Origin of the sequence: Burkholderia sp. SCN-KJ (assembly GCF_024656005.1) — a bacterium.
Lineage (GTDB): Bacteria > Pseudomonadota > Gammaproteobacteria > Burkholderiales > Burkholderiaceae > Burkholderia.
Genome location: NZ_JANKOG010000001.1, coordinates 57672 through 168517 on the forward strand (window position 1 = coordinate 57672; position 110846 = coordinate 168517).

General features: G+C 67.4%; 111 protein-coding genes, 6 tRNA genes and 1 pseudogene (2 of these 118 cut by a window edge). 47 read left to right on the top strand and 71 right to left on the bottom strand.

All coding sequences use genetic code 11. The features are described from left to right. Positions 1-1954 carry the 3' portion of a phosphocholine-specific phospholipase C gene (locus NQV17_RS00200; RefSeq protein ID WP_257767726.1) on the top strand. It extends 191 nt beyond the left edge of the window, so 1954 of the gene's 2145 nt are visible here — the last part of the coding sequence; the start codon falls outside the window, past its left edge; its stop codon occupies positions 1952-1954. A gap of 357 nt (positions 1955-2311) precedes the next feature. Beyond that, positions 2312-3460 carry a branched-chain amino acid ABC transporter substrate-binding protein gene (locus NQV17_RS00205; protein WP_044844737.1) on the top strand — a complete coding sequence of 383 codons (1149 nt, stop codon included), beginning with the start codon at positions 2312-2314 and terminating at the stop codon, positions 3458-3460. Positions 3461-3678: 218 nt separating this feature from the next. Here NQV17_RS00205 and NQV17_RS00210 read toward each other — a convergent pair whose 3' ends face one another. After that, positions 3679-4440, bottom strand: coding sequence for a FadR/GntR family transcriptional regulator (locus tag NQV17_RS00210; RefSeq protein ID WP_257767729.1), 762 nt, complete (start codon positions 4438-4440; stop codon positions 3679-3681). Positions 4441-4864: 424 nt separating this feature from the next. On the opposite strand from NQV17_RS00210, the gene gudD reads away from it, so the two are divergent. Beyond that, positions 4865-6217: a glucarate dehydratase gene (gudD, locus tag NQV17_RS00215; RefSeq protein ID WP_044844739.1), complete on the top strand. Its 1353-nt coding sequence runs from the start codon at positions 4865-4867 to the stop codon at positions 6215-6217. A 98-nt stretch (positions 6218-6315) separates the two neighbouring features. Here the strand turns inward: gudD and NQV17_RS00220 are convergent, their stop codons facing one another. From NQV17_RS00220 to NQV17_RS00230, 3 genes are all read right to left on the bottom strand, one after another. Further along, entirely contained in the window at positions 6316-6780 is a 465-nt protein-coding gene (locus NQV17_RS00220; protein WP_257767732.1) for a DUF2214 family protein, read from the bottom strand. Positions 6781-6817: 37 nt separating this feature from the next. Continuing rightward, positions 6818-7618: a hypothetical protein gene (locus NQV17_RS00225; RefSeq protein ID WP_257767734.1), complete on the bottom strand. Its 801-nt coding sequence runs from the start codon at positions 7616-7618 to the stop codon at positions 6818-6820. A 238-nt stretch (positions 7619-7856) separates the two neighbouring features. Further along, the gene (locus NQV17_RS00230) at positions 7857-8921 is read right to left on the bottom strand and encodes a glycosyltransferase family 4 protein (RefSeq protein ID WP_059599136.1); all 1065 of its coding nucleotides are present in this window, start codon (positions 8919-8921) and stop codon (positions 7857-7859) included. A 564-nt stretch (positions 8922-9485) separates the two neighbouring features. Between NQV17_RS00230 and NQV17_RS00235 the strand changes: the two genes are divergently transcribed. Continuing rightward, a complete protein-coding gene (locus tag NQV17_RS00235; RefSeq protein WP_257767739.1) occupies positions 9486-11315 on the top strand; it encodes an ABC transporter ATP-binding protein in 1830 nt (609 codons plus the stop codon). Positions 11316-11425: 110 nt separating this feature from the next. On the opposite strand, the gene otsA is transcribed toward NQV17_RS00235, so the two are convergent. Together otsA and otsB are read right to left on the bottom strand one after the other, a co-directional pair. After that, positions 11426-12802, bottom strand: coding sequence for an alpha,alpha-trehalose-phosphate synthase (UDP-forming) (otsA, locus tag NQV17_RS00240; RefSeq protein ID WP_257767741.1), 1377 nt, complete (start codon positions 12800-12802; stop codon positions 11426-11428). Beyond that, on the bottom strand, positions 12799-13551 hold the full coding sequence (gene otsB / locus NQV17_RS00245) for a trehalose-phosphatase (protein WP_257767752.1): 753 nt from the start codon (positions 13549-13551) through the stop codon (positions 12799-12801). Before otsB ends, otsA begins: the two co-directional genes overlap by 4 nt. Positions 13552-13833: 282 nt before the next feature. Here otsB and NQV17_RS00250 point away from each other — a divergent pair, with 282 nt between their 5' ends. From NQV17_RS00250 to NQV17_RS00260, 3 genes are read left to right on the top strand one after another with little or no spacing between them, the layout of a single operon-like run. Further along, the gene (locus NQV17_RS00250) at positions 13834-14481 is read left to right on the top strand and encodes an SCO family protein (RefSeq protein WP_257767754.1); all 648 of its coding nucleotides are present in this window, start codon (positions 13834-13836) and stop codon (positions 14479-14481) included. 24 nt (positions 14482-14505) lie between these two features. Continuing rightward, the gene (locus NQV17_RS00255; protein ID WP_257767756.1) at positions 14506-14946 is read left to right on the top strand and encodes a copper chaperone PCu(A)C; all 441 of its coding nucleotides are present in this window, start codon (positions 14506-14508) and stop codon (positions 14944-14946) included. A gap of 10 nt (positions 14947-14956) precedes the next feature. Further along, positions 14957-15829: a cytochrome c oxidase assembly protein gene (locus NQV17_RS00260; RefSeq protein WP_257767758.1), complete on the top strand. Its 873-nt coding sequence runs from the start codon at positions 14957-14959 to the stop codon at positions 15827-15829. A 14-nt stretch (positions 15830-15843) separates the two neighbouring features. Here the strand turns inward: NQV17_RS00260 and NQV17_RS00265 are convergent, their stop codons facing one another. Both NQV17_RS00265 and NQV17_RS00270 read right to left on the bottom strand, forming a co-directional pair. Then, complete coding sequence (locus NQV17_RS00265; protein ID WP_257767760.1) at positions 15844-16335, bottom strand: GNAT family N-acetyltransferase; 492 nt, start codon at positions 16333-16335, stop codon at positions 15844-15846. A 128-nt stretch (positions 16336-16463) separates the two neighbouring features. Next, on the bottom strand, positions 16464-17330 hold the full coding sequence (locus NQV17_RS00270; RefSeq protein WP_257767762.1) for a pirin family protein: 867 nt from the start codon (positions 17328-17330) through the stop codon (positions 16464-16466). A gap of 110 nt (positions 17331-17440) precedes the next feature. On the opposite strand from NQV17_RS00270, the gene NQV17_RS00275 reads away from it, so the two are divergent. Both NQV17_RS00275 and NQV17_RS00280 read left to right on the top strand, forming a co-directional pair. Beyond that, positions 17441-18358 (top strand): LysR family transcriptional regulator, encoded by a 918-nt coding sequence (locus NQV17_RS00275; protein WP_257767764.1) that lies wholly within the window; start codon positions 17441-17443, stop codon positions 18356-18358. A gap of 165 nt (positions 18359-18523) precedes the next feature. After that, positions 18524-19036 carry a GAF domain-containing protein gene (locus NQV17_RS00280; protein ID WP_124487423.1) on the top strand — a complete coding sequence of 171 codons (513 nt, stop codon included), beginning with the start codon at positions 18524-18526 and terminating at the stop codon, positions 19034-19036. A gap of 120 nt (positions 19037-19156) precedes the next feature. On the opposite strand, the gene map is transcribed toward NQV17_RS00280, so the two are convergent. Then, complete coding sequence (gene map, locus NQV17_RS00285; RefSeq protein WP_044844753.1) at positions 19157-19963, bottom strand: type I methionyl aminopeptidase; 807 nt, start codon at positions 19961-19963, stop codon at positions 19157-19159. Continuing rightward, positions 19963-20202, bottom strand: coding sequence for a ParD-like family protein (locus tag NQV17_RS00290; protein WP_044844754.1), 240 nt, complete (start codon positions 20200-20202; stop codon positions 19963-19965). Before NQV17_RS00290 ends, map begins: the two co-directional genes overlap by 1 nt. Positions 20203-20342: 140 nt before the next feature. Here NQV17_RS00290 and NQV17_RS00295 point away from each other — a divergent pair, with 140 nt between their 5' ends. Further along, a complete protein-coding gene (locus tag NQV17_RS00295; RefSeq protein WP_257767770.1) occupies positions 20343-21002 on the top strand; it encodes a helix-turn-helix domain-containing protein in 660 nt (219 codons plus the stop codon). Beyond that, the gene (locus NQV17_RS00300) at positions 20999-21547 is read left to right on the top strand and encodes a GNAT family N-acetyltransferase (RefSeq protein ID WP_257767772.1); all 549 of its coding nucleotides are present in this window, start codon (positions 20999-21001) and stop codon (positions 21545-21547) included. Before NQV17_RS00295 ends, NQV17_RS00300 begins: the two co-directional genes overlap by 4 nt. 343 nt (positions 21548-21890) lie before the next feature. Here the strand turns inward: NQV17_RS00300 and NQV17_RS00305 are convergent. From NQV17_RS00305 to uvrC, 6 genes are all read right to left on the bottom strand, one after another. Beyond that, positions 21891-21964, bottom strand: a tRNA-Cys gene (locus tag NQV17_RS00305). A 102-nt stretch (positions 21965-22066) separates the two neighbouring features. Then, positions 22067-22142: transfer RNA gene (locus NQV17_RS00310), tRNA-Gly, on the bottom strand. A 51-nt stretch (positions 22143-22193) separates the two neighbouring features. Beyond that, positions 22194-22269 (bottom strand) — tRNA-Gly (locus NQV17_RS00315). A gap of 53 nt (positions 22270-22322) precedes the next feature. Continuing rightward, positions 22323-22398 (bottom strand) — tRNA-Gly (locus tag NQV17_RS00320). A 150-nt stretch (positions 22399-22548) separates the two neighbouring features. Next, a complete protein-coding gene (gene pgsA, locus NQV17_RS00325) occupies positions 22549-23136 on the bottom strand; it encodes a CDP-diacylglycerol--glycerol-3-phosphate 3-phosphatidyltransferase (protein ID WP_006757520.1) in 588 nt (195 codons plus the stop codon). 99 nt (positions 23137-23235) lie between these two features. Next, positions 23236-25278 (bottom strand): excinuclease ABC subunit UvrC, encoded by a 2043-nt coding sequence (gene uvrC / locus NQV17_RS00330; RefSeq protein ID WP_257767776.1) that lies wholly within the window; start codon positions 25276-25278, stop codon positions 23236-23238. A 76-nt stretch (positions 25279-25354) separates the two neighbouring features. On the opposite strand from uvrC, the gene earP reads away from it, so the two are divergent. The 3 genes from earP (at position 25355) to NQV17_RS00345 (ending at position 28905) form a co-directional block, all read left to right on the top strand. Continuing rightward, positions 25355-26551, top strand: a complete 1197-nt coding sequence (gene earP / locus NQV17_RS00335; protein WP_257767778.1) for an elongation factor P maturation arginine rhamnosyltransferase EarP — start codon at positions 25355-25357, stop codon at positions 26549-26551. 138 nt (positions 26552-26689) lie between these two features. Beyond that, positions 26690-27247 (top strand): elongation factor P, encoded by a 558-nt coding sequence (gene efp / locus NQV17_RS00340; RefSeq protein WP_044844759.1) that lies wholly within the window; start codon positions 26690-26692, stop codon positions 27245-27247. Positions 27248-27519: 272 nt separating this feature from the next. After that, on the top strand, positions 27520-28905 hold the full coding sequence (locus NQV17_RS00345; protein WP_044844760.1) for a sigma-54 dependent transcriptional regulator: 1386 nt from the start codon (positions 27520-27522) through the stop codon (positions 28903-28905). Between the two features lie 157 nt (positions 28906-29062). Here NQV17_RS00345 and nagZ read toward each other — a convergent pair whose 3' ends face one another. The 22 genes and pseudogenes from nagZ to NQV17_RS00455 all read right to left on the bottom strand — a co-directional run bounded on the left by nagZ (position 29063) and on the right by NQV17_RS00455 (position 48980). After that, the gene (nagZ, locus tag NQV17_RS00350; protein ID WP_257767782.1) at positions 29063-30091 is read right to left on the bottom strand and encodes a beta-N-acetylhexosaminidase; all 1029 of its coding nucleotides are present in this window, start codon (positions 30089-30091) and stop codon (positions 29063-29065) included. A 16-nt stretch (positions 30092-30107) separates the two neighbouring features. Beyond that, the gene (gene acpS, locus NQV17_RS00355; RefSeq protein WP_044844762.1) at positions 30108-30545 is read right to left on the bottom strand and encodes a holo-ACP synthase; all 438 of its coding nucleotides are present in this window, start codon (positions 30543-30545) and stop codon (positions 30108-30110) included. 69 nt (positions 30546-30614) lie between these two features. Then, entirely contained in the window at positions 30615-31391 is a 777-nt protein-coding gene (gene pdxJ, locus NQV17_RS00360) for a pyridoxine 5'-phosphate synthase (protein ID WP_124667181.1), read from the bottom strand. Continuing rightward, positions 31388-32227, bottom strand: a complete 840-nt coding sequence (recO, locus tag NQV17_RS00365; RefSeq protein WP_014897645.1) for a DNA repair protein RecO — start codon at positions 32225-32227, stop codon at positions 31388-31390. The genes pdxJ and recO overlap by 4 nt, the downstream gene beginning before the upstream one ends. Beyond that, positions 32214-33113, bottom strand: coding sequence for a GTPase Era (gene era / locus NQV17_RS00370; RefSeq protein ID WP_006476493.1), 900 nt, complete (start codon positions 33111-33113; stop codon positions 32214-32216). Before era ends, recO begins: the two co-directional genes overlap by 14 nt. 60 nt (positions 33114-33173) lie before the next feature. After that, on the bottom strand, positions 33174-34466 hold the full coding sequence (rnc, locus tag NQV17_RS00375; protein ID WP_257768793.1) for a ribonuclease III: 1293 nt from the start codon (positions 34464-34466) through the stop codon (positions 33174-33176). A gap of 153 nt (positions 34467-34619) precedes the next feature. After that, the gene (lepB, locus tag NQV17_RS00380; RefSeq protein ID WP_124487453.1) at positions 34620-35513 is read right to left on the bottom strand and encodes a signal peptidase I; all 894 of its coding nucleotides are present in this window, start codon (positions 35511-35513) and stop codon (positions 34620-34622) included. 16 nt (positions 35514-35529) lie between these two features. Continuing rightward, on the bottom strand, positions 35530-37323 hold the full coding sequence (lepA, locus tag NQV17_RS00385; protein WP_044844766.1) for a translation elongation factor 4: 1794 nt from the start codon (positions 37321-37323) through the stop codon (positions 35530-35532). 224 nt (positions 37324-37547) lie between these two features. Further along, positions 37548-37784: a glutaredoxin family protein gene (locus tag NQV17_RS00390; RefSeq protein WP_257767790.1), complete on the bottom strand. Its 237-nt coding sequence runs from the start codon at positions 37782-37784 to the stop codon at positions 37548-37550. 7 nt (positions 37785-37791) lie between these two features. Then, the gene (locus NQV17_RS00395; RefSeq protein WP_257767792.1) at positions 37792-39300 is read right to left on the bottom strand and encodes a DegQ family serine endoprotease; all 1509 of its coding nucleotides are present in this window, start codon (positions 39298-39300) and stop codon (positions 37792-37794) included. 16 nt (positions 39301-39316) lie between these two features. Beyond that, entirely contained in the window at positions 39317-40369 is a 1053-nt protein-coding gene (locus NQV17_RS00400; RefSeq protein ID WP_124487456.1) for a MucB/RseB C-terminal domain-containing protein, read from the bottom strand. A gap of 5 nt (positions 40370-40374) precedes the next feature. After that, a complete protein-coding gene (locus NQV17_RS00405) occupies positions 40375-40992 on the bottom strand; it encodes a sigma-E factor negative regulatory protein (RefSeq protein ID WP_257768795.1) in 618 nt (205 codons plus the stop codon). An 88-nt stretch (positions 40993-41080) separates the two neighbouring features. After that, positions 41081-41680 carry an RNA polymerase sigma factor RpoE gene (gene rpoE / locus NQV17_RS00410; RefSeq protein WP_006752490.1) on the bottom strand — a complete coding sequence of 200 codons (600 nt, stop codon included), beginning with the start codon at positions 41678-41680 and terminating at the stop codon, positions 41081-41083. 91 nt (positions 41681-41771) lie between these two features. Continuing rightward, a pseudogene (locus tag NQV17_RS00415) lies at positions 41772-42243 on the bottom strand (hypothetical protein). Positions 42244-42255: 12 nt separating this feature from the next. Beyond that, entirely contained in the window at positions 42256-43488 is a 1233-nt protein-coding gene (fabF, locus tag NQV17_RS00420; RefSeq protein WP_044844772.1) for a beta-ketoacyl-ACP synthase II, read from the bottom strand. Between the two features lie 164 nt (positions 43489-43652). Beyond that, positions 43653-43892, bottom strand: a complete 240-nt coding sequence (gene acpP, locus NQV17_RS00425) for an acyl carrier protein (RefSeq protein WP_004197638.1) — start codon at positions 43890-43892, stop codon at positions 43653-43655. Positions 43893-44036: 144 nt separating this feature from the next. Next, on the bottom strand, positions 44037-44786 hold the full coding sequence (fabG, locus tag NQV17_RS00430; RefSeq protein WP_044844773.1) for a 3-oxoacyl-ACP reductase FabG: 750 nt from the start codon (positions 44784-44786) through the stop codon (positions 44037-44039). 36 nt (positions 44787-44822) lie between these two features. Beyond that, positions 44823-45755 carry an ACP S-malonyltransferase gene (fabD, locus tag NQV17_RS00435; protein WP_044844774.1) on the bottom strand — a complete coding sequence of 311 codons (933 nt, stop codon included), beginning with the start codon at positions 45753-45755 and terminating at the stop codon, positions 44823-44825. Between the two features lie 85 nt (positions 45756-45840). Beyond that, entirely contained in the window at positions 45841-46830 is a 990-nt protein-coding gene (locus NQV17_RS00440) for a beta-ketoacyl-ACP synthase III (RefSeq protein ID WP_044844775.1), read from the bottom strand. Then, positions 46831-47937, bottom strand: coding sequence for a phosphate acyltransferase PlsX (gene plsX / locus NQV17_RS00445; RefSeq protein WP_044844776.1), 1107 nt, complete (start codon positions 47935-47937; stop codon positions 46831-46833). It abuts the gene before it with no gap. A gap of 129 nt (positions 47938-48066) precedes the next feature. Beyond that, a complete protein-coding gene (gene rpmF / locus NQV17_RS00450; protein WP_006051932.1) occupies positions 48067-48246 on the bottom strand; it encodes a 50S ribosomal protein L32 in 180 nt (59 codons plus the stop codon). A 98-nt stretch (positions 48247-48344) separates the two neighbouring features. Further along, a complete protein-coding gene (locus NQV17_RS00455; RefSeq protein ID WP_044844777.1) occupies positions 48345-48980 on the bottom strand; it encodes a DUF177 domain-containing protein in 636 nt (211 codons plus the stop codon). Between the two features lie 276 nt (positions 48981-49256). On the opposite strand from NQV17_RS00455, the gene NQV17_RS00460 reads away from it, so the two are divergent. Further along, entirely contained in the window at positions 49257-49889 is a 633-nt protein-coding gene (locus tag NQV17_RS00460; protein WP_257767824.1) for a Maf-like protein, read from the top strand. Further along, positions 49886-50608: an SAM-dependent methyltransferase gene (locus tag NQV17_RS00465; RefSeq protein WP_257767826.1), complete on the top strand. Its 723-nt coding sequence runs from the start codon at positions 49886-49888 to the stop codon at positions 50606-50608. The genes NQV17_RS00460 and NQV17_RS00465 overlap by 4 nt, the downstream gene beginning before the upstream one ends. Before the next feature lie 63 nt (positions 50609-50671). Here the strand turns inward: NQV17_RS00465 and NQV17_RS00470 are convergent, their stop codons facing one another. The 4 genes from NQV17_RS00470 to NQV17_RS00485 are packed head-to-tail and all read right to left on the bottom strand — an operon-like array spanning position 50672 to position 53753. Next, complete coding sequence (locus NQV17_RS00470) at positions 50672-51664, bottom strand: S49 family peptidase (protein ID WP_257767828.1); 993 nt, start codon at positions 51662-51664, stop codon at positions 50672-50674. A gap of 12 nt (positions 51665-51676) precedes the next feature. Beyond that, entirely contained in the window at positions 51677-52087 is a 411-nt protein-coding gene (locus NQV17_RS00475; protein ID WP_257767830.1) for a Rieske 2Fe-2S domain-containing protein, read from the bottom strand. Beyond that, entirely contained in the window at positions 52084-52743 is a 660-nt protein-coding gene (locus tag NQV17_RS00480) for an HAD-IA family hydrolase (RefSeq protein WP_044844782.1), read from the bottom strand. The genes NQV17_RS00475 and NQV17_RS00480 overlap by 4 nt, the downstream gene beginning before the upstream one ends. Before the next feature lie 5 nt (positions 52744-52748). Beyond that, positions 52749-53753 (bottom strand): RluA family pseudouridine synthase, encoded by a 1005-nt coding sequence (locus tag NQV17_RS00485; protein WP_257768797.1) that lies wholly within the window; start codon positions 53751-53753, stop codon positions 52749-52751. 723 nt (positions 53754-54476) lie between these two features. On the opposite strand from NQV17_RS00485, the gene NQV17_RS00490 reads away from it, so the two are divergent. From NQV17_RS00490 to NQV17_RS00515, 6 genes are all read left to right on the top strand, one after another. Next, positions 54477-57647, top strand: coding sequence for an Rne/Rng family ribonuclease (locus NQV17_RS00490; protein WP_257767833.1), 3171 nt, complete (start codon positions 54477-54479; stop codon positions 57645-57647). 131 nt (positions 57648-57778) lie between these two features. Continuing rightward, positions 57779-58891 (top strand): GTP 3',8-cyclase MoaA, encoded by a 1113-nt coding sequence (gene moaA / locus NQV17_RS00495; RefSeq protein ID WP_257767835.1) that lies wholly within the window; start codon positions 57779-57781, stop codon positions 58889-58891. 28 nt (positions 58892-58919) lie between these two features. Then, positions 58920-59537 (top strand): molybdenum cofactor guanylyltransferase MobA, encoded by a 618-nt coding sequence (gene mobA / locus NQV17_RS00500; protein WP_257767837.1) that lies wholly within the window; start codon positions 58920-58922, stop codon positions 59535-59537. A gap of 105 nt (positions 59538-59642) precedes the next feature. Further along, positions 59643-60938, top strand: coding sequence for a gephyrin-like molybdotransferase Glp (gene glp, locus NQV17_RS00505; protein WP_257767839.1), 1296 nt, complete (start codon positions 59643-59645; stop codon positions 60936-60938). A gap of 37 nt (positions 60939-60975) precedes the next feature. Continuing rightward, positions 60976-61251 carry a hypothetical protein gene (locus NQV17_RS00510; RefSeq protein WP_006476519.1) on the top strand — a complete coding sequence of 92 codons (276 nt, stop codon included), beginning with the start codon at positions 60976-60978 and terminating at the stop codon, positions 61249-61251. After that, the gene (locus tag NQV17_RS00515) at positions 61248-61733 is read left to right on the top strand and encodes a GNAT family N-acetyltransferase (protein WP_257767841.1); all 486 of its coding nucleotides are present in this window, start codon (positions 61248-61250) and stop codon (positions 61731-61733) included. Before NQV17_RS00510 ends, NQV17_RS00515 begins: the two co-directional genes overlap by 4 nt. 102 nt (positions 61734-61835) lie before the next feature. On the opposite strand, the gene NQV17_RS00520 is transcribed toward NQV17_RS00515, so the two are convergent. The 5 genes from NQV17_RS00520 to pncB form a co-directional block, all read right to left on the bottom strand. After that, entirely contained in the window at positions 61836-63314 is a 1479-nt protein-coding gene (locus NQV17_RS00520) for a DNA recombination protein RmuC (protein WP_044844789.1), read from the bottom strand. Continuing rightward, positions 63311-64300, bottom strand: coding sequence for a D-glycerate dehydrogenase (locus NQV17_RS00525; RefSeq protein ID WP_257767845.1), 990 nt, complete (start codon positions 64298-64300; stop codon positions 63311-63313). The genes NQV17_RS00520 and NQV17_RS00525 overlap by 4 nt, the downstream gene beginning before the upstream one ends. Before the next feature lie 81 nt (positions 64301-64381). Beyond that, positions 64382-65812 (bottom strand): sodium:proton antiporter, encoded by a 1431-nt coding sequence (locus NQV17_RS00530; RefSeq protein WP_257767847.1) that lies wholly within the window; start codon positions 65810-65812, stop codon positions 64382-64384. Positions 65813-65864: 52 nt separating this feature from the next. Continuing rightward, positions 65865-66527, bottom strand: coding sequence for a lactate utilization protein C (locus NQV17_RS00535; RefSeq protein ID WP_257767849.1), 663 nt, complete (start codon positions 66525-66527; stop codon positions 65865-65867). Positions 66528-66616: 89 nt separating this feature from the next. Then, positions 66617-67813 (bottom strand): nicotinate phosphoribosyltransferase, encoded by a 1197-nt coding sequence (gene pncB / locus NQV17_RS00540; protein ID WP_257767851.1) that lies wholly within the window; start codon positions 67811-67813, stop codon positions 66617-66619. Between the two features lie 283 nt (positions 67814-68096). Between pncB and fdxA the strand changes: the two genes are divergently transcribed. The 8 genes from fdxA to NQV17_RS00580 all read left to right on the top strand — a co-directional run bounded on the left by fdxA (position 68097) and on the right by NQV17_RS00580 (position 72473). After that, complete coding sequence (gene fdxA, locus NQV17_RS00545; RefSeq protein WP_011351384.1) at positions 68097-68420, top strand: ferredoxin FdxA; 324 nt, start codon at positions 68097-68099, stop codon at positions 68418-68420. A gap of 105 nt (positions 68421-68525) precedes the next feature. Continuing rightward, a tRNA-Asn gene (locus NQV17_RS00550) sits at positions 68526-68601 on the top strand. Between the two features lie 74 nt (positions 68602-68675). Next, a tRNA-Asn gene (locus NQV17_RS00555) sits at positions 68676-68751 on the top strand. 107 nt (positions 68752-68858) lie between these two features. Then, positions 68859-69344 carry a CreA family protein gene (locus tag NQV17_RS00560; RefSeq protein ID WP_044844793.1) on the top strand — a complete coding sequence of 162 codons (486 nt, stop codon included), beginning with the start codon at positions 68859-68861 and terminating at the stop codon, positions 69342-69344. Positions 69345-69405: 61 nt separating this feature from the next. Beyond that, positions 69406-70311, top strand: coding sequence for an AraC family transcriptional regulator (locus NQV17_RS00565; RefSeq protein ID WP_257767854.1), 906 nt, complete (start codon positions 69406-69408; stop codon positions 70309-70311). Positions 70312-70428: 117 nt separating this feature from the next. Beyond that, the gene (locus tag NQV17_RS00570; protein ID WP_044844795.1) at positions 70429-71202 is read left to right on the top strand and encodes an AzlC family ABC transporter permease; all 774 of its coding nucleotides are present in this window, start codon (positions 70429-70431) and stop codon (positions 71200-71202) included. Then, complete coding sequence (locus NQV17_RS00575; RefSeq protein ID WP_044844796.1) at positions 71199-71537, top strand: AzlD domain-containing protein; 339 nt, start codon at positions 71199-71201, stop codon at positions 71535-71537. Before NQV17_RS00570 ends, NQV17_RS00575 begins: the two co-directional genes overlap by 4 nt. 159 nt (positions 71538-71696) lie before the next feature. Beyond that, positions 71697-72473, top strand: coding sequence for a DUF4088 domain-containing protein (locus NQV17_RS00580; RefSeq protein ID WP_257767858.1), 777 nt, complete (start codon positions 71697-71699; stop codon positions 72471-72473). Positions 72474-72590: 117 nt separating this feature from the next. On the opposite strand, the gene NQV17_RS00585 is transcribed toward NQV17_RS00580, so the two are convergent. Further along, positions 72591-72995, bottom strand: a complete 405-nt coding sequence (locus tag NQV17_RS00585) for a hypothetical protein (RefSeq protein ID WP_257767860.1) — start codon at positions 72993-72995, stop codon at positions 72591-72593. A 280-nt stretch (positions 72996-73275) separates the two neighbouring features. Here NQV17_RS00585 and NQV17_RS00590 point away from each other — a divergent pair, with 280 nt between their 5' ends. The 3 genes from NQV17_RS00590 (at position 73276) to fumC (ending at position 76551) form a co-directional block, all read left to right on the top strand. Beyond that, entirely contained in the window at positions 73276-73494 is a 219-nt protein-coding gene (locus tag NQV17_RS00590) for an RNA-binding S4 domain-containing protein (protein WP_006753074.1), read from the top strand. A gap of 129 nt (positions 73495-73623) precedes the next feature. Continuing rightward, on the top strand, positions 73624-75012 hold the full coding sequence (gene norM, locus NQV17_RS00595) for a multidrug efflux MATE transporter NorM (protein ID WP_257767862.1): 1389 nt from the start codon (positions 73624-73626) through the stop codon (positions 75010-75012). A 144-nt stretch (positions 75013-75156) separates the two neighbouring features. Further along, on the top strand, positions 75157-76551 hold the full coding sequence (gene fumC, locus NQV17_RS00600; RefSeq protein WP_257767873.1) for a class II fumarate hydratase: 1395 nt from the start codon (positions 75157-75159) through the stop codon (positions 76549-76551). A gap of 57 nt (positions 76552-76608) precedes the next feature. Here the strand turns inward: fumC and NQV17_RS00605 are convergent, their stop codons facing one another. Beyond that, entirely contained in the window at positions 76609-77121 is a 513-nt protein-coding gene (locus NQV17_RS00605) for an acyl-CoA thioesterase (protein WP_014897688.1), read from the bottom strand. Positions 77122-77257: 136 nt separating this feature from the next. Then, entirely contained in the window at positions 77258-77398 is a 141-nt protein-coding gene (locus NQV17_RS00610; RefSeq protein ID WP_185500387.1) for a hypothetical protein, read from the bottom strand. 178 nt (positions 77399-77576) lie between these two features. Between NQV17_RS00610 and NQV17_RS00615 the strand changes: the two genes are divergently transcribed. Next, positions 77577-78284 carry a helix-turn-helix transcriptional regulator gene (locus tag NQV17_RS00615; protein WP_257767878.1) on the top strand — a complete coding sequence of 236 codons (708 nt, stop codon included), beginning with the start codon at positions 77577-77579 and terminating at the stop codon, positions 78282-78284. 162 nt (positions 78285-78446) lie between these two features. Then, the gene (locus NQV17_RS00620; RefSeq protein ID WP_257767880.1) at positions 78447-80984 is read left to right on the top strand and encodes a DUF6600 domain-containing protein; all 2538 of its coding nucleotides are present in this window, start codon (positions 78447-78449) and stop codon (positions 80982-80984) included. Between the two features lie 103 nt (positions 80985-81087). On the opposite strand, the gene NQV17_RS00625 is transcribed toward NQV17_RS00620, so the two are convergent. Together NQV17_RS00625 and NQV17_RS00630 are read right to left on the bottom strand one after the other, a co-directional pair. Next, a complete protein-coding gene (locus NQV17_RS00625) occupies positions 81088-82059 on the bottom strand; it encodes a thymidylate synthase (protein ID WP_257767882.1) in 972 nt (323 codons plus the stop codon). A 42-nt stretch (positions 82060-82101) separates the two neighbouring features. Continuing rightward, complete coding sequence (locus NQV17_RS00630) at positions 82102-83499, bottom strand: sigma-54 dependent transcriptional regulator (protein WP_044844805.1); 1398 nt, start codon at positions 83497-83499, stop codon at positions 82102-82104. A gap of 534 nt (positions 83500-84033) precedes the next feature. On the opposite strand from NQV17_RS00630, the gene NQV17_RS00635 reads away from it, so the two are divergent. Both NQV17_RS00635 and NQV17_RS00640 read left to right on the top strand, forming a co-directional pair. Continuing rightward, complete coding sequence (locus NQV17_RS00635) at positions 84034-84327, top strand: hypothetical protein (RefSeq protein ID WP_257767884.1); 294 nt, start codon at positions 84034-84036, stop codon at positions 84325-84327. A 255-nt stretch (positions 84328-84582) separates the two neighbouring features. Beyond that, on the top strand, positions 84583-85083 hold the full coding sequence (locus tag NQV17_RS00640; RefSeq protein ID WP_257767886.1) for a dihydrofolate reductase: 501 nt from the start codon (positions 84583-84585) through the stop codon (positions 85081-85083). 83 nt (positions 85084-85166) lie between these two features. On the opposite strand, the gene pmbA is transcribed toward NQV17_RS00640, so the two are convergent. Beyond that, positions 85167-86537, bottom strand: coding sequence for a metalloprotease PmbA (gene pmbA / locus NQV17_RS00645; RefSeq protein WP_257767889.1), 1371 nt, complete (start codon positions 86535-86537; stop codon positions 85167-85169). A gap of 128 nt (positions 86538-86665) precedes the next feature. Here pmbA and yjgA point away from each other — a divergent pair, with 128 nt between their 5' ends. Both yjgA and mog read left to right on the top strand, forming a co-directional pair. Beyond that, entirely contained in the window at positions 86666-87271 is a 606-nt protein-coding gene (yjgA, locus tag NQV17_RS00650) for a ribosome biogenesis factor YjgA (RefSeq protein WP_308234895.1), read from the top strand. Next, the gene (mog, locus tag NQV17_RS00655; protein ID WP_257767893.1) at positions 87255-87878 is read left to right on the top strand and encodes a molybdopterin adenylyltransferase; all 624 of its coding nucleotides are present in this window, start codon (positions 87255-87257) and stop codon (positions 87876-87878) included. The genes yjgA and mog overlap by 17 nt, the downstream gene beginning before the upstream one ends. A gap of 16 nt (positions 87879-87894) precedes the next feature. Here mog and orn read toward each other — a convergent pair whose 3' ends face one another. Further along, complete coding sequence (gene orn / locus NQV17_RS00660) at positions 87895-88515, bottom strand: oligoribonuclease (RefSeq protein WP_044844810.1); 621 nt, start codon at positions 88513-88515, stop codon at positions 87895-87897. A gap of 117 nt (positions 88516-88632) precedes the next feature. On the opposite strand from orn, the gene NQV17_RS00665 reads away from it, so the two are divergent. The 3 genes from NQV17_RS00665 to NQV17_RS00675 are packed head-to-tail and all read left to right on the top strand — an operon-like array spanning position 88633 to position 91207. Further along, a complete protein-coding gene (locus tag NQV17_RS00665) occupies positions 88633-89892 on the top strand; it encodes a M48 family metallopeptidase (protein ID WP_257767895.1) in 1260 nt (419 codons plus the stop codon). After that, entirely contained in the window at positions 89889-90830 is a 942-nt protein-coding gene (gene rsgA, locus NQV17_RS00670; RefSeq protein WP_040143718.1) for a ribosome small subunit-dependent GTPase A, read from the top strand. The genes NQV17_RS00665 and rsgA overlap by 4 nt, the downstream gene beginning before the upstream one ends. A 59-nt stretch (positions 90831-90889) precedes the next feature. Next, a complete protein-coding gene (locus NQV17_RS00675) occupies positions 90890-91207 on the top strand; it encodes a DUF2007 domain-containing protein (protein ID WP_257767908.1) in 318 nt (105 codons plus the stop codon). Positions 91208-91282: 75 nt separating this feature from the next. Here NQV17_RS00675 and NQV17_RS00680 read toward each other — a convergent pair whose 3' ends face one another. The 6 genes from NQV17_RS00680 to rpsP form a co-directional block, all read right to left on the bottom strand. Further along, entirely contained in the window at positions 91283-92221 is a 939-nt protein-coding gene (locus NQV17_RS00680; protein WP_044844813.1) for a CobD/CbiB family protein, read from the bottom strand. Between the two features lie 119 nt (positions 92222-92340). Then, on the bottom strand, positions 92341-93027 hold the full coding sequence (locus NQV17_RS00685) for a CoA pyrophosphatase (RefSeq protein WP_257767911.1): 687 nt from the start codon (positions 93025-93027) through the stop codon (positions 92341-92343). Positions 93028-93114: 87 nt separating this feature from the next. Then, a complete protein-coding gene (gene rplS / locus NQV17_RS00690; protein WP_006486838.1) occupies positions 93115-93507 on the bottom strand; it encodes a 50S ribosomal protein L19 in 393 nt (130 codons plus the stop codon). Positions 93508-93640: 133 nt separating this feature from the next. After that, positions 93641-94435 (bottom strand): tRNA (guanosine(37)-N1)-methyltransferase TrmD, encoded by a 795-nt coding sequence (gene trmD, locus NQV17_RS00695; RefSeq protein ID WP_257767913.1) that lies wholly within the window; start codon positions 94433-94435, stop codon positions 93641-93643. Then, positions 94435-95112: a ribosome maturation factor RimM gene (rimM, locus tag NQV17_RS00700; RefSeq protein ID WP_257767915.1), complete on the bottom strand. Its 678-nt coding sequence runs from the start codon at positions 95110-95112 to the stop codon at positions 94435-94437. The genes trmD and rimM overlap by 1 nt, the downstream gene beginning before the upstream one ends. A gap of 42 nt (positions 95113-95154) precedes the next feature. Next, the gene (gene rpsP / locus NQV17_RS00705; RefSeq protein WP_006476550.1) at positions 95155-95409 is read right to left on the bottom strand and encodes a 30S ribosomal protein S16; all 255 of its coding nucleotides are present in this window, start codon (positions 95407-95409) and stop codon (positions 95155-95157) included. Positions 95410-95562: 153 nt separating this feature from the next. Here rpsP and NQV17_RS00710 point away from each other — a divergent pair, with 153 nt between their 5' ends. Beyond that, entirely contained in the window at positions 95563-96702 is a 1140-nt protein-coding gene (locus tag NQV17_RS00710; RefSeq protein ID WP_257768799.1) for a sorbosone dehydrogenase family protein, read from the top strand. A 111-nt stretch (positions 96703-96813) separates the two neighbouring features. Continuing rightward, positions 96814-97284: a TM2 domain-containing protein gene (locus NQV17_RS00715; protein ID WP_257767918.1), complete on the top strand. Its 471-nt coding sequence runs from the start codon at positions 96814-96816 to the stop codon at positions 97282-97284. Positions 97285-97302: 18 nt separating this feature from the next. Here the strand turns inward: NQV17_RS00715 and NQV17_RS00720 are convergent, their stop codons facing one another. Together NQV17_RS00720 and NQV17_RS00725 are read right to left on the bottom strand one after the other, a co-directional pair. Then, positions 97303-98481, bottom strand: coding sequence for a PA0069 family radical SAM protein (locus NQV17_RS00720; protein ID WP_257767920.1), 1179 nt, complete (start codon positions 98479-98481; stop codon positions 97303-97305). A gap of 91 nt (positions 98482-98572) precedes the next feature. Continuing rightward, positions 98573-99061 carry an Lrp/AsnC ligand binding domain-containing protein gene (locus NQV17_RS00725; RefSeq protein WP_044844820.1) on the bottom strand — a complete coding sequence of 163 codons (489 nt, stop codon included), beginning with the start codon at positions 99059-99061 and terminating at the stop codon, positions 98573-98575. Positions 99062-99206: 145 nt separating this feature from the next. Here NQV17_RS00725 and NQV17_RS00730 point away from each other — a divergent pair, with 145 nt between their 5' ends. After that, the gene (locus NQV17_RS00730) at positions 99207-100493 is read left to right on the top strand and encodes a D-amino acid dehydrogenase (RefSeq protein ID WP_124521932.1); all 1287 of its coding nucleotides are present in this window, start codon (positions 99207-99209) and stop codon (positions 100491-100493) included. A 322-nt stretch (positions 100494-100815) separates the two neighbouring features. Here NQV17_RS00730 and NQV17_RS00735 read toward each other — a convergent pair whose 3' ends face one another. The 5 genes from NQV17_RS00735 to NQV17_RS00755 form a co-directional block, all read right to left on the bottom strand. Beyond that, entirely contained in the window at positions 100816-101751 is a 936-nt protein-coding gene (locus tag NQV17_RS00735; RefSeq protein WP_060309578.1) for an electron transfer flavoprotein subunit alpha/FixB family protein, read from the bottom strand. Between the two features lie 16 nt (positions 101752-101767). Beyond that, positions 101768-102517: an electron transfer flavoprotein subunit beta/FixA family protein gene (locus NQV17_RS00740; protein ID WP_021157446.1), complete on the bottom strand. Its 750-nt coding sequence runs from the start codon at positions 102515-102517 to the stop codon at positions 101768-101770. 229 nt (positions 102518-102746) lie between these two features. Next, the gene (locus NQV17_RS00745) at positions 102747-103541 is read right to left on the bottom strand and encodes a MetQ/NlpA family ABC transporter substrate-binding protein (protein ID WP_257767928.1); all 795 of its coding nucleotides are present in this window, start codon (positions 103539-103541) and stop codon (positions 102747-102749) included. A 30-nt stretch (positions 103542-103571) separates the two neighbouring features. Next, entirely contained in the window at positions 103572-104225 is a 654-nt protein-coding gene (locus NQV17_RS00750) for a methionine ABC transporter permease (protein ID WP_257767930.1), read from the bottom strand. After that, a complete protein-coding gene (locus NQV17_RS00755) occupies positions 104215-105249 on the bottom strand; it encodes a methionine ABC transporter ATP-binding protein (RefSeq protein WP_044844826.1) in 1035 nt (344 codons plus the stop codon). Before NQV17_RS00755 ends, NQV17_RS00750 begins: the two co-directional genes overlap by 11 nt. A 217-nt stretch (positions 105250-105466) precedes the next feature. On the opposite strand from NQV17_RS00755, the gene NQV17_RS00760 reads away from it, so the two are divergent. Then, positions 105467-106390 (top strand): alpha/beta hydrolase, encoded by a 924-nt coding sequence (locus NQV17_RS00760; protein WP_257767933.1) that lies wholly within the window; start codon positions 105467-105469, stop codon positions 106388-106390. Positions 106391-106412: 22 nt separating this feature from the next. On the opposite strand, the gene NQV17_RS00765 is transcribed toward NQV17_RS00760, so the two are convergent. Then, positions 106413-107336, bottom strand: coding sequence for a histone deacetylase family protein (locus NQV17_RS00765; RefSeq protein ID WP_257767935.1), 924 nt, complete (start codon positions 107334-107336; stop codon positions 106413-106415). A 43-nt stretch (positions 107337-107379) separates the two neighbouring features. On the opposite strand from NQV17_RS00765, the gene mltB reads away from it, so the two are divergent. Further along, positions 107380-108729 (top strand): lytic murein transglycosylase B, encoded by a 1350-nt coding sequence (mltB, locus tag NQV17_RS00770; protein ID WP_257767937.1) that lies wholly within the window; start codon positions 107380-107382, stop codon positions 108727-108729. Between the two features lie 75 nt (positions 108730-108804). Here mltB and cysM read toward each other — a convergent pair whose 3' ends face one another. The 3 genes from cysM to rfaD all read right to left on the bottom strand — a co-directional run. After that, the gene (gene cysM, locus NQV17_RS00775; RefSeq protein ID WP_044844830.1) at positions 108805-109707 is read right to left on the bottom strand and encodes a cysteine synthase CysM; all 903 of its coding nucleotides are present in this window, start codon (positions 109705-109707) and stop codon (positions 108805-108807) included. Positions 109708-109913: 206 nt separating this feature from the next. Continuing rightward, positions 109914-110258, bottom strand: coding sequence for a helix-hairpin-helix domain-containing protein (locus NQV17_RS00780; RefSeq protein WP_044844831.1), 345 nt, complete (start codon positions 110256-110258; stop codon positions 109914-109916). Positions 110259-110332: 74 nt separating this feature from the next. Further along, positions 110333-110846: the 3' portion of an ADP-glyceromanno-heptose 6-epimerase gene (gene rfaD, locus NQV17_RS00785; RefSeq protein WP_257767944.1), read on the bottom strand. It continues 479 nt past the right edge of the window; 514 of the gene's 993 nt are visible here — the last part of the coding sequence; the start codon falls outside the window, past its right edge; the stop codon is at positions 110333-110335.

Consider the following 110846-nt stretch of genomic DNA (forward strand, 5'->3'; position numbering starts at 1 on the left):
CGGCACGATGCGTGGTGTCCGCGGATTCGGCGACCCGCGCCCGCTGCGCCTCGCGAACGGCAAGTCGGTGTTTCACCAGCCGGTCGGCCCCGCCGAGCTGCTGCCGTTCCACCCGGGCGCCGACAAGCTCGGCCTGCAGTTCCTGCAGGACCTGCCGCACGGCTGGCAGGACATGCACGCCGCCTGGAACAAGGGCCGCTACGACCAGTGGGTGCCGAACAAGGGCACCACGACGATGGCGTACCTGAAGCGCGACGACATCCCGTTCCACTACCAGCTCGCCGACGCGTTCACGATCTGCGACGCGTACCACTGCGCGATCCCGAGCTCGACCGACCCGAACCGCTACTACATGTGGACCGGCTATGTCGGCAATGACGGCACGGGCGGCGGCCCGGTGCTCGGCAACGAGGAAAAGGGCTACGGCTGGACGACCTATCCGGAAGTGCTCGAGCAGGCCGGCGTGTCGTGGAAGATCTACCAGGACGTCGGCACGGGGCTCGACGCGAACGGCTCGTGGGGCTGGACGCAGAACCCGTACATCGGCAACTACGGCGACAACGCGCTGCTCTACTTCAACCAGTACCGCAGCGCGCTGCCCGGCACGCCGCTGTACGACAAGGCGCGCACCGGCACCAACATCAGCGCCGGCGGCACGCTGTTCGACGTGCTGCAGCAGGACGTGAAGAACGGCACGCTGCCGCAGGTGTCGTGGATCTGCGCGCCGGAAGCGTACTCGGAGCACCCGAACTGGCCGGCGAACTACGGCGCGTGGTACATCGAGCAGGTGCTGAAGGCGCTCGTGTCGAATCCGGACGTGTGGAGCAAGACCGCGCTCTTCATCACCTACGACGAGAACGACGGCTTCTTCGACCACGTGCCGCCGCCGTTCGCACCGCAGTCGCGCGACAACGGGCTGTCGACGGTCGCGACGACCAACGAGGCATTCGCCGGCGACGCGTCGCACATGGCCGGCCCGTACGGGCTCGGGCCGCGCGTGCCGATGCTGGTGGTGTCGCCGTGGACCAAGGGCGGCTGGGTCTGCTCGCAGACCTTCGATCACACGTCGCTGCTGCAATTCATCGAAGCACGCTTCGGCGCGCAGTACGCGGTCACCGCGGCGAACGTGTCGCCGTGGCGCCGCACGGTGTGCGGCAACCTGACGTCCGCGTTCGACTTCGCGACGCCCGACGCAAGCTGGCCGCAGCTCCCGGACACGAGCGGCTATGCGCCGCCCGACCGCAACCGTCACCCCGACTACATCCCGGTGCCGCCGGTCGTCCAGCATCTGCCGAAGCAGGAGGCCGGCCTGCGTCCGGCGCGCGCGCTGCCGTACGAACTGTTCGTGCACGGCCGGATCGACAATGCGAGCGGCCAGTTCCGGCTGACCTTCGCGAACACCGGCACTGCAGGCGCGGCGTTCCAGGTCCAGGCGCGCAATCGTGTCGACGGCCCGTGGACCTACACGGTCGACGCCGGCAAGCGGGTTTCCGACCTGTGGAGCCCGGCGCCGTCGCTCGGCCTGTACGACCTCGACGTGTACGGCCCGAACGGCTTCTACTGCCACTTCCGCAGCCCCGCGGCAGCGGCGGTCGGCCCCGCGAGCGTCAACCCCGAGGTGGTCTACGGCTACGACGTCGCGAACGGCAACATCACGCTGCGCCTGATGAACCGCGGCCACAAGGCCGTGCGGCTCAAGGTGACGAGCGCATATGGCCACGACCATCCGCGCGAGTTCGACCTCAAGCCGGGTACGCACGTCGACGACTACTGGGATCTGCGCGGCAGCCACGGCTGGTACGACCTGACCGTCAGCGACGGCCGCCCGCTCGGCTTCCTGCGCCGTTTCGCGGGCCACGTGGAGACCGGCCGCCCGAGCACGAGCGACCCGGCGATCCGCACGAACGCGTCGCATGACGACGCCGAAGCCGCGTCGGACGCCCTGTCCGACTGACGACGGCGAACGCGGCGCGGCCCCGCCGGGGGCTGCGCCGCCCGCCCGCACCCGCCTCCCGTCCGTTCGTGACGGGAAACTCCCGATACCGGCCGCCCGCGCTCGCGCGGAAGCTGTGCGCAAATCCGCATCGAATGCGCGGCAAATTGCCAAGACCCGCGCATATCGGCGACCTATATATCGAGACGATCGGGGCTCCTCGCAGAGCCTGACGGGAGATCCTTTCCGGGAAGCATCAGCAAGCCGACCTCCCCGCCCGATTCCGAGAAGCGGTCGAACCGCCCGCCCGTCGCACGCGCCCGGCCCGCCGGCTGCGTGCGGTACCCACCCGCTGGTGTTAGAACAAGAGGAACGAACATGACATTCCGTCATTCCCTGTTGTCGGTATCGGTCGTATCCGCGGTAGCCCTTCTCTCGCAACACGCCGCCCAGGCCGCCGACGCGTCCGACGTGAAGGTCGGCTTTGCCGCGCCGCTCACCGGCGTGAACGCCGGCTACGGCAAGGATCTCCAGAACGGCGTGCAGCTCGCGCTCGACGACGCCGCCGCGCAGAAGGTGCAGATCGCCGGCAAGCCCGTGCATTTCGACCTGGTCGTGCAGGACGACCAGGCCGACCCGCGCATCGGCGTGCAGGCCGCGCAGGCGCTCGTCGACCAGAACGTGTCGGTGGTGGTCGGCCACTTCAACTCGGGCACGACGATTCCGGCGTCGGTGGTCTACGACAAGGCCGGCATTCCGGTGATCGACCCGGCCGCGACCAACCCGACGCTCACGTCGCGCGGGCTCGCGAACATGTTCATGGTGATCGCGACCGACGGCCAGAACGCCGGCAACGCGGGCAAGTACGCGGTCGACGTGACCAAGGCGAAGCGCATCGCGATCATCGACGACCGCACCGCGTTCGGCCAGGGTGAGGCGGACGAGTTCGAGAAGGCCGTGAAGGCGGCCGGCGGCAACATCATCGGCCGCGAGTTCACCAGCAACCAGGCGGTCGACTTCCGCGCGCAGATCACGAGCCTGAAGGGCAAGAACCCCGACCTGATCTTCTTCGGCGGTCTCGATTCGCTCGCCGCGAACTTCATCAAGCAGATGCGCCAGCTCGGGCTGAACGCGCAGTTCGTCGGCGGCGGCGGTGTGAAGGACAACGAGTTCATCAAGATCGCCGGCCCGGCCGCGGAAGGCGCGATGGCGTGGGAATACGGGCGGCCGCTCGACGAGCTGCCGCAGGGCAAGGATTTCGAGCAGCGCTTCAAGAAGCGCTTCGGCGTCGACGTGCTGTCGTACGCGCAGTTCGGCTACGACGCGGCATGGGCGGCGATCAAGGCGATGCAGGCGGCGAACTCGACCGATCCGAAGGTCTATCGCCCGGCGCTGAAGAAGGTCGACTTCGAAGGCGTCACCGGCCGCATCTCGTTCGCGAACGACGGCTCGCTGAAGAGCGGGATGTCGACGCTGTACCAGGTGAAGAGCGGCGCGTGGAAGACCATCGTGACGAAGGGGGGCTGATCGGGTAGTTTCGGCGGTCCGGGTAGCCGGGCCGCCCCGGGGCGCGGGCGGCGGCGGAACGCCGCCCCGCCGCCCCTCGCACGATGCAGGTGACCGGACGATCTGCCGCCGGCGCTAAAACAATCGGCGCAATCGCACCGATCTCATACGATGACTGATGTTATGGCGATATTCGTCATGACCTGCGCCACTGCGCAGGCCGTGTCGGCGGCCACGGGTCAGCTGGCCTGCGTGTCGCGTTCCGCCTCGGCCGCCTCGTGCGCACGGCGCAGCCGCTCGCGGCTGTTGGTCAGGTGCGTGCGCATCGCGGCGCGCGCGGCTTCCGGGTCGTGACGCGCGATCGCCTCGTAAATGTCTTCGTGCTCGTGATTGAGCCGGGCGACATAGCGCTCGAGGTCGTCGCCGGCGAAGCGCGCCGAATTCACGCGCGTGCGCGGAATGATCGACGCGCCGAGCTGCGTCATGATGTCGACGAAATAGCGGTTGCCGGTGGACTGCGCGATCTGCAGGTGGAACTGGAAATCGAGTGGTGCCGTGTCGCGGTCGCCGCCCGCCCCCGACGCAATCGCGTCGAGCGCACGCCGCAACGCGGCGAGGTCGGTATCGTTCGCGCGCTGCGCGGCGAGGCTCGCGCATTCGCTTTCGAGACTGATGCGCAGCTCGAGCACCGCGAGCACGTCGCGCAGCGTCGTGATGGTCGCGGGATCGATACCGAACGTCTGCCGGCGCGCCGGCTCGAGCACGAAGCTGCCGATGCCGTGGCGCGTCTCGACGAGGCCGCTCGCCTGCATCCGCGAGATCGCTTCGCGCACGACCGTGCGGCTGACACCCTGCGCCGCCATGACTTCGGTTTCGGTCGGCAGCTTGTCGCCGGGACGCAGCGTGCCGTTTTCGATCTGCGCGGTCAGCGCGTCGACGACATCTTGTGCGAGGCTGCGTGCGCGACGGCGCGGCGCTGCGGGAAGCGTGGGCACGGACATGAGGCCGGTTCCTTTTTGAATGATCGTAATGTGAGCCGAGGGTTTACGCGGGGTTTGAGCGAACGCCGATGATTCATTATACTGCGTCACAAGTCATCCGACGACTGATGATCGCGACACGGATCTCCTGTCGACCGAGGCTGCGCTCCAGCGCCTGCCCGGTCCCGTGGCTCGCGATCGGCCGGCATTCGCGCTTCTGCGCGGCTGCCGGCGCCCGGTTTCGCGACCGATCGAAGCGCGCTTGCGCGCGTGCTCCGGCCTGTCGCGACACCGGCATCGAGCGGGTCGCCCCCATCCTTTCGGGTTGCCGTCGACATGCGGGGCTTGCGCACCGCGCACGTCGGTTGTCGAATGATCGCACCTCCCGCCGCGCGCAGCAAAGATTTTGCCGCACGGCATCGCCCACTCTTTTGCCATCGCCGCCATGAACGCCGTCACTGCCTCGCCTTCCCACGACACGCCGCGCATCGTCGACCTGCAAGCCATTCCGGTCGCGGGCCACGACAGCATGCTGCTCAACCTGAGCGGCGCGCACGGCCCGTTCTTCACCCGCAACCTCGTGATCCTGAAGGACAGCGCGGGCCGGACCGGCGTCGGCGAGGTGCCGGGCGGCGAAAGCATCCGCCGCACGCTGGAGGACGCGCGCGCGCTCGTCGTCGGTCAGCCGGTCGGCAACTACCATGCGGTGCTCAACGACGTGCGGCGCACCTTCGCCGACCGTGACGCGAGCGGCCGCGGCCTGCAGACCTTCGACCTGCGCACCACGATCCACGCGGTCACCGCGCTCGAAGCCGCGCTGCTCGACCTGCTCGGCCAGCATCTCGGTGTGCCCGTGGCTGCCCTCCTCGGCGAAGGGCAGCAGCGCGAGCGCGTCGAGATGCTCGGCTATCTGTTCTACATCGGCGATCGCACGCAAACTGCGCTGCCCTATCGCGACGGCCGCGGCGCGACCGACGACTGGACCCGCGTGCGCGACGAAGCCGCGCTGACGCCCGAGGCGGTCGTGCGCCTCGCCGAAGCCGCGCATGCGCGCTATGGGTTCAACGACTTCAAGCTGAAGGGCGGCGTGTTCGAAGGCGCGCGCGAGGTCGACGCCGTGACGGCGCTTGCCGAGCGCTTCCCCGAAGCGCGCGTGACGCTCGATCCGAACGGCGCGTGGTCGCTCGACGAGGCCGTGCGGCTGTGCCGCGACCTGCATCACGTGCTCGCGTATGCGGAAGATCCGTGCGGCGCGGAGAACGGTTATTCGGGCCGCGAGGTGATGGCCGAATTCCGCCGCTCGACCGGGCTGCCGACGGCCACCAACATGATCGCGACCGACTGGCGCCAGATGGGCCACGCGGTGCAGTTGCAGGCGGTCGACATCCCGCTCGCCGATCCGCACTTCTGGACGATGCAGGGCTCGGTGCGCGTCGCGCAGATGTGCCGCGACTGGGGCCTCACGTGGGGCTCGCATTCGAACAACCACTTCGACGTATCGCTCGCGATGTTCACGCACGTCGCGGCCGCCGCGCCCGGCCAGGTCACCGCGATCGACACGCACTGGATCTGGCAGGACGGCGAACGGCTGACGCGCGAGCCGCTGAAGATCGAGAACGGGCTCGTGGAAGTGCCGAAGCGTCCGGGCCTCGGCATCGACATCGACATGGAGGCGGTCGCGGTCGCGCACGAACTGTACAAGCAGCACGGGCTCGGCGCGCGCGACGACGCGGCCGCGATGCAGTATCTGATTCCGGGGTGGACGTTCAACAACAAGCGCCCCTGCCTCGTGCGCTGAGCGCGGGACGAAACGGGCGGCGGGTCCGCCCGGTCGACATGCGTAGCCGGCCGGGCCTAGCCGGCCAGACCTAGCCGGCCGCACCTACCCGGCCAGACCTAGCCGGCCGCCCCAATCCCCCGCGCCATCCCCGACGCGGCGAGCACGATCACCATCACGAGCACGGCCTGCCAGTGGCCGATCCGCACATAGCTCCGTGCGCGGCCCAGATCCGGCATCTGCTGCTGCCGCGCGGCGATGCGCCAGCGGATCAGCCCGAGCATCGGCACGATCTCGAGCAGCAGGATCAGCACGAGCGCGGTCATCTTGAGGTGAAAGAGCGGCTCATGAAGGTAGTACGCCGAGCCCTTCTCGAAGCCGCCGAATGCGCGCGTGAGCCCGGTCGCGATCAGGACCAGCGCGGACAATCCCCAGGCCGCGTCGGCCTTGAACACGCCGGGCAGGTCAGCGGCCTGCGCCGACGCGATGACCCGGCGCAGCGCACGGTTGCGTCCCGCGATCGCGGCGAACGCGACGCCGAATGCCATCAGGTGAACGGCTGCCAGCAACCAGCGGACGATCATTGCGCCTCCTTGTCGCCCGCGCGCCGCGCAGGCCTTGTCAGACGATCTGTTTGAGCGCCGCGTCGAGCGCGAGCACCGCGACGCGGTCGCCCTCGGTCGCGAGCGGCGCGCGCATCACGATCTGCCGGTTATGGCCGACGGCCGCCGGCGAATCCCACAGCAGTTCCACCTTCGGCCGCCGGAACAGGCTGCCGCGACGCGGCGGCATGACGGCCGGCTGCGCACCCTGCTCGCCCGCGGCGGGCGCGACCCGGCCGGGCCAGCGCACCGACAGTTCGCGCGCGTCGTACTGACCGACCTTGCGGCTCTCCATCCAGACGATCGCGGTACGCGTGAGCGTATCGAGCGAGATCGCGTAGCGGCCGACCGCGAAGCGGCGCGCGGCCACGTTGGTGCGCCACAGCGGCCGCGGGCGGCACATCCAGACGATCGCCGCATACAGCGCCGGCGCGGCGACGAGCCAGCCGTTGGTCGCCGTCACCGCGTGCAGCGCGCGGCGCCAGCCGGCCGCCCACGCGAACGCGCCGATCGACCACACGGCGAACAGGAAACCGATCAGCGCGAACACGCGCAGCGCCTGGCGCAGCCACTGCGGCAGCGGATGGAACGGCCGCTCGGCGCGCGCGACGGCGCCCGGCAGCGCGAGCAGCAGGAAGATCAGGACGAGATAGACGAACGCCCAGGGCGACGACACCATCGCCGACAGCGACGCGCGATAGCCCATCTGGGACATCGAGAACAGCCAGCGCGCGAGCAGCACGAGACCGATCGCGCGCAACGCGAAGATCACGCCGGCGCCGGGGGCCGGCGCTGCGCGCGTGGTTTTCGTTCTCGCCAAGACTGCTCTCCTCTCGATGTTCGTGCGGGGCCGGATTTCACGGCACGGCCATTATAGGGACATTACCGTCTGGACAGACGGCCGGATGGCGTGCCGGACCGCTTCCGGGGCCGTTCGTGGCGCCGGGCGCGGCGAGAATACAACAGATCCGCGCCGCAGATGTGACAACGCCCCGCCGGAAACCCGGACGGGGCGTCGATGACGGGGCCTCAGCCGCGGTGCGGCCGCCGGCCCGGCATCAGCCTGCGTTGACTTCGCGCAGCACCGTGCGGTGCTTCTGGCGCAGCAGTTCCTCGTAGCCCTTCACGTAGTTCTGCGCCATCACCTTCGACGAGAAGCGTGCTTCGAACGCGGCGCGCACCTTCTCGCGCGGCAGCGTATCGAGGCGCTTGAGCGCCGCGACGGCCGACAGTTCGTCTTCGACGACGAAGCCCGACACGCCGTTCTCGATCACTTCCGGCACCGAGCCGCGCTTGAACGCGATCACCGGCGTGCCGCACGCCATCGCCTCGATCATCACCAGGCCGAACGGCTCCGGCCAGTCGATCGGGAACAGCAGCGCGTGCGCGTTGCCCAGGAATTCGGTCTTTTCCGACTCGCTGATTTCGCCGATGTACTCGACGTGCGGCAGCGCGAACAGCGGCTTGATCTTCTCTTCGTAGTACGCGCGGTCAGCCTTGTCGAGCTTCGCGGCGATCTTGATCGGCAGGCCGGCCTGCTCGGCGATGCGGATCGCGGTGTCGACGCGCTTTTCCGGCGAGATGCGGCCGAGGAACGCGAGGTAGCTCGGCTTCACGTTCGGGATCGGCGTCAGCAGGTTTTCCGGCAGGCCGTGGTACACGGTCGACAGCCAGTTCGCCTGCGGAAGCGGGATGCGCTGGTTGTCGGAGATCGACACGACCGGCACGTCGCTGAACGCATTGAAGATCGGCTGCAGTTCCGGCAGGTCGAGACGGCCGTGCATCGTCGTCAGATGCGGGACCGGCTGGCGCGAGAACAGCGAGAACGGGTAGTAGTCGATGTGGCAGTGCAGGACGTCGAACTCTTCCGCGCGACGGCGCACCTGCTCGAGGAGCAGCATGTGCGGAGCCATCACGTCGCGGATCGTCGGGTCGAGGCGCAGTGCCTGCGGCCAGCACGCTTCGAGCTTTGCCGACGTTTGCGAATCGCCGCTCGCGAAGAGCGTGACGTCATGCCCCATCTCGACGAGTGCTTCGGTCAGGTAGGACACCACTCGCTCGGTCCCACCGTACAGTTTCGGGGGCACCGCTTCGTGCAACGGAGCGATTTGGGCGATTCGCATGCGTAACTCCTAAAAAATCGGCTAAAAACCAGGTATGGGTCGGCAACCTGCCGGCGGTCCGGGCTGGATGCATGTCATCCGAAAAATCGGACGAATCAGCCTGCCGGGGGCGTCGAACCCGCGCTGCTCAAGGAGCGTCGGCGACGCGACAGGCATAGAACGTTTGAAACGAAGACCCGTTGACAGGGGTTCGTAAAAAACCTGGAATCGAACCCGGAGCCGATTATCTAGGGTTAATCCCGATACGGCGCACAACATTTCAAACTCTTTGCTTTGTTACAAAGGCGCAACACTTTGCAACCCGCGGACTTGGGTGTCCGTTCTAGAGTGGAAGGCTCTTTTTGGCGTTCCGAGTCATCCGCCACGGCCGGCATCGTGATTCCGGTGCACGCGGCAGGACGGATGCCGGATTTTATCTCAAAATTGATCGCGCGCCCCTGACCAAGGCAAGATTCGCGCAGCGCAATGCACGGCCTTGTTTACAATGCCGGATTATTCAGTCCGGGCGGCCGTGGGCTGCGATCCTGACGATCCGCTCAACCACCGAATCACCGCACGCATATTTTGGAATCTCTCACCCCTGCCCAGCGCAACGCCCACAACGCGAAGCTGTCGAGCTACGCGCATCGGCCGATCGCGTTCCTGTTCCGCTACATCCGCCTGCATCCGGTCGCGCACCTGGTCGTGCTCTGCAGCGTGCTGGCCGCCGTCGGCTGCGCGCTCGGCTCGCAATACGCGATCAAGCACCTGATCGACGTGCTCGCGACCGGGCGCCATCATCCGGGCCCGCTGTGGAGCGCGTTCGCGCTGCTCGTCGGCCTGATCGCGGCCGACAACCTGCTGTGGCGCGTCGGCGGCTGGGCCGCCGCGCACACGTTCGTCGCGGTCACCGGCGACCTGCGGCGCGACCTGTTCCAGTACCTGATCGGCCATTCTCCGACCTACTACTCGGAAAAGCAGCCGGGCACGCTCGCGAGCCGCATCACCGCCACGTCGAACGCCGTCTATACGTCGGAGAACACGATGGCGTGGAACGTGCTGCCGCCGTGCATCGCGGTGATGGGCGCGATCCTGATGATCATCGTCGTGAACCCGCTGATGGCCGCCGGCCTGCTCGGCTGTTCGGCCGTGCTCTCCGTCGTGCTGTTCAAGCTCGCCGGGCGCGGCTCCGCGCGCCATCACGCGTTCGCGTCGAAGGCCGCCGCGGTCGACGGCGAGCTCGTCGACGTGATCGGCAACATGGGCCTCGTGCGCGCATTCGGGATGACGCTGCGCGAACAGAAGCGCTTCGGCGCGACGGTGAAGGCCGAGATGGACGCGCGCCAGCAAAGCCTGTTCTACCTCGAGAAGCTGCGCCTGCTGCACGCGGTGATCACCGCGATGCTGTCCGCCGGCCTGCTCGGCTGGGCGCTGTGGCTGTGGGACCAGGGCCGCGCGACCTCCGGCGACATCGTGCTCGTCAGCTCGCTCGGCTTCACGATCCTGCACGGCACACGCGACCTCGCCGTCGCGCTCGTCGACGTCACGCAGCACGTGGCACGCCTGTCCGAAGCCGTGAAGACGCTGCTCGAGCCGCACGGGATGCCGGACCGCTCCGACGCGCAGCCGCTGTCGGCCACGGGCGGCCGCGTCGATTTCGAACGCGTGACGTTCGCGTATCCGCACCGCCGCGCGATCCTCGACCACTTCGATCTCCATATCGAGCCGGGCCAGCGCGTCGGCCTGATCGGCAAGTCGGGCGCCGGCAAGTCGACCGTGCTCGCGCTGCTGCAGCGCTTCTACGACACGCAGGACGGCGCCGTGATGGTCGACGGCCAGGACGTGAAGGCGATCACGCAGGACAGCCTGCGCCATGCGATCGCGCTCGTGCCGCAGGACATCTCGCTGCTGCACCGGACCATCTACGACAACATCGCGTACGGCCGCCCCGACGCGACCCGCGAGGAAGTGCTCGCCGCCGCGCGCGACGCCCGCTGCTCGGAGTTCATCGAGGCGATGCCGGAAGGCTATGACACGATCGTCGGCGACCGCGGCGTGAAACTGTCGGGCGGCCAGCGCCAGCGCATCGCGATCGCGCGCGCGATCCTGAAGGACGCGCCGATCCTGCTGCTCGACGAAGCGACCTCCGCACTCGACAGCGCATCCGAGGAAGCGATCCAGAGCGCGCTCGACCGCCTGATGGTCGGCCGCACGGTGATCGCGATCGCGCACCGGCTGTCGACGCTGCGCAACTTCGACCGGATCATCGTGATGAGCAACGGCAAGGTGATCGACGACGGCAGCCCCGACGTGCTGCGCAATCGTCCGGGCCTGTACCGCGACCTGCTCGCGAAGCAGCACGGCCGCCATCACGCCCCCGACGGCACCGCGCCGACCGGCGAACGCGTGGCCTGACGCCGCGCAGGCAGCATCCCGTCCTGGCAGCCGATAAAAAAACCGCCGTGCGCGAAGCACGGCGGCTTTTTTTCACGGCATCGCGCGACCGTCGCCGCGCTGCACGCGGATTACACGCGCTGCAGGTCGCGCAGGAAGTTGTCGCGCCACACCGACACGTTGTTCTCGCGCAGCTGCGCGATCATGTCCGCATAACGCGCGCGCCGCTCCGCGAGCGGCATCGTCAGCGCCTGCGACAGCGCATCGGCCATCCCGTCGATGTCGATCGGATTGACGATCAGCGCGCCCGTCAGCTCGCGCGCGGCGCCCGCGAAGCGCGACAACACCAGCACGCCCGGATCGTCCGGATTCTGCGCGGACACGTACTCCTTCGCGACCAGGTTCATCCCGTCGCGCAGCGGCGTCACGAAGCCCACGCGTGCGAGGCGATACAGTGCGGCCAGCACCTGCCGATCGTACTGCCGGTGAATGTAGAGGATCGGCGCCCAGTCGAGCTCCGCATAGCGGCCGTTGATGCGCCCCGACTCCGCTTCGAGCTGCAGGCGGATGTCCTGGTACGCGCGCAGGTCGGCGCGCGTCGACGGCGCGATCTGCAGGAACGACACGCGGTTGCGGATCGAGGTCTGGTGCTCCAGCAGCTTCTCGAACGCGCGGAACCGCTCGACGAGACCCTTCGAATAATCGAGCCGGTCGACGCTCATGATCAGTTGGCGCCCGCGCAGCGACGTGGCCATGCGCGCGGCCTTGCCGTGCTCGCCCGCCTGCGCGAGCGACGCGATCTCGTCCGGATACACGCCGATCGGATAGGCGGCCGCGCGCAGCGTGTTGCCGAACGCGCTCACGCGCACCGTGTGCCCTTCGCGCGCCACTTCGCCGCCGGCCTCGAACTCGATGTAGTCGCAGAACGCGCGCAGGTCCGGCTCGGTCTGGAAGCCGAGCAGATCGAACGCGCACAGCGACTCGACGAGCTCGCGATGCGGCGGCACGTTGACGAGCACCTGCGCGGCCGGAAACGGAATGTGCAGGAAAAAGCCGATGCGGTTCTTCACGCCGGCCGCACGCAGCGCACGCGCGAACGGGATCAGGTGATAGTCGTGCACCCAGATCACGTCGTCGTGCTGCAGCAGCGGCACGAGCTGCTGCGCGAGCCAGACGTTCACGCGGCCGTAGCCGTCGAACTCGTGGCGGTCGTACTGGATCAGGTCCGCGCGGTAATGGAACGCAGGCCACAGCGTCGCGTTCGAGAAACCGCGGTAGTACTGGTCGTAATCGCGGCGCGACAGCCCGACGGTCGCGAACGTCACGGGCCCGCGCTCCTCGATGCGGATCTGCGGCGCACCGGACGCGACCACCTCGCCACTCCAGCCGAACCACATGCCGCCCGTCTCCTTCAGCGCATCGTAGACGCCGATCGCGAGACCGCCCGCCGCCGGCTCGCCTTCCGAAATCGGGGCGACGCGGTTCGAAACGATGATGAGTCGACTCATGCGCCCTGCTGCTCCGCGCCGAGCCAGCGGGCGATCTGCGCGTGCAGCGCGTCGACCGAGTCGAGCCGCGTGCGGGCCGACGTCTCGCCCGCGCCGACCTTGATCGACAGGCCGCCGCGCGCGTTGACCACCGCGAAGCCCTTCTCGTCGGTCAGGTCGTCGCCCGCGAACAGCGGCACGCGGCCCGCGAACGGCGGCTCGTCGAGGAACGCGGCCAGCGCGCGCCCCTTGTCGACGCCCTTCGGCTTGATCTCGAACACCATCTTGCCGGGCTGCAGCACGTACGCATCCGCGTATTCGGCGACGAGGCGCTCGGCCGCTGCGCGCGCAACCGGCTCACGCTCGGGCGCGTTGCGGTAGTGCAGCGCGACGGCCGCGCCCTTGATTTCGAGCAGCATGCCCGGATGACGGTCGACGACGGCCGCGAGCTCGCGCTCGATGCGCAGCAGCCGTTCGTCGTTGAAGCCGATGCGCTGCGTGTCGCCGTTCGCGTCGCGCCGCTCGGCGCCGTGCAGGCCGGCGATCGGCAGGTCCGGCATGTTCAGGAACGTGTCGAGGTTGTCGATGCCGCGCCCCGACACGACGGCGAGCGCACCGTGCGAACGGCGCCGCAGTTCATCGAGCAGCGTCAGCAGCGACGGCGGCACGTGAATGCTGTCGGGCGTCGGCGCCAGCTCGACGAGCGTGCCGTCGAAGTCGAAAAAGAACGCGGTATCGGTCAGGGACAGGGAAGCCGGAACGGATTGCATCGATTCGATGGTCTGAGAGCGGCCTGCCAACGCGGGGCCGCCGCTGCGAGAATGGAATTGTGCGCATCTTACCGCGCCTGCGTACCGAGATGGGCGAAACCGGTGCGGGGCTTGCCTCGCGCCGCCGCCCGCGTCAACTGCGACATATTGCCCCGCTCGCCCGTGCCGTACGGGTTTCGAAAGGACGCGGGCGCGGGAATTGCGCTACAGTCGGCAACCGCCGGCCGCGCGACGCATGGCGCCGCGCCGGCCGACGACCGTTCCGTCCGATCGAGCCCCAGGATGTCGTCTGCCCGTCCCGCGCCGCACTGGCGCTTCCTCAGCCTGACCCGCCTCGTCCGCACGGCCGCGGCGCTGACCGCCGCCGTCGCGCTCGCGGCCTGCACACACGACGAGCCGGGCTGGCGCCTGACCAACGTCACGGGCCACCTGCCCGACCTGTCATTCACGCTCACCGGCAGCGACGGCCGCCCGGTCGACGCGAACGCGTTTCGCGGCCGCATCGCGCTCGTCTACTTCGGCTACACGCACTGTCCGGACGTCTGCCCCGAAACGATGGCGCGGCTGATGGAAGTGCTCGCGAAGCTCGGCCCGCAGGCGAACGGCGTGCGCATCCTGTTCGTCTCGGTCGATCCCGCGCGCGACACGCCGCAGGCGATGCAGTCGTACGTCGCCGCGTTCGATGCCGCGCACGCGCGCGGCCTGACCGGCACCGACGGCCAGATCGAATCGCTCGCGAAACGCTATCGGGTCGCGTACCAGATGGAAAAACGCGACCCGTCCGGCGGCTACGAAGTCACGCACAGCTCGGCCGTGTACATCTTCGACGCGACCGGCCGCGCGCGCCTGCTCGCGACCGACCGCGATTCGCCCGACGCGATCGCCGCCGATGTACGCCGGATCATCGACACTGCCTCCACCACCTCCTGAATTCCGAACTCCGACATCTCCGACATGAAGACGACCCTCAAGACGTTCGCCCTCCTCGCCGCGCTGTGCACCGCTGCGCAAGCCTGTGCCGCGGGCGCGATCACCGCGCAGAATGCATGGGTGCGCTGGCTGCCGAACCGGCTGCCCGCGGGCGGCTACGTGACGCTCGTCAACACGGGCGACAAGCCGGTCGATCTCGTCGACGTCGACAGCCCCGACTACGGGATGGCGATGCTGCACCAGACCGTGTCGAACGGCTCGACGCAGAAGATGGAAATGGTCGACAAGCTGACGATCCCCGCGCGCGGCAAGGTCGACATCGCGCCGGGCAGCTATCACTTCATGCTCGAGGAACCGAAGCACGCGATCAAGCCCGGCGACACCGTGCGCCTGCGCCTGAAGTTCTCCGACGGCGAAACGGTCGACGCGCCGTTCGCCGTGAAGTCGCCGGCCCAGGCGAAGTGATGCGCGCGCGATGAACGTCCTGTACTGGCTCGATCCGTGGGAACCGTCGCCGACCGTGGTCATCGCGGTGCTGACGGCCGCCGTGCTGTTCGCGCGCGGCGTGAAGAAGGCGAAGGTGTCGCCGCTGCGGCAGTTCTCGTTCTGGCTCGGGCTGACGGCGCTCTACATCGCGCTGCATACGCGGCTCGACTACTTCTTCGAGCACGAATTCTTCCTGCACCGCGCGCAGCACCTGGTGCTGCATCACCTCGGGCCGTTCTTCATCGCACTGGCCTACCCGGGCGCCGCGATCCGCGCGGGTATCCCGTTTCGCTGGCGGCAGCGCTTCGTGCGCCCCGCGCTCGCGTGGGCACCCGTGCGCGCGACGCTCGACGTGGTGTTCCATCCGGTCGTCGCGGTCGTGCTGTTCGTCGGGCTGATCTATTTCTGGCTGCTGTCGCCGATCCACTTCGTCGCGATGCTCGACTGGCGCCTGTATCGCATGATGAACTGGAGCATGGTGATCGACGGGCTGCTGTTCTGGTGGCTGGTCGTCGATCCGCGTCCCGCACCGCCCGCGCGGCTGTCGCCGGGCCGCCGGATCCTGATCGTCGTCGCGGCGATTCCGCCGCAGATCGCGCTCGGCGCGCTGATCTTCTTCACGCCGCACGAGCTGTATCCGATCTACTCGATCTGCGGACGCGCGTTCACGTGGCTCAGCCCGCTGCGCGACCAGCAGATCGGCGGCCTGCTGCTGTGGATTCCGGGTTCGATGATGAGCGTGATCGGCGCGCTGATCGCGCTGCGGCACTGGTTGCGGTTGTCCGCGCGCGGCCGCTTGATCGAGGAGCGGGCTGCCGCCCTGCACGCGGCACGCCCGCCGGTGACGCGCGCCGCCCACTGACGGCGCGCCGCGCGTCAGCCGCGCGCGCTGGTCATCCACACGTGCGGGATGCCGTCCTCGTCGTGCACGTCCGAACTCGGCGTGAAGCCGAATGCCCCATAGAAGCGCTGCAGGTGCGCCTGCGCATGCAGGCTCACCTGCGCATCCGGCCACTGCGCGCGGATGTGTCCGAGCGCGCGAGAGAGCAGCGCGTTACCGAGGCCCGCGCCGCGAAACGCAGCGGTCGTCAGCACGCGGCCGATGCGCACGTCAGGGTGCTGCGCATCCGGCAGCAGCACGCGCAGGTAACCGGCGAGACGGCCCGCGGGATCGTATGCGGCCAGGTGCCACGCAGCCTCGTCCGCACCGTCGATGTCGCGATAGACGCAGTTCTGCTCGACGACGAACACGGCGCTGCGCGCGTCGAGGATCGAATAGACTTCGCGCGCCGTCAGCGCGTCGAAGAATTTCCAGTGCCAGTCGAGATCGTCGGCATGCAGGGGTGCGGCGGCTGCGGAAGCATTCATGGTCGGTCCTGATTCGGGCGCGCCGGCCGGCGCGCGGCAACCGTCGATTATGCCTCGAAGCGCACGCGGCACGCGTGCCGCCCTTCCCCGCGTGAAAAAAAGGCCCCGCATTGCGCGGGGCCTGTCCGTCATGCCGGCATCTGGCCGAAGCGGCCGTTATTGAAATCGTCGATCGCGGCCCGGATTTCCTCTTGCGAGTTCATCACGAACGGCCCGTAACCGACGACCGGCTCATCGATCGGCTCGCCGCTCAGGATCAGCAGCTTGGCATCGCCGTTCGCTTCGATCTCGACGTCGCGGCCGTCGCGGCTCAGCTGCACGAACTGCGCTTCGCGGGCGACCGTCTCGCCGTTCACCAGCAGCGTACCGCTCAGCACGACCACCGCGAGCGTGCGCCCTTCGGCGATCGGGAACCGCGCAAGGCCGCCGCCGGCGAGCCGCACGTCCCACACGTCGATCGGCGTGTGCGTGCGGGCCGGGCCGCGCCGGCCGTCGAATTCGCCCGCGATGATCCGCGCGCGACCTGCGCCGTCCGGCAGTTCGACCACCGGGATGTCCGCGTCCAGAATCGTCTGATAGCCGGGCGCACCCATCTTGTCGGCGGCGGGCAGGTTCACCCACAGCTGCACCATCTCGAGCGGGCCGCCCCGCTTCGTGAACGCTTCCGAGTGGAATTCCTCGTGCAGGATCCCGCTCGCGGCCGTCATCCACTGCACGTCGCCCGGGCCGATCACGCCGCCCGCACCGGTCGAGTCGCGGTGAGCGACTTCGCCGTCATAGACGATCGTCACCGTTTCGAAGCCGCGGTGCGGGTGCTGCCCCACCCCGCGCGGTGCCGAAGCCGGCTCGAAGTTCGCGGGACCCGCGTAGTCGAGCAGCAGGAACGGGCTCAGGTGCGTCCCGTGAGACTGGTAGCTGAACATCGAACGCACCGGGAAACCGTCGCCGACCCAATGACCGCGCGGCGCACTGTACACACCCTGGATCTTCTTCATTTGCCTTCTCCGAATTGCGGCGAAACACGTGTTTCGCAACCTGAGTAGGAATATAGAGGTGGAACGATCGATCCGGTAGACTGCCAAAATCGCACTCAGCGTTCTATTTCATGAACGATCACGAACGGGATCTGAACGATCTGTATTACTTCGTACAGGTGGTCGAGCACGGCGGCTTCGCGCCGGCCGGACGCGCGCTGAACATGCCGAAGTCGAAGCTGAGCCGCCGCATCGCGCTGCTCGAGGCGCGGCTCGGGATGCGGCTGATCCAGCGTTCGACGCGCCGTTTCACCGTCACCGACGTCGGCCAGACCTACTACGCGCATTGTCGCGCGATGCTCGTCGAGGCCGACGCCGCCGACGAGGCGATCGCGCTGCTGCACGAGGAGCCGCGCGGCATCGTGCGGGTCAGTTGCCCGGTCGTGCTGCTCGATTCGCTGGTCGGCACGATGATCGCCGCGTTCATGGTCGCGTGCCCGCGCGTCGAGATTCACCTGGAAGCGACCAACCGGCGCGTCGACGTGGTCGGCGAAGGGATCGACGTCGCGATTCGCGTGCGCCCGCCGCCGCTCGAGGACAGCGATCTCGCGCTGCGCGTGCTGGCCGAGCGCGGCCAGTGCCTCGTCGCGAGCCCCGCGTTGCTGCGCGAGCGCGGCGTGCCGGCCGTCCCCGCCGACCTGACCCGCCTGCCGAGCCTAGATCACGGCGTGCCGCAGGCCACGCACGTGTGGCGGCTGCGCGGCCCCGACGGCGCGCAGGCGGAAATCCATCACCAGCCGCGGCTCGTCACGAGCGGCATGCTCGCGCTGCGCGCGGCCGCCGTCGCGGGGGTCGGCGTCGTGCAGTTGCCGACGATGATGGTGCGCGACGAAGTCGCGCGCGGCGAACTGGCGACCGTGCTGCCGGACTGGGCGCCGCGCCGCGAGATCGTGCATGCGGTGTTCGCGTCGCGGCGCGGGCTGCTGCCCGCGGTGCGCGCGCTGCTCGATTTCCTGGCCGAGCGGTTCGCCGAACTCGAGCCCGATTGAGCGGCATCGCCACGGCGGTCACCCCGCGTTCGGCGTTCAGCGTGTGCATCATGAACCGGACGCTGCAGACCAGCCGCGCGTGCCGTAGACTGCGGGACGCGCACCGCGCTTTTCACGACCCGTTTCACAACCCCGCTGTTCACAACCTCTTTTCGCCTTTCAGCCATGTTCACGCTGTCCACCGACCCTCACGCCTCCAAGGCCGAACTCTATGCGACGCTCGTCGAGCAGGCACGCGCGCTCGTCGAATCGGAACGCGACCTGACCGCGAACGCCGCGAACTTCTCCGCGCTCGTCTATCACTCGCTCGACCGCCTGAACTGGGCCGGCTTCTACTTCTTCGACGGTTCGGAACTCGTGGTCGGGCCGTTCCAGGGCAAGCCCGCGTGCGTGCGGATCGCGCTCGGCAAGGGCGTGTGCGGCACGGCTGCGCAGACCCGCGAGACACAGGTCGTGCGCGACGTGCATGCATTCCCCGGCCATATCGCCTGCGATGCCGCGTCGGAATCGGAAATCGTCGTGCCGCTGGTCGCTGCCGACGGCACGCTGATCGGTGTGTGGGACGTCGACAGCCCCGTCGCCGCGCGTTTCGACGACGAGGACCGCAACGGAATGGAAGCGCTGTGCCGCGTGTTCGTCGAACACGCGTGGCAGAAGGCGCGCGGTCGAGCCGCGTGACGCTGCCGGCGGCGGCTGCGGAGGCCGCAGCCTGCTGATCGCGCCGCTTGGCCGCCAACGAAAACGGGCCCCGCTCATTCACGCGGGGCCCGTTTTCGTTGCGTCGCGGCCCGCCGCGCGTCAGGCCGCGTGCGTGCCGGAAAGCGCCGCGAACGCCGGCGGCTTCACGTCGTCCGACAGGATCTCGAAGCCCTGCTCCGTCACGACGACCATGTGCTCCCACTGCGCGGACAGCGAATGATCCTTCGTGACGACCGTCCAGCCGTCCGCCAGCACGCGCGTATCGCGCTTGCCCGCATTCAGCATCGGCTCGATCGTAAAGATCATCCCCGGCCGCAGCGGCACGCCGGTGCCCGGGCGACCATAGTGCAGCACCTGCGGCTCGTCGTGGTACACGTCGCCGATCCCGTGCCCGCAGTACTCGCGGACCACGCTGAATCCCTCACGATGCGCGACCTGCTGGATCGCATAGCCGACGTCGCCGAGCGTCGCGCCGGGACGAACCGCACGGATGCCCGCATGCATCGCCTCATAGGTCGTCGCGACGAGGCGCCGCGCGAGTTCGCCCGGCTCGCCGACGAAGTACATGCGGCTCGTGTCGCCGAACCAGCCGTCCTTGATCACCGCGATGTCGAGATTCACGATGTCGCCGTCGCGCATCGGCCGCGACGACGGAATGCCGTGACAGACCACGTGATTGACCGACGTGCACAGGGTTTTCGGATAGCCGTGATAGCCGATGTTCGCCGGGATCGCGCCGAGCACGTCGACGATATATTCGCGGCAGCGCACGTCGAGCTCGTCGGTGGTGACGCCCGGTTTCACGTGTTCGGTGATCATCGTCAGCACCTGGGACGCGAGCTTCGCGGCCTCGCGCGACTTGGCGATTTCCGCGGCACCGCGGATCGGGATTTCGCGCCTCGCCATTACGCCACCTGCTCGATGCCGTGGGCGACGACCGATTCCGTGCCGCCGGCATCGCCGCCGCGCGCTTCGGTCTCGATCAGCAGCCGGCAGATATCGCCGTAGGACAGAGACGGATTGAGTTCCGCCAGCATCCCGACGCGCAGCCAGTGCTCCGCCTGCGCATTGATCGAACGGCTCAGCGCGGTACTGGTCGAGCGCAGCCGTTCGTGCATGTGCTCGGATATCTTGATGATTCCCATATGTCTCTAATTAAACGAAATATAGTCGTTTCGTATATTACGCTCACCTCGGTCGCCGGGCAAGCGCCGGGCTGCCGGTGAATCGCCGATCCGGGACCCCGTTGACATCGAATTCCAACTTGCTGGAAAATAAATCCATCATGCAAGAATCAACCGACGCCCCTGGCAACGACACCGGCATCAACGAACGCATCGCCCGGCGCGTGCGCGAGCTGCGCACGCTACGAGGCTACACGCTCGATGCGCTCGCCGCGCGTTCCGGCGTCAGCCGTTCGATGATCTCGCTCATCGAGCGCGCGTCGGCGAGCCCGACGGCCGTCGTGCTCGACAAGCTCGCGGCCGGTCTCGGCGTGTCGCTGGCCGGGCTGTTCGGCGGCGATCGCGACGACGCGCCCGCGCAACCGCTGGTGCGGCGCGCGCAGCAGGCGGAATGGCGCGATCCGGCGTCCGGTTACGTGCGGCGCAATCTGTCGCCGCCCGGCTGGCCGTCGCCGATCCAGCTCGTCGAGGTCGATTTCCCGCCCGGCGCGCGCGTCGCGTACGACTCCGGCGGGCGCGAAAGCGCGCTGCATCAACAAATATGGGTCGTCCACGGGCGCGTCGACGTCACGTGCGGCGACCAGCTTCACGAACTTCACGAAGGCGACTGTCTGGCCATGCGCGTCGATCAGCCGCTGATTTTCAGCAATCCGTCGTCGCACGTCGCGCGCTATGTCGTCGCGATCTGCGATGTCCCCGCCGCCGCCGGCGCGCGGAGTGTTTCATCCGTTCAAGGCCGACAGGCGCAGGAGCCCGCATGAATTCCCCGAAACCGCGCGAAGACGTGCGCCTGATCGATTGCAGCGAGGCCGAGCATGCCGCGGCCATCCTCGACATCCTGAACGACGCGATCGTGAATTCGACCGCGCTGTACGACTACCGGCCGCGCCCGCCGGAAGCGATGGTCACGTGGTTCGCGACGAAGCGCGCCGGCGGTTTTCCGGTCGTCGGCGCGGTGGATGAATCGGGCATGCTGGTCGGCTTCGCGAGCTGGGGCACGTTCCGCGCGTTCCCCGCGTTCAAGTACACGGTCGAACACAGCGTGTACGTCCACCGCGACCATCGCGGCCGCGGGCTCGGCGAGCTGCTGCTGCGCGAGTTGATCCGGCGGGCGCGTGAAGCCGAAGTGCATGTGCTGGTCGGCTGCATCGACGCGACCAACGGCGGCAGCGTCGCGCTGCACACGCGCCTCGGCTTCGTGCACTCGGGCACGATCACCGAAGCCGGCTTCAAGTTCGGCCGCTGGCTCGATGCGGCGTTCTATCAGCTGAGGCTCGACACGCCGGCTCGGCCGGTCGATGGCTGATCGGCATCGCAGAATGGTCGGTGCGCTCGTGATGACGCGGGCGAGCGGCACCGCGGTCCGGAAAACGGCACGACACCCCGGCGGATCTCGAATCGGAAATTCGCAAACAGGTTTTTTGACGAACCGGCCGACGGCAACAATCCGAATCGCAGGACGATCACGCTGCCGATCCTGAACAGCAAGGGCCACCATCTGCTCGCGATATACGACTACGACGGCAAGAGCACGTCGAAGTGCGAGCGGGTGACGCTGACGTATCCGGCGGAGTAGCCGCGCGGATGAAGTGCGGATCGAACGCTGAAAAAAGAAAAGCCCCGCCGAAGCGGGGCTTTTCTTTTCTTGCTGGAGGCGCGAGCCGGAGTCGAACCGGCCTAAACGGCTTTGCAGGCCGCTGCATAACCGCTTTGCTATCGCGCCAAAAGCGGACTGTCCGGATGCCATGAAGGCAAGCGACAGATTCTTTTATTCGAGGACCGTCGATCCATCAAATAAAAAGGGAAGCGTGGCTTCCCCATGACTTGGAGCGGGAGACGAGTCTCGAACTCGCGACCTCAACCTTGGCAAGGTTGCGCTCTACCAACTGAGCTACTCCCGCATTGTCCTGCACCTGCAGCGCTTTGCCTTACAACACGCTGCCAGAAAAATCTGGAGCGGGAGACGAGTCTCGAACTCGCGACCTCAACCTTGGCAAGGTTGCGCTCTACCAACTGAGCTACTCCCGCATGTGTCCTGCATCTGCAGCGCTTTGCCGTACAACACGCTGCCAGAAAAAATCTGGAGCGGGAGACGAGTCTCGAACTCGCGACCTCAACCTTGGCAAGGTTGCGCTCTACCAACTGAGCTACTCCCGCGTATTGCTGCGCTACTTCTACTGCTTCCCCGTCACACACTTACTTCGTCGTGCAGCGGAGAAGCGAGATTATGTCGAAGGCACATTCGTGTGTCAAGGGCTTTTCCAGCCCTTTTTCCAAAAAACTGCGAACCGACCGTGCACGGGCCGGTCACGCGCCGCCGCGCTCGCGAATCTGCGGCCATGCGAGCTTCATGTAGTACAGCATCGACCAGATCGTCAGCACCGCGGCGAGGTACATCAGCCACTCGCCCCACACGCGCGTGTCGATCGTCGCGATGCCGAGCGGCAGCGGGCCGTAGTACAGCAGCATCGGAATCGCGACCATCTGGCACGCGGTCTTGAACTTGCCGAGCTGGTTCACCGCGACGCTCTTCGACGCACCGATCTGTGCCATCCATTCGCGCAGCGCCGAAATCGCGATCTCGCGGCCGACGATCACGAGCGCGATCGCCGCGTCGACCCGCGAAATCTGCACGAGGATCAGCAGCGCGGCCGTCACCATCAGCTTGTCCGCGACCGGATCGAGGAACGCGCCGAACGACGACGTCTGGTTCCACTTGCGGGCGAGAAAGCCGTCGAACCAGTCGGTCAGCGCGGCGAGGATGAAGATCGCCGCCGCCGCGAGGTTGCGGTGCGCGCCGCCCATCACCGTGTCCGGCAGATAGAACACGCCGACGACGAGCGGGATCAGCACGATCCGTACCCACGTCAGGAAAATCGGGAAATTGAACGGCATGGCATGCGGGTCAGTAAAGGATTCGCAATTGTGCCGTGTCGACCGGCCTGCCACAAGAACGCGAGATCGCGCCCAGGCGCGGCCGGTCGCACGGCCGGATCAGTGAAGCTGCTTGTAGATCTGCTCGGCGAGCGCGTGCGAGATGCCGTCGACGCTCGCCAGCTCCTCGACGCTCGCCGCGACGACACCGCGCAGCCCGCCGAACCGCGCAAGCAGCCGCTGCCGGCGTTTCGCACCGACCCCTTCGAGCTCCTCGAGCCGCGAGGTCTGGCGCGCCTTCGCCCGTTTCGCGCGCATCCCGGTGATCGCGAAGCGGTGCGCCTCGTCGCGGATCTGCGCGACGAGCATCAGCGCGGCGCTCTCCTTGCCGAGTTCGAGCGGCGTGCGGCCGTCCGCGAACACGAGCGTCTCGAGGCCGACCTTGCGCCCCTCGCCCTTCGCGACGCCGACCAGCATCGACGTATCGAGCCCGAGCTCGGTGAACACCTGGCGCGCGATCTCGACCTGCCCCTTGCCGCCGTCGATCAGCACGATGTTCGGCAGCAGGCTCGATGCCTCGGCCTGGCGCGTCGATTCGCCGTCGATGCCGGCCGCATCGTCGGCGGCCGCCGCCTGCGCGGCCTGCTCGACCATCTTCTCGTAGCGGCGCGTCAGCACCTGCCGCATGGCCGCGTAATCGTCGCCCGGCGTGATGCCGGTGATGTTGTAGCGACGGTACTCGCCCGACTGCATCTTGTGATGGTGATAGACGACGCACGACGCCTGCGTCGCCTCGCCCATCGTATGGCTGATGTCGAAACATTCGATCCGCAGCGTCGCGAGATCGTCGCTTTCGAAGCCGAGCGTTTCCGCGAGCGCGCGCGTGCGCGCCTGCTGCGAACCCTGCTCGGACAGCAGCCGCGCGAGCGCGATCTGCGCGTTCTGCTCGGCCATCGACAGCCACGCGCGCCGCTGCCCCTGCGGCTGCCGGACCAGCGAGACCTTGTGACCGGCCTGCTCGGACAGCAGCTCGAGCAGGTCGCGGCTCGCGGGCGCATGGCTCACGACCAGCACGGGCGGCACGCGATTGCCGAGATAGTGCTGCGCGATGAACGCATCGAGCACCTCGGCCTCCACCGACGCGCCCGCGTCACGCGCGGCGGCAGCGTCTTCCGCGGGCCGCTCGGGCAACGCCGCAGCGGTGTCGCCGGCAGCCTCCGCTGCGTCGGCCTCGCCCTCGGCCTCGTCGCCGAGCCCGCCTTCGGCCAGCGTCAGCGCACTTTCGACGTGCGCCGGGAAATAGGCCTTGTCGCCGAGATGCCGGCCGCCGCGCACCATCGCCAGGTTCACGCACACGCGTCCGCCCTGCGCGACGACCGCGAGGATGTCGACGTCGCTGTCGCTGCCGACCTCGATCGCCTGCTGGTGCAGCACCGTCGCGAGCGAGCTCATCTGGTTGCGCACGGCGGCTGCCTGCTCGAACTTCAGCTCGGCCGCGAACGCGTGCATCTTCTGCTCGAGTTCCTTCATCACTTCCGATTGCCGGCCGAGCAGGAAGCGCGCGGCGTTCGACACGTCGATCGCGTAGTCGTCCTCGGAAATCGCGCCGACGCACGGCGCCGTGCAGCGCCCGATCTGATGCAGCAGGCACGGCCGCGTGCGATTGTTGAAGACCGAATCCTCGCAGGTGCGCAACTGGAACACGCGCTGCAGGATCTGGATGCTCTCGCGCACGGCCCACGCGCTCGGGAACGGCCCGAAATACTGGTTCTGCTTGTCGACCGAGCCGCGGTAGTACGCCATGCGCGGAAAGCGGTGCGCGGTGAGCTTCAGGTACGGATACGACTTGTCGTCGCGAAACAGGATGTTGTAGCGCGGCGCAAGCGCCTTGATCAGGTTGTTCTCGAGCAGCAGCGCCTCCGCCTCCGAGCGCGTGACGGTCGTCTCGATGCGCGCGATGCGCGTGACCATCATCGCGATGCGCGGCGACAGCTGCGTCTTCGTGAAATAGCTCGAGACGCGCTTCTTCAGGTCGCGCGCCTTGCCGACGTAAAGCACGGCGCCCGCCGCATCGTAGTAGCGGTAGACGCCCGGCATGTGCGGCAGTTGCACGAGGATCTTCTTCGGTTCGAACGGGGTGTCGGCGGCTTCTGGGGATGTCATGCGCGATTCGGGTGCCTTGTGGCGCGGAACGGGTCCATTAGAATCGCCAGTTTAGAGCATTCACCGGTCCGCTTCGATGCCCCGCACCGCCCCCGCCTCCCCTGCCTCCGCTGCGCCGCTCGCACCCGACGAACCGATCGCGTGCGACCTCTTCTGCACCGTGATCGACAACTTCGGCGACATCGGCGTGTGCTGGCGCCTCGCCCGCCAGCTCGCGCACGAGCACGGCTGGCAGGTGCGCCTGTTCATCGACGACCTGCGCACGTTCGCGCGGCTGCTGCCGGGGGTCGATCCCGATGCGGGGCGGCAGACGCTCGACGGCGTCGTGATCGAACACTGGCATGCGGAAGTCGGCGACGCACTGGAGATCGCCGACGTCGTGATCGAGGCCTTCGCGTGCGAGCTGCCCGGCGCCTATCTCGCGGCGATGGCGCGCCGCGCGCGCCGCCCGGTGTGGATCAATCTCGAATACCTGAGCGCCGAGGACTGGGTCGCCGATTTCCATTTGCGGCCTTCGCCGCATCCGCGCTATCCGCTGCTGAAGACATTCTTCTTCCCGGGACTGTCGGCCGGCACGGGCGGCGTGCTGAAGGAACGCGACCTCGACGCGCGCCGCACGGCCTTCGAAGCCGACGCGGCGGCGCGCACCGCGTGGTGGCGGCATGCGACGGGAGACGCGCCACCGGCGCCGGGCACGACCGTCGTCAGCCTGTTCGCGTATGAGAATCCGGGCGTCGACGCGCTGCTCGCGCAGTGGCGCGACGGCCCGTCGCCCGTCGTCGCGCTCGTGCCCGCCGGCCGCGTGTCGCCGGCCGTTGCCCGCTTCTTCGGGGTCGAATCGTTCGGCGCCGGCGCGCGCGCAAGCCGCGGCAATCTGACCGCGTACGGGCTCGCGTTCGTCCCGCAAGCCGACTACGACCCGCTGCTGTGGGTGGCCGACGTCAACTTCGTGCGCGGCGAGGACTCGTTCGTCCGCGCGCAATGGGCGCGCAAGCCGTTCGTATGGCACATCTACCCGCAGGCCGACGATGCGCATCTGCCGAAGCTCGACGCCGCGCTCGCGCACCTGTCGGCCGGCCTCGCCGACGCGCCGCGCGCGGCGCTCGCGCGCTTCTGGCATGCGTGGAACGGCGCCGGCACGCCCGACTGGGCCGATTTGCTGCAACACCGTGCCGCACTGGATGCCAACGCGGCGCGCTGGGCCGACGCGCTGGCGAGCGTCGGCGATCTCGCCGGAAAGCTGGCGGAATACGTAAAATCTCAGTTAAAATAAGCGGTTATCCGACGGCTGACCACGCAAGCGCTCGCGTTTGGGGCTCTTGGCACCTACCGGAACGCACCGCCGCTTGCGCCGTCAGCCGTTGCGCAACGCTCAGGCACCTATTTATTTGATTGGATCAGGACAGTTTTTATGAAGACCGCACAGGAACTCCGCGTAGGCAACGTCGTGCAGATCGGCAGCGAAGCATGGGTCATCGCAAAGGCGGAATACAACAAGTCGGGCCGTAACTCCGCCGTCGTCAAGATGAAGATGAAGAACCTGCTGACGAACGCAGGCCAGGAATCGGTCTACAAGGCTGACGACAAGTTCGACGTCGTCGTGCTCGACCGCAAGGAAGTGACGTACTCGTACTTTGCCGACCCGATGTACGTGTTCATGGACGCCGACTACAACCAGTACGAAGTCGAAGCGGAAATGATGGGCGAAGCGCTGAACTACCTCGAAGACGGCATGGCGTGCGAAGTCGTGTTCTACAACGAGAAGGCGATCTCGGTCGAACTGCCGACGATCCTGGTTCGCGAGATCACCTACACGGAACCGGCCGTCAAGGGCGACACGTCGTCGGGCAAGGTGCTGAAGAACGCCAAGCTCGCAACGGGCTTCGAACTGCAAGTGCCGCTGTTCTGCAATACCGGCGACAAGATCGAAATCGATACGCGTACGAACGAATACCGCAGCCGCGCGTAATCGCCCGCGATTGCCGGATCGAACAAAGCGCCCTTCGGGGCGCTTTTTGTTTGTCTGCGGTCAACAGCAGCGGGGCGTCGGCACCATGGACAACACAAAAATCCAGCACTAAAGGTATTCAATTTGTATCATCGGTAACTGTTTTATAGCGCCAAAGAAATAATGCACGTCAGGCGTTCAGCGGGGCATAAAATCAGTTTTTAATCTGACATGCGGCTGCGGCCGGCTCGATGGCCGACAGCCCGCCTCTCTTGACTCGACTCGCGTCCACCATGCCACACGCCCTGATTGTCGAAGACGATCCCAACAGTCTGTCCGGCCTGACCGCGCTGCTCGCCGCAGACGGCTTCTCGGTCGACACGGCCACGTCGCTCGCCGAGGCACGCACGGCGCTCGGCCGCTCGATTCCCGATGTCGTCCTGGTCGACCTGAACCTGCCGGACGGCAGCGGGTTCGACCTGCTCCAGCACCTGCCGCAGCAGCAACCGAACGGCTCGCTGCCGGTGATCGTGCTGACGGGCAATGCGACGGTCGAGAGCGCGATCGAAGGCCTGCGTCACGGCATCTGGGACTACCTGCTGAAGCCGATCAACATTCCGCGCCTGCGCAGCCTGCTGGCCCGGATTCCGCGCCCCTACGAACTGATCGACGAAGTGCGGACGCTGCGCGCGTCGCTGCGCCACCTCGGCCGCTTTGGCGCGCTGGTCGGCCGCAGCGAGGCGATGCAGCACGTGTACGACATGATCGAGCACAACGCGGGCACCGAAACGGCCGTGCTGTTCACCGGCGAAGCCGGCACCGGCAAGAAGCTGGCCGCGCGCACGCTGCACGACCTGAGCCGGCGCCGCAAAGGGCCGTTCGTGTCGTTCGACTGCCGCACGATCGCCCAGGCCGGGCGCCACGGCGCATCGCTCGACAGCGTGCTGTTCGGCCATGAACGCGGCGCGTTCGACGGTGCCGAGCGGCGCGAGTCGGGCCTGTTCGAACAGGCCGGCGGCGGCACGCTGTTCCTCGACGAGATCACCGCACTGCCGCTCGTGCTGCAGGAGGCGCTGCTGCATGCGCTCGACTCGCAGAACTTCATGCGGATCGGCGGCACGAGCTCGATCGCGAGCGACTTCCGGCTGATCGCGACCACGCGCCGCCCGGCCCGCGAGGCGGTCGCGAACGGCATGCTGCGCGAGGATCTGTGGCTGCGTCTCGATGCGGCATCGATCACGATGCCGCCGCTGCGCGAACGCGACGGCGATGTACTCGCCATCGCGGACGCGCTGATCGACGACCTCAACCGCGAAGCGCGCGGCACCGGCCGCAGCACGACCGACAAGCGCGCGGCGCCGGGCTTCGTGCGCGAATGCGTGTCCTACGAATGGCCCGGCAACGTGCGCGAACTGCAGGAGCGCGTGCGCTTCGCCTATGACGCATCCGGCGATTTCATCGAAACGCTGCGCGCGGGTGAAGCGAGCTTCGCGGCCGGCGCCGCGCTGAACGGCAGCAGCGTGCAGATCAAGGTCGGCACCCCGCTGTCCGACGTCGAGGATCTGCTGATCCGCGCGACGCTCGACGCGGTCGGCGGCACGCGCCATCGCGCGGCGACGCTGCTCGGCATCAGCCCCAAGACGCTGTACAACAAGTTGCAGCGGATGAAGGTCAACTGACCGGGCGGCCGTTGTTCGGGGCGCCGGCCGGAGCTGACGGTTAGTTGCGCACAAAGGCGTGTGGCCCCACGCTTCGCCGTCAAAGCAAAAAGCCGCGCAAAAGCGCGGCTTTTTGCTTTCGGCAACGGAACAGGCGGCCTCGCGCCGCCCTTCCCGCTTACGCCAGTGCGCTGCTCAGCAGCGCCTGCGCCTGCAGATACTCGGGCTGCACGATCAGCTTGTCCCACTTCAGCGGCTTGCCGCGCGCCCGCATCCGCTTGATGCGCCGCACCGACTCGGCCGATGCCTGCGCCTTCAGGCCGTTCAGCACGACTTCGGCCGCATCCGGCTGGTTGCAGACGAGCACCATGTCGCAACCGGCGGCGAGCGCCGCGTCGGCCGCCTGCGTGAGCGTGCCGCCCTCGCGTGCCGCCTCCATCGACAGGTCGTCGCTGAAGATCGCGCCCGTGAAGCCGAGCTGCCCGCGCAGGATGTCCTGCAGCCACACGCGCGAGAAGCCGGCCGGCCGCTTGTCGACCTGCGTGTAGATCACGTGTGCGGGAATCACCGCGGTCAGCGCCAGGCCGAGCCAGTCGTACGGCGCGACGTCCTGCTTGAGGATCGCGTCGAGCGGCCGGTCGTCGGTCGGCAGCGCGACGTGCGAATCGGCTTCCGCGAAGCCGTGCCCCGGGAAATGCTTGCCGCAGTTCGCCATGCCCGCGAGCGACAGCCCGTGGTTCACGCTCTTCGCGAGCAGCGTGACGACGCGCGGGTCGCGATGGAATGCGCGATCGCCGATCACCTTCGAGTGCCCGTAGTCGAGATCGAGCACCGGCGTGAAGCTCATGTCGATCCCGCATGCGCGCAGCTCGGCCGCCAGGATGTAGCCGACCGCGGTCGCGACCTTCGTCGCGAGCAGCACGTCGCGGTCCCACAGTTCGCCGAGGCGGCGCATCGCCGGCAACACCGTGAAGCCGTCGGTGCGGAATCGCTGCACGCGGCCGCCTTCGTGATCGACGGCGATCAGGATGTCCTCACGCACCGCGCGGATCGAGTCGGTCAGCGCGGTGAGCTGCGCACGGTTCTGGAAATGCCGCGCGAACAGGATCACGCCGCCGGTGTTCGGATGCGCAAGGCGCCGCGCATCGTCGCGCGACAGGGCCGTGCCGACGACGTCGAGCATGACCGGGCCGGGAGTCGTTTTCATCGAATCGGAAAGTCCGTCAGGGAGTGGTTCGGGAAACAGGTGCGGGTGCAGGCGGCGCTGCGTCGGTCTCGGCGACCACGAACGACACCGCGTAGTCGCGTTCGTCGCTGACCGTCACGCGCGCCGTGATGCCGCGCGCGGCGAGCCAGTCGGCCAGCTCGCCCGACGCGACGACGTACGGTTCGCCGCTGCGCTGGTTGAGGGTCTGCAGCGCGCGCCACGTCATCGGCCAGTGCATGCCGAGCCCGATCGCCTTCGAGAACGCTTCCTTCGCGGAAAAGCGCGTCGCGAGAAACGCGATGCCGCGCGCCTCGGAGCGCGCGCGGCGCGCATGGAACACGCGCAGTTCGTCGGGGCCCAGCACCTTCTCGGCAAACCGGCCGCCCGTGCGCTCGAGCACGGCCGCGATGCGGCTCACCTGGACGATGTCGGTACCGATGCCGTAGATCGCCATGTCAGCGCCCGCCGTGATGCACGGACGACGCCGGGTGACGAGCGAAGCGCGCGCGCACGGAATGCATCGTCAGCGCGCGCCGCCGTGCAGCGCGGCCACACGCGCGGCGACCATGATCGCCTTCATCTCGCGCACCGCGTTGTCCCAGCCCGCGAAGATCGCGTGCGCGACGATCGCGTGGCCGATGTTCAGCTCGACGATGCCGTCGATCGCGGCGATCTGCTGCACGTTCGTGTAATGCAGTCCGTGACCGGCGTTGACCTTCAGGCCCAGTTGCGCGCCGGCTTGCACGCCCGCGACGATGCGTTCGTATTCGCGCTGCTGCTCGGCTTCGTCGTGCGCATCGGCATAGCGGCCGGTATGCAGCTCGACCACCGGCGCGCCGGCTTCGTGTGCGGCACGGATCTGCGTTTCGTCCGGATCGATGAACAGCGACACGCGCACGCCGGCGTCGGCGAGCTGCCTGCATGCCGCACGCACGGCCTCGAAGCGGCCGGCGACGTCGAGACCGCCTTCGGTCGTCAGTTCCTCGCGCTTCTCGGGCACGAGGCACGCGTCGTGCGGACGCACTTCGCATGCGATGTCGAGCATCTCGGCCGTCACCGCGCATTCGAGGTTCATCCGCGTCTTCAGCAGCGGGCGCAGCGTGCGCACGTCGGCGTCGACGATGTGGCGGCGGTCCTCGCGCAGGTGCAGCGTGATCGCGTCAGCACCGGCCTCTTCGGCCGCGAGCGCCGCGCGGATCGGATCGGGATAGGCCGTGCCGCGCGCGTTGCGCAGCGTCGCGACGTGGTCGATGTTCACGCCGAGGTCGATGACGGTGGGCGTTGTCAGGAAGAAGCTCATAGGTTTTGCAGGTCGATCAGGATCTGACGCGTGGCAAGCGGCGTACCGCCGAGATAGGTGTTCAGCAGGAAGCGCATCAGCGTCTTGCTTTGCGCGACCGTCTGGGCTCGATGGTAATCGTCCTGCTCCATGTCGAGCAACGTCTGTCCGGTAATCACCGGCCAGTGCGACGGCACGTCGTCGTCCGCATTGCGCACGCCGCGCTCGGGATCGAACACGTAGCGGCGATCGGGCTCGACCGCCCGGCGCGCGACCGTGCGGTTCAGCGCCATCGCATAGCCGGTCTCGCGCAGCAGCACGCGCTCGAACGAACGCAGCACCTGCACCGCGGGCTCGCCGTGCGCGAGGCGCGTCAAGGTCAGCACGTAATGATTGAAGAGCGGCGGCTGCGGATCCTCGCGCGCGCAGAATTTCACGAGCAGCTCGTTCGCGTAGAAGCCGCACAGTAGCCCGTCGCCGCCGAGCGGCAGCATCCCGCCGACCCATTCGGCGCCCGTCAGCGTGCGCACTTCGGATTTGCCCGACCAGGACAGCAGCAGCGGCTGGAACGTCTGCAGCACGCCGCGCAGCGCGGAGTGCGGGCGCTTCGCGCCCTTCGCGACGAGCGCGAGCCGGCCGTGATCGCGCGTCAGCACGTCGATGATCAGGCTCGTTTCCCGGTACGGATAGCTGTGCAGCACGAACGCCGGCTGCTCGGCGACGCGGAAATCGGACGTGCGAGAGGTCGCGCGCCGCGCCTTGCGACGCGGCGGTTCGGGCGGTGCCGGCAATGGCGCGTCGTTCGCGCCGGCGGTCACCGCATCTTCGGTCGACGTCAGCGCGTCATTCGTACCCATAGGCGCGCAGCCCCGCCTCGTTGTCGGCCCAGCCGCTCTTCACCTTCACGAAGGTCTCGAGGTACACGGGGCCGTCGAACAGCTTCTCCATGTCCATCCGCGCCTCGGTGCTGATCTGCTTGAGCTTCTCGCCCTTCTTGCCGATCACCATCGCCTTGTGCGAATCGCGTTCGACGAGGATCGTCGCGAAGATGCGCTTCAGGCGCCCTTCCTCCTCGAACTTGTCGATCAGGACGGTGCTCGTGTACGGCAGTTCGTCGCCGGTCCAGCGGAACACCTTCTCGCGCAGGATCTCGGCCGCGAGAAAGCGCGAGCTGCGGTCGGTCAGCTCGTCCTCGCCGTAGATCGGCTCGCCTTCCGGCAGGTACGGCTTGATCGTGTCCAGCAGGCGCTTGATGTCTTCCGGCTTCTGCGCCGACAGCGGCACGAGCTCGGTGAATTCGCGCAGCTCGCTCACCTTCTGCATGAACGGGAACAGCGTGGCCTTGTCGTTCACGCGGTCGATCTTGTTCGCGATCAGCAGCGTCGGCATGCCGGGCGGGATCAGGTCGAGCACCTTCTGGTCGTCGGGCCCGAAGCGGCCGGCCTCGATCACGAACAGGATCACGTCGACCGACGTGAGCGTCGACGTGACCGCGCGGTTCAGCGAGCGGTTCAGCGCGGTACTGTGACGGGTCTGGAAGCCCGGCGTGTCGACGAACACGAATTGCGCGTCGTCGAACGTGTTGATGCCGGTGATGCGATGGCGCGTGGTTTGCGCCTTGCGCGACGTGATGCTGATCTTCTGGCCGACGAGTGCGTTCATCAACGTCGACTTGCCGACGTTCGGGCGGCCCACGATCGCGATCATGCCGCAACGGAAACCGGTAGGAGCGGGAGTGTTCATATCGTTTGGGAGACAGGTTCGGAAACGGCCGCGCGACGCGCGGCACGATCGATGGGCAATTCAGTGATCGGCATCGGCCACGCGCGCCTGCGCGGCAGCGAGGCTTGCGCCGCCCTGCGGCGCCTCGGGGCCGGGCGCCGCGGCGTCGCGGGCGCGCGGCGTCGCACGCGAAGCGGCATCGGAACCGGCCGCCTTGTCGGCGGACGGCGCGGCCGGATCGGTCGCCTGGCCCGCCGGCTTGTCGGCTGCACGGGGCGCGCCTTCGACTGGCTTGTCGGCGCGTTCGGCAGGCTTGTCGGCCGCGCGCGTGCCGGGTTCGTTGCGATCCGCGGGCTTGTCTGACGGTTTGTCGGTCGCCTTGTCGGCAGGTTTCTCGGCAGGCTTGTCGGCCGTCGGTTTCGCGGGCCGGTCGGCCTTGTCCGCGGCTGTATCGACATGCGCCGCGCGAATCGCGGCCATCGGCGCCTGCGCCGGCCGGTCGCCCGGCTGTGCGCCGGCATCGGCCGCTGCGGACGCGGCAGCGGCCGCCTTCGCGTCGCGCGCCGCCGCACGCTCCTTGCGTTCCGGAGAACGCAGGTCGAGCGCTTCCTGCACACCCTTCACGCCCGGCACGATTTCAGGCTCGACATGCTTCGACCCGCGTGCGTTCTTCGAACGCTTCGGCTTCGAAGCGAGCATCGGCGCGGCCGCCAGCACCTCGTCGAGCGCCTTCTTCGCGGCGGCCTGCTCGGCCGCGCGCCGGCTCGCGCCGGAGCCCGACACCTTCACGTCGAGCTTCGGCACCGTGCATTCGACCTCGAACTGCTGGTTGTGCGCCGCACCATGCGTCGCGACGACCGTGTAGGTCGGCAGCGCGATCTTGTGCCCCTGCAGGTATTCCTGCAGCAGCGTCTTCGCATCCTTGCCGAGCGTGCGCGGATCGATGTGGTCGAGAATCGGGATATAGAGGCGCTTGATGACCCCTTGGGCGGCTTCGAAGCCGCCATCGAGGAATACCGCCCCGATGATGGCTTCGAACGCGTCCGCGAGGATCGACGGGCGACGGAAGCCGCCGCTGCGCAACTCGCCCTCGCCCAGCCGCAACCCTTCGGAAATATTCAGGGCCTGAGCGATTTCATACAGCGACTGCTGCTTGACGAGATTGGCGCGCACGCGCGACAGGTCGCCTTCGTCCAGCTTGCTGAAACGCTGGAACAAAAGGGCGGCCACCGCGCAATTCAGAACGGAATCGCCGAGAAACTCGAGCCGTTCGTTGTGCGTGGCACTGTGACTGCGATGGGTCAAAGCCTGGCGCAACAATTCCGCATTGCGAAATTCGTAGCGCAGCCGGCTTTCCAACTGGGATAGGGGCATGTGCAGGAGTATAACGCGGGCGCCGGTCGGGCCGAAACGGCACGGCCGGACGCGAAAAGGCGTGACGAGGCGGTGTTGCCGCCGGTTCTTAAAGTAGTTCGGCAATACGCGACGCGGCCCGTGCGTCGCATATTGCGTGCGAGTCGAATACGGTCAGTTGAAGGAACCGATGCGCTTCAGGTCGCCGAAGTTCATCCAGATGAAGAACGCGCGGCCGACGATGTTGTTGTCCGGCACGAAACCCCAGTAGCGGCTGTCCGCGCTGTTGTCGCGGTTGTCGCCCATCATGAAGTAGTGACCGGGCGGCACCTTGCAGATCACGCCGCGGCTGTTGTACGTGCAGTTGTCGCGATACGGATAGTCGTAGGCGCCCATCACGAACGGCGGCACGGCGGGATTGTTGAGGATCGCGTTCTTCTTCGTGCCGATCGTTTCCTCGAACTGCTTCGCGTAGTTCTGGCGCTCGTCGTCGAAGAAATCCGGCAGCGGCGTTTCGGGCACCGGCTGGCCGTTGATCGTCAGTTGCTTGTCCTGGTAAGCGACCGTGTCGCCCGGCAAGCCGATCACGCGCTTGATGTAGTCGACCGACTCGTCCTTCGGATAACGGAACACGACGACGTCGCCGCGCGACAGCGGGCTGCCCTGCGTGATCTTCGTGTTCGTGATCGGCATGCGCAGGCCGTATTCGAACTTGTTGACGAGGATGAAGTCGCCGACCAGCAGCGTCGGCACCATCGAGCCCGACGGGATCTTGAACGGCTCGACGATGAACGAACGCACGACGAACACGGCCAGGATCACCGGGAAGAAGCTCGCGGTGTACTCGAGCCACCACGGCTGGCGCAGCTTTTCGTCGCGCAGCTTCGAACGCGTCTGCCCCGCGTTTTCGTCCGCGAAACGCTTGTCGATACGCGACTGCTGACGATCGAACTCCTCGATCGCCGCGTCGGCCGCCTTGCGCCGCTGCGGCAGGAACACCAGTTTGTCCAACACCCACGCTACGCCCGTCACGACGACGAGCACAAAAAGAATCAGCGCAAAATTCATAAAAGGATCAGTCCTGTTATTTGTCTTCGACGCGCAAGATCGCGAGGAACGCCTCCTGCGGGATCTCGACCGAACCCACCTGCTTCATGCGTTTCTTACCTTCTTTCTGCTTCTCGAGCAGTTTCTTCTTTCGCGTGATGTCGCCGCCGTAGCACTTCGCGAGCACGTTCTTGCGCAGTGCCTTGATGTTCTCGCGCGCGACGATGTGCGCGCCGATCGCGGCCTGGATCGCCACGTCGTACATCTGGCGCGGAATGATCTCGCGCATCTTCGCGGCGACCTCGCGACCGCGGTATTGCGACTGCGACCGGTGCACGATGATCGACAGCGCGTCGACCTTGTCGCCGTTGATCAGCATGTCGACCTTCACGACGTCCGACGAACGGTATTCCTTGAACTCGTAGTCCATCGACGCATAGCCGCGCGACACCGACTTCAGGCGATCGAAGAAGTCGAGCACGATCTCGGCCATCGGGATTTCGTACGTGAGCTGCACCTGGCGGCCGTGATACTGCATGTTGATCTGCGAGCCGCGCTTCTGCTCGCACAGCGTGATCACGGAACCGACGTAGTCCTGCGGCATGTACAGGTTCACGGTGACGATCGGCTCGCGCACTTCGGCGATGCGGCCAGGCTCCGGCATCTTCGCCGGGTTCTCGACCATGATCGTCGAGCCGTCGCTCTGCACGACCTCGTAGACGACCGTCGGTGCGGTCGTGATGAGGTCCATGTCGAACTCGCGCTCGAGTCGTTCCTGCACGATTTCCATGTGCAGCAGCCCGAGGAAGCCGCAGCGGAAACCGAAGCCGAGTGCCTGCGACACTTCCGGCTCGTACTGCAGCGACGCGTCATTGAGCTTCAGCTTCTCGAGCGACTCGCGCAGCGCGTCGTACTGGTTCGCCTCGACCGGATACAGCCCCGCGAACACCTGCGGCTTCACTTCCTTGAAGCCCGGCAGCGGCTCGGCGGCCGCCTTGGTCGCGTGCGTGACGGTATCGCCGACCTTCGCGGCCGTCAGTTCCTTGATGCCGGCGATGATGAAGCCCACCTGCCCCGCCGACAGCGAGTCGAGATTGCGCGACTTCGGCGTGAACACGCCGACGTGCTCGACCGGATACTGCGCGCCGGTCGCCATCATCTTGATCTTGTCCTTCGGACGCAGCGTGCCGTTGACGATCCGCACGAGCATCACGACGCCGACGTAGTTGTCGAACCACGAGTCGATGATCAGCGCCTGCAGCGGCGCGGCCGGATCGCCCTTCGGCGGCGGCACCTTCGCGATCAGCGCTTCGAGCACGTCCTCGACGCCGAGACCCGTCTTCGCGCTGCAACGCGTCGCGTCGGTCGCGTCGATGCCGATCACGTCCTCTATCTCCTCGATCGCGTTCTCGGGGTTCGCGGCCGGCAGGTCGATCTTGTTCAGCACCGGCACGACCTCGACGCCGAGCTCGATCGCCGTGTAGCAGTTCGCGACCGTCTGCGCCTCGACGCCCTGGCTCGCGTCGACCACGAGCAGCGCCCCTTCGCACGCGGACAGCGAACGGCTGACTTCGTACGAGAAGTCGACGTGCCCCGGCGTATCGATCAGGTTGAGGTTGTAGACCTTGCCGTCGCGGGCGCGATAGGACAGTGCAGCCGTCTGCGCCTTGATCGTGATGCCGCGCTCGCGCTCGATATCCATCGAGTCGAGCACCTGCGCTTCCATTTCACGGTCGGCGAGGCCGCCGCATACCTGGATGATGCGATCCGCGAGCGTCGACTTGCCATGGTCGATGTGCGCGATGATCGAGAAATTGCGAATATGATCCATTCAGTGCCGATCAAGCGAAAAAGGCGCGCTCGACGACTGCGGAGCACGCCTTGTAAGTCGGTGAAAAAACGGCTTATTTTAGCCGAAAAGGCCTTTGCCGGGCGGTAATTTGGGGCGACCGATCAGGGGCGGCCAGCCAGGAGCGCCTCGCCGGAGGCCCTGGCCGGCGGGTCCGCCGCCGGAAGCCCCGCGCAACGCGCGGCCGGCCGGCAGCGCAGCCGGGTTCAGCGCCGGGCCGCGAGCGCCCCGCGCACCCTCGCCTCGTCGAACCGGTGGCGGCACACTTCCGTGCCGTCCAGCAACAGCACCGGCACGTCCTCGTCGTAACGGGCAACGAGTGCCGGATCCGCATCGATGTCGACGTAGTCGACCGCGACGCCGAATTCGGCCGCCACCGGCGCCAGCGCATCGCGCAGGTCGTCGCACAGATGGCACCAGCCGCGGCCGTAGAGCGTGAACATCGGCGCGTTACTTCTGAACCGGGCGCGGGCGCACCGGCACGAACTGCGTGTTGTCGCCGCGCCGCACCAGCACCGCGACCGCCTTTTGCGGATCGAGCTGCGCGGTGACGTCGGCGAACTGCTTCGCGCTCGTGATGTCGGTGTCGCCGACGCGCAGCACGATGTCGCCGCGCTGCAGCCCCGCACGGGCCGCCGGGCCGTCGACGCCGTCAATCTGCACGCCGTTCTTCAGCTTCAGCGACTTCAGCTGATCCGCGGAAAGGTCACTGACCGTCAAGCCGAGCGAATTCGCCGGGCGCGGCTTCTGCGGCGCACTCTTGCGCTGCTCGGCCTTCGCCGTCGTCTCGGCCGGCGTCTCGGCGATCGTGATCGGCAGATCGCGCGCCTGACCCTTGCGCCACACGCTGACGGTCGCCTTGGTGCCCGGCTTCGTGTCGCCGACCATGCGCGGCAGATCCGACGCCGCATCGACCGGCCGGCCGTTGAACTTCAGAATGATGTCGCCCGGCTGGATGCCGGCCTTGTCGGCCGGACCGCCCGGTTCGACGCTGCTGACGAGCGCGCCTTCCGCCTTCGGCAACCCGATCGAGTCGGCCACGTCCTTCGTCACCTCGCCGATCGCCACCGCGATACGGCCGCGCGTGACCTTGCCGGTCGCCTTCAGCTGGTCGGCCACGCGCATCGCCTCGTCGATCGGGATCGCGAACGAAATGCCCATGAAACCGCCGGTGCGGCTGTAGATCTGCGAGTTGATGCCGATCACCTCGCCCTGCATGTTGATCAGCGGGCCGCCCGAGTTGCCGGGATTCACCGCGACGTCGGTCTGGATGAACGGCAGGTAATCGCCCGTGTTGCGGCTCTTCGAACTCACGATGCCGGCCGTCACGGTGTTGTCGAGGCCGAACGGCGAACCGATCGCGACGACCCACTCGCCGACGCGCACCTTGTTCGAATCGCCGATCGCGACGACCGGCAGGTTCGACGCCTGGATCTTGACGACCGCGACGTCCGTGCGATCGTCGACGCCGATCAGCTTCGCCTTGAATTCGCGCTTGTCGGTCAGCGTCACATAGATGGTGTCCGCGTCGTCGACGACGTGCGCGTTGGTCATCACGTAGCCGTCAGCCGACACGATGAAGCCCGAACCGACACCGCGGTTCTGCTCGGTGTCGGGCGGATTGTCCGGCGCCGGCGCGTTCTTCGGATTGCCATTGCCGCCGCCGCCACCACCGTTGCCGGGCGCCTGCGGCAGCGGAATGCCGAAGAAGCGCCGGAAGAATTCCGACATGTCGCCATTATCGAAGCCCGGCGGGAGCACGCCGCGCGGGCCGGGCGTCGGCACGTTCGCGGTGGTCCGGATGTTCACGACAGCCGGCCCGACCTTTTCGACCAGATCGGCGAAATCGGGAAGGCTGGCAGCGGGAGGCGTGACCGCGGCCGCGGTATGCGGGGCGAGCGGCAGGCAGGCACACAGCACCGCCGCCGCGAACACTTTGCGCAGCGTGAGTTTCATCATGTCGGAAGCCGTAGCGTTACTTGGAAGCCTTGTATTCTATGGCAGACGCGAACTGCTGCAACGTGGCCGGCGGCACTTCGCCGAGCACGGTGATCCAGTAGTCGCCGCGACGCTTCACGAGCACGTGGGTCGCGCCGGTGCTGCCCGCGCCTTCCTTGCGCGTATTCTTTTCAGCCGGCTCGATGAAGACGGAGATCGTCGCGAGGCCGTCCGTGAAGACGGCCTGGTCGACCGGAATCGGCGGATCGCCGGCGTCGCGCGCGGCCATCGGCCGGCGCACCTCGCGAATCTTCCGGAAGCCGGCGATGGTCGGCGCGATCTGCCAGCCCTGCGCCTCCATGTCGACCGCCGCGACCGGCGGGCGGACCACCGTCCAGCCGCTCAGGTTGCGCATGCCGGCCGCGATCGCGGATTTGTCACCGGTCGCGCCGCCCGTCTGCAGTTGCGAAAACGCGACCTGCTCGAGCACGTGATCGCTCGCATCGAGCGTCTGCGAACGCAGCAGCAGCCCGGTGCGGGTGTCGGCCCACAGCTTGTAGGTGAAGCGGTACGCGTCCTTCGGCACGAGCTCGACCACCTGCGCGTCGATCCCGGCCACACGGTCCTTGCCGAGCAGCTTCGCGTCGTAGACGGACATCACGTGCTCGCCGCCGGCACCGAGCAGCGCGGGGAACGAATCGCGCGTCTGGCGGCGCTCGACCACGCACAGCTTGCGCTCGGGCACGAACGTGTACAGCTCGTCGTTATGCCGCAGCACCTTGCGCGGCTTGCCGTCGAGCGACTCGATCCGCTCGAACTCGCCGTCACGGGACGCCACATGCGCGATGCGCGACGACTGGACATACCCGCCGCGCTGGTAGACGAACGTACCCTCGTAGCTCTGCTGCTGCGCCGCCTGCTGGATGCGGTCGAGCCAGTCCGCCGCACCCTTGCGGGTCGCGACGGGATCGTCCGGTTGCTGGGCGCTGGCAGGCAGGGATTGAACGGACAACAGGGCGGCTGCGCAAAGCAGGAGAGCCGGCAGCCGCTTCCATCCGGAGATGGCGTGATTCAACTGCAATGTCCGCATCGGGTTTATTGGCCTGGCGTGGTGGTCACGGCAGCGCGGATCAGCGGCATCGAGCCCGTGACGACGGGCTGCTGCGCGAATTGCTGATGCGCTTCAAGGTATTGGTCGAGACTTGCGTCGCGGATGATGTTGACGTCCTGCAGGCCCGGCTGCGCCGATGCCTGTGCAACCGTCACGCGCTGCAGGTTGCCGCTCTGCGGCGCGCCTGCCGATGCGACCTGGACGGCGCCCGGCACACCGGCCGTCTGCATCTGCGGGACGACGATCCACGTCAGCGTGGCTGCCGCGGCGGCCACCGCGAACGCGGGCACGACACGCCGGCGCAGCGACAGCAGCTTGCGCGCGGCCGGCGCGGCGGCCGGCGCGAGCAGGTGCGGCTCGCTTTCGAGCGCGGCGGACATGCGCGCTGTGAACGCGACGCTCAGCGCGGGCGACAGCGCGAGCTCGTCCGAGCGCAGCGCATCGCCGATCAGGTGGTAATGGGCCCACGCAGCGCGATCCGCGCGGTCGAGCTCAGCCAGAAACTGCCCGTGATCCGGGCCGTCGAACAGTTCACCGTCGACCAGAGCGGAAAGGCGCTCGCTGCGCGAGCACGCTTGCGACTGCGTATTGACCGACCCCATGATGCTCCCCATCTTGCACACACCCCGTCGTGATTTCACGACTCTATCCGTAACTAGACCCCGACCCGCGTCGTTGCACCCGTCGCGCTTACCAGCGCTTGCCTTCGGGCGTATCGAGCAGCGGACGCAATTTCGCAGCGATTGCCTCGCGCGCCCGGAAGATCCGCGACCGGACCGTCCCGATCGGACAATCCATCATTTCCGCGATCTCTTCGTAGCTCAAGCCCTCGATCTCGCGCAGCGTAATCGCCTGGCGCAGCTCTTCGGGCAGGACGGCCATTGCAGCGTTGACCGTCTCGGCAATCTGCTTGCTCATCAACATCGACTCAGGCGTGTTGATATCCCTTAGTTGGTCTGCGTCGGAGAAAGTTTCCGCTTCCTCGGCATCGGCCTCGGTGGAGGTCGGTGCCCGCCGGCCTTGCGTCGCAAGGTAGTTCTTCGCCGTATTGACGGCAATCCGGTACAACCACGTGTAGAACGCCGACTCGCCGCGAAATTGCGGCAGCGCACGATACGCCTTGATGAACGCGTCCTGGGCCACATCCTCGACCTCGGCGGGATCCCGCACGAGGCGCGAGATCAGCCGAATGATCTTGCGGTGGTATTTGGAGACCAGGAGTTCGAACGCTGCCTTGTCGCCTTTCTGTACGCGCTCGACCAGAGCCTGATCGATTTCTTTTTCACTCACCTGACAAATCCGTTAACTAGGGATGCAACGCGGAGCGTTATTGTAGCGTTCCGGCGCCGGCCGCTGGTTACGGCTGGTAACCGCGCCGCCGTCATGCCCGTCCCGCCGTGCCCGCGGTACGCGCCAGCACGGACAACGCGCTGAACGACGCGGCGTCGAGCGCATCGGCCGGAATCAGCAACGGCCGCGCGCGCCGGGCGCCCTGCCCGACCGACAGCACGAGCAGCAGGCTGCTCCAGTGTGCATGACCCGTCACGCGGCCCCGGGCCAGCAAGCGCCCGGTGCGGCCAAACGCCGCAATCTCCCCGAATGCATCGATCCGCAACTCGGCCGGCAGCCGGCAGCCGGCGGGCACAGGCCCGCGCGGCGCACACGGCAAGCAGCGCGGTCGTCGCCGCCGACACGCACGCACCGGCGGCGGCACCGGCCCGCGGCGCCCAGAACAGGTACGCGGAGGCGGCCGCCGCCGCGACGAACGCGGCCAGCACCACATACGACACGGCCGAGCCCCGCAATGCAAAGCACTGCGGACGCCCGGCCGGAGCATCGAATGGACTCGTCAAGCGATTTCAGCGTCAGACGCGCTTGAACACCAGCGTGCCGTTGGTACCGCCGAAGCCGAAGTTGTTCTTCACGGCCACGTCGATCTTCATGTCACGCGCGGTGTTTGCGCAGTAGTCGAGATCGCACTCGGGGTCCTGGTTGAAGATGTTGATGGTCGGCGGCGACACGTTGTTGTGCAGCGCCAGCACCGTGAACACCGACTCGAGGCCGCCCGCGCCACCCAGCAGGTGGCCCGTCATCGACTTCGTCGAGTTCACCACGAGCTTGTACGCGTGCTCACCGAATGCCGCCTTCACCGCATCGGACTCGTTCTTGTCGCCGAGCTGCGTCGACGTGCCGTGCGCGTTGAGGTACTGGACCTCGTCCGCGTTCACGCCGGCGTCGCGCAGTGCCGCGACCATGCAGCGGCGCGGACCGTCCATGTTCGGCGCGGTCATGTGGTACGCATCGCCCGTCATGCCGAAGCCCGAGACTTCCGCATAGATCTTCGCGCCGCGTGCCTTCGCCGCCTCGTATTCCTCGAGCACCATCACGCCTGCACCCTCGCCCAGCACGAAGCCGTCGCGGTCCTTGTCCCACGGACGGGACGCGGTGGCCGGATCGTCGTTGCGGGTCGACAGCGCGCGCGCGGCCGCGAAACCGCCGATGCCCAGCGGCGACACCGTCGATTCGGCGCCGCCCGCGACCATCACGTCGGCGTCGCCGGCCTGAATCAGGCGCGCCGCGAGGCCGATGCTGTGCAGACCGGTCGTGCAGGCCGTCACGGCCGCGAGGTTCGGGCCCTTCAGGCCGAACATGATGCTCAGGTGACCCGAGATCATGTTGATGATCGAACCCGGCACGAAGAACGGCGAAATCCGGCGTGGGCCGCGATCGACGTAGGTCTGGTGCGTGTCTTCGATCATCGGCAGGCCGCCGATACCGGAGCCGACCAGCACGCCGATGCGTTCCGCATTGGCTTCGTTCACTTCGAGGCCGCTGTCCCGGATCGCCTGGACGCCGGCTGCGATGCCGTAATGGATGAACGTATCCATGTTGCGGGCTTCCTTCGCCGGGATGTACTCCTCGGCGCTGAAACCCTTCACTTCGCCCGCGAAATGGCAGGCGAGGTTCGACGCATCGAACTTCGTGACGGTGGCGATACCGGACTTGCCGGCGACGAGATTGGCCCAGCCGTCGGCAACATTATTGCCAACAGGCGAAATCAGCCCCAGGCCTGTAACAACAACACGACGGCGGCTCACGGTAACCTCTTTTCCATTATTGGATGACAAAAACAAAAGCCACAGTGGCCACAGGAACCAGCCCTGCGAGCCCTGTGGCTGTTAGTCCGTCCGGCACGAAGCCGGCAGGATGGCGCGTCAATCGCGAAGATCGCGGCGACGTGGCGGACAAGCGCGAAAGGCGCTTACGCCTTGACGTTTGCGCGAGCGTAGTCGATCGCTTGCTGAACGGTCGTGATCTTCTCTGCTTCTTCGTCCGGGATTTCCATGCCGAACTCGTCTTCCAGAGCCATCACCAGTTCGACCGTGTCGAGCGAATCCGCGCCCAGATCGTTCACGAACGATGCTTCGTTCTTGATCTCGGCTTCCGCGACGCCCAGTTGCTCAGCGACGATCTTCTTGACACGTTGTTCGATGTTATCCATTACCCCTCCGAGGGAAAGTTCAGATTTACAAGTGCGCGCATTTTATCAGGTTTGCTGACGGCAAAACGCGCGTTGGCTTGATGGTCGATCAAGCACCGATCCGCCTGAAAAACGGGATACGGCGCGGATGGTAAACGAAAACCGTTACGACATGTACATGCCGCCGTTCACGTGCAGCGTCGTGCCGGTGATATAACCGGCCTGCGGCGATGCGAGGAACGCGACGGCATGGGCGATGTCTGCCGGGCTGCCGAGGCGGCCGAGCGGAATCTGGGTCTTGAGCGCGGCCTGCTGTTCTTCCGGCAGCGTCTTCGTCATGTCGGTGTCGATGAAGCCCGGCGCGACGCAGTTCACCGTGATGCCACGGCTGCCGATTTCACGTGCAAGCGCACGCGTCATGCCCGCGACGCCGGCCTTCGCGGCCGCGTAGTTGACCTGGCCCGGGTTGCCGGCCGAGCCGACCACCGACGTGATGTTGATGATGCGGCCGCCGCGGGCCTTCATCATCGGGCGCAGCACCGCGCGCGACAGGCGGAACACCGACTTCAGGTTGGTGTCGATCACCGCATCCCAGTCCTCGTCCTTCATCCGCATCGCGAGCTGGTCCTGCGTGATCCCCGCGTTGTTGACGAGCACGTGGAGCGCGCCGAATTCCTTCACGGTCGCGTCGATCAGCGCTTCGGCTGCCGCCGCGTCGTTGACGTTCAGCACCGCGCCGCGGCCCGTCACGCCCGCTTCCGCGAACCCGGCGGTAATCGCGGCGGCGCCCGATTCGCTCGTCGCCGTGCCGATCACCGTCGCGCCCAGGCGCGCGAGTTCGAGCGCGATCGCCCGGCCGATGCCGCGCGATGCGCCGGTCACGATCGCGACCTGTTTATCGAGGGTCTTTTCCATGAATCGAATATCCGTCTCTTGAGGAAAGGCGCCGCGTCAGGCGGTCGCCAGCTTCAGTGCTTCGTCGAGCGAAGCCGGATCGAACACCGATGCGCCGACCAGGTTGCCGTCGATGCGCTTCGTCAGGCCTGCCAGCACCTTGCCCGGACCGCATTCGATCACGTGCGTGACGCCCGTGCCCGCGATGTGCCGCACGCATTCGACCCAGCGCACCGGGCCCGCGGCCTGGCGCACCAGCGCGTCCTTGATCGCGGCCGGATCGCTGACCACCGCGACGTCGATGTTGTTGACGACCGGAATCTGCGGCGCCTTCACGTCGACGTTTGCCAGATAGTCGCGCAACTGGTCCGATGCCGGCTTGAGCAGCGACGAATGGAACGGCGCCGATACCGGCAGCGGCAGCGCGCGTTTCGCGCCCTTCGCCTTCGCGATCTCGCAGGCCTTCTCGACGGCCGCCTTCGCGCCCGCGATCACGACCTGCGCCGGCGCGTTGAAGTTCACCGCTTCGACGATACCCGCTTCCGCGGCTTCGGCGCACACGGCGCGCACCGTGTCGTCATCGAGACCCAGGATCGCCGCCATGCCGCCCTGGCCGACCGGCACGGCCGTCTGCATCGCCTGCGCGCGGAAGCGCACGAGCGGCACCGCGTCCTTGAACGCGATCGCGCCCGCGGCGACGAGCGCCGTGTATTCGCCGAGGCTGTGGCCCGCGACGATCGACGGTGCCGGACCGCCGGCCTGCTGCCATGCGCGATAGCACGCGTAGGCGGCCGTCAGCATCACGGGCTGCGTGTTGGTGGTCAGATTCAGCTCTTCGGCCGGACCTTCGGCGATCAGCTTGCCGAGATCCTGATTGAGTGCATCGGATGCTTCCTGGAGCGTCTCGCGCACGACGGCGAGATCGGCGAATGCGTTGAGCATGCCGACCGACTGCGAGCCCTGCCCCGGAAAAACGAATGCGAATTTCATATCGTCCCCAATTGAATCGATTCGGACGGCGCGCACGAACGGCGCGCCGGTTCGGGATCCGCGCGCAGCAGTTGCGCGCCGCGGATCAGTAGCGGAAGACGGACGCGCCCCACGTGAAGCCGCCGCCGACGCCTTCGATCAGCACGTGCTGACCGCGCTGGATGCGGCCGTCGCGCACCGCGGCGTCGAGCGCCAGCGGGATCGACGCCGCCGACGTGTTGCCGTGCTGGTCGACCGTCACGACCATGCGCTCCTGCGGCAGGCCGAGCTTGCGGCAGGTGCTGGTCATGATGCGGATGTTGGCCTGGTGCGGAATCAGCCAGTCGACCTGCTCGGGCGCGAGGTTCGCCTTGGCGAGCGCCTCGATCGCGACCTTTTCGAGCACGTTGACCGCGAGCTTGAACACGGCCTGCCCATCCATGTACAGGAACGCGCTGCCGTCGATCACACCGCGATTGACGTTGCCCGGCGTGCAGAGGATGTTCGAATAGCTGCCGTCCGCGTGCAGCGCGCTGCCGAGCACGCCCGGCTCTTCCGATGCGGACAGGATCACCGCGCCCGCGCCGTCGCCGAACAGCACGCACGTCGTGCGGTCCTTGAAATCGAGAATGCGCGAGAACGTCTCCGCGCCGACGATGAGCGCCGTACGGTGCTGGCCGCTGCGGATGAAGCTGTCGGCCGTCGCCATCGCATAGGCGAAGCCCGAGCACACGGCCTGCACGTCGAATGCCGCGCCGCCGTTCTTGATGCCGAGCTTGTTCTGCAGCAGGCAGGCCGTGCTGGGGAACACGAAATCGGGGGTCGAAGTCGCGACGATGATCAGGTCGATCGACTGCGGATCGATATCGGCCGCCTCGATCGCACGGCGCGCCGCTTCGAGCGCGAGATCGCTCGTCGTGACGTCCGGTGCGGCGAAATGGCGCGCATGGATGCCCGTGCGCGCAACGATCCACTCATCGCTCGTCTCGATGCCTTCCTTCGCGAGACGGTCGGCGAGCTGCTGGTTCGTGACCCGGTCGGGCGGCAGGTAGCTGCCCGTGCCGAGCACGCGGGAATAGAGAGTCGATTGGGCCATTTATGCTTTAGAGGATTGCGCAGCGGAAGGTTCGGCGTGGTGGCCTGCGGCCGGGCTCGTCGGGCCTGCGCCGCCCGCGTCGTGTTCGCCGTCGCCGAGCGACACCGAATTGTCCGCCATCGCACGCGTGAGGCGCTCCAGCACGCCGTTTTTGACGGCATCATAACCCCGTTTGATCGCCCACTCAAACGCGTAGGCGTCGGCCGAACCGTGGCTTTTGATCACGAGGCTCTTCAGCCCGAGCAGCGCCGCGCCGTTGTACTGGCGGTGGTCGACGCGCTTCTTGAAACGCATCAGCACCGGCAGCGCGAGCAGCGCCATCAGCTTCGACATCAGCGAACGGCCGAACTCCTCGCGGATGATGTCGGACAGCATCTGCGCGAGCCCTTCGGACGTCTTCAGCGCGACGTTGCCGACGAAGCCGTCGCAGACGATCACGTCGACCGTGCCTTTGTAGATGTCGTTGCCTTCGACGTTGCCGCGGAAATTCAGCGTGCTGGCGCGCAGCAGTTCGCCGGCGCGCTTGATGGTCTCGTTGCCCTTGATGACCTCTTCGCCGATGTTCAGCAGGCCGATCGTCGGACGCTCCTTGCCTTCGAGCGCGGCGACGAGCGCGTGCCCCATCTCCGCGAACTGCAGCAGGTGCTGCGGCTCGCAGTCGACGTTCGCGCCGAGGTCCAGCATCATCGTATAGCCGGTCGGGTTCGGCAGCGCGAACGCGATCGCGGGCCGCTCGATGCCGGGCAGCGTCTTGAGCACATAACGGGAAACGGCCATCAGCGCGCCGGTGTTGCCGGCGGAGATGCAGGCCTGGGCCGCGCCTTCCTTGACGTGGTTGAGCGCGACACGCATCGAAGAATCCTTCTTCTTGCGCAGCGCCACTTCGACAGGGTCGTCCATCGCCACGACTTCGGTGGCGGGCACGATGGTCAGCGCGGGATCGTCGAGGGCTTTCAGCTTTTTCAGCTGAGCGCGGATCGCGCTTTCGATGCCGACGAGCATCAGGTGCGCATCGGGATGCGCGCGGACGAACTTGACTGCCGCGGGAACGGTCACGGACGGGCCGTGGTCGCCTCCCATGCAATCGATTGTGAGCTTTACGGTCATGGAATGCGACGAATTTCAGGCACAAAAAAGCGGCAGTTGAATGCCGCCTTTTTGTTGAGCCAGGAAAGTGTCAAGCGAACCAGTTGTCACGCGAACGGCGATCGTAGCGCGCAACGCGTGACTTGACGCTTAGTCGTTCTTCGTCTTGACGACTTTCTTGCCGCGATAGTAGCCGTTCGGGCTGACGTGGTGACGCAGGTGCACTTCACCCGTGCTCGGCTCGACTGCCAGCGGCGCTGCCGTCAGGAAATCGTGCGAACGATGCATGCCGCGCTTCGACGGCGACTTCTTGTTTTGCTGGACTGCCATGACTAACTCCTAAATAATTTTCCGGATTCTAACACAGCCCGATCCGGCGCTTAACTACCCTGGCCCAAAGCCCTTACGCCTTCCCGCGCCACAACTGCTTAGTGTTTCTTGCTGCCGTCCCCGTCCTTCTTCAGCGCTTCCAGCGCTGCGAACGGATTCGGCCGTTTGCCTTCGTCCTCGTCTTCGGCGGACTCGTCGTCCGCGTCTTCCGAAGGACCGCTCGCACCCGACACGAGGCTTTCGTGAACTGCCGGGCAAACCTCGTGCTTGGGCACGAGCGGCAACGAAAGCAGCAATTCCTCTTCGATCAAGTCGACGAGATCGAACTGGCGGGAGCCCACGATCACATCGGCTTCATCGTCGTCGAGCGGAAATTCTTCAGCTTCTTCTTCGGTTGCAACGACCCGGTACGTCATGTCGACGTCGAACGTCTGATCGTACGGGGTCATGCAGCGCTGGCACGTGAGCCACGCATGGCCGTGCACCGCGAGGCGCAGATACGGCTGCTGCCCATCGGCGCCGTCGTCCTGCAGCTCCTTCTGGGTGAACCCTTCGGCCTGCCACGTGAAGACCGTGTCGCGATCGGGCGCGTCCGCCGGCACTTCGTTCAGCATGCGCGGCAGTTGCGACAGGCGCACGGCACCCGCTGCCTGCCGCCCGCTGCGGGCGAATTCGAACAGGTCGACCGCATGCGGATCAAGCGCTGCCGCAGGCTTGCCAGAAGAAGTGTTCATGTTGCGCTCCTGCCTACAGGCTGACTTGCGGGATCCGGCTTGCTGGCGCCACTCATTTGACGCCGCGCACGTACGCGATCTACGCCACGTACGCCTCGCACGCGCCTCGCACGATTACGTACTTTACTTCCGAAGACCCGGCAGGCGCCACCACTGCGGAAAGCCTGCCGACGAAAAGCGGGAAAGCATACCTGTTTTACCTTTTGCGGTCAATCACTTATGCTTGCGCCCTTGCAACACCACGCCACACCCGACGACTCACCGACCCAACCGATCATGCCGGATACCGTTTGCCGCCCGCCGCGGCTGATTCTCGCCTCCAGTTCCCGCTACCGCCGCGCGCTCCTCGAGCGCCTGGGCCTGCCGTTCGACGTCGTGTCGCCCGACGTCGACGAAACCCCGCTCGCGGGCGAAACGCCGGCCGCGACCGCGCTGCGCCTCGCCGGCGCGAAGGCGCGCGCGGTCGCCGCGACGATCGACGCGCCCGACGGCGTGCTCGTGATCGGGTCGGACCAGGTCGCGACGTTCGACGGCCACCAGATCGGCAAGCCCGGCACGCACGAGCGCGCGCTCGCGCAGCTGCTGTCGATGCAGGGCCGCGACGTCGAATTCCACAGCGCGCTCAGCCTGTACGACAGCCGCACCGGCGAAACGCAGAGCGAGGACGTCGTCACGCACGTGCGCTTTCGCTCGCTGCCTGAAGTCGAACTCGATGCGTACCTGCGCGCGGAAACGCCGTACGACGTCGCCGGCAGCGCGAAGTCCGAAGGGCTCGGCATCGCGCTGCTGGATGCCATCGACTCCGACGACCCGACGGCGCTCGTCGGCCTGCCGCTGATCGCGCTCACGCGGATGCTGCGCGCCGTCGGTTATCCGCTGTTCGCCGCACCCCAAGGAGACCGCGCATGACCGCCGGCACGCTCTATCTCGTCCCGAACACGCTCGGCGAGGGCGACGCATCGATGCTCGCCGCCGTGCTGCCCGCCGCCGTGCAGGCGCGCGCCGGCACACTCGGCTATTACATCGGCGAAAACGCGAAAACGACCCGCGCGTTCCTGAAGAAGATCGGCACGACCCGGCCGATCCAGGAAATCGAGATCAGCGAGCTGAACGTCAATACGCCGGCCGGCGCCATCGACCGGCTGCTCGCGCCGATACTGGCCGGCGCGGACGCCGGCCTGGTGTCGGAGGCCGGCTGCCCGGCCGTCGCCGATCCGGGCGCGCTGCTGGTGCGCCGCGCGCACGAGCGCGGCGTGAAGGTCGTGCCGCTCGTCGGGCCGAGTTCGATCCTGCTCGCGTTGATGGCGTCGGGCCTGAACGGCCAGAGTTTCGCGTTCAACGGCTACCTGCCGGTCGACGCGGCCGCACGTGCGAAGCGCTTGCGCGAACTTGAGCAACTGTCACGCAAGGCGCGCCAGACGCAGATCTTCATCGAGACGCCGTACCGGAACCAGGCGATGCTCGACACGCTGATCGCGACCTGCGCGCCGTCGACGCAAATCTGCGTCGCGGCCGACCTGACCCTCGAGACCGAGACGATCGCCAGCCGCTCCGTGGCGGACTGGAAAAAGACGCCTGCGCCGAATCTGCAGAAGCGCCCCGCCATCTTCCTGCTGCTCGCGAACTGAAGCCGGCGGCCGCGCGACCCGGGGCGCCCTGCCCCGTTCGCCGCGGCGCCGGCCGGCCGCCACTCAGCGCAGGCTGAACGACGTGCCGCCCGCGGTGAGCGCCTTCATCGCGGCACCGCCGACCGCCGCGCCGAACTTGCGCGCGACGCGGTTCGTCAGGCTTTCCTTCACCGTATAGTCGACGAGATCCGGCGCCTTCAGCACGTCGCGCGCGACCGTGTCGGTCGTGCCGTAGCCGTCGGCGAGCCCGAGCTCGACGCTCTTTTCGCCGGTCCAGAACAGGCCCGAGAACATGTCGGGCGTTTCGTGCAGCCGCTTGCCGCGGCCGTCCTTCACGGCCTTGATGAACTGCGCATGGACCTGGTCGAGCAGCGCCTGCGCGTGGGCATCCATCTTCGGCGTCTCGGGCGAGAACGGGTCGTAGAAGCCCTTGTTTTCGCCCGACGTATGCAGGCGGCGATCGACGCCGAGCTTGCCCATCAGGCCCGTGAAGCCGAACCCGTCCATCAGCACGCCGATCGAGCCGACGATGCTCGCCTTGTCGACGAAGATCTTGTCGGCGGCGGATGCGATGTAATAACCGCCCGATGCGCACATGTCGGTCACGACGACGTACAACGGCTTGTCCGGATACTTCTTGCGCAGCCGGCGGATCTCGTCGTAGACCATCCCGGCCTGCACCGGGCTGCCGCCCGGGCTGTTGATCCGCAGCACGACGCCGGCCGTGCCGCTGTCGTCGAAAGCGGTATCCAGCGCCGTGTTGATGTCGTCGGCGTTCGCGTTGGTGCCCGCCGCGATCTCGCCGTCGATCGTCACGAGCGCCGTGTGGCGGCCGCTCGCCGAGAATTTCGAGTCGCTCGAGAAATCGATCAGCGCGAACGCGAACAGCACGAACACGCCGAGGAACGCGAAGCGGAAGAAGATCTTCCAGCGCCGCGCGGCGCGCTGCTCCTTGACGGCCGCGAGCGCGATCCGCTCGAGCGCCGCGCGCTCCCAGTTCGGTTCGCGGCTGTCGGGACGGGACGAGGAATCAGGAAGGTTCGGTTGGTCGGCCATGCAGTGGTGTCGTCAGTCGGTCGTGGCGGGAGGGGGCGAAGCGGCGGGACCCAGGTCGGCATCCGGCACCCAGAATACCGCACGCCCGTCCGGCGTGTCGCGCTCGTCGACCTCGACCGGCCGCAGGCGGCCGCCGCGGCACGGGCCGCCGACGCACTTGCCGGTATCCGGCGCGTAGATCGCGCCGTGCGTCGCGCACATCAGGTACAGGCCCGACGACTCGAAGAACTGCCCTTCGGCCCAGTCGAGCTCCATCGGCACGTGCGCGCAGCGGTTCAGGTAGCCGTATGCACGGCCTTCGTAGCGCACGAAGAACACGACCGCCTGCTCGCCGCGCAGCGTCGCATCGACGCGCACGCCGGCGCCGCCGTCGGCCAGCGCGTCCGATGCGCACACGCGCACGGCATCCGGCGCCGCGCTCACGCGTGCTCCCGCAGCCACGCGGCCAGCGCGCCGACGTCCGGCGCGACGAAGCGCGGTGTCAGCGCAGCCAGCGCATCGGCCGTATGCGCGCCGTACGCGACGCCGATGCCGGCCGCCCCCGCACTCGCGGCCATCTGCAGGTCGTGCGTGGTGTCGCCGATCATCACGGTACGCGCAAGATCCTGCCCCAATTCGCGGGTCAGTTCGTGCAGCATCGCCGGGTGTGGCTTCGAGAACGTTTCGTCCGCGCAGCGCGTCGCATCGAACAGGCTCGTGAGCTTCGACTGGTCGAGCACGCGGTTCAGCCCGACCCTGCCCTTGCCGGTCGCGACCGCGAGCAGGTAGCCCGTATCGCGCAATTCCGCGAGCAGTTCGCGCACGCCGGCGAACAGCTCGATGCGCTGATCGTCCAGCAGGTAGTGATAGCGGTAGCGTTCGGCCAGCCGTGGATAGTCGGACGGATCGAGGGTCGGAGCAGTAATCTGCAGTGCATCGCGCAGGCCGAGGCCGATGACGTAGCGGGACGCCTCGTCCGACGGCGTGGGCAGGCCGAGATCGCGGCAGGCGGCCTGGATGCTGTGCGCGATGTGCGCAGTCGAATCCATCAGCGTGCCGTCCCAGTCGAAGACGATCAGATCAAATTGCTGTCGGGCCATGCGAGTCAGGCGGTATCGCGCAGAGCGCTGAGTTGATCGAGGAAGCGCCGGCATTCGTCCGGCAGCGGCGCATCGAACTGCAGCGCCTCGCCGGTCAGCGGATGCGCGAGCTTGAGCCGGTGCGCATGCAGGAACATCCGTTTGAGCGACGGTTGCGCGTTCGCGCGCGCCAGCGCCTTGTTCAGTGCGAAATCGCCGTACTTGGCGTCGCCGGCGATCGGCAGGCCGAGATGCGCGAGGTGCACCCGGATCTGATGGGTCCGACCCGTTTTGAGTTCCGCTTCGACCAGCGCGTAGTCCGGCCAGCGCTCGATCAGGTTGAACACCGTGTGCGACGGCAGGCCATCGTCCTGCACGCGCACGCGCCGCTCCCCTTCCGGGGTCGAATACTTGAACAGCGGCGCCTTCACGGCACGGCGGCGCCCCCAGTCGGGCTGCCATTCGCCGTGTCCGCACGCGAAGTAGCGCTTGTCCATCCGGTTCTCCCGGATTTGCTCATGAAGGCCGACGAGCGCCGTGCGCTTCTTCGCGAGCATCAGGATTCCGGAGGTCTCGCGGTCGAGCCGATGCACGAGTTCGAGGAATTTCGCACGCGGGCGCGCCTGGCGCATCTGCTCGATCACGCCGAACGCGACGCCGCTGCCGCCGTGCACGGCGACGCCGGCCGGCTTGTTGATGACGAGCAGCGCGTCGTCTTCGTACAGCACCTCGAACTGCGCGGGCGGCACGATCGGCGTGTCGGCGCGCGCGAGGTCGGCGGCCGCCACCCGCACGGGCGGGACGCGGACGAGATCGCCGAACGCGAGACGGTACTGGGCGTCGACCCGACCCTTGTTCACGCGGACTTCGCCGCTGCGCAGGATCCGGTAAATATGGCTTTTGGGCACGCCTTTACAGACGCGCAACAGGAAGTTGTCGATCCGCTGACCGGCCGAGTTTTCGTCGATCTGGATCATCGATACCTGGCCGCTTGCGACTGAATTCTGGGATATTTTGCCTAACTCATTCATACTGAATATAATTTTGCCCAGCCTGACGTTGAGGGTGGCCTGACAGGCCGGTCCGACGGAATCGGGCAAGGCGCAAGCGCAAACCGTTATTTTACTTGCGCCGGGGGTCTGCTGCTCGCCCCTAATCAAAGAGATGCAGCAAGTTGCACGCACGGCGCCGGCCGTCGGCAAGGATCGCGCCCACAGGCGGATTCGGTCGACCAGGCGCCGCGGTAACGGAAAGTTGGTTGAAAAGAATTTGATCGGCAGCCCGACGGCGCGAGGTGCGTCCGCAGGCTGCCGGTTGCGAAAATTACGGCGTTGCGCCCGATTTGGCCCCGCGAAGCGTGCGGGGCTTGGCGACGTCAAACCAGGGAAGTACACCCCAGGCGGGAAAGTCGGGCTGGATTCGATACTCCCCGCTGCGGCCCAAGCCGCAGCATCTGCCGCCCGTCGGCGCGCGCGACGCATTGCGCGCGCCCCGTGGCAGTGCCCCGGTCTCAGGCTTAGCGCGCTTTCGCAGCGTGCGGTGTGTGGACGCCGTGCTTTGAAGCCGTGTTCGCAGGTGCCCTATGGCCGCCGGCCCCGTCTTTCGGGCCCAAGCGCCTCTTCAGGCAATTCTCCCCGCCATCCTTCCCGCTCCAGCGTGCTTGTGACAACACAACAAGGCGCGGCCTGCCGTCGTTCCCGCCCTCGCGACTGACAACCGCGAGGCGCCGGCAGCAGAGCCGCCTGGAGTCGTTCATGAAACGCATGCTGTTCAATGCGACGCAGCAGGAGGAGCTGCGCGTCGCCATCGTCGATGGGCAAAAGCTCATCGACATCGACATCGAGACAGCCGGGCGCGAACAGCGCAAAGGCAATATCTACAAAGGTGTCATCACGCGCATCGAGCCGTCGCTCGAAGCGTGCTTCGTCAACTACGGCGAAGACCGCCACGGCTTCCTGCCGTTCAAGGAAGTCGCCCGCCAGTACTTCAAGGAAGGCATCGACATGCGCTCCGCGCGCATCCAGGATGCCCTGCGCGAAGGTCAGGAGCTGATCGTCCAGGTCGAGAAGGAAGAGCGCGGCAACAAGGGCGCCGCCCTCACAACCTTCATCTCGCTCGCCGGCCGCTACCTCGTGCTGATGCCGAACAATCCGCGCGGCGGCGGCGTATCGCGCCGGATCGAAGGCGACGAGCGTCAGGAACTGCGCGAAACCATGGCGCAGCTGCAGATTCCGGACGGCATGAGCATGATCGCCCGCACCGCGGGCATCGGCCGCAGCGCCGAGGAACTGCAGTGGGACCTGAACTACCTGCTGCAGCTGTGGCGCGCAATCGAAGCGGCGTCGCAAAGCGGCAATGCCGGCCAGCCGATGCTGATCTATCTGGAATCGAGCCTCGTGATCCGCGCGATCCGGGACTATTTCCAGCCCGATATCGGCGAAATCCTGATCGATACGACCGAGATCTACGATCAGGCCCGTGCGTTCATGGACATCGTGATGCCGGACAACGTGTCGAAGGTGAAGCGCTACCACGACGACGTGCCGCTCTTCTCCCGCTTCCAGATCGAGCACCAGATCGAGACCGCGTACTCGCGCACGGTGCCGCTGCCGTCGGGCGGTGCGATCGTGATCGACCACACCGAGGCGCTCGTCGCGATCGACGTGAACTCGGCGCGTGCGACCAAGGGCGCGGACATCGAGGAAACGGCGACCCGCACGAACCTCGAGGCGGCCGACGAAGTGGCCCGCCAGCTGCGCCTGCGCGATCTCGGCGGCCTGATCGTGATCGACTTCATCGACATGGAGTCGGCGAAGAGCCAGCGCGAAGTCGAGCAACGCCTGAAGGACGCGCTCAAGCACGACCGTGCGCGCGTGCAGATGGGCAAGATCTCCCGCTTCGGCCTGATGGAACTGTCGCGCCAGCGCCTGCGTCCGGCCCTGTCGGAAGGCAGCCACGTGACGTGCCCGCGCTGTAACGGCACGGGCCACATCCGCGATACCGAATCGTCCGCGCTGCAAGTCCTGCGGATCATTCAGGAAGAAGCGATGAAGGAAAACACCGCGGCGATCCATTGCCAGGTGCCGGTCGAGGTGACCGCCTTCCTGCTCAACGAAAAGCGTCAGGAAATCAACAAGATCGAGTCGCGCTTCAAGGTCGGCATCGTGCTGATCCCGAACAAGCACCTCGATACGCCGCACTACAAGCTCGAGCGCCTGCGCCATGACGACGCGCGCCTCGACGATCCGCGCGCGTCCTGGAAGATGGCCGAGGAAGCCGCCCGCGAACTGGAATCGGAAACCGGCTACAGCAAGCGCGCGGCCGACGTGAAGCCGAAGCAGGAAGCGGCGGTCAAGGGCATCACGCCCGAGCGTCCGGCGCCGAGCCCGGCACCGCAGCGCCCGGTCGAGCCGGTTGCGGCACCCGCACCGGTCGCCGCGGCGAGCGGCGGCTTCATCGGCTGGCTGAAGGGCCTGTTCGGCATCTCGCCGGCTCCGGCGCCCGCGCCGGTTGCACCGGCACCGGCCAAGGAACAGGCTGCCCGTCCGGCCCGCGAGCGGACCGAGAAGACCGAGCAGCGCGGCGGCGATCGCAACCGCAATCGTCGTGGCGGCGCCCAGCAGGCTCAGGGTGGTCGCGACCAGGCAGCGGCAGGCCGTGGCCAGTCGCAACGCCAGGAGCGCGAAGGCAAGGAAGCGCGCGAGCCGCGTGAACCGCGCGAGGGTCGCGAACCGCGTGAAGGCCGCGAGCCGCGCGAAAGCCGTGAAGGTCGTGAAGGTCGTGAAGGTCGTGAGGGCCGCGAAGGTCGCGAGGGCCGTGGCCCGCGCGAAGGCCGCGAACCGCGCGAGCCGCGTGAAAGCCGTGAGCCGCGCGAACCGCGCGAGAACCGCGAACCGCGCGAGCGCACCGAGCAGCCGGAAGCCGTCGAGGCAGCCGGCCGCGGCGAGCGCCAGGAACGCGGCGAACGTCGCGAGCGCGGTGAGCGCCGCAAGCCGACGCAACACGCGGCTACGCTCGAGACCGTCACCCGTGGCGAGAACCATCCGGAAGCGGAAGCCGACCAGGCCGCAGCCGTCGCCCTGCCGGGCGCCGATGTCGCAGCCGACGCGGAAGCCGGCGCACGTGACGGCGAGGAACGTCGTCGCCGCCGCCGCGGTCGCCGCGGCGGTCGTCGCGAGCGCGAAGACGAAGGCGCAGCCGTCGACCACGCCGAGCAAGGCGCGGACGGCGAAGCCGTGCAAGCTGTGACGACGGAAGCCCCGAGCGCGGGCGAGCCGGCCCATACGGCCGCACCGGTCGCCGTGGCAGCGGTCGCCGCAGCGGGCGCCGTGGTATCCGAGGCCGCAGTCGAACAGCGTGCCGAAGCGGTCGAGCCGGCCGTGGTCGAGCCGGAACCGGCACCGGTTCGCGTCGAAGCGACGCCGGTCGCGCCGATCGAGCCCGCCCCGGTCGCACCGGTCGCCGAATCGGTACCGGTCGCGCCGGCCGCTGCTCCGGAAGCCGGCCCGGCGCCGGTCGCGGTGTCGCCGACCGATGCGTTCGAAGTGCCGGCTGCCGTCGAAGCGCCGCAGTTCGCGCCCGTCGAGCAAGCCGCACCGGCACCGGTCGCCGCGGTTGAAGTCGCTCCGGCACCGGTCGCGCCGGCAGCCGTCGAACCGGCTCAGGTCGAACCGGCCCCGGTCGAAGCCGTTGCCGCGCCCGCGCCGGCGCCGGTTCAACCGGCCGCTGCGCCCGCTTCGGCGAGCCTCGACGTCGTGCTGGAACAAGCCGGCCTCGTGTGGGTGAACACGGATGCCGACAAGTTCCGCGCTGCCCAGGAAGCCGCGTCGCGCCTGCCGCGTCCGGCCCGCGTGCCGCGCGAGCGCAAGGCGCTGCCGCCGGTCGATACGACCCCGATGCAGCAGGTCGAGACGTCGCACCATTAAGTGGCGCATCGCCCGACCAGGAAAAGCCCGCCTCCGGCGGGCTTTTTCATGTCCGCGCTGCGGGTTTCCGCCCACCGGCCCGGCCGGCCGCTTGCGGCTAAAATAGAAGACTGGCTCGCACTTCTTTCAACATGTCCCGACGCATCATTCCCCTCGCCGACGTCAGCGGGATGCCGGATATCTCCGGCGTCGCGCATACCCCTGACGGCGCCCTGGCCGACACGTTCGCCAGGCCGCTGCGCGACCTGCGCATCTCGGTGACGGATCGCTGCAACTTCCGTTGCGTGTACTGCATGCCGCGGGACGTGTTCGACAAGGACTACCCGTTCCTGCCGCACAGCGCCCTGCTCACGCACGAAGAGATCGAGCGCGTGGCACGGCTGTTCGTCGCGCACGGCGTCGAAAAGATCCGGATCACCGGCGGCGAGCCGCTGCTGCGCAAGAACCTCGAATTCCTGATCGAGCGCCTCGCGCGCCTGACGACCCACGACGGCCGCCCGCTCGACCTGACGCTGACCACCAACGGCTCACTGCTCGCGCGCAAGGCGCGCGCGCTGAAGGATGCCGGCCTCACACGCGTGACGGTCAGCCTCGACGCGCTCGACGACACGCTGTTCAAGCGCATGAACGACGCCGACTTCGCGAGCGCCGACGTGCTCGACGGCATCTTCGCCGCGCAGGCCGCGGGCCTCGCGCCGGTCAAGGTCAACATGGTCGTGAAGCGCGGTACCAATGACAGCGAGATCCTGCCGATGGCCGAGCGCTTCCGCGGCACCGGCGTGATCCTGCGCTTCATCGAATACATGGACGTCGGCACGTCGAACGGCTGGAACATGACCGAAGTGTTGCCGTCCGCGGACGTCGTCGCACGGATCGCCGAGCAGTTCCCGCTCGTGCCGCTCGAGCCGCACACGGCGGCGGAAACCGCGCAGCGCTGGGGCTATGCGGACGGCAGCGGCGAAATCGGCGTGATCTCGAGCGTGACGCAGGCATTCTGCGGCGACTGCACGCGCGCGCGGCTGTCGACCGAAGGCAAGCTGTACCTGTGCCTGTTCGCGTCGAGCGGCCATGACCTGCGCGCACTGGTGCGCGGCGGCGCGAGCGACGCCGAGATCGCGACCGCGATCGCCCGGATCTGGCAGGCCCGCACCGACCGCTACTCGCAGCTGCGCGGCAGCGCGGCCGCCGAGGCCGCGCCCGACGGCGCCGGCAAGCGCGTCGAAATGTCGTACATCGGCGGCTGACGCGCGCCGCCCGCCCCGCTTTCCCGCGATGCCCGCTTCCGCCTCGCCTTCCATCACCGGCCTGCTGCTCGCGGGCGGGCGCGCGACGCGCATGGACGGCGCCGACAAGGGCCTGCAGCTGCTCGACGGTACGCCGCTCGCGCTGCACGTGCTGCGCCGGCTCGCGCCGCAGGTCGACGAGACGCTGATCAGCGCGAATCGCAACGCCGCGCGCTACGCCGAACTCGGTGCGCCGTTCGACGCGCGCATCGTGCCGGACGAAACCCCCGATTTCCCCGGCCCGCTCGCGGGCCTGCTCGCCGGCATGCGCGCGGCGCGCGCACCGCTCGTCGCGTGCTCGCCGTGCGATACGCCCTATTTGCCGGCCGACCTCGTCGCGCGCCTGCACGCGGCGCTCGACGCGCAGCAGGCCGACATCGCGATGGCGGTGACCGTCGACGCGCACCACGCGCGTTCGCAGCAGCCGACCTTCGCGCTGCTGCGCGCGTCGCTCGCCGACGATCTCGCGGCCAGGCTCGCGGCCGGCGAGCGCAAGGTGCGTGCGTGGTACGCACGCCACAAGACGGTCGAAGTCGAGTTTCGCGACGAGCGTGCGTTTTACAATGCCAATTCCTGGCAGGAACTTGCCGCGCTTGCCCGCCGCTGACGGCACCGGCATCCGTTCCCGCCCGCCGCATGCGCCTTCGCGCTTCGGCGCCCTCCGCGCGCCACCGGCCACGAACCCGATACGCCTTGCGGCGCAGTCCAACTGATGATCACGCAATCCTCGCCCGCCTCCCGAACCGCACCCGATTCCGCGGCCCCGCTGTCGCTCGCCGATGCGCAGGCGCTCGCGTGCCGGTTCGCGGTGCCGGTCGACGCGTGCGAAACGGTGCCGCTGCATGACGCCCTCGACCGCGTGCTCGCGGCCGACGTGAATGCGCCGTTCGACATTCCCGCATACGACAACTCGGCGATGGACGGCTATGCATTCGACGGCAGTGCAGTCGCGCTGGCAGCGGCCGCCGACATCGCGCTGACGGTCGCCGGCACGGCGCTCGCCGGCCATCCGTTCGATGGGGCCGTGGTGCCCGGCACGTGCATCCGCATCATGACCGGCGCGTCGATGCCGGCCGGATGCGACACGGTCATTCCGCAGGAACGCGTGCGCGTCGACGGCGACGTCATCCGCTTCGCCGCACACGACGTCGCGCGCGGCGCAAACTGCCGCCGGGCCGGCGAGGATCTCGCGCGCGGCGCCTGCGCGCTTGCCGCCGGCCGCATCCTGCGCCCGTCCGATCTCGGCCTGCTCGGATCGTTCGGGTTGCGCGAAGTCACGGTGCGCCGCCGCGTGCGTGTCGCTGTGTTCTCGACCGGCGACGAACTGCGCGAACCCGGCGAGCCGCTCGGCCGCGGCACGCTGTACGACAGCAATCGCGGGATGCTGGTCGCGATGCTCGAAAGGCTGCACATCGACGCACTCGAACTCGGGATCGTCCGCGACGATCCGGCCGCGCTCGAACGCGCATTGCGCGATGCGGTCGCCGCACAGGCCGACGCGGTGATCACGTCCGGCGGCGTGTCGGTCGGCGAAGCCGATTTCACGCGCGACGTGATGGCGCGGCTCGGCGACGTGACCTTCGCGAGCCTCGCGCTGCGGCCCGGCCGGCCGCTCGCGTGCGGCACGCTCGCGCGTGCGGACGACGGCGCAGGTCACGCGCTGTTCTTCGGGTTGCCCGGCAATCCGGTCGCTTCCGCCGTGACGTTCTACGCGATCGTGCGCCCCGCGCTGCTGACGCTGGCCGGCGCGCATGCGCCGCCGCCGGCGATGTACACGGCACGCAGCACGCAGGCGCTGAAAAAGCGTCCGGGCCGCACCGAATACCTGCGCGCCATTGCGACGCGCGCCGCCGACGGCCAGTGGGACGTCGCGCCGGCCGGTTCGCAGAGTTCCGCATCGCTGAGCGGCCTCGCGGCCGCCAACTGTTTCATCGTCCTGGGCCATGATTCCGCGGCAGTCGACGCGGGCGCCCCGGTCGACATCCTGCCGCTCGACGGCCTGATCTGAATTCCAATCGGTATATTTCTACGGGGGCAATCCGCACATGAAGAAACAAATCTCGTCGATCGCCGCGGGGCAGACCGCGAAGGCACTGATCCTCGTCTACCTGACGTTCAGCGTGCCGATCGTGCTGCTCGGCATCCTGGTCGCGTACATCCGTTACGGGATGGTCGAGTTGAGCACGATCCTGAGCGCGCTGCTGCTGAACGCGATCCTCGGTTTCGTGCTGCTGTGGATCGCCTGCCACGCGTACAACTGGGTCGCGTCGCGCTTCGGCGGCATCGAGATCGTGCTGTCCGATCCGCCGGAGGAAGCGTGAGCAGCGCACCGCTGATCCGCGCGGCCGAAACGCGCGACGTCGGCGCGATCCTCGCGCTGATGCGCGAGCTGGCCGAGTTCGAGAAGCTCACGCACCTGTTCGTCGCGAGCGACGCCGACCTGGCCGACGCGCTGTTCGGCGAACGCCCCGCCGCCGAAGCGCTGGTGGCCGAGCGCGACGGCGCGATCGTCGCGTATGCGCTGTTCTTCCACAACTACTCGACGTTCCTCGGCCGGCGCGGGCTGTATCTCGAGGATCTGTACGTGCAGCCGTCACAGCGCGGCACGGGCCTCGGCACCGCGATGCTGCAGCACCTCGCGGCACTCGCCGTCGAGCGCCGCTGCGCTCGCTTCGAATGGTCGGTGCTCGACTGGAACCAGCCGGCGATCGACTTCTACGAGAAGATGGGCGCGACCGTGCTGCCGGAGTGGCGCATCGTGCGCGTTACCGGCGACGCGCTGGACGCGCTCGCCGCACGCTGAACGCGGGCCGGCTACGCCGGTCGCCGTGTCAAAGGAAAACGGGCGCTGCGGCGCCCGTCTTCGTTCCAGCCGGTTTCGGCTGCGTGCATCGTGCGGGATGCGTCATGCGTCGTCCGCATCGGCGCCGTCGGCGGCTTCCGCGCCGAGCAGCCCGGCCGCCGTCTCGCCCGGCAACGCCTCGACCTGTTTCAGCTTGCGGTTCATCACGCGGGTGCGCTGCTCGGCAGCCTCGATCGAACGCGTGACCGTCTCGAGCTGCGCCTTCGTGCGTGCGAGCACGTCGCCAAACTTGCCGAATTCGGTCTTCACCGCACCGAGCACCTGCCATACCTCGCTCGAGCGCTGCTCGATCGCGAGCGTGCGAAAGCCCATCTGCAGGCTGTTCAGCAACGCGGTCAGTGTGGTCGGCCCGGCCACCGTCACGCGATAGTCGCGCTGCAGCAGGTCGGTCAGGCCCGGGCGGCGCAGGATCTCCGCATAAAGCCCCTCGGTCGGCAGGAACAGCAGCGCGAAATCGGTCGTATGCGGGGGTGCGACGTACTTCTCGGCGATCGTACGCGCCTCCATCCGCACGCGCGCCTCGAGCGCACGGGCCGCCTCCTCGACCGCCACCGAATCGGCACGCTCCTGCGCATCGATCAGGCGCTCATAGTCCTCACGCGGAAACTTCGCGTCGATCGGCAGCCACACCGGCGGCGCGTCGCGCGTGCCGGCTTCGCGGCCCGGCAGCCGGATCGCGAATTCGACGCGTTCGCTGCTCTTCGGCACTGTCGCGACGTTCTTCGCATACTGGTCGGGCGTGAGCATCTGTTCGAGCAACGCTTCGAGCTGCACCTCGCCCCAGGTGCCACGCGTCTTCACGTTGGTCAGCACCTTCTTCAGGTCGCCGACGCCGGCCGCGAGCGTCTGCATCTCGCCGAGCCCGCGGTGCACCTGCTCGAGCCGGTCCGACACGAGCTTGAACGATTCGCCGAGCCGCTGCTCCAGCGTCGCATGCAGCTTCTCGTCGACGGTGCGGCGCATCTCCTCGAGCTTCGCCGCGTTGTTCGTCTCGATTTCCTTCAATCGCTGTTCGAGCGTCGCGCGCACTTCGCCAATCCGGCGATCGTTGGCCTCGGTCAGTTGCGTGAGCTGCCGGTTCAGCGTGTCGCCGAACAGCCGCAGCGCAACCGTCTGCTCTTCGCGCGCCTGCTGCGCCTGGCGCTGCACGCTCTCGCGCATCGCGTCGAACTGCTGCGCGTTGCCGGCAACCAGTTTGCCCAGCTGCTGCGCGAAACCGTCGATCTGGTTATTCTGCACGGTCGCGATGCTCGTCAGCTGCGTCGCGAGCGTCTGCTGAAGCTGCGAGAAACTGCCGGCCAGCTCGGTGCGCGAACCGCGCGCGTTCTCGACGATCTCGCCGCGCAACTCGCGCTCGAGCCGTTCGACCGCGAGCGCCTGCGCGTGCGCCGCGTCCTCGATCTGGTCGCCGAGCACGGCCGCGTCGTCGTGGCGACCGCCGCCGCGCACGATCGCGACGATCGCCACCGCCAGCGCGACGGCCAGCACGACGACCGCCGCCAGCAACAACATCGTCGTCATGCGCGCGGCTTCCCGATCACGTCGGGGTTGATCGGATTCGGCGGCTGCCCCGCGCGCGGCCCTTCGCCCAGCGCGGCGATCAGGTTGTCGGCCGCGAGGTTCGCCATCGCGCGGCGCGTCTTTTCGGTCGCGCTCGCGATATGCGGCGTCAGCACGACGTTCGGCACCTCGAGCAGCGCCGGATGCACGCTCGGCTCGCCTTCGAACACGTCGAGGCCGGCCGCGGCGATCGTCCCGTCGCGCAGCGCGACGGCCAGCGCCGCGTCATCGACGATGCCGCCGCGCGCGATGTTGGTCAGCGTCGCGGTGTGCTTCATCTTCGCGAGCTCGGCCGCGCCGATCGTGTGATGGTTCTCCTTCGTGTACGGCAGCACCAGCACGACGTGATCGGCGCGCGCCAGCAGCGCATCCTTCGACACGTATTCGGCGTTCAGCTCGGCCTCGATCTCGGGCGCGACCCGCGACCGGTTGTGATAGATCACCTGCATCCCGAAGCCGCGCGCGCGCCGTGCGAGCGCCTGGCCGATGCGCCCCATGCCGATGACGCCCAGCGTCGAGCCGTGAATGTCGCCGCCGAGGAAACCGTCGTACGCCCACTTCTGCCAGTGCCCGGCGCGCAGCCAGTGCTCGGATTCGGCGATCCGGCGCGCGGCGGCCATCATCAGCGCCCAGCCGAAATCCGCGGTCGACTCGTTCAGCACGTCGGGCGTGTTGGTGCCGAGCACGTTCGCCGCGTTGAACGCGGCCATGTCGAAGTTGTTGTAGCCGACCGCCATGTTCGACACGACGCGCAGGCGCGGCGCCGCCGCGAGCGCAGCCGCGCCGACCGGGTCGCCCGCCGTCAGCGCGCCGTCCTTGTCCGCGAGACGTGCGGCGAGCGCATCGGGGGCGAGCGCGTCGCCGTTGTTCCAGTCGACTTCGAAATACTGCTCGAGCCGTTCGATCACGTCCGGAAAGATCGGACGTGCGACCAGGATCTTCTGCATCGCCATCTCCGCATGCCGCGGCCGGAACGAGGCGCATCGTGCGCCGCCGGAACCGTCCGCGCTTGGTTGAAAATCGTCAGCCTACGCCGGGAAGAAGATCCACGACGTCAGCAGGAATACGGGTACCAGTATGGCGAACGCCCAGCCGAGATACGCGAAGAAGCTCGGCATCTTCACGCCGCGCGATTCCGCGATCGCCTTCACCATGAAGTTCGGCGCGTTGCCGATGTAGCTGTTCGCGCCCATGAACACCGCCCCCGCGGAGATCGCGGCGAGCGTCGTCGCGCCCGCCGTCATCAGCGCTTGCGCGTCGCCGCCCGCGAGGTTGAAGAACACGAGGTAGGTCGGTGCGTTGTCGAGGAACGACGACAACAGGCCGGTCGCCCAGAAGTACATCGCATCGATCGGCTTGCCGTCCGACCCCGTCACGAGATGGACGATCTGCGCGAACGCACCGTCCGCCCCCGCGCGCAGGATCACGATCACCGGCGCGATCGTCACGAAGATCCCCGCGAACAGCTTCGCGACCTCCTCGATCGGCGCCCAGTTGAACGCGTTGCCTTCGCGCGCGGAGCGCGGCGTCAGCGCGAGCGACGCGAGCGCCACGACAACCAGCGCGACGTCGCGCACGAGATTCTGCAGCGCGACGTGCGTGCCCCACACGTCGAACGCGATGCCCGGCTTCCAGATGCCGCTCATCAGCACGAGGCCGATCACGGCCGCGAGCAGCACGAAGTTGACCTTGCCGTCGATCGACAGCGCGCCATCGTCGGGTGTCGGGTCGAGCACGACCGGCCGCTCCTCGCCGCCCTTCCGGTAGAAGTACGTATCGAGCACGAAGAACAGCGTCAGCAGCACCGCGCAGATGAACAGCATCGGCAGCGCGAGATGCGTGGTCGTCCAGAAGAAGCTCACGCCGTTCAGGAAGCCGAGGAACAGCGGCGGATCGCCGAGCGGCGACAGCGAGCCGCCCGCGTTCGCGACGAGGAAGATGAAGAAGATCACGACGTGCACGACGTGCTTGCGATTGTCGTTCGCGCGCAGCAGCGGCCGGATCAGCAGCATCGCGGCGCCCGTCGTGCCCATCACGCTCGCGAGCAGCGTGCCGAGCGCGAGGATCGCGGTGTTCAGCTTCGGCGTGCCGTGCAGGTTGCCGTTGACGCAAATGCCGCCGGCGACCGTATACAGCGCGGTCAGCAGCACGATGAACGGGATGTACTCCTCGAGCAGCGCGTGCACCAGCGTTCCGAACGCCGTGCCCGCGCCGAACGCGACCGCGAACGGGACCAGAAACGCGATCGCCCATGCCGCGGCGATCTTGCCGAAGTGGTGATGCCAGAACACCGGCGCGACGAGCGGGAACACCGCGATGGACAGCAGGATCCCGGCGAACGGAATGCCCCAGAGTGCGGACAGCGTGGCACCGTCGAGCGTGGCGGCCGATGCGAGCGCCGGAACGGCGCCAAGCGCGGCTCCCGACGCCATGCCCGCCCAGGCGGCATGTCGTTTCATGCAGAACTTCCTTGTGCGAGTGAGTCGAGTGAGGATCGATCGGACGCGATCGTCATGCACCGCGCACGACGATCGCGTGAACGCGGTACGGGCCGTGTGCGCCGAGCACGATGGTCTGCTCGATATCGCCGGTGCGCGACGGGCCCGATACGAAATTGACCGCGCGCGGCAATTCGCCGCGCTCCGCGCGAATCAGCGCGAATGCGTCTTCATGGCCCGCGACGATCCGCGACGCCGGCACGATCGCGATGTGGGTTTCCGGCAGCAGCCCGGCCGATGAATAGGTGTCGGGGCCGGACAGCAGCACCAGCGAGCCCGTTTCGGCGGTGGCGCAAAAGCACCCCGTGAGGCCGACGAGATCGCCGTCGCGCGGCTTGCGGCATTCGACCGACAGGCCGGCGCCGGCCCAGTCGAGCTCGGCCAGCGTGCGCCATGCGACGGCCTGCATCGGCAAGCCGTGAGCGGAAAGATAGCGGGCAGCGGCGGCGGGCGCGTCGGCCAGCGTCGCGACTTCGTCGACCGTCGTCGACAGGCGCGCCGCTTCATCGACGAATGCGGCGACGAGGTCGGCCGGCATCGGCGGGCGCGGCCCCTCGGGATGGCGGGCGAGATAGTCGGCGACGCCGTCGCGCTCCGCTGCATCGGGTTCGGGCGCGCGTCCTTGCGCCGCGCGAATGCGTGCGAGGATCTGGCGACGGGCAGCGGAAGTGTCCATGAACGGTCCTCGTGACGTTGGCGTGCGATACCGTCGGATTATACCGGCCGCCCCCGCCGCGACGCACCTCGCCGGACGGCCGACGCTTGCTACGATGCGGCGTCGTCGGCCGGCTGCGCGATGCCGAACACCTGGCGCAGGTACGCGAGATACGCCTTGTCGTCGCACATGCTCTTGCCCGGCGTATCCGACAGCTTCGCGACCGGCTGGCCGTTGCAGCGGACCATCTTGATCACGATCTGCAGCGGCACGTAGCCGAGATCGTTCGTGAGGTTGGTGCCGACGCCGAACGCGAGCTTGCAGCGGCCGCGGAACCGTTCGTACAGCTGCATGACCCTCGGGATGTCGAGCGCGTCCGAGAACACGAGCACCTTGGTACGCGGATCGCAGCGGTTCGCCTCGTAGTGGCGCAGCATGCGCTCGCCCCACTCGAACGGATCACCCGAATCGTGGCGCGCGCCATCGAACAGCTTGCAGAAGTACATGTCGAAGTCGTTCAGGAACGCGTCCATGCCATAGACGTCCGACAGCGCGATCCCGAGGTCGCCGCGATACTCCTTCGCCCACATCTCGAAGCCGTAGGTCTGCGAATCGCGCAGCCGCGGGCCGAGCGCCTGGCAGGCCTGCAGGTATTCGTGCGCCATCGTGCCGAGCGGCGTCAGGCCGTGCTTCATCGCGTAGAACACGTTGCTCGTGCCCGCGAACTGCGGCCCGAGCCCGTCGCGCAGCGTCAGCGCGACCTCTTCGTGCCAGACCTTCGAGAAGCGCCGGCGCGTGCCGTAGTCGGCGATCTTGCAGTCGGCGAACTCGGGCTTCGCGCCGAGCAGCTTGATCTTCTCGCCGAGCCGCTCGCGGCCTTCGCGATAGTCGGGCTCGCGTTGCGTGTTGCGGAAATAGACCTCGTTGACGATCGCGAGCACCGGGATCTCGAACAGGATCGTGTGCAGCCACGGCCCTTCGATCACGATGTCGATCTCGCCGTTGCCCTTCGGCGAAGGCGTGATCGAGATGTACTTCTCGTTCAGATGGAACAGCGCGAGGAAGTCGACGAAGTCGCTCTTGATGAAGCGCATGCGCCGCAGGTAGTCGAGTTCGTCGTCGGTGAAGCGCAGCGCACACAGGCCGCGCACCTCGTCGCGGATCTCGTCGATGTACGGCACGAGATCGACGCCGGGCGTGCGACACCGGAACCGGTACTCGACGTTTGCGGCAGGAAAGTGATGCAGGACGACCTGCATCATCGTGAACTTGTAGAGATCCGTGTCGAGCAGCGAAGTGATGATCATGTTTACGGCACCGCCAATATCGTGACAGGGCCCCGGCGCACCGCGCGCCGCCCGGTCTGTCGGCCATGTTACCCGAATGCGGGCCCGACCATCGTGAAACCGCCCTGCCCGACGCGCCGCGCGCGCGGCCGCACGCGCCGCGCCCGCCGCCAGCCCCATAAACTAATCACGAAACGATATAAGCCGGAAAGCCGACCACGCCATGCGGGTTTTGCGCTTCAGTTACAATGCCGCTTTTGGCGCACACGCCACCCCATATATACCGCCAAGCAGGAGCGTTTTAATGACTCACGTTGTGACCGAAGGCTGCATCAAGTGCAAATACACGGATTGCGTGGATGTGTGCCCGGTGGATTGCTTCCGTGAAGGTCCCAACTTTCTCGCCATCGATCCGGACGAGTGCATCGACTGCGCCGTGTGCGTCGCCGAGTGCCCGACCAATGCGATCTATGCCGAAGAAGACGTTCCGGGCGACCAGCAGCAGTTCACCGCGCTGAACGCCGAGCTGGCGAAGGACTGGCCGTCGATCACGAAGACCAAGCCGGCACCGGCCGACGCGGACGAGTGGAAGGACGTGCAGGACAAGCTGCACCTGCTCGAGCGCTGATCGCGCAGCGGCGCTGCAAAAATTTTTTGGTGCGCCGCCGATCAAAAGTGTTGACAGGTTAGCGAACACTCCATACAATCTCGTTTCTCTGCTGTTGTTGTTTGTTCCCCGATAGCTCAGTCGGTAGAGCGCCGGACTGTTAATCCGTAGGTCCCTGGTTCGAGCCCAGGTCGGGGAGCCAAAAAACAAAGGCCCGTTGAAAGTGGACGGGTTTTTTGTTGGTTACCGAACACGCAAGCAGATGTACCGATTTATTCCCCGATAGCTCAGTCGGTAGAGCGCCGGACTGTTAATCCGTAGGTCCCTGGTTCGAGCCCAGGTCGGGGAGCCAGACAGCGAAAGGCCCGTCATTCGACGGGCCTTTTGTTTTTCCGGCGCCCGCCGGTCACCGCCGCGCATGCTAGAGTTTCTGTCCCGCATTCGCATCCGGTTCCGTCGATGAAGCACCGCCTCCTTTCCGCCGCGTCGCTCGCCCTTCTGCTCTCCGCCTTTGCCACCGCGCCGCTCGCGCACGCGGAGGAAGTCGGCAGCGTCAACACCCATTTCCGCGTGACGGGCTCCGACCGCGTGGTCGTCGAAGCGTACGACGATCCGCTCGTGACGGGCGTCACCTGCTACGTGTCGCGGGCGCGCACCGGCGGGATCAAGGGCACGCTCGGCGTCGCCGAGGATCCGAGCGAAGCGTCGATCGCGTGCCGGCAAGTCGGCCCGCTCAGCTTCAAGGAGCCGCTCAAGCAGCAGACCGACGTGTTCAGCGAACGGATGTCGTTCATCTTCAAGACGCTGCACGTCGTGCGCGTGGTCGACAAGAAGCGCAACACGCTCGTCTACCTGACCTACAGCGACCGCATCGTCAGCGGCAGCCCGAAGAACGCCGTGACCGCCGTGCCGATGCCGGCCGGCACGACCATTCCGGTCAAGTAAGCCCGCGCCGGCCGGGCGCGCGAGCGCTACACTGTCGATTCGACCGCCCTCGCGCCCGACCATGTCCGCCCCCCGCCTTCTTCCGGACTCCGCACGTTACTGGCGCACGCCGCTGCTGCCGGACGCGGATCTGCTCACGGCCACCTATCGCGACCATACGTTCGCGCCGCACTGGCACGACGCGTACACGATCCCCGTGATCCTCGAGGGTGCGGAGCGCTACACCTGTCGCGGTAGCGGCCATGTCGCCGAAACGGGCACCGTGCCCGTGATCAATCCCGGCGAAGTGCACACGGGCTCGCGCGCGGCCGACGAAGGCTGGTGCTATCGCGTGAGCTACGTGCCGGTCGACTACATTCGCGCGCTCGCGAGCGCGATCGCGGGGCGGCCGCAGGATGCGCCATGGTTCCCGTCCGACGTGATCCGCGACACCGATCTCGCGGCACGGCTCGCGCTGGCCCACCGGATGATGGAGGCCGGCAGCGAACGCATGCCGCCGTTCCACCCCCACGAGCAGCCGCCCGCCAATGATCCGGCCGCCGCGGCACCGCGCGTCTACGATCCGCTCGCCGCCGAAACGGCGATGCTCGATGCGCTGTCGACACTGATCGCGCGCCATGCCGACGCGCGGCTTCAACCGGCGGCGCTCGCGGCCGACGAACCGCGCGTCGACGCGATGCGCGAACGGCTCGCCGCCGATCTCACGGGCACGGTCACGCTCGACGACGTCGCGCAGGCCGCCGGCCTGTCGCCGTTTCACGCGGCGCGCCTGTTCACGCGCACGACCGGGATGCCGCCACATGCGTGGCGCAACCAGCTGCGGCTGCAGCGCGCGCTTGCGCCGTTGCGCGCGGGCGTGCCGATCGCCGATGTCGCCGCGGCCAGCGGCTTCGTCGACCAGAGTCACTTCACGCGGCACTTCAAACGGATGTTCGGCGTGTCGCCCGGACGCTGGCAGGCGCGCTGACGCCCTTCCCTGCATTCGACGACGAACGGCAACCGGCGCGCACGCAGCGCCATCGGCACCTGCACGGGCGCAAGAACATACAAGCCGCCGCTGCATCGCCCCGCTATCCTCCATTTCATGGAGACGCGCCCCTTGAACCCTACACCCACACCTACGCCCCCGCCTCGCCGCCCGCTCAACGAATGGCTCGACGGCGCACGCGACACGATCCCGATGATGATCGGCGCGGCACCGTTCGGCGTGATCTTCGGCACGCTCGTCGGCGGCGGCCCGCTCGCCGCATGGCACGGCGCGCTGATGTCGCTCGCGGTGTTCGCGGGCTCCGCGCAATTCATCGCGCTCGGCCTGATCGCGGGCAGCGCGAGCTTCGTCGTCGTGCTCGCGACGACGCTGATCGTGAACCTGCGGCACCTGCTGTACAGCGCGACGCTCGCGCCGTACGTCGCGCACCTGCCGCTGCGCTGGCGCGCGACGCTCGGCGCGCTGATGACCGACGAGGTGTTCGCGGTCGCCTACGCGCACTACCGGCACTTCCCGCCCGGCGCGATCGGCCCGCACTACTTCTTCGGCTCGGGCCTCGCGATGTACCTGAACTGGCAGGTCTGGACGCTCGCGGGCATCGGCTTCGGCGCGGCCTTCCCGGGCCTCCAGTCGCTCGGCCTCGATTTCGCGATGGCGGCGACCTTCATCGCGATCGTCGTCCCGCAGCTCGGCACGCTGCGCTATCTGGCGGCCGCCGCGACGGCCGGCACGCTCGCGTACTTCTGGCAGGGCTGGCCGTACAAGCTCGGGCTGCTCGGCGCGGTCGCCGCCGGCGTCGTGGTCGGCGTCGCGCTCACGCTGCTGCACGAGCGGTCGCGCACCGCTTCACGCACGGAGGCCGCATCGTGAGCTACGCGCTGCTGATCCTCGGGATGGCCGTGATCACCTATGCGATCCGGACGACGCTGTTCCTGTTCGGCGAGCGACTGACCTTCCCGCCGCTCGTGCGGACCGCGCTCGGCTTCGTGCCCGTCACCGTGCTGACCGCGATCATCGTGCCGATGACCGTCTCGCCGCACGGCGGCACGGCCGAGCTGACCTGGCGCAATCCGCAGCTGGTCGGCGCGCTCGCCGCCGTGCTCGTATCGGCGACGACACGCCGGCCGCTCGTGACGATCGCGGTCGGGCTCGCGGTGTTCTTCTTCTGGCAAGGGGTCGTGATGCCGCACTGGCTGCCGGCCTGAGCGGACCTCGCCGGCCGCGCTCAAGTTTCCGTCCGGCGCGCCGATATAGGAAGGGAAGACCCGCCATCGGCCTCGGCGCGAACCGGTCCGTCGACGCCGCGCCCGCACCGGTGCGCGATGTCGGCCGCCGGCCCGCGCGGGCCGCCATCGAGACGATTCATGGGCCAGATCACCCTTTCCCTCAAGGACGACACGCTTGCGTCCCTGCGCAAGGACTACGACGCATTCGTGCGCGTGTCGCTGAAACTCGACCCGCAGTTCGCGACGCCGTCGTTCGAGGATTTCCTGCGCGCCAAGCTGCTCGACAACATGGTGCCGCTGACCGAGCACGCCGTGCAGCGGATGCTCGAGGGCGGCCAGTACGCGTGGGCGAAGCGCACGCTCGACAAGGAATTCCCGGACGTCGTCGCGATCCTGATGCGGCAGGCCGGCGAATTCGGCTTCGGCTTCGCGTCGCGCTCCGAATGGACGCCCGACGAGCTCGCAAAGGCGTGCCGCGACTGGGCCAAGGCGATCGTCGCCGAAGCGCAGGGCGATGCGTCGCTGGTCGATCCGCTCGCGGCGCAGATCAAGAGCGCGGTGCACGACATCCAGGCGCTCGAGGAATCGATGCAGACGCCCGCGTGGCGGCTCGCGGAATCGTTGCGCCAGCGCGTCTACGAGGCGAAGCTCGCGTGCGAGATGAGCGTCGGCAGCGCCGCGCGCGACAAGCTCGGCGAACTGCGCGGCCTGCTGCGGCTCGGGCTCGCGCACGGCTCGTTCCAGAAACAGGAAGCGCAGCAGATCATGGAATACCTGCGGCTGCTGAAGCCCGAGATCTTCGTCGACGAGCCATACGACGTATTCACGCGGCTCGCAGCGTGGCTGCGCAGCGTATTTGCCCCGTCCGCGGCACGACCGGCGCACGGACCGGGGCCGGAGCAGCGCCGGCCGTGACGGCCCGCGTCCACGCATGAAGAACGGCCCGGTTCGCGCGAAGCGAACCGGGCCGCCGGTCGATCGCCGTCACGACGCGCCGTCCGGGGCGAGCGTCGTGCGACGTCAGGGTGCCGCTTACTGCGCGGCGCCCGAGGCCGATGCACCGCCCTGCACGCCGGCCGACGCACTGCCTTCGACCGCTTCGTCGCCCACCTTCGACTTCGCCGAGCCGGCGTGATGCTTGGCCGACTTCGCCGCATGCTTCGCGTGCTTCTTGGCCGAGTGCACCGTCGACGCCGCCGTATCCTTCGCGCCGTCGGCTGCCGCGCCAACCGCATCGGTCGCGCCGCCGACCGCGTTGCCCGACGCGTTCGCGCCGGCACCACCCTGCATACCCGCGTCTGCCCCCGCCGCCGGAGCCTGCGTCTGCACGCCGGCGCCTGCGGTGCCTTGCGCCGCAACGCCGGTCTGCGCGAATGCGGCCGAAGTGGCGAACGCCGTCAGCGCGGCACCGATCAGCATCGTACGAATCTTGGACATGACTATCCTCCTCAAGAAGTTGTGGGCGCGGAGCGCATCGATACGCTCCGTCGCGTCCCCTGCCGCGACACGCAGCAGGTACGATGAAAGACCCGCGGGCGGCACGGCCGGTTCTCGAATCTCTCAGACTGTTACCCACCGTTTCATTTGCTGACGAATCGCTCACAGTCCTTAACAACTACGGGGCGCAAATGTGCGCGCGCGGCCGCACTCGCGCGCCGGCCCGCGGTGCCGTATGATGCGGGGCGATTCCTCCCGCGCATCGCGCGCCTCCTTCGTCATGCCCAACCTGGATTTCACGCTGACCGGCGAATACGTCGAGCTGCACAACCTTCTCAAGATCACCGGCCTCGCCGACAGCGGCGGCACCGCGAAGATGTTCGTCGCGTCCGGCGCGGTGAAAGTCGACGGCGTGGTCGAACTGCGCAAGACCTGCAAGATCCGCGCGGGCCAGGTCGTGCTGTTCGGCGATACGCGGATCGCGGTTCACGACGCATAGCGGTTCCCCCTCACCGTGACATGGCCATCGGCGCGCGCGTTCGACACCGTTCGAATAAAGCCGTAAGCTAGCCGTCTCTCAAAATAAATACAGACAGCGCGGGCCCGCACCCGCGCGAGCGCCCATTCCATGTCGCATTCCGGTCTTACGCGGACGGCCGCCGCGCCGCCGTCGCTGTCCAGTCATGCCGCCGATACCGCGCGCCTCGCCGCGCCGCTCGCGATCGCGCAACTCTCCCAAATGGCGATGAGCGTCACCGACACGGTGCTGCTCGGCTCGCTCGGCCCCGATTCGCTCGCGGCCGGCGGCCTCGGCGCGAACTTCTTCTTCGTCATCGTGACCGTGCTGCAGGGTGTGCTGTCGTCGGTCAGCGTGAGCGTCGCGCATGCGCGCGGCGCACAGGCGGAACACCGCGTGCCGCACATCTACTGGACCGGCTTCGTGCTGTCCGTGCTGCTCGCGATCCCGGCGATCGTCGCGCTGTCGCTGTCCGAGCCGATCCTGCTGATGTTCCACGAGCCGCCCACGCTCGCGCGTCACGTCGGCGAGTACACCGGCGTCCTGCGGTTCGCGGCGCTCGGCAGCCTGATCGGCGTCGGGCTGATGCGCGCCTTCCTGCCGGCGATCGGCGCCGCACGGCGGCTGCTGTGGGTGTCGATCGGCGGCGTCGGCGTGAACGGCGTGCTGAACTACGGGCTGATCCACGGCGCCTTCGGCTTGCCGCGGCTCGGCTTCCTCGGCTCGGCGGTCGCGACGACCATCACCATCTGGCTCACCGCGCTCGCGCTGATCTGGCTGCTGCACGGCCGCCAGCGGTTCCGCCATTTCGTGACTGCCGCCCGCCCGAAACTGCCGATGATGGGCGAGCTGATCGGCATCGGCTGGCCGGTGGCGATCACGTACGGGGTCGAATCGACGCTGTTTCTCGCCACGGGCCTGACCATCGGCGTGCTCGGCGCGACGTCGCTTGCCGCGCACCAGATCGCACTGAACGTCGCGTCGGTGGCGTTCATGGTGCCCCTCGCGATCGGCCAGGCCGCCAACGTGCGGGTCGGCTACTGGGTCGGCGCCGGCCAGCCGGTCGCCGCGCGGCATGCGGGCTTCGTCGCGCTCGGCCTTGGCGTCGCGTTCATGTCGCTATCGGGGCTCGTGCTGATCGTCGTGCCGCATGCGATCGTCGGCCTGTACCTCCAGCTCGACGATCCGGCCAACGCGGCGACCGTGTCGCTGGCCGCGTCGCTCCTCGGCATTGCCGCGGTGTTCCAGATCGTCGACGGCATGCAGACCGTCGGCTCGGGCGCGCTGCGCGGACTGCGCGATACGCGCATCCCGATGCTCGCGGCGACCCTCGGCTATTGGGGCATCGGCTTCCCGACCGGTTACTGGCTGGCATTCCATGCCGGCCTCGGCGCACGCGGCCTGTGGTGGGGGCTCGCAGCCGGCCTCGCTAGCGTCGCCGCGCTGATGGCCTGGCGCTTCCATCTGAAGAGCGCGTCGCTCGTCGCATCGACGCGCTGAGCGCGACGACACGACGCAAAATCGCGGCCGGCGCTATGCTTGTCGGCTGAAGACCCAACACGTCGCGCCAGCGGCGCGACTGCCTCACGATACGCCAGACGCCGCGCGACGCGCGGCCTTTCCCCTTCCCAAGAGGAGTGCATCATGAACGAAGCAGTTCGGATGGAACGCGACACGTTCGGCGAGATCGCCGTGCCGGCCAACCGGCTCTGGGGCGCGCAGACGGAACGCTCGCTGCAGAATTTCCGGATCTCGACCGAGAAGCAGTCGCCCGAGCTGATCCACGCGCTCGCGATCGTCAAGCGCGCCGCGGCCGCCGTGAACCAGTCGCTCGGCGTGCTGGCCGACGACAAGGCGCGCGCGATCATCGACGCGGCCGACGAGATCATCGCGGGCAAGCATCCGCGCGAATTCCCGCTCGCCGTGTGGCAGACGGGCTCCGGCACGCAGACCAACATGAACCTCAACGAGGTGATCGCGAACCGGGCGAGCGAACTGCTCGGCGGCGAGCGCGGCGAAGCACGCAAGGTCCACCCGAACGACGACGTGAACCGCGGCCAGTCGTCGAACGACGTGTTCCCGACCGCGATGCACGTCGCGGCCGCGTACGCGATCGTCAACCATCTGCTGCCCGCGCTGCGCACGCTGCGCGCGACGCTCGACGCGAAGTCGAAGGCCTTCGCCGATATCGTGAAGATCGGCCGCACGCACCTGCAGGACGCGACGCCGCTCACGCTCGGGCAGGAATTTTCCGGTTACGTCGCGCAGCTCGACCAGGGCATTCGGCACGTCGAATCGGCGCTGCCGCACCTGTACGAACTCGCGCTCGGCGGCACTGCCGTCGGCACCGGGCTGAACGCGCATCCGGAGTTCGCGGTGCGCGTCGCCGACGAGATCAGCCGGCTGACGACGCTGCCGTTCGTGACCGCGCCGAGCAAGTTCGAGGTGATGGCGGCCGCCGACGCGCTGGTGTTCGCGCACGGCGCGCTGAAGACGGTCGCGGCCGGCCTGATGAAGATCGCCAACGACGTCCGCTGGCTCGCGAGCGGGCCGCGCTGCGGGCTCGGCGAACTGTCGATTCCGGAAAACGAGCCGGGCAGCTCGATCATGCCAGGCAAGGTGAACCCGACGCAGTCGGAAGCCGTGACGATGCTGTGCTGCCAGGTGTTCGGCAACGACGTCGCGGTAAACGTCGGCGGCGCGAGCGGCAATTTCGAGTTGAACGTGTTCCGGCCGATGATCGCGCACAACGTGCTGCAATCGGTGCGGCTGCTCGCCGACGGCGCGCAGAGCTTCAACGACCACTGCGCGGCGGGCATCGAGCCGAACCGCGCGCGCATCGATCTGCTGCTGAACGAATCGCTGATGCTCGTGACGGCGCTCAACCCGCATATCGGCTACGACAAGGCCGCGCAGATCGCGAAGAAGGCGCACAAGGAAGGCACGACGCTGAAGGCCGCCGCGCTTGCGCTCGGCTACCTGACCGAGGCGGAATTCGACGCGTGGGTGCGCCCCGAGGAAATGATCGGATCGCGGTAATCGCGGGGGCGACGCGATGATGCGACGGGCGCGGCGCGAACGCTGCGCCCGTTGTCGTCAGACGGTGCCCTTCGCCACTTCCTCGGGCTTCATCTCGACGATCTTGTCGAGCGCGGCGCGCACGTCGGCCGCATACTTCGCGAGCACCTTCTGCTCGTCGGTCTCGGGCACGAACGGCGGCACCGGCACCGGGTTGCCGTTCTCGTCGACCGCGACGAACACGACGAGGCAGTCGGTCGTCTGGCGCAGCACGCCGCCCTTCGGATCGCCGGCGTGCACGGACACATGGATGTGCATGCTGGTGCGGCCCGTCGCGACGACGCGCGCCTTCAGCTCGACCAGGTTGCCGACGAGGATCGGACGCTGGAAGCGGATGTTGCCGACGCTGACCGTCACGCAATAGCGGCTCGACCAGACCGCCGCGCACGCATACGCGACCTCGTCGATCCACTTCATCAGCGCGCCGCCATGCACCTTGCCGCCGAAGTTCACGGACGACGGCTCGGCGAGGAAGCGGAATACGGTTTCGGTGCGGTCGAGGGCGGCCGGTACGGGGGATGGTTGGGACATCGTGGTAGCTCCAGGCGGCGGGGGTACGGCACTCGGCGCATTATACGTTGCACTGCGGCAACACGTCGCAGTGCCCGCCGCACGGCCGGCCGCCCCCGTGCGCCGAACCGGCATCGGCACCGGCAATCGACATCCGTCAGCGGCGCACCGTGATGCCCTGATCGATCGTCCCGTACATCTCGAGGCTGCCGCCCCGCTCGCCGGCGGCGCCCGCACCGCCCTGCGCACAGGCCGCGCAGAGGAACGCGGCCGCCAACAGGCAGAAAATCGTCTTCATCGTTGCATCGTGTCGCATCCGGCGGCCCACTGCCGCCGCGTCCGGCCATTCTACGCGTGCGCGGCCGGCGACCGCGCGTCGCGCACCGCCCCGCCGCATCCGACATTTCGTCCGAACACGAAACATAGAATGTGCGCAGCACCTACACTGCAGTCACTCCGCCCGACGAGACACGACGATGACCGATCAAGACGACCACCACTTTCCGGGCCTGAGCCGGATCGGAGCCCTGATCGCCGATCCGGGGCGCGCCGCGATGCTATGGGTGCTGATGGACGGCAGCGCGCGGCCGGCCGGCGAACTGACGATGATCGCGGGGCTGTCGCCGTCCGCGGCGAGCGCGCACCTCGCGCGCCTGACCGAAGGCGGCCTGCTCGCGCTCGACGTGCGCGGCCGGCACCGCTACTACCGGCTCGCGTCGGCCGACATCGCGGCGTCGCTCGAGGCGCTCGCGAACGTGGCCCGCGCGGCCGCGCCGAACCGTCCGGTGCCGCCGCCGTCGCGCGCGGTGCCGGCCGAACTGCGCTACGCGCGCACCTGCTACGACCACATGGCCGGCGAACTCGCGGTCCGCATCTTCGACGGGCTCACCGAACGCGGCTGGCTGCAGGCGGACGGCGACGCGATCGAAGCCACCGAGCTCGGCACGCAAGCGCTCGCGCGCTGGGGCATCGACGTCGCGCAGCAGCGCACGCGCCGCCGCCGCTTCGCATGCGGCTGCCTCGACTGGAGCGAGCGCCGCCCCCATCTCGGCGGCGCGCTCGGCGCGGCACTGCTCGACAGCTTCTGCGCCCACGGCTGGATCGAGCGCACCGCGCGGCCGCGCGTGCTGCGCGTCACCGTGCCCGGACAGCAGGTTTTCGACGACTGGCTTACGTCCGCTTGACGCGTACATTGCGACGGGACGACAACGGCGCGCGATGGACAGGTTTTGTTACATCGCGTGCCATCCGACTTACAAAACACCGAGCACTGAAACAGGCCGAGCGGATATCGTGAATTCAACGGCACGAATCGACGCGCCGCGATAACGACGAAGACGCTCATCATGGCTTCCCTGTTCACGCTCAAGCGAACCGCCCGCTGCACGCTGCTCGCGTTCGCCGCGCTGGCGACCGTGCCCATCGCATTCGCGCAAACGACCGAGGCCGCCGCGTATGCGGCCGCCGCCCGGCAGCCGGGCGGCGATCCGCCGAGCCGCGTCGCCCGGCTCAACTACAAGTCGGGTGCCGTGACGACGGAGCCCGCCGGCACCGATACGTGGTCGTACGCCGCCGTGAATCGGCCGCTGACGACCGGCGACCAGTTGTGGAACGATGCCGGCGCGCGCTCGGAACTGCACATCGGCTCGACCGCGGTGCGACTCGGCGAATCGACGAGCCTGTCGGTGCTGAACCTCGACGACACCACGACGCAATTGAAGGTCGGGCTCGGCACCGTATCGACGCACGTGCGCGATCTGCCGTCCGGCGGGTCGTACGAAATCGACACGCCCAATCTCGCGCTCGGCATCTCGGGCCCGGGCGACTATCGCGTCGACGTCGCGCCGAACGGCGCGAGCACGACGGTCACCGTGCGCAGCGGCAGCGCGACCGTCTACGGCAGCAACGGGCAGTATCCGCTGTCGCCCGGACAGCAGGTCGTATTCACCGGCACCGACCTGCAGGTCGCGCAGCAATCGGCCGCGCCGGCCCCCGATGCGCTCGACCAGTGGGCCGCCGGCCGCGATGCGGCCGAGCAGCGCTCGGTGTCGGCCCGCTACGTATCGCGCGACGTGCCCGGCTACCAGGATCTCGACGCGAACGGCACGTGGCGCGAAACCCCGAATTACGGCGAGGTCTGGGTGCCGAACGACACGCCCGCCGACTGGGCGCCGTATCACGACGGTCACTGGATCTGGCAGGCGCCGTGGGGCTGGACCTGGGTCGACGATGCGCCGTGGGGCTTCGCGCCATATCACTACGGCCGCTGGGCCTATGTCGACGACAGCTGGGCGTGGGTGCCCGGCCCGATGGTCGTCAGCCAGCCGCCCGTCTACGCGCCGGCGCTCGTCGCCTTCGTGGGCGGCGGCGGCGGTCCCGACTGGAGCGTCGCGCTGACGGTGGGCGGCGTCGCGGCGGCCGGCTGCGCATGGTTCGCACTCGGCCCGGGCGAACCCTGGCATCCCGGCTGGGGCGGCTGGAGCCCGCATTACTACGATCGCGTGAACCGGAACATCGTGGTCAACAACGTGACGGTCAACAAGACCGTGAACGTGACGAACATCACCAACATCACGAACATCAACAAGACGTACGTGAACTTCCGCGCGCCGCATGCGATCACGGCCGTGCCGGCGTCCGCGTTCGTGCACGGCCAGCCGGTCGCGCACTTCGCGCAACGCGTCGATCCGCAGCAGTGGCGCAACGCGCACGTGATGCCGGGCACGCCCGGCATTGCGCCGGTACGCCAGAGCTTGACCGGCGGACTGCGCACGGCCAGCTACCGTCCGCCGGCGGCGCTCGGACAGCACACGTTCGTCGCGACGCGCAATCCGGCCGTGCCGGCCGCCTATCGTGACCAGGCGGCCGCGCATCTCGCACGGCAGGGCCAGCACGTGCCGGGCGCAGGCGCACCGGTCGCGAGGACGAGCGTGCCGGCCGACTATCAGGCGCGCCCGGTCCGCGTTCCGGGCAACCCGAAAGCCGGTGCGTGGGCGATGCGCAACGTGCAGCTCGTGAATCCGCACGGTCCCGTCGTGCAACCGGCGCACGCACCACGCGACGGCCAGCCGGCACCGGCCCAGGCCGCACAGCCTGGTGCGCCGATGCCGGTCGTGGCGAACGGCGCACGACCCACGAACGGCGAAGCCCCCAATGCGCCGCGCTTCGCCAACGGTGCGATGCCGCAGGCGCCGGGCAATCCGGCTCCGCATCAGGCGCTGAGTCCCGGAAATGGCGTCCCGCATCCGCCGGCGGCCGCCAACGGGCCGGCCGGGCGCGACAACACGCATGCAGCCGCGGCGCCCGCGCCCGCGTGGATGCAGCCGCACACGCCGATGGAGCGTCAGCGCCCGACGCCACCGACGGCACTCCACGCAGCGGGACAGAACGCGCTGCCGCCCGTGCGCAGCGCGGCGCCGGTCCCGCATCCGGAAGCCACGCCCGGTACGCAGCCCGGCCATCGGCCGGAAACGCCGCGCGCGTTGCCGCAACCGCGACTCGACATGACCGCGCAGATTCCGCAGCAGCGTCCGCGCCCCGATTTCGCGGCACCGGCCCAGCATGCGCAGCCGCGGCCCGAGCGGACCGCTCCGGCACCGCAACCGCGCCCCGAATTCGCGCAACCGGCACCGCGCCGCGAAGTCGCGCCGGCGCACGTGAACGAGTACCGTCCGCCCGCGCCCGCCGTGCATGACATGCCGCGACCGCAGCCGCAGGCCCCGCGCATGGAGCCGCGGCCGTCGATGCCCGCGCCGCACATGGAACCGCGGCCGTCCATGCCCGCGCCGCGCATGGAACCGCGGCCGCAACCGGCACCGCACGTCGAGGCGCCGCACCCGGGCAATCCGCCGCCCGGCGGCCACGACGAGCGGCGCCACCAGTAACCGCGACCGCTGAAACGACAAGGCCCGACCGGCGGGTGCCGGTCGGGCCTTCTTCATGCTGCCTGGCGCGGGTCGCGTCACCCGCCGCCGCCGCAGGCCGGGCTCAGACCGCCATCGGCGCGGTCAGCGGCTCATGGTGACGGTAGCCGACGAGCGAGAAATCCGACGGCTCGATCTGCTCGAGCCATTCGGGTGCATAAACGCCGGTCTTCGCGTAGTCCGGCACGCGCTCGGCAATTTCGAGCCGCGGGCTGTCGTACGGCTCGCGCGTGAGCTGCTGCTGCAGCATGTCGAGCTGGTTCTCGTAGATGTGCGCATCACCGATGAAGTACGTGAACCAGCGCGGCGTGTAGCCCGTCAGCCGGCCGACGAGCGACAGCAGCGCGGCCCCTTCCGTCAGGTTGAACGGCGTGCCGAGCCCGACATCGTTGCTGCGGATGTACAGGCACAGCGAAATCTCGCGCTTCGTGACGTTCGGCAGGAACTGGTACAGCAGATGGCAGGCGGGCAGCGCGATCTGGTCAAGTACGGCCGGATTCCATGCATGAAACAGGATGCGGCGGTCGGCCGGGTTCTCCATGATCGTGTCGAGACACTGGCGCAGCTGGTCGATTGCCTTGTACAGCAGCACCTTCGGCACCTCGTCCTCGTCGAAACGCGTGACGATCCGGAAACCGCGGCGCGTCGCGTCGGCGATCTGCGCCTCGGCGCCCGCGTCGAGCACCTTGTAGCCGGGCCACTGGCGCCATTGCACGCCGTACACGTCGCCCAGGTCGTCGACGCCCTGGCGGTACGGGTTCGCGAGCCACTGCGCGTTGTCGTTCGCGTTCGCGTCCCACACCTTGCAGCCGAGCGCGCGGAAATCGGCCGCGCTGCGCGATGCGCGCAGGAAACCGACCAGTTCGCCGATCGCGGACTTGAACGCGAGCTTCTTGGTCGTGACCGCCGGGAAACCTTGCTGCAGGTCGAACCGCAGCATCGCACCGGGCATGCTGATGGTGCGGATGCCCGTGCGGTTCTCCTGCCAGGTGCCGGTATCGAGGATGGTGCGAACGAGGTCGAGGTACTGTTTCATGCGGGTTCCTTCGGCCGCGAGGGCGACCGTTACCCGCCAATTCTAGCAAGCGTGATGCCGAACCTCCGGCAACGGCGCCGAAAACCCGCCCAGCGGGTCGCCGCGATCGCGCATGCCATGCGCGCACATCAGCCGGTACAGCGTGACGCGCGACACGCCGAGTTCGCGCGCCGCGTCGGCAAACCGGCCGCGGTGACGCAGCAGCGCCTGCTCGATCACCTGCCGTTCGGCCGCTTCGCGCGCCTCGGTGAGCGAGACGGGCGCCAGTACCGCGAATTCGTTGAGTTCGAGATCGGCCGCGGTAATCATCCGGCCCTCCGACATCACGATCGCCCGGCGCACGCGATTGATCAGCTCGCGCACGTTGCCCGGCCACGAATAGCCGTACAGCGCGGCGATCGCGTCCGGCGAGAAGCCGCGCAGGCGGCGATGCGCATCCCCCTTGAAACGCTCGAGCATGTGGCGCGCCAGCAGTTCGATATCCTTGCCGCGCGCGCGCAGCGGCGGCTCCTCGATCTTCAACACGCACAGCCGATGAAACAGGTCCTCGCGGAACCGCCCTTCGCGCAGCGCCGCTTCCATGTCCACGTGCGTCGCGCAGATCACGCGCACGTCGACCGGCACCGAGACATGCGCGCCGAGCCGTTCGATCTTGCCTTCCTGCAGGAACCGCAGCAGGCTCGCCTGGCTCTCGAGCGGCAGGTCGCCGATCTCGTCGAGAAACAGCGTGCCGCCGTTCGCGGCCTCGACCCTGCCGATCTTGCGCTGGTTCGCGCCCGTAAACGCGCCGCGCTCATAGCCGAACAGTTCGGCCTGGAGCAGCGTCGACGGAATCGCACCGCAGTTGATCGCGACGAACGGCGCTTGCGCGCGCGCCGAGCGCTCGTGGATCGCCACGGCCGTCAGTTCCTTGCCGGTACCCGATTCGCCGGAGATGAACACCGGCGCATCGGTCGTCGCGACGCGCCGGATCGTCCTGAACAGCCCGAGTATCGCGTCGCAGGTGCCGACCATCTCGCCTTCGGCGCGTCCGGCGCCGACGGGTGCGGCTACCGGCTCGGTCAGCGCGATCATGCCGTGCGCGTGGCCGATGGTCTCGACGATGCGCGCCGCCTCGTACGGCATCGTGACGTAGTCGAAGCAATAGTCACGAATGAGATGCCGCAGCGTCGCGTCCTGCAACTGGCCACGCCGGGTCGCCGCGATCCAGCCGATGTGCTGGATGCTCAGACACGCTTCGAGTTCGCGCAGATCCGCGGGCCGAAAACCCGGCGAGAAATCGAGCAGGCCGGCCGTTGCCACGCCGTGCTGCACGACACGCCGCACGTCGCGTGCGCTTTCCGCAAGATCGACGCGCCACCCGCATTCGTCGAAATGCCCGCGCAACGCGTCGTTCGGCTCGCGCGAGAAGTAGATCACATGCCGCTGCTCGGCTCCCATATGCTCACCCCGTTCATCAACCGTCTAACGATTGCCGCACCACGCCAAGTCGCGTGCAAAAGGATCGAACCGGGTCAGCCGAAGCGGCTCGATTCGCCATGCCGATGCGCGGCGACGACAGGCCTCGCATGATGGCGCTCATCTCGCGTCCAGTTATTTTTTTGATCGAGACAGCTTAGTTATAGGCGCCGAATACGATAACGGATTGCAGCGCGGATGGGCGAACGGTCGAATCGCTCAGTGGTCGACGTTGATCAATCGTCTGCACATAGAAACGCGCAGCGACGCGTACCTGCATCGACACACGCGCAAATTTTCATCCTTGAAGCGTATCGATTGAATCCGCAGTATTCCCGAGCCCCCTCGTTTCACGCCTGAAACATTTCTCGGCGTTTTCGATCGCAAGTCACGACGCTTCCCCGCAAATCGCAGACGCGGCAATGCGCCTCGCCCGATGGCATGCATTTCGCTGAACGCGTAACGGATCGGGAGAAGGCGGCCATGCGAATATTTTTTTTGCCGTCTTGTGTGCAGATGACGATTGCATTCGCGCTCGCCTGCCATTTCATGCCGGCATGCTCGGAAGAAAGCACGAGGCTCGAACGCGCGATGCCGCTTGCCGATGACGCGCCGCGCATGCAACAGGACCACCGCTTCCGCGTCGTACCTGTCGCCGCGCCGCAAGCGCGTTCGTCAGACAAGTCATCGGTGACGCTGTGGGACGAGCTCGTCCCGCCGGTTCGGCTGCCGATACCGATTCCTGTGGCGCTCCCCCGCAACGTGCAGCATGCTATGGAAGGACACGCAGGGAACCGCATGCAACAATAATCCGCACACGACTCCATCATGCCGCTTGATCGATTAGGATTGCAGAATAAAATGAACGGCGCAGGTCGTTTCCTGCAGCGTCGACTTCGCGACGCGAACCGTTTTTTGTGTCCGTCCCCCGGCGGGCACTCTTTTTATTCAGGACATCACGGAGCAAACGCCGCACCTACGCCCGCGCATCCTCACCGGCGCGATCGCGCGCCGCCATTCCGGTAGAATCGGCGCCATTCCGGCTCTCCTCTTCCCCCGACCTTCATGACGACGTTGACCCTGATCGTCGCGCGCGCCCGCAACGGCATCATCGGCCGCGACAACCAGTTGCCTTGGAAACTTCCCGAGGACCTCGCGTTCTTCAAGCGCACGACGATGGGCGCGCCGATCGTGATGGGCCGCAAGACCCACGAGTCGATCGGCCGGCCCTTGCCGGGCCGCCGCAATATCGTCGTCACGCGCGACGCAGCGCGCCGCTTCGACGGCTGCGACACGGTCACGTCGCTCGCCGATGCGCTCGCGCTCGCCGCGCGCGACGGCGCGCCCGAAGCATTCCTGATCGGTGGCGCACAACTCTATGCGGAAGGCCTCGCGCTCGCCGACAAGCTGGTCGTCACCGAGATCGATGCCGACTTCGACGGCGATGCGTCGTTCCCGGCGCCCGATCCCGCGCACTGGCGCGAAGTATCGCGCGACCCGCACCAGGCCGCCGCGCCCAACACGTTCGGCTATGCGTTCGTCGTGTACGAGCGCAAGCGCGGCTGACACGCGGCACGCGACAAAAAAGCCCGACCGGCTCATGAACGCCGGTCGGGCTTTTCTTTTCCAGGCGGCCGATGCCGCGCCGCTTACTGCCCGGCGATCGTCATCTGCTCGATCAGCACCGAGCCCGTTTCCTTCGTACCGCGCACGATCGAATCCGCGCCGATCGCGACGATATGCCGGAACATCTCCTGCAGCGTGCTCGCGACGGTGATTTCCTCGACCGGATACTGGATCACGCCGTTCTCGACCCAGAAGCCGGCCGCGCCGCGCGAATAGTCGCCGGTCACGTAGTTCACGCCCTGCCCCATCAGCTCGGTCAGCAGCAGGCCCGTGCCGAGCTTCTTCAGCATCGCGTCGAAATCGTCGCCCGGCTGCGTGTTCGAGCTGCGCAGCGCGAGGTTGTGCGAGCCGCCCGCGTTGCCGGTCGTCTGCGTGCCGAGCTTGCGTGCCGAATAGGTCGACAGGAAGTAGCCTTCGACGACACCGTCGTTGACGACGCTGCGCGCACGCGTGCGCACGCCTTCCTCGTCGAACGGCGCGCTGCCCATCGCGCGCGGCACGTGCGGATCCTCGACGACCTGCACGTGCGGTGCGAACACCGGCTTGCCGAGGCTGTCGACGAGGAACGACGTCTTGCGGTACAGCGCGCCGCCGCTGACGGCCTGCACGAATGCGCCGAGCAGGCCGGCCGCGAGCGGTGCCTCGAACAGCACGGGCACCTTGCGGGTGTCGAGACGGCGCGCGCCCATCCGCGCCAGCGCACGCTCGGCCGCATAGCACCCGACGGCTTCCGGCGCCGCGAGATCGACCGCGCTGCGCTTCGACGAATACCAGTCGTCGCGCTGCATGTGGCGGCCGGTGCCGGCGATCGGCGCGCACGCGATGTAGTGGCGCGAGTACGGGTAGCCGGCGAGGAAACCGCGCGACGTCGCGAGCACGAACTGCGAATGCTGCGCCGACACGCTCGCGCCTTCCGAGTTGCGGATCTGCGGGCTGACCGCGAACGCGGCGTCTTCCGCGCGGCGGGCGAGCTCGACGGCCTCGTCGGCCGTCAGCGCCCACGGGTGATAGAGGTCGAGGTCGCGCGGGTCGGTTTCGAGCAGTTCGGCCTCGGCGAGGCCGGCCGCGTCGTCCTCGGCCGTGAAGCGCGCGATGTTGTACGCGGCGGCGACGGTATCCTTGATCGCGGCCGGCGAGAAGTCCGACGTGCTCGCGTTGCCGCGCTTCTTGCCGATGAACACCGTCACGCCGACCATCTTGTCGCGGTTGTGTTCGATCGTCTCGACCTCGCCGCGGCGTACCGACACCGACAGGCCGTCGCCTTCGGAGATTTCGGTCGCGGCGTCCGTCGCGCCGAGCGCCTTCGCATGGCGAAGGATGTCCGAGGCAATTTCTTTGAGCTGGTCCTGCGTGTGCGGGAAATAGCGCGCTTGTACGTCGAGATTGGCTGCCATCGTCGTGTTATCCGGTGGCGGGCGATCCGCCCGCATGGTCAAAATGTTGCGTATCCCGCGATCATAGCAAGGTCCGGGGCCATATACCGACAAGCTTGGGGCGTCCGCGCCGCGATACAATGCCGCCCATGACACGCAAAACCCGAATCCAGCCGATCGAGCACGCCGACGACGACGCCGGCAATGGCTACGATCGCCCCAGCAAATCCCAGTTGAAACGCGAGATGCACGCGCTGCAGGAGCTCGGCCAGGCCCTGGTCGACCTGCCGAAGGACGCGCTCAAGCGCATGCCGATGCCCGAGGACCTCGCGGACGCCGTGCGCGAGGCACGCCGGATCACCGACCACGAAGGCAAGCGCCGCCAGCTCCAGTACGTCGGCCGCGTGATGCGCTCGCTGACCGACGACGAAACGGCCGCGCTGCGCACCGCGCTCGACGCCCAGCGCGGCGTGAACAAGGCCGCGACCGCCCGCCTGCACTGGATCGAGCGCACGCGCGAACAGCTGCTCGCGAACGACGACGCGCTGACCGCGTTCCTCCGCCAGCACCCCGAAGCCGACATCCAGGAAGGCCGCACGCTGATCCGCAACGCGCGCAAGGAAGCGCAGCAAGGCAAGCCGCCGCGCTATTTCCGCGAGCTGTTCCAGTGGATCAAGACCGCGAGCGGTACCGACGAGGCGGAGGCAGACGAAGCGCCGGACGACGCCGGAGACGACCATGACGACGAAGCGTAACCACCCGGACGAACTCGTGGTCGGCCTCGTGTCGATCAGCGACCGCGCCAGCACGGGCGTCTACGAGGACAAGGGCATCCCGGCACTGCAGGAATGGCTCGCCGGCGCGCTGCGCTCGCCATGGCGCGCCGAAACCCGGCTGATCCAGGACGACGCGCCGACGATCTCCGCCACGCTGGCCGAACTCGTCGACGTCGCCGGCTGCGATCTGGTGCTGACGACGGGCGGCACCGGCCCCGCGCGGCGCGACGTGACGCCGGAAGCCACGCTGGCCGTGGCGACGAAGGAAATGCCGGGATTCGGCGAACAGATGCGGCAGATCAGCCTGAATTTCGTGCCGACCGCGATCCTGTCGCGGCAGGTCGCGGTGATTCGCGAAACAGCCCAGGCCGACCACGCGGCGCTGATCATCAACCTGCCCGGCCAGCCGAAGTCGATCCGGGAAACGCTCGAAGGGCTGCGCGACGCCGACGGCAAGTCGACCGTGCCCGGCATCTTCGCGGCAGTGCCCTACTGCATCGACCTGATCGGCGGCCCGTACATCGAGACCGACGCCGCGGTGGTCGCGGCGTTCCGGCCGAAGAGCGCGCAGCGCGCGCCACGCTGAAAGCGTGCCGGCCCGCTCAGGCGGCCGGCGCGGACTCGCCTGCCGGCGCAGACGCGGCCGGAATCAGGAAATGCTCGCGGTAGTACTTCAGTTCGTCGATCGACTCGTGGATGTCCGCGAGCGCCGTGTGCATCGCACGCTTCTGGAAGCCCTTGTAGATCGCCGGCTGCCAGCGGCGGCACAGCTCCTTGAGCGTGCTGACGTCCAGGTTGCGGTAGTGGAAGAATCGTTCGAATTCCGGCATCCAGCGCGCCATGAAGCGGCGATCCTGGCAGATCGAGTTGCCGCACATCGGCGACTTGCCGGGCGACACGTACTGCGAGAGGAACGCCTGCAACTGCGCGGCGGCGTCCGCCTCGGTCACGGTCGACGCGCGCACGCGGTCGATCAGCCCCGAACGGCCGTGCGTCGACTTGTTCCAGTCGTCCATCTTCGCGAGCGTTTCGTCGCTCTGGTGGATCGCGAACACGGGGCCTTCCACCGCGATGTCGAGCGTGGAGTTGGTCACGACGACCGCGATTTCGATGATGCGGTCGTTATCCGGGTCGAGGCCGGTCATCTCCATGTCGAGCCAGACGAGGTTCAACTCGTTGCGCACGAGCGCGGGCTGGCTGGCGGAAGCGGCGGTATCGGTCATGAGTCATCCTGGAAAATGGCGGACGGCGCATGGCGCCGCCCGGGCGGCCGGCATCGCGTGAGCGGGCCCGGTCCGCAAGAACATATAATTCTCGCATAGAACCCTTTGGCGCCTTCGATGTCACCCTTTTCGTTCACCCTGCTGTTCGCGATCGCCGTGCTCGCGATGGTCGTCACCAAGCTGTGGCTCGCGTCGCGGCAGATCCGCTTCGTCGCCGCACATCGCAACAGCGTGCCCGCGCAGTTCAGCGCCACCATTCCATTGACCGCCCATCAGCGTGCGGCCGACTACACGGTCGAGCGCACCCGGCTGGCGATGTTCGAGATCGTCGTCAGCGCGGCCGTGCTGGTCGGCCTCACGCTGCTGGGTGGCGTCGGCGCCCTCGACACGCTGCTGACGGGCTGGTTCGGCCGCGGCTACGGGCAGCAGGTCGCGCTCGTCGCCGCCGTGCTCGCGATCACGAGCGTGATCGACGTGCCGTTCGAGTATTACCGCCAGTTCGGGATCGAGCAGCGGTTCGGCTTCAACCGGATGACCCAGCGCCTGTTCTTCACCGACATGCTGAAGAACACGCTGCTCGGCGCCGTGCTCGGCCTGCCGCTGCTGTTCGTCGTGCTGTGGCTGATGAACCAGGCCGGCAGCCTGTGGTGGCTGTGGACCTGGATCGTCTGGGTCGCGTTCCAGATGCTCGTGCTGCTGATCTATCCGACCTTCATCGCACCGATCTTCAACAAGTTCGAACCGCTGAAGGACGAAGCGCTGCGCACGCGCATCGAGTTGCTGATGAAACGGTGCGGCTTCGCGGCGAAGGGCCTGTTCGTGATGGACGGCAGCCGCCGTTCCGCGCACGGCAACGCGTACTTCACGGGCTTCGGCGCATCGAAGCGGATCGTGTTCTTCGACACGCTGCTCGCGCGGCTGACGGGCCAGGAAATCGAGGCCGTGCTTGCCCACGAGCTCGGCCACTTCAAGCGCCGCCACGTGATGAAGCGGATGCTCGTGTCGTTCGTGCTGAGCCTCGTGCCGCTCGCGCTGCTCGGCTGGCTCGCGCAGCGCACCTGGTTCTATACGGGCCTTGGCGTCACGCCGTCGCTCGACACGAGCAACGCGGGCGCCGCGCTCGTGCTGTTCTTCCTCGCGATCCCCGTGTTCCTGTTCTTTGCAACGCCGTTCAGCAGCCTGACGTCGCGCAAGCACGAATTCGAGGCCGACGCGTTCGCGGCCAGCCAGACCGATGCGCAGGATCTCGTCAGCGCGCTCGTGAAGCTTTATGAGGACAACGCGTCGACGCTCACGCCGGACCCCGTCTACACGGCCTTCTACTACTCGCATCCGCCCGCGTCGCAGCGGATCGACCGCCTGATGCAGCACGCATGAGCCGGCCGACCTCCCGCAAGCCGGCCCCGCGCGCGTCGGGCGCGCCGCGTGTCGAAGGCCGCGTGATCGCGGCGCACGGCCGCCACTACATCGTCGCGCCCGACGACGGCGGCCCGATGCTGCAGTGCTTCCCGCGCGGCAAGAAAAGCGAGATCGCGGTCGGCGACCGCGTCGTGTACGAGCAGGCGTCGGCCGACCAGGGCGTGATCGTCGAGATCGGCGAGCGGCGCAACCTGCTGTACCGCTCCGACCAGTTCAAGTCGAAGCTGTTCGCGGCCAACCTCGACCAGCTGCTGATCGTGCTCGCGACCGAGCCCTATTTCAGCGAGGATCTGCTCGGTCGCGCACTGATCGCGGCCGAAGCGAACGAACTGAAGCCGCTCGTCGTGCTGAACAAGATCGACGTCGAGGCCGCGCTGCCGGTCGCCCGCGAGCGCCTCGCGCCCTATCGCGCGCTCGGCTACGACGTGCTCGAGCTGTCGGTGAAGGGCGCGCCCGACGATGCGCGTGCGCAGCTGATGCCGCATCTGGCCGGCCATTCGACCATCCTGCTCGGCCAGTCCGGAATGGGCAAGTCGACGCTCGTGAACCTGCTCGTGCCCGATGCCGAGGCCGCAACTCGCGAAATCTCGGCCGCGCTCAACAGCGGCCGCCACACGACGACGTTCACGCGCCTCTACCCGCTCGACGGCGGTGGCGCGCTGATCGATTCGCCGGGTTTCCAGGAATTCGGCCTCTACCACCTGACGGAAGGCCGTCTCGAGCGCGCATTCCCGGAATTCCGCCCGCTGCTCGCGGACTGCCGTTTCTATAATTGCCATCATCTGCACGAGCCGGGCTGCGCGATTCTCGAGGCCGTCGCCGACGGCCGCATTGCACCGTCGCGGCACGCGCTTTACGCGCAGCTCGTGCACGAGGCAAGCCAGATCGTCCGCTGACCGCGCGGCGGGCAGAAGGCGGCCGGGGCCCCGCCCGGCCTTCACCGACAGGAGCCGCGATGCGTTTCAAGGCCCCCGATCTCGCCACCGCGCAGCATTGGGCGAATGTGCTGCAGGCGGCCGGCATCGGCTGCGAGTTGCACAACTGCTACGCGACCGGTGCGCTCGGCGGCCTGCCCGCCGATGCGTGCACGCCCGAGCTGTGGCTCGACGACGAGCGCGACGATGCGCTCGCGCGGCGGCTTCTCGATGCCGCATCGCACGGCCCGTCGGCCGGCGCCGCGCCGTGGCGCTGCCGTCAGTGCGGCGAGGCGCTCGAGGCCCAGTTCACGGCCTGCTGGCAATGTGGCGCCATACGCGATCCGCTCGACGATTGAGCGGATGGCTCACGCACAGCAAAAAGGCCGGCATGAAGCCGGCCTTTTCGTTTCATCGCGCACTGCGCTGCCGCGTCACGATACCCAGACGGCCAGCGTCAGCATCAACAGCAGGATCATCCACAGGATCACGGCGCGCCACACCAGGCCGACTGCCGACTGCAGCGTGCGCGGCGTGCAATCGTCACCGACCGTCAACGGACCGCTGTCGCCGACCGCCAGCGCGTCGAGGCTCGATGGTTCCGCGAGCGGCCCCGCGAGGCGCGCGCCGAGCGCGCCGCTGCCGGCCGCGAGCAGCACGCCGTCGTTCGGGTCGGGCCACTGGCGCGTGTGATTGCGCCACGCGTAGATTGCATCCTCGAAGTTGCCGACGATCGCGAAACCGAGCGCGGTCAGCCGCGACGGAATCCAGTCGATCACGAAGAACGCGCGCTGCGCGAACGTCGAGAACGCGGCCGTGCGATCGTCGCCCGGCGTCGACCAGCTGCGCGCGAGATATTCGGAGATGCGGTACAGCACGGCGCCGGCCGGACCGATCGGCAGCACGTACCAGAAGAACACGCCGAACACGTGGCGATGCGACGCAACGACCGCATGAATCAGCGTATGACGGACGATTTCGCCGACCGGCATGTCGACCGTGTCGAGGCCCGTCCACTCGTGCAGGATTTCACGCGCGCGCGGCACGTCGTCGTTGTTGAGCGCGAGATGGATATCGGTGAAGTAGTGGCTGAACTGGCGGAAGCCGAGCGTGAAATACACGACGGCGACGTTCCAGATGAACGCCAGCACGAAGCTCACCTTGTACAGCAGGAAGTAGATCAGCGCGACGATCAGCACCCACGGCAGCACGACTGCGAGCCATGCGAGCACGCCATGCTTTTGCTTGCCGGCGTCGAGGCCATGCGCGACGGTTTCCGCGTGAAACTGGAACAGCGCGAACACCGGATTGCTCGGCGACAACGCGCGGACCTGTTCGATGATGAGAGCGAGGAGAACCGAAAAGAAAGTCATGCGTGCGCCGTCTTCGGAGTTATGTCATTTTTTGCATAACGATAGCACAGCGTAAGCGGCGCATGGCTGACGATGCGATCGCCCGGCGGCCGGCCGCGTGCGCCGCACAGCGCGGGAAGTCAGCCGGCTGCCAAGAAGCGGTACAGATTGCGCAACATGGCGGCAGTTGCGCCCCAGATGAAGTAATGCCCGGCTGATTCGCCATTGGGATAGGGCATCGCAAAAAAACGACGCTCGCCCCCTTCCCAGCGGAACACACGCACCTGGTGGTTCGCGGGACTCATCAGGAACGCGAGCGGCACCTCGAAAATCTCGGCGACTTCGAACGTGTCGGCCTGCACGGTGAACGGCGGATGCACGAGCGCCACGACGGGCGTCACGCAGAAACCGGTCCCCGTCAGGTAGTCGGGCAGCGCACCGAGAATCTCCACCGGCTCGGCGGCCAGTCCGATTTCTTCCTTCGCCTCGCGCAACGCGGTTGCCGTCGCATCGCGATCGAACGGCTCGCGACGGCCGCCGGGGAAGCTGATCTGCCCGGCATGGTCGTTCAGGTGATCGGCGCGCTGGGTCAGCAGCACGGTGAGGCCGCTCTCGCGAACGACGAGCGGGATGAGGACGGCGGCGCTGCGCGGGTCGACGCCCTCCTGCAGCCGCGCCTCGCCGGGCTCGACGCTCCATTCGAGCGTGCGCGCAAAACGCTCGCGCAGCCCGGGCGGCGTCATCAGGCGGGACTCGATGGACGGCAGGCCCGCGCCGGTGCCTTCGACCGGCAGCACTTCGGGATCGATGATGGGGCGGCGATTCAATGGGGCTCTCGCGTTCGTGACATAACGAGCATATTGTCGCGCCAGAATGAAAAAAGCACCCGGTTGGGTGCTTTTTCCTTACAGCTCTTACTCTTGGGAAGCTGCTGCGGCGCGATCCTTCGACACCAGCTTTTCCTTGATACGAGCCGACTTGCCCGAACGCTCGCGCAGGTAGTACAGCTTCGCACGACGCACATCACCGCGACGCTTCACGACGATGCTCGCCAGCAGCGGCGAGTACGTCTGGAAGGTACGCTCGACGCCTTCGCCCGACGAGATCTTGCGGACGATGAAGTTCGAGTTCAGGCCGCGGTTGCGAATCGCGATCACGACGCCTTCGTAAGCCTGAACGCGCTTGCGGTTACCTTCAACCACGTTCACGTTCACGATCACCGTGTCGCCCGGGGCGAAATCGGGGATCGTCTTGCCGGCGAGCGCGCGCTCGATCTCTTCCTGCTCAAGTTTTGCGATCAGATTCATTACTGACTCCTTATGCCATCTTGTCGGCGTTTGCACCCGCCCGTTTCCAGGCCTGGCCCCGATAGAGGATGGATTCACATCAGGCACCGCACACACATGCACGGCACCGCCATTTCCCGTCCGCGACGCCGCCTCAGGAGGCGTTCTTCGCTTCGCGTGCGAGGTTCGCAAGCCACGCCTCGTCGGCACGACTCAGCAACTTCTCGCGGCGCGCCCGGACGATCAGGTCCGGCCGCTTCCGCAACGTATTCTTCAATGCTTCCTGCCGCCGCCACTTCTCGATCTCGGCATGATGCCCGCCGAGCAGCACGTCCGGCACGCGCATACCCTCGTATTCCTCGGGGCGCGTGTAATGCGGGCAATCGAGCAGCCCGTCGGCGAAGCTGTCCTGCACGGCCGACTGCGCATCGTTCAGCACGCCGGGCAACAGGCGCACGACGGCATCCATCATCGCCATCGCCGGCAGTTCGCCGCCGGACAGAACGAAATCGCCGAGGCTGATTTCCTCGTCGACACAACGGTCGAGCAGACGCTGATCGATCGCCTCGTAGCGACCGCACAGCACGATGACACCGGGCTCCTGCGCCATCCGCACCGCACGTTCGTGCGTGAACGGCGCACCTTGCGGCGACATCATCACCACCCGCGTGCTCGCGACGCCCTGCTCCGCCTGTGCGGCTTTCGCAGCATCGATCGCGGCCTCGAGCGGCCTGGCCAGCATCACCATGCCCGGACCGCCGCCGTACGGACGATCGTCGACCGTGCGGTAGTTGTCCGTCGTGAAATCACGCGGATTCCAGGTGCGCAGCCCGAAGCGCTCCTGCTTCACGGCCCGGCTGGTGATTCCCCAGTCGGTCAGCGCGCGGAACATTTCGGGAAAGAGCGTGACGACGTCGAACTGCACCGCGCTCTCCGTAACCTGGTTCATTAGTAATCGGCTTCCCAGTCGACGACGATGCGACGTGCCGCCTGATCCACCGTCTTGACGTAGACGCCGACGAACGGAATCAGCCGCTCGTCGGTGGTCGGCCCACCATCCTTGCCGACTGCCGGATACTCGACGCGCATGATCGAATGCACGCCGTTGTCGATCATCCCGCTCACCGTCCCGAGCGCCACCGATTGCTCGTTGACGACCTCGAGGCCGATCAGGTCGACCCAATAGAATTCGTCCGCGGCCAATGCCGGGAAATCTTCCCGGCGCACGAACACGCGAAAGCCGCGCAAAGCCAGTGCGGCATCGCGGTCGCTGACACCCGCGGTATGCGCGACGACCGTGTCGCCGTGCGTCTTCGACTGCAGGATGCGGGCGGACAACCGCTCCCCACCCCGTTCCAGCCACCAGCGGCGCGCCGTGAGCAGCGCATCGCCGCCGCGACCGGCGTCGGCATGCGTCGCCACCTTGACCCAGCCTTTCAGGCCGTAGGCGTCGACTACTGCCCCGACCTCGACAGCATCGTCGGGCCAGGCTTGCACCGCTTCGAGGCTGCCCTGCTCGGCAGCCGTACCGGCGCTCGCGACAGTGTCGCGCTCGACCGGCTTGCGGACGAATGCGCCAAACGACGCTCGCCCGCGCCTTGCGTTACCGGAATCGTGACCGGACATCAATGCTCCTTGCAGCCGGCACGACCGGCACACCGCGCCATGTTAGGCAGCCGGTTGCGCCTTTTGCGCTTCCTTCACGAGACGCTGGACGGTCGGCGACAGTTGCGCGCCAACGCCTTGCCAGTACGTCAGGCGGTCCTGAGCGATACGCAGCGATTCGCCCTTCGTGGCGACCGGGTTGTAGAAGCCGACGCGCTCGATGAAGCGGCCGTCACGACGGTTGCGCGAATCGGTAGCAACGATGTTGTAGAACGGGCGCTTCTTCGAGCCGCCGCGAGCCAGACGGATGATAACCATATGAAATCCTTCGGGAAAACCGGGTTCGAAACTACTGAAACGTGCGATTATAGCCGGAAACCAAAGCCACAACAAACACTTACGCGCAAAAATTCCGCAGACGCCCTGTTCGCCGGGCATACAATCGTCGTGTCCACGACGCTCCCCGCCGCCATGCCGCTATTTCGCGTCACCCCGGCGCGCCGCGCGCAGCACCGCCTCGCAGGCTTGCTGACCGGCCTCGTCACCTGTCTCGCATCCGCCTCGGCTTGCGCCGCACCACCGGTGGACGAACTCGTCGTGCCGCCCGGCTTCCATGTCGACGTGCTGACCAACGCCGTGCCGACCGCCCGTGAAATGGCGTGGTCGCCGCGCGGCATCCTGTATGTCGGCTCGCAGGAAGGCCGCGTACATGCCTTCGTGATGCAGGAGGGCCGGATCACTGCCCGCCATGTAATCGCGTCGGGGCTCGACACGCCCGTCGGCGTCGCATATCGCGATGGCGCCCTCTATATCTCCGCCGTGTCGCGCATCCTGCGCCTCGACCACATCGACGACCGGCTCGCCAGGCCGCCCGCGCCGGCGGTCGTGACGGACGCGCTGCCGACCGATCATCATCACGGCTGGAAATTCATCGCGTTCGGCCCCGACGGCAAGCTCTACGTGCCGGTCGGCGCACCGTGCAACGTCTGCCTCGCCGATCGCAGCCGATACGCGATCATCGCACGCATGCGCGCGGACGGCAGCAACCGCGAAGTATTTGCCCGCGGCGTGCGCAATACCGTCGGCTTCGCGTGGCATCCCGATTCGGGCGAGCTCTGGTTCACCGACAACGGGCGCGACATGATGGGCGACGACGTGCCCGACGACAAGCTGAACCGGGCGCCGCGCGCGGGCCTCGATTTCGGCTTTCCGTACTGCCATGGCGGCGACACGCCCGACCCCGAATTCGGGAGCCCCGACGTGTGCCGGCGCTATGTGCCGCCCGCGCTGAAACTCGGCGCGCACGTCGCGGCGCTCGGCATGCGCTTCTATACGGGGCCGATGTTTCCGGCGTCGTATCGCAACAACATCTTCATTGCCGAGCACGGTTCGTGGAATCGCAGCATGAAGGTCGGCTACCGCGTGATGCGCGCTGTCGTGTCGGCCGACGGCAGTCATACGCGCCAGACGCCGTTCATCACGGGCTGGCTGCGCGCGGACGGCACCGTGTGGGGGCGCCCGGCCGACGTACTGCCGCTGCCGGACGGCTCGCTGCTCGTCAGCGACGACTACGCGGGCGCCATCTACCGTGTCACCTATGCGGCACCTTGACGCAGCCGAGGGGTGACCGGGCCCGACCGGGCATCGTAGAATGCGTGCCGGGCCCGAGCGCCCTGCGCCGGCCTGCCGGCCGCCCATGCCACCGATCATCCGCCGCCACCCATGTCCAGCAGCACCGCATCATCGCCCCGCCGCTTCCGCTCCAAGACGCTCACCGCCGCCCTCGCGTTCCTGTTCGGCTCGCTCGGCGCGCACCGCTTCTACCTGTACGGCTTGCGCGACGTGTACGGCTGGGCACACCTGCTCGCGACGATCGTCGGGGTCCCGGGTTTCCTGCTGCTCGCCGCGACCCAGCGCAGTGCCGGCCTCGGCTGGTGGCTCGCCGTGCCGGGTGCGATCTCGCTGCTGGCCGCGTTCCTCGCCGCGCTCGTCTACGGCCTGCGCCCCGACGAGAAATGGGACGCGCAATTCAATGCCGACACGGGCAAGCACAGCCGGTCAGGCTGGACGGTGATCTTCATCGTGATCTTCTCGCTGCTGATCGGCGCGTTCCTGCTGATGACCGCGCTCGCGCTGTCGTTCCAGACGTACTTCGAGTCGCAAGTCGAGGCGGCGAAGCAAATCTCGCAGTAAGCTGCCGACGCGGGTCGGTCAGAACAGGCTCAACTGCAAGTCGTCGCGCGATTTCGCGCCGTTTGCGCCCACCACCGCGCGCTGCGCGGCCGCCCCGGCCGCCGGCGCACCGCGAAACTGCGACAGATCCAGAATGCCGTTCGTGCGCTCGTTCAACCCGAGCCGCTTCACGGCCTGACGGAAACGCTGCCGCAACAGGTCGGCCCAGATCCCTTCGCCCTTCATCCGTTTCGAGAAATCCGAGTCGTAGTCCTTCCCGCCGCGCATGTCGCGCACGCGATTCATCACGCGCTCCGCACGATCGGGGAAATGCGCGGAGAGCCAGTTCTTGAATAGTGGCGCGACCTCCCACGGCAGCCGCAGGATGATGTAGCTCGCGTGCGTCGCGCCGGCTTCCGCACAGGCTTCCAGCACGCGCTCCATGTCCGGCTCGGTGACGAACGGGATCATCGGTGCAATGCTCACACCCACCGGCACGCCCGCGTCGCGCAGTGCGCGGATCGTACGCAGCCGGCGCGCCGGTGTCGCCGCACGCGGCTCGAGCGTGCGCGCGAGATCGGCGTCGAGCGTCGTGATCGTGACTGCGGCCATCACCTGCCCGCGCTCGGCCATCGGGGCCAGCAGATCCAGATCGCGCTCGATCAGCGACGATTTCGTGATCGCGGCGAACGGCAGCCCGTGATCGTGCATCACCTGGATCACGCTGCGCGTGATGCGCAGATCGCGCTCGACGGGCTGGTATGCATCGGTGTTGACGCCGAGCGCGATCGGCTCCGGCACATAGCGCTTGCGCGAAATCTCGCGCTCGAGCAGTTCGGCCGCGTTGACCTTCGCATAGATGCGGCTCTCGAAATCGAGCCCCGGCGACAGGCCGAGATAGCTATGGGTCGGCCGTGCGAAGCAGTAGATGCAGCCATGCTCGCAGCCGCGATACGGATTGAGCGACACGCTGAACGGAATGTCCGGCGACTGGTTGTGCGTCAGGATGCTCTTCGCGCGCTCCTCGAACACCTGGGTGCGCAGCGGAGCAGGCAGATCGGTGTCGTCCGATTCGTGCGTCCAGCCGTCGTCGACCGCTTCGCGCAGCGCCGTTTCGTACCGCCCCTGGAGATTGTCGACCGCACCGCGCCCCTTGCGGGGCGCCGGCGGCGCTATCGGAAATTCGTTGTCGGACCGACCGTCCATGTGCTCACCCATTCGCCTGCACCCAATACTGTATATTTATACAGTATTGGGTGCAGCATGCCAAGGGCGAGATAGCGGAGCCGGCAGCGGGCCCCCGCCGCGCTCATTCGCCGACCGAAATCGTCAGCGTCTCCTTGATTTCCTCCATCACGACATAGCTCTTCGACTGCACCGCGCCGGGAAGTTGCAGCAGGATGTCGCCGAGCAGCTTGCGATAGTCGGCCATTTCGCCGATCCGCGCCTTGATCAGGTAGTCGAAGTCGCCGGACACGAGATGACATTCGAGCACCTCGTCGATCTTCATCACTTCGCGGCGGAACTGCTCGAACATGTTGCCGCCCTTGTGGCCAAGTGTGATCTCGACGAACACCAGCAGCGCGGCATCCAGCTGGTGAGGATCGACACGCGCGTGGTAGCCGGTGATCACGCCGTCGCGCTCCATGCGCCGCACGCGCTCGATGCACGGCGTGACGGTCAGTCCGACCTGTTCCGCGAGGTCCTTCATCGCCATCCGGCCGTCGTCCTGGAGCAGTTTCAGGATGCGCCGGTCGAGCTTGTCGAGCGAGCGTACTGGCTGGCGTTGCGTTCTCATTTGTTTATGCTGAAAACCTGAAAAATACGATAACAAAACCTACACATTCGACAATACCATAGCGCAAAAAACTAGATCAGCTAGAGGTTACACGGAGACGCAGGTGCGCCCGGCCTCGACCTGATCCCTTCCATCTGGAGCAGCTATGCGAGTCGTCATTCTGGGCAGCGGTGTGGTGGGCGTGGCAAGCGCGTATTACCTCGCGCGCGCCGGTCATGAGGTCACGGTGATCGACCGGGAAGCCGGCCCGGCGCTCGAGACGAGCTTCGCGAACGCAGGTCAGATCTCGCCCGGCTATGCGGCGCCGTGGGCCGCGCCCGGCGTGCCGCTGAAGGCCGTCAAGTGGATGTTCGAGAAGCACGCGCCGCTCGCGATCCGCCTCGACGGCACGCGCTTCCAGCTCCAGTGGATGTGGCAGATGCTGCGCAACTGCACGGCCGAGCGCTATGCGGTCAACAAGGGCCGCATGGTCCGCCTCGCCGAATACAGCCGCGATTGCCTGCAGGCGCTGCGCGCCGACACGGGCATCGAGTACGAAGGGCGCACGGGCGGCACGCTGCAACTGTTCCGCACCCAACAGCAACTCGACGGCGCGGCGAAGGACATCGCGGTGCTGCAGGAAGCGAACGTGCCGTTCGAACTGCTGTCGCCGGCCGAACTGAAAAATGCCGAACCGGCGCTCGCCGCCGTGTCGCACAAGCTGACCGGCGGCCTGCGCCTGCCCGGCGACGAAACGGGCGACTGCCAGCTGTTCACGACGCGCCTCGCGGCGCTCGCGGAATCGCTCGGCGTGAAGTTCCGCTACAACACGCCGATCGACGCGCTCGCGATCGCGGGTGGCAAGATCGCCGGCGTGCAGTGCGGCAGCGAGACGGTGCGCGCGGATGCGTACGTCGTCGCGCTCGGCTCGTATTCGACCCGCTTCGTCTCGAACCTGATGAAGATTCCGGTCTATCCGCTGAAGGGCTATTCGATCACCGCGCCGATCGTCGACGAGGCGGCCGCCCCCGTGTCGACGGTGCTCGACGAAACCTACAAGATCGCGATCACGCGTTTCGACCAGCGCATCCGTGTCGGCGGCATGGCGGAGATCGTCGGTTTCGACAAGAACCTGCGCGCAGCGCGCCGCGAAACGCTGGAAATGTGCGTGAACGACCTGTTCCCGGGCGGCGGCGACACGTCGAAGGCAACCTTCTGGACGGGCCTGCGCCCGATGACGCCGGACGGCACGCCGATCGTCGGCCGCACGCCGGTCTCGAACCTGTTCCTCAACACCGGCCACGGCACGCTCGGCTGGACGATGTCGTGCGGATCGGGCCAATTGCTCGCCGACCTGATCTCGGGCAAGAAGCCGGCGATCCAGGCCGACGACCTGTCGGTGCATCGCTACCTGAAGGACGTGGCCGGCCAGACGCGCCCGGCATACGCATAAGTCGGGACGGCCCGCGGCGACGCGGGCCGGTCGACATCAATGGAGAAGGCGCCCGTCGGGGCGCCTTTTTTCGTTTCAGCGAATGCGATACCGGCTCGGAACGGGGCTTCCGTCAACGCGCACGCGCGTTGCCTTCGCGCCGACGATCGATGCTTCGAGCCCATCTGCCCGCACAAAAACTGTTCCGTACGGCATGGTGCGATGGCGATGCGCTGCATCGAAGACAGATGCGTCCCCGCCCCTTCTGCCATCGCACAAAAAAAGGGGCGCTCATCGCGCCCCTTTCGTACGACTTGCCGCCGAAGCATCAAGTCACGCAGCGTCAGCCCAGCTCGTTCACGAGCTCCGGCACGAGCGCGAACAGATCGCCGACGAGGCCGTAGTCGGCCACACTGAAGATCGGCGCCTCCGGATCCTTGTTGATCGCGACGATCACCTTCGAATCCTTCATGCCGGCCAGATGCTGGATCGCACCCGAGATGCCCACCGCGATGTACAGCTGCGGTGCGACGATCTTGCCGGTCTGGCCGACCTGATAGTCGTTCGGCACGTAGCCGGCGTCGACTGCCGCGCGCGATGCGCCGAGCGCGGCGCTCAGCTTGTCGGCCAACGGCTCGAGAACCTTCGTGTAGTTCTCGCCGCTGCCCAGGCCGCGGCCACCCGACACGATGATGCTCGCCGACGTCAGTTCCGGACGGTCCAGCTTCGTCACTTCACGGCTCACGAACTGCGACTTGCCTGCGTCCGCCGCGGCTTCGATCTTCTCGACCGCTGCGCTGCCGCCTTCGGCTGCCACCGGATCGAAACCCGTCGCACGCACCGTGATGACCTTGATCGGGTCGCTCGACTGCACCGTCGCGATCGCGTTGCCCGCGTAGATCGGGCGCTCGAACGTGTCGGCACTGTCGACAGCCGTGATGTCGGAGATCTGCGCGACGTCCAGCTTCGCGGCGATACGCGGCGCGATGTTCTTGCCGTAGGCGGTAGCCGGAGCCAAGATGTGCGAATAGTCCTTCGCGATGTTCAGCGCGGTCGCTTCGACGTTTTCTGCGAGGCCCGCTTCGAGTTGCGGCGCATCGGCCAGCAGCACTTTCGAAACACCTGCAATCTTTGCTGCTGCGTCCGCCGCCGCTTGCGCATTGTGGCCCGCGACCAGCACGTGGATGTCGCCACCGATCTTCGCGGCCGCCGCCACCGTGTTCAGCGTCGCGGCCTTGATCGACGCGTTGTCGTGTTCTGCAATCACCAGAATCGTCATTTCTTTCCGCTCCCTCTTACAGCACCTTGGCTTCGGTCTTCAGCTTCTCGACCAGCGTCTTCACGTCCGGCACCTTCACGCCGGCCGCGCGCTTCGGCGGCTCGGCCACCTTCAGCGTCTTCAGACGCGGCGCGACGTCCACGCCCAGGTCTTCCGGCTTCACGGTTTCCAGCGGCTTCTTCTTCGCCTTCATGATGTTCGGCAGCGTCACGTAGCGCGGCTCGTTCAGGCGCAGGTCGGTCGTCACGACCGCCGGCAGCGTCAGCGACAGCGTTTCCGCGCCGCCGTCGACTTCACGTGCCACGGTTGCCTTGCCGTCGGCGATCGTCACCTTCGACGCGAACGTCGCTTGCGGCAGGCCTGCCAGCGCGGCCAGCATCTGGCCCGTCTGGTTCGAATCGTCGTCGATCGCCTGCTTGCCGAGGATCACCAGCTGCGGCTGTTCCTTGTCGACCAGCGCCTTCAGGATCTTCGCGACGGCCAGCGGCTCGACGCTGTCATTCGACTCGACGAGGATCGCGCGATCCGCGCCGATCGCCAGCGCCGTGCGCAGCGTTTCCTGCGCTTGCGTCACGCCGACCGATACCGCGATCACTTCGGTCGCGACACCCGCTTCCTTCAGCCGCACCGCTTCTTCCACCGCGATTTCGTCGAACGGGTTCATCGACATCTTCACGTTCGCGATGTCGACGCCCGTGTTGTCCGACTTCACGCGGACCTTCACGTTGTAATCGACCACTCTTTTCACTGGCACCAGGATTTTCATGCACACGCTCCAAAGTTACGAATACGACCAGAGGCCATTCTATAGCGAGGCCTCATGACTGCGCGGCCAAGCGGACCAATCCATCGCGGCTATCGAGGATAGCGCGCCTCTCCGGCGCGCCGGCAATAGCGAACGGTCGTTCTATTTTAAAAGAGAAAAAACCCGGACGCAAAGCCCGGGTTTTCGATCATCGACTCTAATCGTCACCGGGCGCGCCCCGCATCACGTGTTACCAGGCGGCGATCACCGCTCCGCCGAACTTCTGTTCGATGAACTGCTTCACTTCCGCGGAATGATAGGCCGCGACCAGCTTCGCGACCCACGGCTTGCCCAGGTCGGCCTCGCGAATCGCGAGGACGTTCGCGTACGGGCCGGTCGGGCCCTCGATCGCGATCGCATCCTGTTTCGGTTTCAACCCCGCTTCCATCGCGTAGTTGGTGTTGATCGCCGCCGCGTCGACGTCGCCGAGCGAGCGCGGAATCTGCGCCGCATCGAGCTCGACGATCTTCAGCTTGCGCGGGTTGTCGACGATGTCGAGCGGCGTCGCCTTGAGCCCGGCGTCCGCGCGCAGCTTCAGCAGCCCCTGCTTCTGCAGCAACAGCAGCGCACGGCCGCCGTTGGTCGGATCGTTCGGCACCGCGATGCGCGCGCCCGGCTTCAACTCGGCCAGCGACTTCACCCGCTTCGAATAGATGCCCATCGGGAACGTGACGGTCTCCGCGACCTTGATCAGCTTGTAGCCGCGATCCTTCACCTGCGCCTGCAGATACGGATCGTGCTGGTAGCTGTTCGCGTCGAGATCGCCGGACGCGAGCGCCGCGTTCGGCTGCACGTAATCCGAGAATTCGACGACGCGGATGTCGAGGCCGCCCTTGGCCGCGACCTTCTTCACCACCTCCATGATCTGCGCGTGCGGGCCGCCCGTCACGCCCACCTTGATGGTTTCGGCCTGCGCGTGCGCGCTCGCGAACAGTGCGGCCACGCCGAATGCGGCCGCGAACTTCAGCATGAAGCGTCGTTGCATCGTCTTCCCCCCAACGAATGAATGTCGTTTTTACTTGTGGCTCAGCCGGCGCACGAGCCAGTCGCCGAACGACTGCACGATCTGCACGAACACGATCAGGATCGCGACGACCGTCCACATCACTTCCGGCAGATAGCGCTGGTAGCCGTAGCGGATCCCGAGATCGCCGAGCCCGCCGCCGCCGATCGCACCGGCCATCGCCGAATAGCCGACGAGCGACACGAACGTGATCGTCAGGCCCGCGACGATGCCCGGCAGCGATTCGGGCAGCAGCACCTTGAACACGATCTGCGAGGTCGTCGCACCCATCGACTGGGCGGCCTCGATCAGCCCGCGGTCGACTTCGCGCAGCGCGGTCTCGACCAGCCGCGCGACGAACGGTGCGGCCGCGAGCGTCAGCGGCACGACCGCCGCGGCCGTGCCGATCGACGACCCCGTGACGAGCCGCGTAAACGGAATGACCGCGACCAGCAGGATGATGAACGGCGTCGAGCGCACCGCGTTCACGATGCCGCCGAGCACGCGATTCACGCCCATATTCTGCAGCACGCCCTGGCGGTCTGTCAGGTAGAGCAGCACGCCGAGCGGCAGCCCGACGAGCGCGCCGACCGCCCCCGAGATGCCGACCATGATCAGCGTCTCCCAGAACGACTGCACGAACATATCGAACATCTCACTCAACATACGAAAGCTCCTCTACCACCACACCTTGCTCGCGCAGGAACGCGAGCGCCTGCCCGACCTTGCCCGGTTCGCCGCCCGCGAGCACCGCGAGCGACCCGAACGCCTGCCCCTGGATCTCGTCGATCTGGCCATGCAGGATGTTGAAATCGAGTTCGTACCGGCGGATCGTCTCCGACAGGATCGGCTGGTCGACACCCGAGCCGGTGAACGCGAGCCGCAGCAGATGCCCGCTGCCCGTCTTCAGCCGCTCGGCCACGCGCGCCTTCAGCGCCGGCGGCAGTTCCTGCGCGATCACGTCGCCGATCAGCGCGCGCGTCACTTCGTGATGCGGCTGCAGGAACACGTCGATCACGCGGCCCTCTTCGACCACGCGGCCCGCGTCGAGCACCGCCACGCGATCGCACACCTGCTTGATGACTTCCATCTGGTGCGTGATCAGCACGATCGTCAGGCCGAGTTCGCGGTTGATGCGCTTCAGCAGGTCGAGGATCGCGCGCGTGGTCTCGGGGTCGAGCGCCGACGTCGCTTCGTCCGACAGCAGCACCTTCGGCTTGCTCGCGAGCGCGCGGGCGATGCCGACGCGCTGCTTCTGGCCGCCGCTGATCTGCGCCGGATAGCGATCCTTCTGCGCGGACAGCCCGACGAGGTCGAGCAGCGGCAGCACGGCCGCCTCGATCTCGGCACGGCTCGCGCCGGCCAGCTCGAGCGGCAGCGCGACGTTGTCGAACACCGTGCGCGACGACAGCAGGTTGAAGTGCTGGAAGATCATGCCGATTTCGCGGCGCGCTTCGCGCAGCGCGCCGGACGACAGCAGCGTGAGATCGCGTCCCCCGACGACGACATTGCCTTCGGTCGGCCGCGTGAGCAGGTTGATGGTGCGCACGAGCGTGCTCTTGCCGGCGCCGCTTCGGCCGATGATGCCGAACACCTCTCCCTGCGGGATCGTCAGATTGACGTTGTGCAATGCGTCGACCCAGCCGGTCGGCCCGGGGAAACGCTGCGACAGATTGCGTAATTCGATCATGTAAACAAAACGGCGGCCGGCTGGCGAGGCCCGCCAGTCGGCCGCCGATGCATCTGGAAATAGCCGGCGATTTTACCGCAAACGTCTCATTCCACTTAATAATCGATTTCGATCTTTTCATAACCAGACGAAATTAGAGGAGCGCTGCTGGCCCGGCGCACGGGGACCGCGACTATGATCCGGAACACCGATGCCAACCAGACAGGGGACCCGCCAGATGACCGCCACCACCACGCAGGCCGCCGCACCCGCCGCCACCTTGGCATCAGGCCCGGTATCGCCGCCCGCCCCGCGAATGGGCCGGCTGCGTACCGCGGACGGGCTCGAACTGGCGTCGTATCGCTGGCCGGCCGGCGACGGCACGGTGCCGCCGCTTGCGACGATCGCGCTCGTCCACGGCCTCGCCGAGCATGCGGGCCGTTACGCGGCGCTCGCGGCCAGATTGAACGCGGCGGGCATCGATGTGCTGGCGATCGATCTGCGCGGGCACGGCCAGTCGCCCGGCAAACGCGCATGGGTCGAGCGTTTCGACGATTACCTGAACGATGCGGATGCGCTGGTTGCCGAAGCCGCCCGCGGCGCCATGCCGCTCTTCCTGATGGGGCACAGCATGGGCGGCGCCGTCGCGGCGCTGTATGCGATCGAACGCGTGCCGGCTCGCGGCCACGCGCTGGCGGGCCTCGTGCTGTCGAGCCCGGCGCTCGCGCCGGGACGCGACGTGCCGCGCTGGATGCTCGCGATGAGCCGCTTCATCAGCCGCGTGTGGCCGAGCTTCCCTGCAATCAGGATCGATGCGGCGCTGCTGTCGCGCGATCCGGCCGTCGTCGCGGCCAATCGCGCCGATCCGCTCGTGCACCACGGCGCGGTGCCGGCGCGCACCGGCGCCGAAATCCTCGATGCGATGGCGCGCATCGAGCGCGGTCGCGGCGCGCTGCGCGTGCCGGTGCTCGTCTATCACGGCACCGAGGACAAGCTGACCGAACCCGATGGAAGCCGCGCGTTCGGCGCCCGCGTCGGCTCGCCCGATCGCACGCTGACGCTATACGAAGGCGGGTTCCACGAAACGATGAACGATCTCGAGCGCGACCGCGTGATCGATGCGCTGATCGCGTGGATTCACGCGCACGTGCCGGCGCGCTGAGCGCGCGCCGATCCGCTGTCGGTCAGATGCCGGCCAGCACGCGCAGGTGCGCGACGACGCTGCGCCCGAGTGCCGACAGGTTGTAGCCGCCCTCGAGACAGCTGACGATGCGGCCCTGCGCATGCCGGCGCGCGACGTCGACGACCTGCGCGGTCAGCCACTCGAAATCGGATTCGACGAGACCGAGGTTGCCGATGTCGTCCTCGCGATGCGCGTCGAAACCGGCCGACACGAACAGCATTTGCGGCTTGAACGCGTCGAGACGCGGCAGCCAGAACATGTCGACCGCTTCGCGGATCGCCATCCCGTTGCTGCGCGCAGGCATCGGCAGGTTGACCATGTTCGGCGCCTGGTGATCGGCGCCCGAGAACGGGTACAGCGGATGCTGGAAGAAGCTGCACATCAGCACGCGCTCGTCGTTCGCGAACGCAGCTTCGGTGCCGTTGCCGTGGTGCACGTCGAAATCGATGATCGCGACCCGCTCGAGGCCGTGCACGTCGAGCGCGTGCCGCGCGGCGATCGCGACGTTGTTGAAGAAGCAGAAGCCCATCGCGCGCGCGGGTTCCGCGTGATGGCCGGGCGGCCGAACGCTGCAGAACGCATTCGCGTAGCGGCCTCCGATCACCGCGTCGGTCGCCGCGATCGCGGCGCCGGCCGCACGCAGCGCGGCGCGCCACGTGTCGCGGTTCATCAGCGTGTCGGGATCGATCTCGACGTAGCCGTCGACGGGCATCATGCTGCGGATGTAGTCGATATGGGCCTGCGTATGCACGCGGCCCAGCGCCACCTCGCTCGCGAACGGCGCGGTTTCGTGCACGATCAGGTCGTCGATGCGGCTCGCGATCAGCTGATCCTGGATCGCCGACAGTCGGGCCGGGCATTCCGGATGCCATTCCCCCATCTCGTGCAGCATGCAGTCGGGGTGCGTATAGAAGGCGGTTGCCATAAGCTGTCATCCGCGACGCGGGGTGCGCCGCAGGTCTCCATCAATGATGTCCATCGTCTGCCGCGAATTCGCCGCTAACTTACCACAACGATGCGCTGCTACGCCCCGTCACGCAAGGTGCGTCGGGTATACTGCGCCGAACCCCATCGCCCTGTCCGCCCGCTTCGACATGAATTCCAGCAAGCCTGCCGCCCTTCTCTCCGCACTATTGCGCGTTCGCGTTCCGCTCGTTGCCGCTGCCGTCGCCGCTACCCTGGCCGCCGCACCCGCCGTCGCGCAAACACAGCCTGCGAAGTCCCCCGGCACGCTCGTCGCGCAGGCGCAACCGCAGCAGCCGGCGCCGCCGGGCCAGACCTTCGAAGAGGAGATCGTTCCGCAGCGTTACGCGAGCAACGCGAAGGTCGATGCGTTCATCGACGAGATGGTGAGCCGCAACGGCTTCGATTCCGCGAGCCTGCATGCGCTGTTCTCGCGCGTCAGCTACTCGGCCACGGCCGTGAAACTCGTGAAGCCGGCGCCGACGCCTTCGGTGAAGAACTGGAGCGTCTATCGTTCGCGCTTCATCGAACCGATCCGCATCAACGCGGGCGTGAAGTTCTGGAAGGCGAACCAGGCGACGCTGCAGCGCGCGTCCCAGGAATTCGGCGTGCCGCCCGAAGTGATCGTCGGCATCATCGGCGTCGAAACGATCTACGGCCGCTACATGGGCAACTTCCGCGTGCTCGATACGCTGACGACGCTCACGTTCGACTACCCGGACACGCCGAATCGCGACAGTCGCCAGGCCACGTTCCGCAAGAACCTCGAGGACTTCCTCGTCTGGACCCGCGACAACCAGCTCGACCCGACCACCGTGCTCGGCTCGTACACGGGCGCGATCGGCATCCCGCAGTTCCTGCCGAGCAGCATCCGCGAGTATGCGGTCGACTACGACGGCGGCGGCCACGTCGATCTGCGCAGCAGTCCTGCCGATGCGATCGGCAGCGTCGCAAACTACCTGAAGCAGCACGGCTGGGAAACCGATCGCCCGGTGGTCTGGCGGATCACGCCCGACACGGGCAGCCTCGGCATCGCCCAGGCGGCCGCGGACGGCCAGCCCGAACCGCACTGGGCACTGTCGCAGCTGCTGCGCGCCGGCATGACGCTCAACGAGCCGACGGTCAATATCACCACCGAAGCCGGCACGCCGGTGACCGTGGTCGATCTGCCGTCGCCGGGGCGCGCGACCGAGTACATGCTCGGCCTCAAGAACTTCTACGTGCTGACGCGCTACAACCGCAGCTTCTTCTACGCGCTCACCGTGTACCAGCTCGGCGAAGCCGTGAAGGCGCAGATGGAAGCGAGCGGCGCACTGCCGCTGCCCGCGGCGGACACGGAAGCGCCGGCGCAGTAAGCTCGGCCCGCGCAAAGAAAAAACGCCGCTCGTGCGGCGCTTTTTTTCGCGTGATCCTGCCGATGCCGTTCCGGCTCAGGCAGGAAACACGCCGGTCGACAGGTAGCGGTCGCCGCGATCGCAGACGATGAACACGATCGTCGCGTTCTCGACCTGGCGCGCGATGCGCATCGCGACTTCGCATGCGCCACCCGACGAGATGCCGGCAAAGATGCCTTCGACGGCCGCGAGCCGGCGCGCCATCGTTTCGGACGCGGCCTGGCTCACGCTCTCGACGCGATCGACGCGGCTGCGATCGAAGATCGTCGGCATATAGGCCTCCGGCCACTTGCGAATGCCCGGGATGCGCGACCCTTCTTCCGGCTGCGCGCCAACGATCTCGATCGCCGGATTCTGTTCCTTCAGGAAACGCGACGTGCCCATGATCGTGCCCGTCGTGCCCATCGCCGACACGAAGTGCGTGACGCGCCCCTCGGTGTCGCGCCAGATCTCCGGGCCCGTTCCTTCGTAGTGCGCGATCGGGTTGTCAGGGTTCCCGAACTGATCGAGGATCACGCCCTTGCCTTCGCGCTGCATCTGCTCCGCGAGGTCGCGCGCCAGTTCCATCCCGCCCTTTACCGGCGTCAGAATGATTTCGGCACCGTACGCGGCCATGCTCTGGCGACGCTCGACCGACAGGTCCTCCGGCATGATCAGCACCATCTTGTAACCGCGGATCGCCGCGGCCATCGCGAGCGCGATGCCCGTATTGCCGCTCGTCGCCTCGATCAGCGTATCGCCCGGCTTGATGCGGCCGCGCGCCTCGGCCTTGCTGATCATCGACAGCGCCGGGCGATCCTTCACGGAACCGGCCGGATTGTTGCCTTCCAGCTTGGCGAGCAACACGTTGTTGCGTGCGCGAATCTCGTCGTCCGGCAGGCGGACCAGTTGCACGAGCGGCGTGTTGCCGATCGTGTCTTCGATAGTTTTGTAAGCCATGGAGATACCGTGAGTGCGAGGCTGATCAATCGATTGATTGTAAACCAGCGCCGGAGCTCGCGCCGGCAACCCCCATTGCGACGGTGGAATAGGCGTGCCCGCGATTCACGATTGTGCGCGTGCAGCATGCACGCAAAAAACCCGCGGCATGCCGCGGGAAGCCGTCGCAACGACGGCGACTGAAGGAGCCCTTCGCCTCGCGTGCGTTACTTCTGCGCAGTGCGGGCGGGCGCCGCGGCAGGTTTCACTGCCGCGGGCTTGCCCGCGGCGGGTGCCTGCGCACCCGAGCCTGCTGCGCCGATCGTCAACCCCTCCTGCTGTAGGCGCTCGACCGTATGGCCGCCCATGCCTTTCACGCGCGATGCAAGATCGTCTGCATTCCTGAACGGACCGCGTGCGCCGCGCTCGTCGAGAATCGCCTTTGCCCGCGCGGGACCGATGCCCTTGATGCCGACGAGTGCATCCTCGTTCGCGGTGTTGACGTCGACGGCCGCCCAGGCCGACGCGATCGCGCCGAACATCGCGGCGGCGGCAAACCATTTCCTGATCATGTGCTGGATCTCCGATGAAAAACGGTCGGCGGCTGCCGACCGTGAGACCCAGTCTAGCGATGCGACGCGCGGACTTAAACCTGGCCGGACAGCCAACGCACGTAGCGGTCGACACCTTCCTGCACCGTCAGGAACGGCGCATCGTAGCCGGCAGCACGCAGTTTCGTCTGGTCGGCCTGCGTGAAGCACTGGTACTTGCCGCGCAGCGCATCCGGGAACGGCACGTATTCGATCAGCCCCTGCTCGACCTGCTGCGCGAGCGTCAGTGGCGGCAGGCCGTCGAGCGCGCGCAGCGTGTTCACGACGGTCGACGCGATGTCGTTGAACGGTTGTGCGCGGCCGGTGCCGAGGTTGAAGATGCCCGACTTCTCCGGATGATCGAAGAAGAACAGGTTCACCTTCGCGACATCCTCGATCGACACGAAGTCGCGCGTCTGCTCGCCCGGCGCATAACCGTTGTACTCGCCGAACAGCTTGACCTTGCCTTCCGCGCGGAACTGGTTGAAGTTGTGGAACGCGACCGACGCCATGCGGCCCTTGTGCGTCTCGCGCGGGCCGTACACGTTGAAGTAGCGGAACCCGGCGATC

Excerpts from the sequence above, each read along its gene's own strand:
- NQV17_RS00205 (WP_044844737.1), top strand. The coding sequence starts at position 2,312 with ATGACATTCCGTCATTCCCTGTTGTCGGTATCGGTCGTATCCGCGGTA.
- NQV17_RS00210 (WP_257767729.1), bottom strand. The coding sequence starts at position 4,440 with ATGTCCGTGCCCACGCTTCCCGCAGCGCCGCGCCGTCGCGCACGCAGC.
- gudD (WP_044844739.1), top strand. The coding sequence starts at position 4,865 with ATGAACGCCGTCACTGCCTCGCCTTCCCACGACACGCCGCGCATCGTC.
- NQV17_RS00220 (WP_257767732.1), bottom strand. The coding sequence starts at position 6,780 with ATGATCGTCCGCTGGTTGCTGGCAGCCGTTCACCTGATGGCATTCGGC.
- NQV17_RS00230 (WP_059599136.1), bottom strand. The coding sequence starts at position 8,921 with ATGCGAATCGCCCAAATCGCTCCGTTGCACGAAGCGGTGCCCCCGAAA.
- otsA (WP_257767741.1), bottom strand. The coding sequence starts at position 12,802 with ATGAGTCGACTCATCATCGTTTCGAACCGCGTCGCCCCGATTTCGGAA.
- otsB (WP_257767752.1), bottom strand. The coding sequence starts at position 13,551 with ATGCAATCCGTTCCGGCTTCCCTGTCCCTGACCGATACCGCGTTCTTT.
- NQV17_RS00250 (WP_257767754.1), top strand. The coding sequence starts at position 13,834 with ATGTCGTCTGCCCGTCCCGCGCCGCACTGGCGCTTCCTCAGCCTGACC.
- NQV17_RS00255 (WP_257767756.1), top strand. The coding sequence starts at position 14,506 with ATGAAGACGACCCTCAAGACGTTCGCCCTCCTCGCCGCGCTGTGCACC.
- NQV17_RS00260 (WP_257767758.1), top strand. The coding sequence starts at position 14,957 with ATGAACGTCCTGTACTGGCTCGATCCGTGGGAACCGTCGCCGACCGTG.
- NQV17_RS00265 (WP_257767760.1), bottom strand. The coding sequence starts at position 16,335 with ATGAATGCTTCCGCAGCCGCCGCACCCCTGCATGCCGACGATCTCGAC.
- NQV17_RS00270 (WP_257767762.1), bottom strand. The coding sequence starts at position 17,330 with ATGAAGAAGATCCAGGGTGTGTACAGTGCGCCGCGCGGTCATTGGGTC.
- NQV17_RS00275 (WP_257767764.1), top strand. The coding sequence starts at position 17,441 with ATGAACGATCACGAACGGGATCTGAACGATCTGTATTACTTCGTACAG.
- NQV17_RS00280 (WP_124487423.1), top strand. The coding sequence starts at position 18,524 with ATGTTCACGCTGTCCACCGACCCTCACGCCTCCAAGGCCGAACTCTAT.
- map (WP_044844753.1), bottom strand. The coding sequence starts at position 19,963 with ATGGCGAGGCGCGAAATCCCGATCCGCGGTGCCGCGGAAATCGCCAAG.
- NQV17_RS00290 (WP_044844754.1), bottom strand. The coding sequence starts at position 20,202 with ATGGGAATCATCAAGATATCCGAGCACATGCACGAACGGCTGCGCTCG.
- NQV17_RS00295 (WP_257767770.1), top strand. The coding sequence starts at position 20,343 with ATGCAAGAATCAACCGACGCCCCTGGCAACGACACCGGCATCAACGAA.
- NQV17_RS00300 (WP_257767772.1), top strand. The coding sequence starts at position 20,999 with ATGAATTCCCCGAAACCGCGCGAAGACGTGCGCCTGATCGATTGCAGC.
- pgsA (WP_006757520.1), bottom strand. The coding sequence starts at position 23,136 with ATGCCGTTCAATTTCCCGATTTTCCTGACGTGGGTACGGATCGTGCTG.
- uvrC (WP_257767776.1), bottom strand. The coding sequence starts at position 25,278 with ATGACATCCCCAGAAGCCGCCGACACCCCGTTCGAACCGAAGAAGATC.
- earP (WP_257767778.1), top strand. The coding sequence starts at position 25,355 with ATGCCCCGCACCGCCCCCGCCTCCCCTGCCTCCGCTGCGCCGCTCGCA.
- efp (WP_044844759.1), top strand. The coding sequence starts at position 26,690 with ATGAAGACCGCACAGGAACTCCGCGTAGGCAACGTCGTGCAGATCGGC.
- NQV17_RS00345 (WP_044844760.1), top strand. The coding sequence starts at position 27,520 with ATGCCACACGCCCTGATTGTCGAAGACGATCCCAACAGTCTGTCCGGC.
- nagZ (WP_257767782.1), bottom strand. The coding sequence starts at position 30,091 with ATGAAAACGACTCCCGGCCCGGTCATGCTCGACGTCGTCGGCACGGCC.
- acpS (WP_044844762.1), bottom strand. The coding sequence starts at position 30,545 with ATGGCGATCTACGGCATCGGTACCGACATCGTCCAGGTGAGCCGCATC.
- pdxJ (WP_124667181.1), bottom strand. The coding sequence starts at position 31,391 with ATGAGCTTCTTCCTGACAACGCCCACCGTCATCGACCTCGGCGTGAAC.
- recO (WP_014897645.1), bottom strand. The coding sequence starts at position 32,227 with ATGGGTACGAATGACGCGCTGACGTCGACCGAAGATGCGGTGACCGCC.
- era (WP_006476493.1), bottom strand. The coding sequence starts at position 33,113 with ATGAACACTCCCGCTCCTACCGGTTTCCGTTGCGGCATGATCGCGATC.
- rnc (WP_257768793.1), bottom strand. The coding sequence starts at position 34,466 with ATGCCCCTATCCCAGTTGGAAAGCCGGCTGCGCTACGAATTTCGCAAT.
- lepB (WP_124487453.1), bottom strand. The coding sequence starts at position 35,513 with ATGAATTTTGCGCTGATTCTTTTTGTGCTCGTCGTCGTGACGGGCGTA.
- lepA (WP_044844766.1), bottom strand. The coding sequence starts at position 37,323 with ATGGATCATATTCGCAATTTCTCGATCATCGCGCACATCGACCATGGC.
- NQV17_RS00390 (WP_257767790.1), bottom strand. The coding sequence starts at position 37,784 with ATGTTCACGCTCTACGGCCGCGGCTGGTGCCATCTGTGCGACGACCTG.
- NQV17_RS00395 (WP_257767792.1), bottom strand. The coding sequence starts at position 39,300 with ATGATGAAACTCACGCTGCGCAAAGTGTTCGCGGCGGCGGTGCTGTGT.
- NQV17_RS00400 (WP_124487456.1), bottom strand. The coding sequence starts at position 40,369 with ATGCGGACATTGCAGTTGAATCACGCCATCTCCGGATGGAAGCGGCTG.
- NQV17_RS00405 (WP_257768795.1), bottom strand. The coding sequence starts at position 40,992 with ATGGGGTCGGTCAATACGCAGTCGCAAGCGTGCTCGCGCAGCGAGCGC.
- acpP (WP_004197638.1), bottom strand. The coding sequence starts at position 43,892 with ATGGATAACATCGAACAACGTGTCAAGAAGATCGTCGCTGAGCAACTG.
- fabG (WP_044844773.1), bottom strand. The coding sequence starts at position 44,786 with ATGGAAAAGACCCTCGATAAACAGGTCGCGATCGTGACCGGCGCATCG.
- fabD (WP_044844774.1), bottom strand. The coding sequence starts at position 45,755 with ATGAAATTCGCATTCGTTTTTCCGGGGCAGGGCTCGCAGTCGGTCGGC.
- NQV17_RS00440 (WP_044844775.1), bottom strand. The coding sequence starts at position 46,830 with ATGGCCCAATCGACTCTCTATTCCCGCGTGCTCGGCACGGGCAGCTAC.
- plsX (WP_044844776.1), bottom strand. The coding sequence starts at position 47,937 with ATGACCGTAAAGCTCACAATCGATTGCATGGGAGGCGACCACGGCCCG.
- rpmF (WP_006051932.1), bottom strand. The coding sequence starts at position 48,246 with ATGGCAGTCCAGCAAAACAAGAAGTCGCCGTCGAAGCGCGGCATGCAT.
- NQV17_RS00455 (WP_044844777.1), bottom strand. The coding sequence starts at position 48,980 with ATGAACACTTCTTCTGGCAAGCCTGCGGCAGCGCTTGATCCGCATGCG.
- NQV17_RS00460 (WP_257767824.1), top strand. The coding sequence starts at position 49,257 with ATGCCGGATACCGTTTGCCGCCCGCCGCGGCTGATTCTCGCCTCCAGT.
- NQV17_RS00465 (WP_257767826.1), top strand. The coding sequence starts at position 49,886 with ATGACCGCCGGCACGCTCTATCTCGTCCCGAACACGCTCGGCGAGGGC.
- NQV17_RS00470 (WP_257767828.1), bottom strand. The coding sequence starts at position 51,664 with ATGGCCGACCAACCGAACCTTCCTGATTCCTCGTCCCGTCCCGACAGC.
- NQV17_RS00480 (WP_044844782.1), bottom strand. The coding sequence starts at position 52,743 with ATGGCCCGACAGCAATTTGATCTGATCGTCTTCGACTGGGACGGCACG.
- NQV17_RS00485 (WP_257768797.1), bottom strand. The coding sequence starts at position 53,753 with ATGAATGAGTTAGGCAAAATATCCCAGAATTCAGTCGCAAGCGGCCAG.
- NQV17_RS00490 (WP_257767833.1), top strand. The coding sequence starts at position 54,477 with ATGAAACGCATGCTGTTCAATGCGACGCAGCAGGAGGAGCTGCGCGTC.
- moaA (WP_257767835.1), top strand. The coding sequence starts at position 57,779 with ATGTCCCGACGCATCATTCCCCTCGCCGACGTCAGCGGGATGCCGGAT.
- mobA (WP_257767837.1), top strand. The coding sequence starts at position 58,920 with ATGCCCGCTTCCGCCTCGCCTTCCATCACCGGCCTGCTGCTCGCGGGC.
- glp (WP_257767839.1), top strand. The coding sequence starts at position 59,643 with ATGATCACGCAATCCTCGCCCGCCTCCCGAACCGCACCCGATTCCGCG.
- NQV17_RS00510 (WP_006476519.1), top strand. The coding sequence starts at position 60,976 with ATGAAGAAACAAATCTCGTCGATCGCCGCGGGGCAGACCGCGAAGGCA.
- NQV17_RS00520 (WP_044844789.1), bottom strand. The coding sequence starts at position 63,314 with ATGACGACGATGTTGTTGCTGGCGGCGGTCGTCGTGCTGGCCGTCGCG.
- NQV17_RS00525 (WP_257767845.1), bottom strand. The coding sequence starts at position 64,300 with ATGCAGAAGATCCTGGTCGCACGTCCGATCTTTCCGGACGTGATCGAA.
- NQV17_RS00530 (WP_257767847.1), bottom strand. The coding sequence starts at position 65,812 with ATGAAACGACATGCCGCCTGGGCGGGCATGGCGTCGGGAGCCGCGCTT.
- NQV17_RS00535 (WP_257767849.1), bottom strand. The coding sequence starts at position 66,527 with ATGGACACTTCCGCTGCCCGTCGCCAGATCCTCGCACGCATTCGCGCG.
- pncB (WP_257767851.1), bottom strand. The coding sequence starts at position 67,813 with ATGATCATCACTTCGCTGCTCGACACGGATCTCTACAAGTTCACGATG.
- fdxA (WP_011351384.1), top strand. The coding sequence starts at position 68,097 with ATGACTCACGTTGTGACCGAAGGCTGCATCAAGTGCAAATACACGGAT.
- NQV17_RS00560 (WP_044844793.1), top strand. The coding sequence starts at position 68,859 with ATGAAGCACCGCCTCCTTTCCGCCGCGTCGCTCGCCCTTCTGCTCTCC.
- NQV17_RS00565 (WP_257767854.1), top strand. The coding sequence starts at position 69,406 with ATGTCCGCCCCCCGCCTTCTTCCGGACTCCGCACGTTACTGGCGCACG.
- NQV17_RS00570 (WP_044844795.1), top strand. The coding sequence starts at position 70,429 with ATGGAGACGCGCCCCTTGAACCCTACACCCACACCTACGCCCCCGCCT.
- NQV17_RS00580 (WP_257767858.1), top strand. The coding sequence starts at position 71,697 with ATGGGCCAGATCACCCTTTCCCTCAAGGACGACACGCTTGCGTCCCTG.
- NQV17_RS00585 (WP_257767860.1), bottom strand. The coding sequence starts at position 72,995 with ATGTCCAAGATTCGTACGATGCTGATCGGTGCCGCGCTGACGGCGTTC.
- NQV17_RS00590 (WP_006753074.1), top strand. The coding sequence starts at position 73,276 with ATGCCCAACCTGGATTTCACGCTGACCGGCGAATACGTCGAGCTGCAC.
- norM (WP_257767862.1), top strand. The coding sequence starts at position 73,624 with ATGTCGCATTCCGGTCTTACGCGGACGGCCGCCGCGCCGCCGTCGCTG.
- fumC (WP_257767873.1), top strand. The coding sequence starts at position 75,157 with ATGAACGAAGCAGTTCGGATGGAACGCGACACGTTCGGCGAGATCGCC.
- NQV17_RS00605 (WP_014897688.1), bottom strand. The coding sequence starts at position 77,121 with ATGTCCCAACCATCCCCCGTACCGGCCGCCCTCGACCGCACCGAAACC.
- NQV17_RS00610 (WP_185500387.1), bottom strand. The coding sequence starts at position 77,398 with ATGAAGACGATTTTCTGCCTGTTGGCGGCCGCGTTCCTCTGCGCGGCC.
- NQV17_RS00615 (WP_257767878.1), top strand. The coding sequence starts at position 77,577 with ATGACCGATCAAGACGACCACCACTTTCCGGGCCTGAGCCGGATCGGA.
- NQV17_RS00620 (WP_257767880.1), top strand. The coding sequence starts at position 78,447 with ATGGCTTCCCTGTTCACGCTCAAGCGAACCGCCCGCTGCACGCTGCTC.
- NQV17_RS00625 (WP_257767882.1), bottom strand. The coding sequence starts at position 82,059 with ATGAAACAGTACCTCGACCTCGTTCGCACCATCCTCGATACCGGCACC.
- NQV17_RS00630 (WP_044844805.1), bottom strand. The coding sequence starts at position 83,499 with ATGGGAGCCGAGCAGCGGCATGTGATCTACTTCTCGCGCGAGCCGAAC.
- NQV17_RS00635 (WP_257767884.1), top strand. The coding sequence starts at position 84,034 with ATGACGATTGCATTCGCGCTCGCCTGCCATTTCATGCCGGCATGCTCG.
- NQV17_RS00640 (WP_257767886.1), top strand. The coding sequence starts at position 84,583 with ATGACGACGTTGACCCTGATCGTCGCGCGCGCCCGCAACGGCATCATC.
- pmbA (WP_257767889.1), bottom strand. The coding sequence starts at position 86,537 with ATGGCAGCCAATCTCGACGTACAAGCGCGCTATTTCCCGCACACGCAG.
- yjgA (WP_308234895.1), top strand. The coding sequence starts at position 86,666 with ATGACACGCAAAACCCGAATCCAGCCGATCGAGCACGCCGACGACGAC.
- mog (WP_257767893.1), top strand. The coding sequence starts at position 87,255 with ATGACGACGAAGCGTAACCACCCGGACGAACTCGTGGTCGGCCTCGTG.
- orn (WP_044844810.1), bottom strand. The coding sequence starts at position 88,515 with ATGACCGATACCGCCGCTTCCGCCAGCCAGCCCGCGCTCGTGCGCAAC.
- NQV17_RS00665 (WP_257767895.1), top strand. The coding sequence starts at position 88,633 with ATGTCACCCTTTTCGTTCACCCTGCTGTTCGCGATCGCCGTGCTCGCG.
- rsgA (WP_040143718.1), top strand. The coding sequence starts at position 89,889 with ATGAGCCGGCCGACCTCCCGCAAGCCGGCCCCGCGCGCGTCGGGCGCG.
- NQV17_RS00675 (WP_257767908.1), top strand. The coding sequence starts at position 90,890 with ATGCGTTTCAAGGCCCCCGATCTCGCCACCGCGCAGCATTGGGCGAAT.
- NQV17_RS00680 (WP_044844813.1), bottom strand. The coding sequence starts at position 92,221 with ATGACTTTCTTTTCGGTTCTCCTCGCTCTCATCATCGAACAGGTCCGC.
- rplS (WP_006486838.1), bottom strand. The coding sequence starts at position 93,507 with ATGAATCTGATCGCAAAACTTGAGCAGGAAGAGATCGAGCGCGCGCTC.
- trmD (WP_257767913.1), bottom strand. The coding sequence starts at position 94,435 with ATGAACCAGGTTACGGAGAGCGCGGTGCAGTTCGACGTCGTCACGCTC.
- rimM (WP_257767915.1), bottom strand. The coding sequence starts at position 95,112 with ATGTCCGGTCACGATTCCGGTAACGCAAGGCGCGGGCGAGCGTCGTTT.
- rpsP (WP_006476550.1), bottom strand. The coding sequence starts at position 95,409 with ATGGTTATCATCCGTCTGGCTCGCGGCGGCTCGAAGAAGCGCCCGTTC.
- NQV17_RS00710 (WP_257768799.1), top strand. The coding sequence starts at position 95,563 with ATGCCGCTATTTCGCGTCACCCCGGCGCGCCGCGCGCAGCACCGCCTC.
- NQV17_RS00715 (WP_257767918.1), top strand. The coding sequence starts at position 96,814 with ATGTCCAGCAGCACCGCATCATCGCCCCGCCGCTTCCGCTCCAAGACG.
- NQV17_RS00720 (WP_257767920.1), bottom strand. The coding sequence starts at position 98,481 with ATGGGTGAGCACATGGACGGTCGGTCCGACAACGAATTTCCGATAGCG.
- NQV17_RS00725 (WP_044844820.1), bottom strand. The coding sequence starts at position 99,061 with ATGAGAACGCAACGCCAGCCAGTACGCTCGCTCGACAAGCTCGACCGG.
- NQV17_RS00730 (WP_124521932.1), top strand. The coding sequence starts at position 99,207 with ATGCGAGTCGTCATTCTGGGCAGCGGTGTGGTGGGCGTGGCAAGCGCG.
- NQV17_RS00735 (WP_060309578.1), bottom strand. The coding sequence starts at position 101,751 with ATGACGATTCTGGTGATTGCAGAACACGACAACGCGTCGATCAAGGCC.
- NQV17_RS00740 (WP_021157446.1), bottom strand. The coding sequence starts at position 102,517 with ATGAAAATCCTGGTGCCAGTGAAAAGAGTGGTCGATTACAACGTGAAG.
- NQV17_RS00745 (WP_257767928.1), bottom strand. The coding sequence starts at position 103,541 with ATGCAACGACGCTTCATGCTGAAGTTCGCGGCCGCATTCGGCGTGGCC.
- NQV17_RS00750 (WP_257767930.1), bottom strand. The coding sequence starts at position 104,225 with ATGTTGAGTGAGATGTTCGATATGTTCGTGCAGTCGTTCTGGGAGACG.
- NQV17_RS00755 (WP_044844826.1), bottom strand. The coding sequence starts at position 105,249 with ATGATCGAATTACGCAATCTGTCGCAGCGTTTCCCCGGGCCGACCGGC.
- NQV17_RS00760 (WP_257767933.1), top strand. The coding sequence starts at position 105,467 with ATGACCGCCACCACCACGCAGGCCGCCGCACCCGCCGCCACCTTGGCA.
- NQV17_RS00765 (WP_257767935.1), bottom strand. The coding sequence starts at position 107,336 with ATGGCAACCGCCTTCTATACGCACCCCGACTGCATGCTGCACGAGATG.
- mltB (WP_257767937.1), top strand. The coding sequence starts at position 107,380 with ATGATGTCCATCGTCTGCCGCGAATTCGCCGCTAACTTACCACAACGA.
- cysM (WP_044844830.1), bottom strand. The coding sequence starts at position 109,707 with ATGGCTTACAAAACTATCGAAGACACGATCGGCAACACGCCGCTCGTG.
- NQV17_RS00780 (WP_044844831.1), bottom strand. The coding sequence starts at position 110,258 with ATGATCAGGAAATGGTTTGCCGCCGCCGCGATGTTCGGCGCGATCGCG.